This is a genomic window from uncultured Neptuniibacter sp. (genome assembly GCF_947498015.1).
Taxonomy (GTDB): Bacteria; Pseudomonadota; Gammaproteobacteria; order Pseudomonadales; family Balneatricaceae; genus Neptuniibacter.
Map to the genome: position 1 here is coordinate 1 of NZ_CANMIR010000004.1, position 115,343 is coordinate 115,343.

A 115,343-nucleotide genomic window follows, 5' to 3' on the forward strand; every position below is an offset into this window, starting at 1 on the left:
TGAATGATGCAGCGATTCAGGGTATGGACGATCTGGAAACGGCGGATGATGTGTTCACCTATACGGTTTCAGATGGAACCGCGCCAGTCACCACCACACTGACGGTTACCGTATTTGGTAACAATGATGCGCCAACGATTCAGGTCGATGCTCTCTCCAAAGAGGTGGATGAGAAAGGCCTGGCAGATGTGGGTAGTGGTGAACTTGCTGATGGCAATGGTGGCAATCAATCTGATCAATCAGAAGTGGCGACAGGTACTTTCACAATTGCGGATACCGATGGATTGGATGATATCCAGTCGATCACATTAGGATCAAATGTCCTTACAATCGGTAATGGTGTGGGTGAGTTTGCGGACTTCAATGCCATGATCGGTGAAACGGCGAATACTACTTATGGTACGGTCGAAATTACGGGCTATGCTGCCGGTGTATTTAGCTACTCCTATACATTAACGTCTCCGTTCTCACATACACCCGGTGTGGATGATGGCATTACGACGGAACCATCAGCGGATAGCTTTGTGGTGAAAGTGAATGATGGCATCACTGAAGTTTCCGCTACGGTTAATATTGATATTGTCGATGATATTCCGAATGTTGTTACACCGGATCTCGGATTTGTCACCAATACCACAGGGGTTTCCGGTACCACAACTGGCAAGCTGGATATTGATGGAAATATCGACAACAACCTGGGGGCAGATCGTGCAGGGGGCACTATCTCCTTTGCGGTAACGAATGGTACAGACAGTGGCTTTACCTCTGCGGGGCTCACCATCTATTTGTTTGTTTCTAGTGATGGACAAACGCTGATCGGTTCAACAACCAACCCAGATGGTGTTCTTGATGGTGATGATGTTGCTGTTACCGACAATCAGGTATTTGTAGCAGCGCTGAATCATGATGCGACTGATGTATCAGATGATACGTATACCTTTACATTGACTGGACAGGTGGATGGAGGACAGACCTCATTCAGTGTCAGTGATGTAGGGTTTGATTTTGTCGGTGGTAATGACCCATATTCATATTTCGATGATACGAACCCTCTTGATGCAAATGGTGATCAGGATGTACTTCTGACGCCTATGATCAATGGTGTCAGTGCAGGTACGACAAATACGAGTGATATAGCCATTGGTGTTTCATCTGGTAATAGTATTGGCTCAAATGAAGCGTTGCGTGTTGATTTTGTGAATGGAATCAGTGGAGATCCAACGAAAAATATATCACAAGCGGATTATAGTAACGCTCCTAACCAAGATCATGTGTTCGACGGTCATAACCTGGTTAATGGTGCAACCGCGATATTCACGGCGATCAATTCGACTTCCGATATTCGAATAAAAGCATTCATTGATGATGATACTGATGGCAGTACCGTTGGGGTGGGTAATGCTCAACAAGATATTACCAGTGTGACTATCAGTTATAATGGTGATGCGCAGACAGTCACTTCCACAGATGCCTCCGTCCTAGTTGGAGGAGTGACATACACTCTTAATTGGACGGGCGATGATTTAGTAGTGGGTGGTATTGTTGCTGATACTCAGGTCTCTGTATTCACAGATAATCAGCTCACCACTGTGGAATATCATCACGAGGCGGGCGCTACATTTAAAATCGAGGGCTTCGGTGCTTCTGTACCTGAGCCAGGCGATCTGATCAAAATGGACTTCGATGTTCAACTCACTGATGCAGATGGTGATACGGTCCTTGTTCCTGGTGCGGTTAGCGTTAATATCAGCCCTGAAGATCATACTATCTTGACGGGTGATTCTGATCAGACTGGCGATACTGATGCCTACACCATTCTGGGTACAGAAGATGACAATATCCTCATCGGTGGCGATGGCAACGATGTACTGGTTGGTTTCGCTGGTAGTGACGAACTAACAGGTAACGACGGTTTAGATCGCTTCATGTTTGTAGGAGAAGATAGCGGATCAGGTGCTGATACGGTTAAAGACTTTACTACAACAGAAGGCGATATTCTTGATATCTCTGATCTGCTGGGTGGGGTTACCGAAGATGCCGCTACACTGGATCAGTACCTGCATTTTGAAAATACAGTGGATGGTACTGTCGTGCATATTAATGCTGATGGGGACTATGCGCTTAATACGAATGAAACAGGTAAAGATGAGCATACCGTCCTTCTGGAGGGTGTGGATCTGACTGCAGGAGGTACATTAACGGATCAGCAGATCTTGGATACGTTATTAACAAATAATAATCTGGATACTGATGGTCAATAACCTCGCTGGTAATCGGCACTGAACCTTCAGTGCCAATCCCTGATAAAGCTCCGGTCTTGTGCCGGAGCTTTTTTGTATCGGTTAAACGATCTTATTTCGCAGTGAGTGCTTCACCCTCGAAATCGATCTCAGACCAGCCTGTTTGCATGAAGTTACGGATATTGCCGTGGTCGTTGCCTTCAGGTGTGTTGAGTACATCCTGATAAAAGCGTCCGAAGCACTTTAGAGTCTGCTCTTCACTGAGATTATTTAACTTGGCAAATGCAAAAATTTTACAGCTGCCTTCATTTTCCCCAACAGCATTATCGACCTGGCCGTTCTTAAAAGCGGTTGGTGTGTAGTTGTAGTTATCCGTAATGGCCTGGATGGTATGTTCAAAGTCCAGTTCAGGGTTGGTACCGATCTGTTGCAGAAACTCATTGAGATTCATCTTATCGCCTTAATCTGATTAGTCATTGTTGTGCGGGATCTTAGTGAGACTGTGGATTTTTGCAATAGTTGATCCGTGTCAGGCTTGTTTCGTTTTTATTACGTTCAGTTCTAAACGGACAGGAAAGTAGAACCGTTTAGCCTAGACTGACAGTAGGCAAGGGAGAGAAGAGCGCCTTAATTAGAATAAGAGGGGGAAAGAGCCATGTTAACTTACAATGAATGCTTGGAAATGAGTGGACTCACTGTCGGTGAAGTAAATGCGATTGCTGAGCATGAGCATGTAGATCCGATCATTGCAATGGCGATGGGGAACTATCTCGTTGAGCATCAGGGTGAGCAGAGGATTAAGAAGATTATTCTTGATGATATCGCCAAAGCTGAACGGAATAATGATGAGGCTCATGCACATCTGTTACGCAGGGTGATGGAGCACTTTATTGCAACACATCCAGATTCAGGTTTATAAGCAAAGGGCCTTTATGGCCCTTTGTTGTATCTGGCATATTCAATTTCAGAGTCGGCTTTCAGTTTTCAGTATTGTGATAAGGATCTGACTGTTTTCTGCAGCATCGTGTCCTAGGGGGGTAAGGTAGCCACCGTCGGATTGAGTGATCAGCCCCTTATCAAACAGTCGCTGTGTTGCTGCGATAACCTCTGGTTTGGCTGAAGAATGAACCTTGATACCTTCCTGCGTTGTTTCTAGGTTGAAAAGGTTTAGTACATTGAGTTCCTGCATCATCTCTTCGTTATAGGGCATGTCGCCTCCTGAGAAATTCAATATGCGAGTCGCTGTATCCAGCGGCTTATTTTTATTTGCGGATCCTGTCGTCCAGCATAGACCTTATTGAGATGAAATATAACCTCTCCGTGTATAAGGAATTTAGATTAACGTTAGATAAAATTTTAAGTAACTTGTTCTTTTTACGAAGGAAACTTGATGGCAAACTAGAGGAACTGTATTGTCTAACTTAGAGTACATTTTTTTGTAGTAATTCTGATTTATGATGGGCAGTGATTTTGGTTAGGCTTTGCTGTCTAGTTGTACCTACTAAGGATTTTACGGATGTTGCGTAATGGCTGATCCACTTAGATTATTGTTAGTAAATCGCGATGCGCAGAAAAGAAAGGAACTCGCCGATTTTATCTCCTCCTGCACCTCCTATGAGGTTGTAGAAGCGAGCAGTGGCCGTGCAGCTGTCTCTATTCTGAAAACAGATTCTATCGATTGTGTAGTCAGTGATATCTATCTGGGTGATCTTGATGGTTGGCGTCTGGCCCGATTAATTCGTTCCGGGGTTTTAAGCTGTAGTGATGCGACTCCGATCCTGATGGTTTCTTCGACCTGGTGCGAACGGATTGCAGAAACCACCGCCCGAGAATTCGATATAGATCACCTTATCCCTTTTGCTGAATATCAACGTTTAGAGCCTCTTTTGCAGCAGGTAAAAGGGCTGTGCGTAAATGCCCGGTTACCCCGTGTACTGGCGATTGAAGATGCATCCGAAACAGCTGTGTTGATTCAGCGTATCCTACGGGGGCGCTTTATCGTGGATATCGCTGCGGATGGGCCAACGGGTATCGCGCTTTGGCGTGAGAATAAACACCCTATTATTCTTCTGGATGTGATGCTTCCCGGTATGTCTGGTCCGGAAGTGATGGACACAATTTTGAGTCAAAAGCCGGATCAGTCGATTGTTATCATGACAGCGCATGGCTCCATGGATCTGGCGGAAGAACTAATGCTCAAAGGGGCTGCAGACTTTCTAAGTAAGCCTTTTAGGGCTGAGCAGCTGCGTAAAGTGTGTGAAATTGCGTCTCGGCGCGAAGACTTCCTTATCAGTAATCAGCAGTTTGCAGATACCATAGAATCGTTGCAGCTTAATAAGCAGGCTTTGTATTCGCAAGCAAAAGAGCATCAACTGATACTCGATAATCTATCCACTTCGGTCGTGGAGTTGGATAACCAGGGGCGGGTTGCTTTTATGAATCGCTCCTGGGTTCTGCTGACCGGGCAGTCTCCGGTTGATCTACAAGGAAAACAGTTTACTGAGTTTACCTGTTCTGAATCGTATAGTGCTTCTGAACAGGTAGCTAATGCGATCGATATGCTGCTATCAGGCCGTTCTAACCGATACCGGCTTGAATTTCAGCTTCAGGATAAATTCAGTCAGGGTGCCTGGGTTGAAGCTCGATTCAACAGGATTCATAGAGAAAATAGCAGCGTTGCTATTTCAGTTGCTATTGATGATATCTCAGCCCGAAAACAGGCGGAGCAGAGGCTCCATCATCTTGCGATACATGATGCTTTAACAGGTCTGTATAACCGTGTTTACTTTGAAAATGAACTGACACGTATCACCTCAATAGCTAAGCGTGGTGATAGTACTCATTGTCTGGTGTATATCGACCTTGATCACTTTAAAGCGATCAATGATACGCTAGGACATCAGCAGGGTGATACCGTGCTGATTGATGTTGCTGAACGTTTACAGCATAGGGTGCGTGACACGGACAGACTATGTCGTATCGGTGGTGATGAGTTTGCTTTGTTGCTGGTCGATACTGATATCGATGAGGGGTGCAAGATCGCTGCAGGCCTTTGCGACCTTGTAGCGCAATCTCACAGCAATGTGGGAGGGCAGGCGTTTAAGGTGACCTGTAGTATTGGTATCACTGCTATTTACGGAGATGAAAGCTCCCCTCAAAACTACCTGCAGCAAGCGGATATTGCTCTTTATGTTGCGAAAACGCGTGGTAGAAACTGCGTACACTCATTCTCAGTAGAAGATAAAGAGAGTGGTGATGTTAAAAGCAGCATGCAGTGGCTTCATGCCGTTCAGCATGCGATAGAGAACGATCAGTTACTGCTGCATTTTCAACCGATCTATAACATCGCTAACCATCATGTTGAATATTATGAGGCGTTGGTACGTCTGGATATTGATGGGCAGGTTGTTTACCCCGGTGACTTTATTCCTGCGCTGGAGCGGTTTGAAGATATCTCCCTGTTAGATCAGCACGTTATCTCCAAAGCGATTAAGTGTTTGGCGGATTACCCAAGGTTGACGAAAATTGCTATTAATCTGTCAGCGCAGGCGTTCCGTAATGATTCACTGGTGCCGCTGATCGAAGAAAAGTTACGCCAGTTTGGAGTAGAGCCGCAGCGCGTGATTTTTGAACTTACAGAGAGCGCGAGTCTGAGTAACCTTGGTGCCACTCAGGAGATGGTTACTAAGCTTCGTAGTATGGGGTGCGCTTTTTCGATCGATGATTTTGGCACAGGGTTTAGTACATTTTCCTACCTGAAAAGCCTGCCAGCAGAGACAGTCAAGATTGACGGCTCATTTATAAAGGGAATTACGAGCAATCCAATCGATCTGGCATTGGTTAAATCGATCCACGAGGTTTCCACTGCTTTAGGCAAGAAAACGGTTGCGGAGTTTGTTGAAGATCAGGATACGCTGAATATTCTGCGTGATATTAAGGTGGATTATGCACAGGGTTATCATGTTGGCAGACCGATGCCGATTGAGCAGCTATTTGATCAAAATGAAGTAGAGCTGGTTCTGGCTGAGGATTAGCGGCAGAACAGATATTCTGCTTAAGCGTTAAGCCTCTACTGAGGTCTGATAATAATAAAGGGAAGCATACAGGGAACAGTTATGAGTACAGCAGTGGTTAAGAAGTGGGTACCCTCAACAGAATCACAACCTTTAAAGTGTGGTGATGCGATTGTGTCATTTTTGCGCAAGCTGGATGTGACTCAAGTTTTCGGTGTTCCGGGCGGTTCAATCGAGCCTTTTTTCGATGCAGTGGCACGAGCCAGTCGCGAAGCGCCGATCGAGATGGTGGTGGCGCGACATGAAAGTGGTGCGGCATTTATGGCGGACGGTTATGCCCGGGAACGCAGGAAAATAGGGGTTTGTTGCTCCACAACCGGACCTGGTGCGACCAACTTGATGACCGGTGTTTCAAGCGCCTATGTGGATAACATTCCAATGTTGGTAATTACGGCGCAAACTCCAATGCCAAAGTTCGGCCGTAAAGCGCTGCAAGATAGCTCCTGTAGCGCGGTTGATCTGGTGGGTATGTTCAAGCACTGTACTAAGTACAGCAGCCTTGTGTCGCATGCAGATCAGATTATCCCTAAATTGATTGCGGCGGTTCAGGCTGCAAATGCTTATCCTAAGGGCCCCGTACACTTAAGCTTTCCTGCTGATCTGATTAATCAACCACTTAGCTTTGAGCCTGATTATCGTTTGGATATGTTAACAGATGACTATTCCTTAGTGGATCTGAATGCGCTGGATAAACTACTTCCGGAGATTGTACAGGCGAAAAAGATTGCCCTCTTTTTAGGGGATAACTGTGAAGGTGCGAGTGAAGAGATAATTCGTTTTGCTGAGCGCGTAAACGCGACCATTATATCTGGCCCTATGGGTAAGCGCTGGGTCAATGAGTATCACCCACAGTATGCGGGCGTATTCGGGTTCTCTGGGCATGCGAAAGCTCGCCGTTTAGTGATGGATCAGCAGTATGATCTGATGATTGCCATCGGGGCTAAGCTTAGTGAGATCGGTACGAATGGCTGGGAAGCCAAACTGATCAATGAAAAGTTGATTCATATTGATAGTATTCAGGAGCATTTTTGTCGTTCAGGTACGGCACGCCTTCATGTGCTAGGTGGTCTGACATCGATTTTCAAGCAACTCAATGAGCGTTTGGCCAAGTTGGCTCGTATGCCGTGGCAGGCGACGAGGCCATTACAGTTTCAAGAGAGCCTTTTTTCTGAAGATGAGAACGCTCTGTGTGAGGGCTCTCACTATCCGATAAAACCCCAGAGGCTTTATTCCTCACTGGCTAAGATGCTTCCGGAAGATAGTCGCGTGTTTATTGATGCGGGGAACGCCTGGGCTTGGGCGACCCGCTATTTTCAACGTCGGGATAATCTTGGTAGGTATCGGATTGCGATGGGATATGGTTCGATGACATGGGCGATAGGAGCTTCGGTGGGATCTTGTGTTGCAAATCCATCGTCTCCGCATCTGTGTATTACCGGTGATGGAAGTTATCTCATGAGTGGTCAGGAGATCACTGTGGCGCTACAGCAGAACATACCGTTGGTGATGCTCGTGGTGAATGATAACTCACTTGGTATGGTGAAACACGGTCAGCGTTTGGGTGGTGCCGAGCAGATTGGCTATGAGCTTCCACAGATCAATTTTGCTGCCATCGCGGAATCGATGGGGATTGAAGGGATTGTCATCGACACTGTTGAGCAGCTGGATCAACTGGATTTTTCTCGATTATTCTCTAAACAGCAGCCCACTCTGCTTGATGTTCGTATTGATGCAGAAGAGGTGCCGCCGATGGGTGAGCGAGTTAAAGGATTAGCCACCAGTAAAAATACCTGCGAGTAGTGCTTATTCTCTGGCTGGCAGTGCTCGATCATCCACACCAGTATAGATAACATCACTGCAGCGTAGAGGCAGATAGCTACCTGCGGGGCGATCAATCGCTTCCGCATAACAGGCTTGAACCCCTGCGCTGACCCAAAGCGCACTTATCTGAGTGAGTTCATCTACAGTAATGCCCTGGTCGGCCAGAAAGGCGACCATATATCCACCGAAGTTGATCGATTCCTCTATTGTATCCGCCAGATAGTCGCTTATCTCTTCTGCGAGTAATTCATGGGTGCCGGGTGTGAAGCCCAACTGCTTACTTACTTCACGCATCGCTATGACTCGCTCGTCACCCTTAGCGATAGGGCGAGCGTAACCTGGTACGGTTTTAGTTCGGTTTAACTGTTGCTCGATGATGGTTTTTAGCTCGAAACCCTGTTGCTTTGCGTCAACTGACTCTGTGATAAAGTTCATGCAATGAGGAATCACGCCCGGGCCGTATAAAAGTGAGTCCGATGCCATTATTCCCGCAGATACCGCAGCGACAGGTTTCGTTCCTGCGCTGCCAGCTAAAGCCGCCATCTGATTACACCAGATGCGTGAATCAGGCCAGCTTAAACAGATGAAGCACCCCTCCAGCCAATCCGCCAGATTTTTTGAGGGGATCTTGCCCGTAATATTAAGCAGTAGCAGCTGAAAAAAGGATACCTCTCCAACCAGTTCATCCATCATGGAATAGCCATGATTGTAGACCGCTTCACCTATTTTCCAGCCCCCTTTACGGCTGTAAATACGATTACGGTAGTGGTCCCAATAACGGTATGCTGATTTATTCGATGACATAGCGATCCTCCGGGAGAAAGGGCATAGCTGTAAGTTCGGCATCGCTTTTTTCAGCCGCCTGGGCTGCGATACCAGGCAGGGAGGCAATCTGGTAGCACAGTTCTCCTTGATAAGGGCTAAAGCCGAGATCACAAAGGGCCGCCGCAGCGATACCAGTGATTCGCCAACCGATCTCAGGTCGCTCAGCCGAGATCGTTTGTAATAGTGAATCACACCAACTTAGAGCAGGTGTCTGATGCGCTTTCATCAGGTTGTGAGCTAATACAGAGGTGTACTGATCGGCGGAACCAAAGAGGGAGCCAAAACCTGGGGTTATGGTGATATCCCCTTCTGTGTCGGCTGAGTCATTTACAGCGAGGATGAGTTTTTTTGCAACCTGCTCTGCAGGCGAATGTTGCTTCTGGAGGATAAACTTCATGCAACGATAAACTTCATGGCTCCCGTTATGCTCTCCACCCAGTACATTTAGCGCCAAAGGCAGTATATGACCCACATGGGTTTTGCTCGTAGCCGCGCTCATGGCTGCTCTACACGCGGGATGACGAGGACCAGGGTGAATCAGAGTAACAAGGAGGCGATCAAATAGTCGCGTTTGTTCAGCTGTTGGGAGTTCGCCTTTGAAAATGAGGAAAATAACTTCTGAGAAGTTGCGTCCATTGATCAGATCAAGATGGTTGTATCCATGACAGTGAGCGTTTTCAGTATGGTAGGGATTCTCCTCAGAGGGCGTTTCCTTCCAGATTGAAGTGGAGAAGTGTTCACAGAAATCATCCCCGCGATTTTGCTCTTCAATTTTTTTTTTCATAGGCACCTGAGATTAGAACTGATACTTAAGCTCGCCCCAGATGCTCCGCCCTTCAAGTGGGTAATCATTCGGAATACTGCTGCTGGATGGCTCTCTGGCATCTGTATCAAATAGATTCTTCACAATAAGGGATGCAGTGACTTTGTTCTGTTTGAACAAGCGGCTTAGCTTAACATTGACCCAGTGATAGTCCTCTATGTCATCACGTGAGTCCCCCGTAGCCCGTTCACGAGACCCGATCCAGTAATGTTGCAATGAACCATTGAATTCAGGTGTGAAGCTGTAATTCAGATCTAGGTAAGTGCTGTGGGTTGGGACATCAGGGATCGCTGCGCCAGTTGCTGCGTCTTCTGCGTTCTGGTAAGCATAGCTTGCATTAAGGTGGAGCTTATCAGACACCTGCCAGTCGGCTTCCAGTTCTGAACCGTAGCCATCCTGATCACGAGCATTAGCATAGGTAATGGTGCTGCCAGTTACTACGGTATCGATCAGGTCAGTAGCTTCATAGGTGTAAAAGTTGGCTTTAAGTCGTGTATCAAAGTTGAGACGGTAATCAAAAGCCAGCTCCCATGTTGTGATCTCTTCAGGTTCCAGATCCGGGTTTCCAAGCAGAGCGGGATTGTTTTGCAGGTATTGCTCACTGAAAGAGGGCGCTCTAAAGGCTGTGCCGTACAGAATCTTTGTCGTCAGGTCATGGCTGGTTTCCCATACCAAGGCTATCCTGGGTGTTGTGGTACTGCCAAAGTCAGAATATCGATCCCAGCGCAAGCCTGCTGTGAGTGACCAGTCATTACTTATCTGCCATTGATCTTGTGCAGAGATAAAAAGTGCTTTCCTATCACTATTGGGTAGAAATACATGCTCAGAATCGGAGACGTTGGTTAATGTGCCATCGATAGGGGTTGCTGTACCGTCAATGACCCCGGGGCCAAAGTTCTTATACTCTTGAGTGTCTATTTTGTTGTATGTCCAGCCGGATGCCAGGCGGATAGAGTGTTCTTCTATACCGTTATAAAGCGCGGATAGTTCCAGCTTAGTCGTTTCAGCAACAGATTGAGGATTGCCGATATACCCATCAGTAAATACCACATTTCCTGAAAAGGGTAAGGAGAATGCGTTACCGTCACTACCAATTGGAAGAGTACTTCCAGCAGGAAAGAGGTTAAATAATGTATCGCTTTCGGTTCTCAGGTATGAAAGGTCAGCGTTGAAATGCAGGTTTGTGTCGAGTTCTGTGCTGTAATTCAGATGGGTGAGAAATTGCTCAGAATTCTGGTAGCCCTCCTGATCCAATGCCAATGCGCCACCTTGACCTATACCAGCCTTATCCTGTTTCCAATACCAGTTGTTTAACTGCCAGTTTCCGTAGCTAAGATCGAGTTGTAAGTTGGTAGTATCGTAATGGGTAGAAAGAGCTCCGGGTGCTTCGGAACTGTTGGTACTAAATAGCGTGTCGAGACCGCTTTGCAGATCACTTTCGATAATGCGGCCACTGTCTCCATCGGATGTTTGTTGTGAAAAGGCGAATGACACGGAGTGGTCTTGAGCTACATACCCTTTGCTGAACCATAAGTCCTGGCTATCGAAACTACCTAGCCGGATACCTGCGCTACCATTTGCATTCTCTTCCGCTGTTTGGGTAATGATATTGATAACGCCACTGAAGGCATCAGCGCCATAGACTGCCGATCCGGGACCACGAATTACCTCTATTCGACTGATGTTGTGAAGGGGCATTCGGAAAGTGAAGGCTAATCCACCATTATAATTATGCTTGATCTCATTTCCGTTCAGCAGGACCAGTATTTGTGGGTTGAAACCTGTCTGAATTCCTCGAATAGAATAGACCGGGTCGAGTCGGCTCAAGTTTGAAGGCATGACATGCAGCCCAGGAATTCGCTCCAGTACCTCATCGAGGTGGGTTGCCCCCATCGCATCGATCTGTTGCCGGGAGATGACACTGGCAACGGAGGGGGCCTTGCGGATCGGTATCACCGTGCCAGTAGCAATGCTGATCAGCTCATCTTCAGCATAGAAGTCAGCAAATTCATCCCCCTCATAAAACTGATTGCTCTCCACTGCCCATAATGGAGTGTGGATAAGGGAGGCAACTATCAGAGGATAAAACTTGATCTGCATGCTTTTGTACCAGCTGTTCGTTTTAGTATTAGCCATTCTGCAAGCTCGTTTCGTCTATAGTTGCAGGTGCTGTGTTTGGATTCAAGGGTAGATATAAGGTGAACTCTGAGCCTTGACCTGGTGTGCTTTTCAGACTGATATTTCCCCCCATCATCTCTGCAAAATGACGGGAAATGGCCAGGCCCAGGCCAGTGCCGCTGTACTCGCGCTTTACACTACCATCGATCTGTCTAAATTTATCAAAAATTATCTCAAAATTATCGCGATGAATCCCGATTCCAGTGTCAGAGACAACCCAATAGACATGATTATTCTCAATAAATGTCCTCAGGTCTATTCTGCCTTCAGATGTAAACTTACAGGCGTTAGAGAGAAGGTTGATCAGTACCTGCAGGGTTTTTTCCTTATCAATGGAGATGGGACAGTCAATATCAGACAGTGATATCCGTAGTTGGTTACGATTTTGAGTGGCCAGCGGGCGAATAATCGTCTCAAGCTCAATTGTGATGTTATTGATCGAGGTTGTTTGGAGAGTGACTTCCGTCTCACCAGATTCGCACTTTGCCAGGTCTAGGATCGAATTAATTAAAGAGAGGAGGCGGTTTGATGACTCCAGAGCCGATTCTAGATCATCCACTTGTGTGTAGAGCGCTTCGTTCTCAAGTTCTTCTCGGACGAGCTCAATATAGCCCATGATTGCCTGAAGAGGGGTGCGCAGTTCATGGCTAATATTGGCAAGAAACTCCGATTGAGTTCGCACAGCGGTCAGGGCTGTATCACGTGCTGAAGTCAGCTCTTTCGTGCGAATGGCAACCTGAGATTCCAGACCCGCATTCAGTTCGATGAGTCTCTCCTCCTGTTTAGAGAGTGCTTTCATCATCGCATTATAGTTACCAGCGATCTGCCTTAGCTCTTTGGCGCCTTCAATATTTGCAAATGTATGCTCACCGGAGCGCCTCGCGCGGTTCATTGTTTCAGAGAGATTAACCAGTGGGGCTGTCAGGCGCTTAAGGCCTGCATTCTGTAACCATACCAGTAAAACCGCAAAGCCCAGGCCGATCAATAGGATATTGCTGAACAGGTTGTTGGTAAGGTTGTTCAGCGATGTTTTAGATATATTGATAACCGCATGACCAAGAAAAAGGGAACCATCTTCAAGTGTGTCGAAATCGGTCAGATTTCCCTCATCTCTAATTTCCTGAAGATTGATCGGAGCGCTGACGATCCAGTGTTCGCGATCATCCTCTACGATGCTGGCCTTCTGAGGTGTTAACCACTCATGGAGTTGGTTTTCGGACCACTCAATTCTCCCTTTGTGAACGAGAGGGTCTCCTGAAGCATTGAAGAGTGCCACGCCAACCACGTCATTGAAATTTAAGACCTGATTGATCGCATCATTTGCATTTTCCTGGCTTTCTGTCAGAAGGGATAAGATGCTGTTTTGAGCAAGGTTACTGACGATCTGGAAGGACTGGTGCTCGAGTATCTTGCTGGATTGTTTAGTTGCGATCCAACCCGCTGTTATCGAGTTAATCAACGACAAGATAAAAATTGATAGGATCAGAAAAACCAGAAGTTGTTTTCGAAGGCTGCTTTTATTTCCAACAATCAACATACGGTTGCCCTGTACTTACGGCTTAGGAAAAGTCAGATAAAACGTTTGTTTAACTTTTGGGGAGTATTCAAGTCCCAGATGTCTTGCAGTCCTCAGATTTACGCCGACATTGCTGCTTTCAGATGTTACCACACCAGGGTTTACACTATCGGAATAGATACGCTGAACCATCTTGGCGAGTCTGACTCCGGATGCTTCATTATTGGGATAAAGTGAGAATAGAGAGCCACGTTTTACGTGTGAGGGTTTACTGGAAAACAGAACGATTTTCTTCTCCCAGCACTCTCTTAGAAGCAGCGGTAAAATAACCTTCTCGTTTGCTGTGACCCGATCTATGGGTAGCCAGATAGCATCCTGCTTGTCTGCAGACTGGATAATGGATCGGTATTGTTTGACCGCATCGGCGATCGTATCTACTCGATAATTGATCAGTTTCAGATTCTTGCCTTTGGTCGATTGCTTGGCTGCATCTATCAACCAGTCATTATGAGGTGTGTGGACAACATGAATTTTCCTTGTGGAGGGTGAAAGTTGCTCAAGTTGTTCAAAGAGATTCTTAGGATTTGTTATCAGGCTGACCCCTGAAATGTTACCAGGACGGAGTGGCAGTGCTCCACTGACAAAGGGGAAGAGAGGCTTGATTGAATCGATCATTGAAAAACTACGGCGACCCAGTGTAACCACCATATCGATATTGTCATTTTTCAATTTTGATAGCAGCTCTGTTTTATCGAATTCACGGCTGAGAGGGTAGCGTACTATCTTATCCGAGTGTTGTTGCTGGATACCTGAAATAATCTGTTCAAACACCTGTTTGTAAGGGGGTGGGGATTCAGGATAGAGCACAGCCAGATTGGCTGCATAACTTGGAATGCAGGTGATAGTTGCGAGAATAAAAAGCAGATGCACTCTGCTTAAGTATCTAAAAGTCCTTTTAGAATCTGCCATGTTCAGGCTGTATATCCTGTCTATTTAACTACGGGTGCCAGAGGCTTGCTGGCCAAGTCAGCAGTCTGCCGTAACGTTATTTTGGCAGACTGCTGTTGGGGTCTTACTTAATACGCATGCCTGGTTGAGCACCGTCATCCGGGTTCAGAATCCAGAGGTCTTCGCCTCCAGGGCCTGCCGCTAAAACCATGCCCTCTGAGATACCAAACTTCATTTTCCGTGGTGCTAGGTTAGCTACCATTACGGTTAATTTTCCTTCCAGGTCTTCAGGCTTGTAGGCTGATTTGATGCCAGCAAATACATTGCGAGTTTCGCCGCCCAGATCGAGTGTCAGTTGCAGGAGCTTATCAGCCCCTTTCACATGTTCGGCTTTCGCGATACGAACAACGCGTAAGTCAACTTTGGCGAAGTCCGGGAATTCAATTGTTTCAGCAATGGGCTCCTCGGTGAGGGGAGTGGTCTTAGGCTGGTTTGCCTTCTGTGCTTCAGCAGCAACTGCTGTCAGAACTTCTTTAGTTTCCTCGATAATGGCGTTTACCTTATCCTCTTCTACACGCTGCATCAACGGTTTGAATTTGTTGATCTTGTGAGACAGCAGAGGTTTGGCAATGCTATCCCAGTTGAGATTATCAACAGCGAGGAAGGCTGCAGCCTCATCCGAGACCTGAGGCAGTACAGGTGCAAGGTAAGTAACGATGACTTTAAAGAGGTTGATGCCCATAGAGCAGCAGTCCTGAACCTCTTGCTCTTTACCTTCCTGCTTTGCCAGAACCCAAGGTTCAGCGGCATCAATGTATTGATTGGCCTTATCAGCAAGCGCCATGATTTCGCGCATCGCTTTGCCGAATTCGCGATTTTCATATGCCTGGGCGATGCTATCACCGGCAGCGACGGCTTCCTGATACAGCTCAGGTTGTGCTAATGCAGGAGCCATCTGGCCATCAAACTTCTTCTTAATGAAGCCTGCACAGCGGGAAGCGATATTGACGACCTTATTTACAAGGTCCGCATTTACACGCATGCGGAAATCTTCCAGATTAAGGTCGATGTCATCTATGCCGGAACTTAGCTTGGCGGCAAAATAGTAACGCAGATACTCAGGACGCAGATGCTTTAGATAGGTTTCCGCCATGATGAAGGTGCCACGAGATTTTGACATCTTCTGGCCATCCACTGTCAGGAAACCGTGGCAGAATACACCGTTTGGTTTACGGAAGCCCGCACCTTCGAGCATGGCTGGCCAGAACAGCGTATGGAAGTACGCGATATCTTTGCCTATAAAGTGGTACAGCTCAGCATCAGATGAGGCTGACCAATATTCATCAAAATCGACGCCGTTTTTGTCGCACCAGTTTTTAAAGCTCGCCATATAACCGATAGGTGCATCAAGCCAGACGTAAAAGTATTTGCCCGGTGCATCTGGAATTTCGAAACCCCAGTATGGCGCGTCGCGTGATATATCCCAGTTCTGCAGGCCTGACTCAAACCACTCATTGAGCTTGTGGATCATCTGTTCCTGAACGTGGTTATCGACCCAGTTGCGCAGGAAGGATTCAAAGTCGCCCAGTTTAAAGAAATAGTGCTCAGACTCTTTTTCAACAGGTTTTGCCCCTGAAACAGCTGAATAAGCGTTCTTCAATTCAACTGGGCTGTAGGTCGCTCCGCACTTTTCACATGAGTCACCGTACTGGTCAGGTTCATTACACTTCGGGCAATCCCCTTTGACAAAGCGGTCCGGAAGGAACATCTCTTTTTCGGGATCATAAGCTTGTGTAATTGTTTTCTTCGCAATGTGCCCGCCATCCCTCAATGCCGTGTAAATCAGGGATGCAAAATGTTGGTTCTCTTCAGAGTGAGTTGAATAGTAGTTATCGAATCCAACCATGAAGCCGGCAAAGTCGCGCTGATGTTCTGCGCTGACTGTGTCGATCAGTTCCTGAGGTGATACGCCTAACTGGTCAGCTTTGAGCATGATCGGAGTGCCGTGGGCATCATCCGCGCATACATAGGTGCATTGGTGTCCACGCAGTTTTTGGAAGCGTACCCAGATATCTGTCTGGATATATTCCACCAGATGGCCTAAATGAATTGGGCCATTTGCATAAGGGAGGGCGCTGGTTACAAGAATCTTGCGTTTGCTGTCAGTCATGATCTGCCGGAGAACCTGAAATCAATAAAAATAAGAGCGGGGATTTTACGATGTTTGAGGGAGTATATGAACCATTGTCTTCGTAAATGCGGTGAATTTGGCTGGAATTGCTGTTGAGTGGAAAGGGTGTATGTACTGATGGTCGTGATCCGGTCATGGGTTGTACCGTTTCTTTTATGTCCTCTTAATGTCGAGGGAGAGTCGCCGGAAATAGATTTGTTCTATTGTTTAAAACAAAAATATATTTTATTGTTTTGTTGTTGAATGATCGTTTTTGGTGGCGTTTGTGTGTGATTTATCTACCGGGTCTTTGAGTGGAAAAGCTTTGATTCTCTCTAACGATACAGAGGCTTTTGAATGTTACCTTGCTGAAATAAAAGAAAAAAGTGGCTTTAAAGTTGATGTTGTTTATGACTGGGGAGCGCTGAAAGAGTTTTATGCTGAGCACCATTATGACCTGATTGTTATGGGGCTTGGTTGTTTGTCAAAAGAAGTTGAATTAAAACAAATTCATGATCTTGTTTGTATCCGTTCTGAGGGTATCAGGTTTGCCATCTACCCATATATGAATGCTTCAAATCGTGTGGCGTTTTCTGAGGTGTGTCATCGGCTTTTTCCGGTTGATGGTGATCCCCAAGCTATGATCTCTGCTATTGAAGAGAGTCAGAGAGCTTTAGATGTCATTGGTCGAGACCGAATTTATCAGATCATTCAGGAAATTAAGGTGCTGCCATCAATCCCGGATACCTATATGCGCCTAAATCAGGAGCTTCTTTCAGAAAACAGTACAGCAGGCAGTATCGCAGCGATCATTGAGCAGGATATGGCGATGTCAGCGAAAATCCTGCAATTGGTTAACTCTGCATGCTTTACGATGCATCGGGTTATCTCCAATCTGAAAGAGGCGGTTACCATATTGGGTATGCGGGAAGTTAGAGATCTTGTATTGACCAGTAAAGTCTTTGATCAATATCCGCAGGATGGTTCCTGGAGCTGTTTTGCTTTTGATCATATCCGCGACCGTTCGGTTTTGGTTGCCGGGTTGTCACGGGAGATCTGTCGTTCTGTTAAAGCGCCACAAGAGGTGATGGATCAATCATTTCTGGCGGCACTGTTGCAGGACTTTGGCATGTTGATACTTGCAACACATGATGCCGAGGGGTATCGAAAGATTATCTATGAAGCGAGTCGTTTGGGTCAGCCCCTGTATGCAGTTGAGAAGATGCGGCTGGGAGTGACGCACACTGAAGTGGGAGCCTATATGCTCTCACGTTGGAATATTGCGCCCGGCGTCATTGAAACCGTTCTATTCCATCACTTTCCATCCTCATCAAAATTTGATGATTTCAGTGCGCTTACCGCGGTACATGTTGCGGATGCTATCCTGCCTAATGTCACCAATCAGTTGAATTGTCAGATCTCAAGCCGGTTGAGTCATGCCTATCTTGAGCGTTTGGGTTTGTTGGATAAGCTCGAAGAGTGGCAATATCTGGCAGATCGATTTCGAGGTTTTCATCCGGGCTGCGGGGGCAAGAAAAGCCACTTTTCGTAGTCGCTTAACGTATGTCGGTATATAGGTAAGTCAATAGCAGCCGGGGTAACATCCTGTTAGAATGCCCGCTTTTTGAATCTGGCTGAATTCGAGGCACGAATGTCCATCTCTGTTGTTGAACCTGAAAAATATGAAGCACAACTTGCGGTCAAAAAAGCGAATACTGCAGAGCAGTTCGCAGGTTTTGATCTGCCAGAGATTGAAGTATTTGAATCGCCACGAAGCCACTATCGTATGCGCTGTGAATTCAGAGTTTGGCACGATGACGATGATCTCTACTATGTGATGTTCGAGAAAGGCAACAAGCATGCCCGTATTCGTATCGATAACTGTCCTATGGTCTCAGAAAGAATTCACGAGGTGATGTTTGAACTTCTGGAGGTGATCAAGCCTTCGGAAATCTTACGAAGAAAGCTATTCCAGATCGATTTTCTGAGTACGTTAAGTGGTGAGTTGCTGGTCACTTTACTGTATCACCGCCCTATTGGTGAGGATTGGGTGGAAGCGGCGAAAGTGCTTAAAGAGCGTTTCAATATCCAGCTAGTAGGGCGCTCTCGCAAGACAAAAATATTACTTGATCAGGATTTTGTAATTGAAAAGCTGGATATCCTCGGTCGGGAGTATATCTACAAGCAGGTTGAAAATAGTTTCTCTCAACCTAACGGTGAAGTTTGTCGCCATATGATTCGTTGGGCTCTTGATGCTACTGAGGGGGCCGGCGGAGATTTGGTTGAACTCTATTGTGGTAATGGCAATTTTACACTGCCGTTGGCACAGAATTTCCGGCGTGTCGTAGCAACTGAAATATCAAAAACATCCGTGCGTGCGGCTCAGTTTAATATTGAAGCAAATCAGATTGATAATGTTGATGTGGTACGGATCAGCTCTGAAGAGTTTTCTCAGGTTCTTAGTGGTGCTGTCGTCAAGCGTAGAACAAAAGATCTCGGACTGGATGAGTGTAACTTTACCACAGTTCTGGTTGATCCCCCCCGTTCAGGGCTGGATGATGACACGGTCAAGCAGGTGCAGGCGTACGATAATATTCTCTATATATCCTGTAATCCGGATACGCTTAATGAGAACCTGGAAGTTATTACACAGACACATGATCTGAAACGATTCGCAATATTTGATCAGTTCCCGTACACCGATCATCTGGAGTGTGGAGTGTTTCTTTCCCGCAAATCATGATCCCGGGGGGAGGAGAGGGCTCTGGAGTTCTCTGTTTGTAAAATTCCCATAAGTTTGAGGGAATGGTCATTGGATAGAAGCCTGCGAATCAGGGCTTTCAGGATATATCCGTCACTACTTTGACTGTCCCCTCACTCTCTCGATTCCTCTCTGGCGGTCTGGCAATTACGCAGGTGATAACCCCCCCTACCTTGTGTTTGGTCTCGGTCATTATCTTTTTCATCATCTAAACCCGGAATAAGTCTGACCAGTTAAATAGGGCTTGGTGTAATCTATCAAGTATTGATAAGTGATACTTAATGCATTGTAGATTCCTCGTGTACTCCTATTAAGTAAGCTCTAGCGGAGAGATGGGGCTGCTTTATTTCTAGCAGTTCAGACGGTTAACATTGGGTTTGCTCTCTTGCAATCTGAAGAGGGCTATCTGGAGTGAATGATGAAAGAGTTGTTGAAAGTTCATGGCTTTATCGCGTTTATCTGTGTCGCCTTTATCAATGCGTTTGTCGATCTGGGTCATAAAATTATTATCCAGAACACCCTGTTCAAGGCATATGATGGAGATACGCAGATTGTACTCACCGCTGTTGTTAATGGACTGATATTACTGCCTTTTATCATGCTATTTACCCCTGCGGGATTCCTTGCAGACAAGTACCCTAAGAATCAGGTGATGAAACTCTCTGCTTGGGGGGCTGTGGTAATCACACTGCTTATCACCGCCTGTTATTACTTTGGCCTCTTTATTCCTGCCTTTGCTTTGACCTTTATTCTAGCTCTACAAAGTGCATTCTATTCCCCAGCAAAATATGGATATATCAAGGAGCTGGTAGGGGTGAATAACCTCAGTGAGGGAAACGGTTGGGTACAGGCGGTGACTATGATCGCGATTCTGTCGGGCATTGTGGTTTTTTCCCTTCTGTTTGAGCTGAGGTTGGAGGGGGTAGAGCAGTTATCTCCTGAAGAGGCCTTAGTTACGGTGGCGCCGTTAGGATGGTTGTTAGTCATGGGGGCGCTGGTTGAACTCTATCTTGCGTATCGATTGCCGCAACTGAGCGGCATCGACAAGCAGATGGAGTTTGATAAGAAAGCATACTTCTCCGGTAGAACAATGCAGGGGAATCTGTCACTCCTGCATAGTAAGCGTCCAATCTGGTTGGCGATCATTGGGTTGTCTCTTTTTTGGTCTGTTAGTCAGGTAATGTTGGCTGTGTTTCCCGCTTTTGTAGAGACACATCTTGATCAGCATAATACCTTTGTCATTCAAGGCGTTATGGCGCTAGCCGGGGTAGGTATCATGCTGGGTTCGATGCTCGCCGGGCGGTTTTCGAAACACTACATCAATGTGGGTTTGATACCTGTGGGTGCTTTAGGTGTGGCGTTAGGGCTTATCTTTTTACCTCTGCTTGATTCAATGTGGCTTATGGCTGGCTGTTTCTTGGTGATCGGTTTGTTCGGCGCCATGATGAATGTTCCTCTGAATGCATTGATTCAGTTTCATGCAGCTGAATCAGAAACGGGGCGCGTGATCGCGGGTAGTAATTTTATCCAAAATCTGATGATGCTGAGTTTTCTCGGTATAACAGTGCTCTTTGCGTGGGGGGGGATAGATGGCGTCTGGTTGTTGAAATTGCTGGCTGTCATTGCGGTAGGGGGTACGGTATTTGCGATAATTACTTTGCCCCAGGCTTTTATACGCCTTCTGGTTATGATGCTCTTTCGGCGAAAATATAATCTTCAGGTACTGGGATTTGAGAATTTGCCCGAGAGTGGCAAGGGGACACTGTTGCTGGGCAATCATATCAGTTGGTTGGATTGGGCGATGATTCAGATGGCTTGTCCCAGGCATATTCATTTTGTCATGGAGCGCAGTATCTACGAGCGGTGGTATCTGCGTTGGTTCTTGAATCTTTACAGGGTTATCCCTATCTCCAAAGGTAATAGTAGGCAGGCGCTTGCTCAAGTTAAAGAGTGCTTGAATCAGGGTGAGGTTGTCTGTCTGTTTCCTGAAGGTGCCATTAGCCATATCGGCCAGTTAGGTGAATTCAAACGTGGGTTTGAGAAGGCCTGCGAAGAGGCGTCTGGGGTGATTGTCCCATTCTATATGCGGGGTTTATGGGGTAGTCGATTCTCGCGTTCATCGGACAAAATGAAGCTGATCCGCAGGCAGGGGCTCAAGCGAGAAGTGATTGTTGCCTTTGGCCAATCTATGCCCATTTCAAGTACAGCGGCAGAGGTAAAAAAGAAGGTATTCGAATTATCGATTCATGCATGGGATAAGCATACTGAAACTCTGGAAACGTTGCCCAATGCTTTTGTCAGATCGATGAAGGGAGCGTCATCGGGTTATGCGGTAACCGATGTTGATGGTGAACCACTCAGTCATAAAAAGATGCTGACCGCTTGCGCTTTGTTTAGTCAGCGTATCAAACGATCCCGTGGGGAGAATATAGGGCTGCTGCTGCCAACATCAAGTGCGGGAGCAATTGCGAATATGGCTTCTCTGATGGCAGGAAAAACAGTGGTTAATCTGAATTTTACTGCGTCCGGTGCTGCAATGAGCTCTGCACTGGAGCAGGCAGAAATTGAAACGATTATCACTGCCCATCGATTCATCAAAAAGCTTAAAGCACGTGGGATTGATCCCTCTCCGCTACTTGAAGGCCGACATGTCTGCTATATGGAGGATATTAAGGAAGGGATTGGCCGGATTGAGTCCCTACTGATGTATGGTGCTGTCTCCTGCTTGCCAACATTCCTTCTTCAGCCTTTACTCAATCAGCGAACTAATCTTGAAAGTACCGCAGCGATCCTTTTCTCTTCCGGTAGTGAAGGTGCACCAAAAGGAGTGATGCTCAGTCAACGCAATATGATGGCTAATTTACGGCAGACTGCAGACGTTCTGAACGTAAGGGAGGAGGACTGTATTATGGCAACGCTGCCTCTTTTCCATGCGTTTGGATTAACTGTGACATGTTTGATGCCACTGGTTGAAGGTATTCCGTTGGTGTGCCATCCCGATCCAACCGATGCCTACAAAATTGGAAAGGGGGTCGCTCGATTCAAGGCTACCTTGATGTGTGCTACATCCAGCTTCCTCAGACTCTATTGCCGCAATAAGAAGTTACATCCCTTAATGTTCGAATCATTGCGTGCGGTAGTTGCGGGTGCAGAAAAGCTTGATCAGCAGGTGCGGGAGAGCTTTCAGAGCCGATTTCATGTGCCGGTCATTGAAGGGTACGGTTCCACCGAGACAACGCCGGTTGCCAGTACTAATCTTCCAGACTCGCTGGATACAGACTGGTGGTCTGTTCAGATTGGGAATAAACCTGGGACCGTTGGAATGGCGCTGCCGGGATCTACATTTCGAATTGTTGATCCAGATTCATTGGAGGAGCTGCCAGTGGGAGAGAGTGGTTTAATTCTTATTGGCGGTACACAGATTATGCAAGGTTATCTGAATCAGCCGGATAAAACCGCTGCAGCGATCACAGTTAAAGATGGTATTCGTTGGTATAAAAGTGGAGATAAAGGGCATCTGGATGAGGATGGATTCCTGACGATCGTTGACCGATATAGCCGTTTTGCGAAACTGGGTGGGGAGATGATCAGTTTAGGGGAGGTCGAACGCCAAGTCAGGATACTTGTCGGTCAGCAGGAGCGTCCGCTGGTAGCGGTTAATCTGCCTGACAGTCGTAAAGGTGAGAAAGTCGTTATGTTGATTGAGGGGGCTGTTGATGAAAAAGAGATTCGACAGCAGCTTGTAGATGGGAAAATGTCGGCGCTATTACGTCCCTCGGCATTTTACCCGGTGGCTGCGATACCTGTTTTAGGTAGCGGTAAAATTGATTTTGTTCGTGCCAGAGAGATGGCCATTGAGTTATCCGGCGCGCCTTAAAATCCAGGAGTAGGTCTTTTTAACAAGCGTATAGACAGTGTCGATGCTGTCATGTAAAAATCCTACTAATTTAGTTGGGTATTTGTTGTGCTAAAAAAACTGTTTACTAAGATCAAACAAACGGGGAATAAAGTGTCCAGTATTGAAGTTCAAGTTGAAGATCTGTTAAGTCATTTCCCCGATCCTGTTCAGGGTCATAATTTGCTCTCTGTTGGCTCCATAGAGGCTATATCGGTTGATAAAGGGCATGTGGGTGTGAGGGTGATTTTAAATTATCCATCTGCAGGGGTGGCAGAGCAGTGGAAAGAGAGAGTTGTTGCAAAGCTTCTTGAATTAGAAGGTGTTGATTCTGCTGAAGTAAACGTGAGTCATCAGATTGAATCGAGCCCAGGGCAAAATAGCATTCCATTAATGTCAGGCGTTAAGAATATTATTGCGGTGGCATCGGGCAAAGGTGGTGTGGGTAAGTCCACTACGACTGTCAATCTGGCGTTGGCGATGGCTGCTGAAGGCGCGCGGGTTGGTATCCTTGATGCGGATATCTATGGCCCCAGTCAGGGGATGATGTTAGGGGTCGATGAGGGTGTTAGGCCGGAACCCTTTGATGAGAAGTCTTTCAAACCGATTGAAGCGCATGGGCTTCAGTCGATGTCCATGAGTTATTTGGTCGAAGAAAATACTGCCATGGTCTGGCGCGGACCAATGGCGGCCGGTGCTCTACAGCAACTGTTAACACAGACTCGCTGGAGTGATCTGGATTATCTGTTTATCGATATGCCGCCTGGCACAGGGGATATTCAGTTGACCTTATCGCAGAAGGTGCCTGTTGCCGGTGCTGTTATTGTGACAACACCTCAGGATATTGCGCTTCTGGATGCGAAGAAAGGTATCGAGATGTTTAGAAAGGTTGATATTCCGGTTCTCGGAGTTATTGAAAATATGAGTACCCATATCTGCAGTAACTGTGGTCATACAGAGGCGATTTTTGGCGATGGTGGCGGTGCGGAAATTTCTGAACTCTACGAGACAGAGCTTTTGGGTGAGCTTCCGCTAGCACTGTCAATTCGTCAGCAAGTTGATTCTGGTACACCTAGTGTTGCTGCGGAGCCAGAGGGTGAGTATGCGATGATCTACCGGAAGGTTGCGAGGAAGCTAGCTATACGATTGGCTATGAAGAATAAGCAGGTTGATATCGTTGTGCCCTCAATTATAGTTGAGGATGATTAAAGTTTGATCCTGATCAAAATTTAATCAGTTTAGGTGTCATACTCTCAAAAGCTGTCTAGACTTAAAGGTTCCAGCTATTACAACAATAATGAAAGCCAGAGGGATGTGTGATGGACTACAGAGCAACTGCGAATATCAAGATGATTAAGGCTAAACCCAGTTCCCCTTCACGGCATGAGATGGCGGAAGAGCTTCGCCGTCAGGCTAATATGCTTCGTGATGAAGGGAAAACGGCAGCTGAGTTTTGGTTGGCTGAGCAATATGAGAAAACTGCGAATTTACTGAATTAACCTATCAGTATCGCCCCTTCAAGTAATAAAAACGATCTCTTTGGGGGTCGTTTTTTTTTGCGTCATTGAATTTGCCCGCTTTGTTCATCTGGATGAAAAAAGGTACAATGCCCGGCTTGAAAATTATACCGGATGGAATTAGCCACTATGGGCATTAAAGCAGATCGCTGGATCCGTCGTATGGCGGAAGAGAAAGATATGATTTCACCTTTTGAACCGGGTCAGGTTCGAGAGATGGATGGTTCTCGTATCGTTTCTTATGGTACCTCCAGTTACGGTTATGATGTGCGCTGTGCCAATGAATTTAAGGTCTTCACAAATATCAACTCGTCCATTGTGGATCCAAAAGACTTCGATGCTGGTAGTTTCGTGGATATTGAGTCTGATGTGTGCATAATCCCTCCAAACTCATTTGCCCTGGCTCGCACGGTTGAATACTTTAAAATTCCAAGAGATGTACTGACTATCTGTTTGGGTAAAAGTACGTATGCTCGGTGCGGAATTATCGTCAATGTCACTCCTCTTGAGCCTGAGTGGGAAGGGCATGTGACTCTCGAGTTTTCAAACACTACACCTCTGCCAGCTAAAATTTATGCCAATGAAGGTGTAGCGCAGATGTTGTTTCTCCAAGGTGATGAGGTGTGTGAAACCTCATATAAAGATCGCGATGGTAAATACCAGGGACAAACAGGCGTTGTTGTTCCACGCACTTAATTCCACCTTTATCTTACAGAACAGCTAATTGATGATATTAGATCGTAAACAGATCAGTTCGTTTTGGCAGCAGTTGCAGGAAACGATTGAGCAGCTACTTTCCAGTCGGAGCGATGATCGCTTCGAAGCAGAACCTCTGCTTAAGCTTTATCGGGAGCAGTTACAAAAGATTGATCGTAATCTGACTTTTCACTTTCAGAGTGATGAGGATAATGAGGCTGCGATAGAGATGATCTTTGGTTGTGATGGTTTCCCAGAATCAATTCATTCGGTTCTGAGTCTGATCGGCGCAGCACCTGAACTTTCCGGTATTGAGTTTAAAGCATTTAATAACCGCTACGATCCCATCCCTTTGTCCGTCAATATCGGTGAAGAGTTTTGTGAGATAAGTGATTTTTGGTGCCGCATTTCAGTGGTCGAGGAGCGTCTTCATCTTGAGATTTATATGGGAGATGCGCCTAAAATTCTAGATATGGATCCACGTATTGAGGCTGTGATGATATACCTTGATGCGCTGATCGGAGAGTATGAGCTAATGACTCGCGTCTGGTCTCTTGAGTGGCTTGAGCTGCCGGCATCTCCAGAAGATTATGGGTTAACAAATCTGGCTAATCTAAGAGAGTTGTTCGATAGTGTTAAGTCACAGGCGAAACCTATTGGGTTGACCCTTCACTGATAAATTCGTCAGGTCTGCCAGAGTGACTTCTACTGGCAGACCTTAGCTGTTAGTTATCAGACAGTATATAAACACTGCCCTCTTCGTCATCAGGTTGAGTTTCCTTCGCGCTATCCCAGAATTGCATTTTTTGCCCCCTTCTCGGATTTTTTAGTTGCTTCCTTAGTAACAATCGACCATTGTCATAGTAACCTTAGATATAAATCCTCCTTTTTTCATTTCTTATTAGGATCAGGTTTTTCATGAGTGGACTGTTAACTGCATTGCTCGAAGAGATACGTATCGATTATGTGCGGCGTATGCAGGCTAATGGGTTTACTGAGCCGTACCTGACAGCGGAGCGTTTGTGTCATGAGCGGCTGTTCCTGGGTGCAGATCAGCTCGCTGAGATAGTAGAGCAGGATCCTACCTTGCTGGCTGCCAGAGCAGGGGACTTGATAATGAACCGGCAGGAGAGTGAGAACCCTTCAGTTGGGGTCATTATCTGTAGCAATATACTGGCGGCTGCTTTAGAGGGGTTGCTGGCTGTTGCTGTTGAGCAGGAGTGGCTCGATATTGATGAAGAGGGGCATGTACTGGTTGATGAGGAGGAGCTTTCACAGGATACCCAGTATTCGATTGATATTGATTACAGTACATCTGAAACAGCTAAGCGGAATATTGCATTAGGAGGGGTCAGCAAGCTCTCAGAGATATTCGCTACTGCTGAATCTGTTTTTCTGGATCTGCTGCAGGAAAATACACGTGATAAAGATGCCTATCAGAGAGCCCTTGATATCTCTTCTGATTATTCTGTTTTTGCGCCTGAGGATATCGCGCCCTTGATCGCAGAAAATCCTTTATTGCTAGGCTTACGGCCAGAGGATCTTATCGATGAAGATCTTTTTGATGGTGATCCTCCAGCAGGTCTGATTATTAGCGCACACCTGACGCGCATGATGTTGCATCAAATGCTGGAGTTGGGTGTCGAGCACGGCGTACTTGTTCTGGATAGCAGCGGGCATATTGTAGTGCCTGATGAGCCGGATGAACCTCCGATCATTCATTGATTTCGGTGCTAGTCGTTCCTCCAATTTATTGTGCTTGTTCCGGGCTTGGGTCATTGTTCCGACCATTTAGTCCAATGTGAGCAAAACAATTCCTAAGACTCTGGAATTGGCTCTTTACACATACCTCTCAACATCGTAGCCTTCCCAATTAGTTATAACCCTTTTACTTTTAAGGAGTTAACCGAGTTGAAAGCTGGGTTATTTGCACTAGGACAATCGATGATGGGAAGCTTGAGGGATCTGGCACCCATCGTATTAGTTATCGCCTTTTTTCAGTTGGCTGTTTTGCAACAACCGGTGCCAGATCTTATTGGTTTGCTGACCGGGCTTATCTGTGTGGTCGCAGGGCTTACCTTCTTTATATATGGGTTAGAGATGGGGCTGTTCCCGATAGGGGAGAGTATGGCTCATGCTTTTGCCCGCAAAGGAAGCGTTTTCTGGCTGATGGTTTTTGCGTTTTCACTTGGTTTTGGAACAACAGTGGCAGAGCCTGCGTTAATCGCTGTCGCCGCTGAAGCTGCAACCGTTGCGGCTAACGGAGGTATGATCGAGGCTACAGAGCAGGCTCAATTAAGTTATGCATCGGGCCTGCGCTATACCGTTGCCTTTTCAGTGGGGCTGGCGATTGTTCTTGGAGTGCTTCGGATTCTTAAGGGGTGGTCGATTCAATATATGATTATTGCTGGTTATATGCTGGTGGTAATTATGACTGCTTTTGCGCCGAGGGAAATTATCGGTATCGCTTATGATTCCGGCGGTGTTACAACTTCAACGATCACTGTGCCACTTGTAACTGCGTTAGGTGTGGGATTGGCGTCATCTATTGAGGGGCGTAATCCGATGATAGATGGTTTCGGTTTGATCGCGTTTGCATCTTTAACGCCGATGATTTTTGTCATGGCTTACGGGATGGTGATTTGATGGAACTTCTCAATCAATTTCTGAGCATAACGCTGTCTACAATTAAAGATGTAATACCGATTGCTCTGATAATCTTTGGTTTCCAGTTCCTAGTCATACGTCGAAGGATTGCGAATTTAAGAAAGGTTCTGATCGGTTTTGCGTATGTCATTATCGGCCTTGCACTGTTTTTACTTGGCTTAGAGAAAGCGCTGTTTCCGGTTGGTCGGTTGATGGCAGAGCAGCTGACCGACCCTGACTTTATTCGTGGGTGGAGTGGGAACGTAGCCGGGGCTTTGCACTGGCAGGATTATTTTTGGGTTTACATTTTTGCGTTTGCGATTGGTGCAAGTACCACTATTGCTGAGCCGTCCCTGATTGCTGTGGCGATCAAAGCCAATGAAGTCTCCGGTGGCGCGATCGGTGTTTGGGGGCTGCGTATTGCTGTGGCGATAGGTGTGGCTATCGGTATCTCGCTGGGGACCTGGCGAATTGTGACCGGTTACCCTATTCACTGGTTTATCATTGCCGGCTACATTGTTGTCGTTGTGCAGACGTTTTTTGCACCGAAATTGATTGTTCCTCTGGCTTATGATTCAGGCGGGGTAACAACCTCTACCGTCACGGTACCATTGGTAGCTGCCCTTGGATTGGGGTTGGCTGAAACTGTACCAGGCAGAAGTGCATTGATAGATGGATTTGGATTGATAGCGTTTGCCAGCCTGTTTCCTATGATTACAGTGATGGCGTACGCACAAATTTCTGAGCTAAGGGCTAAACGCGCCAAAGCAGCTCACTAGTGTAAGAGGCGAATATGCATTTCAAATTGTTAGTGGTCTTTGTCGAAGACACAAAAACGGACGCGGTGATGAAAGCGGCTCGTGAGGCCGGTGCAACAGGGGCTACGGTCATCAATAATGCGCGTGGTGAAGGTGTTAATAAAACTAAAACGTTTTTTGGTTTGACGCTTGAAACTCAGCGCGATGTCGTACTGTTTATTGTTGAAGAGCATCTGAGTCGAAAGATTTTAGAAACAATCTCGAATGTGGCTGAGTTGGATGAGCAGCCAGGTAGAGGAATTGCTATCCAGATTGATGTTGAAGATGCTGTTGGCGTTTCTCATCAGGTGGCTGAGCTGGCAACAGTGGTAGAGGAAGAGTTATGAGTCAGGATCGTAAAGTAGTCCGAACACGGGATGTGATGACGGGTGAGTTTGTTATGATCGATGGGTTGATGACGGTGCAGGAGGCATTGAAAATCTTCCAGGCTGAAAACGCCCGTGTGCTAATTATCAATAAGCGTCATGATGATGACGAGTATGGATTATTACTGCTGTCTGATATTGCTAAAAAGGTAGTGGCTCAGGATCGTTCACCGGAACGCGTGAATGTCTATGAGGTAATGGCAAAGCCGGTGATATCGGTGGATCCTCACATGGATATTCGTTACTGCTCACGCCTGTTTGAAAACTTTGGGTTGGCGCACGCACCTGTGATCGAAAATGATCAGGTGTTAGGGATTGTGAGTTATCGCAGTATTGTCCTTAAAGGTTTGCTGGGTAGCTAACAAAGAGGAAGAAAAAAGCCTGTGCTTATCGGCACAGGCTTTTTTACATCAGTTGTCAGCTTCTTGCAGCCTTTAGTGTATCTGCGATCATAAAGGCAAGTTCGAGTGCTTGTTCACCATTGAGGCGTGGGTCGCAATGGGTGTGGTAGCGGTCAGCAAGTTGCGTTTCGCTGATCATGTAGGCGCCACCAATACACTCAGTTACATTTTGCCCAGTCATCTCAAAATGCACACCACCCGCGTGTGTTCCTTCGGCTTTGTGAACTTCAAAGAAACCTTTCATCTCTTTTAGAATTGAATCGACACTTCGGGTTTTATAGCCGCTTGACGCTTTGATCGTGTTGCCATGCATCGGATCTGAGCTCCAGATGACCTGCTGGCCGGAAGACTTAACTGCACGCACAAGCGGTGGCAGAAACTCTGTTATTTTTTCTGCTCCCATTCTGGCAATCAGAGTGATGCGCCCCGCTTCATTATTTGGATTTAGGATCTCGAGTAAGCGTTCTAGGTCTGCAATCTGAGTACTGGGACCAACTTTGATTCCGATTGGGTTTTTTACTCCCCGTAAGAATTCCACATGTGCATGATCAGGCTGGCGAGTACGATCACCGATCCATAGCATATGGGCGGAGCAGTCATACCAGTTGCCAGAAAGAGAATCCTGACGTGTTAATGCTTCTTCATACCCCAGCAGCAGTGCTTCATGGGACGTATATAATGATGTCTCATGAAGTTGGGGGGTATTGCGGGAGTTTATTCCGCAAGCTTCCATGAAGCGTAATGTCTGGTCAATCTGATCAGCCAGATCCTGATATTTGTTACTGAGCGGGCTATTGGTAACAAAACTTTGATTCCATGAGTGGACCTGGTGAAGGTCTGCAAAGCCACCGCGGGAAAATGCGCGTAACAGGTTAAGTGTTGAAACAGCTTGATGGTACGCTGTAATCAGACGTTCAGGATCGGCCTGTCTGTCACTTTCTGTAAAGCTAATGTCGTTGACAATATCACCGCGATAGCTGGGCAGCTCAACTCCGTCGATGGCTTCCATCTCACTGGAGCGGGGCTTGGCATATTGACCTGCAATGCGACCTACTTTGACAACCGGACAGCTCGCTGAGAACGTCATCACGATGGCCATCTGCATTAAAACTTTAAAGGTGTCGCGAATTTTGTCAGCGTTAAATTCGCTGAAGCTCTCAGCGCAATCGCCCCCTTGTAGTAAGAAGGCTTTACCCTGAGCAACCTTTGCTAAGTCGCTCTGTAATTGATTGATTTCACCTGCAAATACCAGTGGTGGCATTTGGCTCAGGGTTGTTTCGGCTGCCTTCAGCGCTCCCTGATCCGGGTAAGAGGGCTGTTGTACGATAGGTTTCTCTCTCCAGCTTGACGGAGTCCATATAGCGCTAGTCATTTTTCTCTTCCTGATATTCTGCACCGTTCAATGGATGCAGTGTAAAAACTTTGTTTTAAAATTTTGTGTAAGCAGTACTTACTGAATTAGGGAGCGGCCTGTTGGTTGAGTGCAGATGGCACGAGACCCACAGACCTAGATAAAGTAGAAGTGTGAATAAGCGGTCTGCTCGCTGGCGTAAGCAGAGTGTTGGTTGAATATAACTGCCGAATTTGTGTTCACAATCTGAATCTGTTTGCTGGCTGATTTTTTGGTAAGCGACAGGCTAAGCGGTCTTTATACCGGTCAGGTTTCTGAAGGATACATCTTTTGCAGTGTTAAGGAAATCCACCATGAACTCGGCGTCTTTCTGATCTTCGCGAATAGCGGCATAAAGGGTGCACCAGACACCTTTTTCACCTAGAGGTTTGGAAACGATGTAATCTCGCTGAATGTATTCATGTAGCGCCCAGTTGGGAAGGGCTGCAACGCCGCGCCCGCTGGCAACTAGCTGCAGCATCATAACGGTTAATTCGGCGGTCCGGATGGTTGCTGGTTCAACATCCGCTTCATCAAGGAAGTGGTTGAAAATATCCAGACGCTGGTGCTCAACCGGGTAGGTAATCAGTGTCTCTTGGCTCAGATCTTCTGGATGGATATGACGTCGGGCCATTAAGCGATGCTGTTTGCTGATAGCCAGTCGGGACTCATAGGTAAATAGTGGGATGTAGGTGATTCCGGTCCGCTGTTCTGGATCAGAAGTGATGACCAGGTCTAGATCACCACGGGCTAAGGCTGGGAGAGGTTGAAAGCTAAACCCGCTTGAGAGATCCAGTTCAACCTCGGGCCAGTGCTGGCGAAAGTGATCGATGGTTGGCATCAGCCAGTCAAAACAGCTGTGGCATTCAATACATAGATTCAGTCGACCAGCTTCGCCGCCTGCTAGTCTGGCAATATCCCTTTCGGTATTTCGAATCATCGGTAAAATTTCATCTGCCAGGGTGAGTAAGCGTTGTCCGGCGCTGGTGAAACAGATGGGTTTTGTTTTGCGGATGAAAAGGGAGCAATTAAGGCGATCTTCAAGGTCCTTAATCTGATGAGAAAGTGCGGATTGGGTCAAATGAACACGCTCTGCCGCCTCTACTAGGCTGCCTGCATCCCTCAAGGCTGACAGTGTTTTCAGATGTCGCAATTCTATCATCAGTAAGTCTCCGGTCAGGCTCTCATAGCGCACAATATAGGCAGTATAGTACGGACGAGCAATAAGGGCAGGTAACCAGGGGTAGACCGGGTTACCTGCTTATCGTTCATTTAACCAGAAGAAATTCAAGCAGTGCTTTCTGGGCGTGTAGACGATTTTCAGCTTCATCGAATACAACTGAGCGAGGGTCTTCAAGCATATCTTCACTGATCTCTTCGCCACGATGTGCCGGAAGGCAGTGCATAAAGATGGCATCAGAATTGGCTTTATCCATCAGTGAAGGAGACACTTGAAAATCAGCAAATTTCATCTCTCGCTCTTTCTGTTCCTCTTCCTGGCCCATGGAGGCCCAGACATCTGTGACGACCAGATCGCTGTCTGTAACGGCTTCTTCTGGGCTGCGAGTAATCAGAACGCGAGACTGGTTCTCAGCAACCAGTTCTGGATCAGGATCAAATCCTTCAGGGCATGCGATCTTGAGCTTGAAGTCAAACTGGCGTGCAGCATTGATGTATGAGTGGCACATATTGTTGCCATCGCCAATCCAGGTAACCGTTTTGCCTTGAATATCACCTCGGTGCTCAAAGTAGGTTTGCATGTCAGCTAGCAGTTGACAGGGATGATACTCATCAGTCAGTGCGTTAATTACTGGCACTGATGAGTGAGCAGCGAACTCTTCTACCAGCTGGTGGCTGAAGGTTCTGATCATCACAACATCAACCATGCTTGAGATCACACGTGCACTGTCACTGATCGGTTCACCGCGACCAAGTTGGGTATCACGTGGAGACAGGAACATGGCGTGACCGCCAAACTGAGCCATACCCGCTTCAAAGGAAACGCGGGTACGGGTTGATGACTTCTCAAAAATCATCGACATTACTCGGTTTTTCAGCGGTTCATAGATCTCGCCACGATTGCGAATCGCTTTTAATTCACTTGCGCGCCTGACCAGTTTGCGAAGCTCTTCTGAGGAGAGGTCACGTAGTGTAAGAAAGTGTCTGATACTCATCTTAATCTAAGTTCTTTTCTAGGTGCTTAAGATTCGACTTGATCATCGGCCATATAGACACGAATAATCTGTGATAGCGTGTTAACAAGCAGTTCTGCTTCGCTATCCGTCATAGTTAGTGGTGGAAGCATACGTACAACTTTGCCGCCACCCGTTACATTCAGCAAAATTCCCTTCACTTTGGAAAGGACTGCGAGCTCACTACCTGCTTCTGATAGTTCAATAGCAATGAGAAGCCCTTTGTGACGGATCTCTTTGATGTAGTCGGCCTGTCCAAATTGATCACGGAAGCCTGCAACTATTTTGTCGCCTAGTTCTGTTGCACGGTCACAGAGGTTTTCATCCATGATGGTATTCACGACGGCTAGTGCGGCTGCGCATGAAAGAGGGTTACCGCCGTAAGTAGAGCCGTGAGTTCCAGCGATCAGAATGTTAGCTGCTTTGCCTCTGGCAAGGCAGGCACCAATTGGTACACCATTTCCCAGCCCTTTTGCTGTAGTAACAACATCAGGGAGGATGCCATTGTGCTGATAAGCAAAATACTTACCGGAACGGCCGTTGCCACTCTGGACCTCATCAAGCATGAGTAGCCATTCATGTTCATCACAGATATTGCGCAGCTGGTTCAGATAGTCGTCGGCAGGAATCTGAATGCCGGATTCACCCTGAATAGGTTCAACCAGAATAGCAACCACATTAGGATTATTGGCTGCGATCGCTTTGATCGCTTCGACATCATCATATGGTGCACGTACAAAACCGCTGACAAGTGGTTCGAAACCCGCCTGTGCTGAGCGATTTCCTGTGGCGCTAAGAGTTGCCATTGTACGGCCATGGAATGAGTTTTCCATGACGATTATGACAGGGTTTTCTATATTGCGAACGGCGTGGCCATAGCGGCGCGCAAGTTTGATTGCGGCTTCGTTGGCTTCGGCTCCGGAATTGCCGAAAAATACATTATCCATGCCTGAAATCTGGGTCAGGCGTTCAGCTAATTGCTGCTGATTCGGGATCGTGTAAAGGTTCGACGTGTGCAGGACTTTGGTAGCCTGTTCACAAATAGCGTGGGTCACTGCAGGATGAGTGTGCCCGAGACCACAAACTGCGATGCCACACAGAGCATCAAGGTACTTATTACCATCGGTATCATACAACCAGCTACCTTCACCGCGTTCGAATGCAACGGAGAGCCGATTGTAGGTAGACATAATTGATTCTACAGCCATGTTTTTAATTCCCTACAACGCAAAAAGGCAGCCAAGGCTGCCAATCAAAGGACAGATAATAGGTTGGTTTTTTTTGTTTGGCAAGGTAACCATTGGATTAATACTGACTTTTTGTAAGTATGTCAGCCAATGTGTCATCGGGTGATGCAATAGATTTTATTAATCGGTCTAATTAAGAAAAGCAAATGTACATTGCCAGAGTAAAATGGTCGGATATGTGGTACATTGTTCGTCACAGCACAATCAAGTGTGCTTCTGTGAAAAGTACTTAAAGGTGTATGAATGAGTGTAATTGATACCATCAAAGAGCAGATCGAAAGCAATGATATTCTGCTTTATATGAAAGGAACTCCTCGCTTCCCTCAGTGTGGTTTTTCCTCCCGTGCTTCTGAAGCGGTGATGGCTTGTGGCGAACGCTTTGCTTTTGTAAATATCCTTGAAAACCCTGAAATTCGTGCCGAACTACCAAAATATGCAAACTGGCCAACATTCCCGCAGCTGTGGGTAAAAGGTGAGTTGATTGGTGGTTGCGACATTATTTGTGAAATGTCCGAAAGCGGAGAGCTGACGGAAGTGATCAAAGAGGCCGCAGGTTCAGAAGAGCAGGGCGCAGAGTAATTTTATATGGAATTTGGCTTGATTTTATAACGGCCTTTTCTATCATAAAAAACCTAAACGCTAGATAGCACTTAATGGAGAAATAGCATAATGGGCGTACTTGTAGGCAAACAGGCTCCTGACTTTACAGCACCAGCGGTACTCGGAAGCGGCGAAATTGTTGATGCTTTCACACTGTCTGAAGCAACAAAAGGTAAGAAAGCGGTAGTATTCTTCTATCCATTGGACTTCACATTTGTATGTCCTTCCGAGTTGTTGGCTTTTGACCACCGTATTGAAGAGTTTAAAAAGCGTAATGTTGAAGTGATCGGTGTCTCTATCGATTCTCACTTCTCTCACAACGCATGGCGTAACACGCCAGTAAACGAAGGTGGTATCGGTGCAGTGAACTACACGCTGGTTGCTGATATGACTCACAGCATCTGTCAGGATTACGATGTTGAATCTGAAGGCGGTGTTGCTTTCCGTGGTTCTTTCCTGATCGATGAAGATGGTCTGGTTCGTCACCAGGTTGTTAATGATCTGCCACTGGGCCGTAACGTTGATGAGATGCTGCGTATGGTTGATGCCTTGGCGTTCCACCAGGAGCACGGTGAAGTTTGCCCTGCTGGTTGGAATCAGGGTGATAAAGGTATGGATGCATCTCCAGAAGGCGTTGCTAAGTACCTGTCTGAAGAAGCAGATAATCTGTAAGTTTAGCTTCTGATTATCAAGCAAGAAAAAACCGCCATTTGGCGGTTTTTTTGTTTAGTCTAGTCTTCATCAGGATAGTCGTCGACCATCTCCCAGCCGCCTAGCTCTTTCCAGCGGTTAACGATGATGCAGAATAGCTCAGCTGTTTTCATTGTGTCGTATAGCGCGGAGTGGGCTTTCTTGCCATCAAAATCAATACCGGCAACCTGGCAGGCTTTAGCAAGAACGGTCTGTCCAAAAGCCAGCCCTGCAAGCGTTGCAGTATCAAATGTAGAAAAAGGATGGAAAGGGTTTCGTTTGATGTCTGCCCGATTGGCAGCCGCATTTACGAATCCCTGGTCGAAAGAAGCGTTGTGGCCGACCAGAACGGCGCGTTTACAATCATGAGCCTTTATTGATTTTCTAACGGGTTTAAAAATCTCTTCCAGAGCTTCACGTTCAGGGACAGCTTCTCGATCCGGGTCATAAGGATCAATACCGGTGAAGTCGAGTGCAGATCGTTCAAGGTTGGCGCCTTCAAAAGGTTCAACCTGTGCCTCAAAGCTCTGATCAATGATCAGGAAGCCGTTCTCATCCATGGTGAGGGTGACAGCGGCTATCTCAAGAAGCGCATCGGTGCGCGAGTTAAAGCCGGCTGTTTCAACATCCACTACAACGGGCAAAAAGCCACGAAAGCGGTTTGCCATGGGGTGTTTAAAATCGCTATGGTTACTCAAATGTTGCCCTTACTTGGCAGAGGGTTTCCGTTTAATATGCGGGGTATTCTAGCAGTGGAATGATGTGCACTCCAATTGTGTGCTCAAGAATTTGAACTTTTAGCCGAAATAACTAAAGGTCTTCTCGGTACTTTAAACTAGGCGTCTATGACTGTGCTTGTTCGCTATACAATCGCTTTTTTTGCTCTTTTCTCGATGGCTTCTGCGCATGCCGTGACGTTTCGCAGTTCCATTGATGACTCAAAGTGGCAGTTAGAGGCTTCAAAGTTTTCTTGTCGACTGAGTCAGAGCATCCCAGCTTTCGGGCGTGCAATTTTCGAGCATGAGGCTGGAGAGTCTGTCAATTTTCAATTAACGCCCACTGAAAATATCCATTTCTCTAAAGGGGCGAAACTTTATGCGGAGGCGGCTCCATGGCAACCGGGAGTGGCGCCACGGTACATAGGTACTGTCCAACCAGAAAAGCTGAGTGGAATGTTGAAGGTGAAGCCTGATCAGGCGAAAAATATGTTGGCTGCGCTGTACAGGGGGATGATGCCGACGTTCACCACCTCCGAATGGTATGGCACTAATGAGTCGCTGAGGGTGGCGGTTTCGGCGGTGAATTTCCAATCTGCCTATGACGACTATGTTGCATGTACAGCGGGTTTGTTGCCTGTGAACTTCAGGCAGGTTGCTCGAACTGCAATACTATTTCCCTCTGCGCAATGGCGCTTGTCTGATGCCTCACGAGAAAGGTTGGATCTGATCGCCCTGTATGTCAGAAATGATGACTCTGTCAAAGGGGTTTATGTGGATGGTCACTCTGATAACCGGGGACGACGATTGATGAACAGGGATATGTCAAAACGTCGTGCCGAAGAGGTGACTGCATATTTGATCAGTCTGGGTCTGGAACCAGATATGATTACAACCCGCTATCATGGTGAGCGATACCCTGTTGTGGAAAACAACAGTAAAGCTAATCGAGATCGTAATCGCCGTGTGACAATTCGCTTGGAGCGTGATTAATCATCTGTGTTTGTGAATAAATTGTGATTATTCGGATGGTTGTCAGTGCTGTTTCTGCTATAATCTCGCGCTTAATTTCAAATCCCTTTCGGCCCGTGTAGGGGCGATACAGTTCGCAAGTTGGAGCTTGAGAATGTCCGAAATCAAAAAGGTCGTTCTGGCCTACTCCGGTGGATTGGATACATCCGTTATCGTTCGCTGGTTACAAGATGAATACAACGCAGAAGTTGTAACTTTTACTGCAGACCTGGGGCAGGGCGAGGAAGTTGAGCCTGCTCGTGCGAAGGCGCAAGCGCTGGGTGTAAAAGAGATCTACATCGAAGATCTGCGTGAAGAGTTTGTTCGCGACTTTGTATTCCCAATGTTCCGTGCGAATACAATTTATGAAGGTGAGTACCTTCTGGGTACATCAATTGCGCGCCCTCTGATCGCTAAACGTCTGATCGAAATTGCTAATGAGACTGGGGCTGATGCGATCTCTCACGGTGCTACCGGTAAAGGTAACGATCAGGTTCGTTTTGAGCTGGGTGCTTATGCACTTAAGCCTGGTGTCCATGTTATTGCTCCGTGGCGTGAGTGGGATCTGAACTCTCGCGAATCCCTTATGAAGTATTGTGAAGATCACAATATCGAAGTTGATTTCGCGAAGAATAAGAAGAAATCCCCTTATTCTATGGATGCCAACCTCCTTCATATCTCCTATGAAGGCGATATTCTGGAAGACCCTTGGGTTGAAGCAGAAGATGATATGTGGCGTTGGTCGGTTTCTCCTGAAGAAGCACCAGATGAGGCGACCTACCTTGAGCTGTCCTATGAAAAGGGCGATATCGTTGCAATCAATGGTGAGCAGATGAGTCCTGCTACCGTGTTGGAATACCTGAACAAGGTGGGTGGTGAGAACGGTATCGGTCGTCTTGATATCGTTGAAAACCGTTTTGTCGGTATGAAGTCCCGTGGTTGCTATGAAACACCGGGTGGCACAATTATGATGAAAGCACACCGCGCGATAGAATCCATTACGTTGGATCGTGAAGCGGCACACCTGAAAGATGAACTGATGCCACGTTACGCTAAGATTATCTACAACGGCTTCTGGTGGTCTGAAGAGCGCAAAATGCTGCAGAAAATGATTGATGAATCTCAGCAGGTTGTGAACGGTGATGTTCGCCTTAAGCTTTATAAAGGTAATGTGGTTGTTGTTGGGCGTCGTTCTGAAGATTCCCTATTCGACGAAAGCATCGCAACCTTTGAAGATGATGCGGGTTCTTATGATCAGAAAGATGCGGCTGGCTTTATTAAGCTGAACGCTTTGCGTATGCGAATTGCCGCGGGCAAAGGGCGTAACCTTCTGGAAGATTAAGCCCTGTTAGATTGTAAAAAAACCCTACAGTGAACCTGTGGGGTTTTTTATTGCCTGTAAGGTGGCCTAAACTTTGATAATCGTCTGATTTATATGCTACTTTTGCATTTATCTTAATTGTGCAGTGCCTATGGAAATTAACTACTCAGGAAAGTCAGCTCTCATAGTAGACAGTAAGCTTGAAGACCTTGGGGCGTTAAGACAAATCCTGAGCCGTATCGGTGTGGGGCATGTTCAGGCCGCCTCGTCGGTCAATATGGCGCTGAGCTTAATGCGAGAGATTACCTTTGATCTCTGTTTTGCAGTTTATGATATAGGCAAAAATGAAAAAAACGGTCTTCAGTTGCTTCGTGAAGCCAATGCAGAACAGATCTTTCCCACAACATCTTCCTTCTTTTTGATTGTAGCGCCTGATGGGGCTGAATTGCTCTTTGGATCACTGGAAAGCGCGCCTGATGCATATATATCAAAGCCTTTTGATCAGGCAAAAATTCGAACCCGATTGGAAAAGCAGTTAAGGATTAAAGAGGTTATACGGCCGATTGAGCTACTGTTGGATAGAGAAGATTATGAAGAGGTCTATGAGCAAAGCCGGGCGTTAGCAAAACACTATCCTGGGCTAAATGTTTTTCTGCAGCGGATTAATGGCATCGCGTTACTCAAGAATCGATCTTATTCCAGGGCAAAAGAATTATTCTTGAATCTGACCAATCAGAGGGAGTTAGCTTGGGCTGAGGTGGGGAAAGGGATCGCGCATTTTCATATAGGAGAGTACGAAGATACGCTTGCATGCCTGAATAAGGTGGTTGATCAGCAGCATCTCTGTGTGGAAGCTTTTACCTGGTTATCGCGTGCTCATCGGATGAAAGGCGAGCTGGGAGCGGCTACGACAATTATGCGTAAAGCTGTGATGTTGCAGCCGACTGTGCCTGAACTGCATAGTGAGCTGGCTGGATTGGCAGCTCTAACAGATGATTGGGGTATATCAAAGGATTCCTACCAGCAGGCAGTCAGGTATGCTCGTTATTCTATCTTTCAGACACCTGAGCATTATTTCGGTCTGGCGCGTTCTCTGATGCAGGTTAATGCGAAGAAGTTGTCCGAGGTAGAGTATGACGTTATTCGTGTATTGGAAGATGCTGTGCTGGATCACCCTGAAGATCAGGAGGTGATGTTCAGAGCGAAGATGGTTAATTGTGATCTCTATCGCAATGAATCCGATACGGCACGTTTCGAGCAGATGTTGCACCAGACCTGGAATTTTTTTCAGAGAATGGATCTGGATCAGCAGTGTATCTGGTTAGACTCCATGGTGGATATGGCAAACAGCGGCGATCTTGCTGAGGATGTTCTGAAAGTGCGAAAAGGGCTGGGTCGCACAATGATTGAGAAAGAGTGGGGTAAGGCCAACTATACAGCAATGAATTGCTTCAGGAAGGGTGAGCTTGATAAGGCTTTTCGGATGTTTGGGCGTGCCAATGAGCTTTTGCCAGAGCACACAGGAATTGCACTTAATCTGGTGCAGACCGGAATAGAAAAAGCGAAAAGAAGCGATAATGCGCTTTGGGTTCTGTTATCTGTCAGAGATGTGCTGGTGAATATCCATTTTGGATCACTACCGGAGAAGCAGCAGCAGCGCTATCAGACACTGTTTGAGCGTTTTGTTGAGCAATATCAGTCGGCCAAAAAGAAACTGGAATCAGCCTCTCCAGATCCGTTCAACCAAGAGCTATAAAATTTCATCATCTTCAATAAGAAACGAATGAGAAGTACTGCTTTCCTCTTCGTTACCATCACCTTGCTTATTCATGTTACGCGCAAGCTTACGGCTAAGTAGTTTTTTCTGTGCGGGTGCGGGCAGATCAGTAAACATCAACAGGTTCTTACCAATCAGGACGTCGATTAAGTCCTCTAATATTCGGGCGACAGAGGTGTCGGATTGCTCAAGAAACTCTTCAGCGGAAAACTCCTCATCGTTTATCGATAGGAATTCCAGTACTTCACGGTTTTTTATATCCACCGGCTCGGCATTGGGCTGAACGGTTTCTGACAGGCTAACAATGCGCCCTTCTTCATTACGTATAGCGTATAACATATTGATTTGCTACATTGGTTGCGTTTCGTGTAGACGCACAGGTTATGTTGTTTATCCGAGTATCCCTCTCATGCAAGGTTAAGGTCAAGGTTAATGGATTCGGTTCACGACCCCTTATTAGGTTGTCTGGTACAGTTAAGTAAGCAAAATCATAAGCCTTTTTCACCAGAAGTGTTGTGTGAAGGGCTTCCTCTGGAAAATAACCAGCTTACGCCCAAATTGTTTATACGTGCAGCGAAACGCGCTGGATTCTCTGCGAGAATTCTGCAGCGATCTTTAAAAGAGATCTCCCCTCTGGTGTTACCTGCTGTATTGCTGCTCAAGAATAATCAGGCCTGTATTCTGCAGGAACTTGACCGGGATACTGGTGAGGCGGTTATCCTGCAGCCTGAAAGTGGGGGGGAACTTAGGCTGGACTTGGACGCCCTGCAAGAGGATTTCACCGGATATGCCATCTTTGTTCGTCTGGAATACCGTTTTCAGGAACAGGTATCGAAACTTCTGGAAGGGCACCAGGGGCACTGGTTTTGGGGAACGATTAAGCGTTCCTTTTCGATCTACCGTGATGTTCTGATAGCTTCGTTTCTTATCAATTTATTTGTCATCGCTAATCCGCTTTTTGTGATGAATGTCTATGACCGGGTTGTGCCAAACAATGCAATAGAGACGCTATGGGTCCTCGCCATTGGAGTGATGGTAGTCTATCTGTTTGATTTCTGTCTAAAGATGTTGCGTGCTTATTTTATTGAGGTGGCGGGGAAAAAGGGGGATGTGATCCTCTCTGCACTGCTGTTTGAAAAAGTCCTCTCACTTAAATATAGTGCGCTACCTTCATCTGTCGGATCGTTCGCCAGCAATTTAAGGGAATTTGACAGTATTAAAGGGTTCCTGAGCTCAACGACGAATGTGGTCTTTATCGACCTTCCTTTTGCCCTCCTGTTTCTTGTAATTATCGGGTTTATCGGTGGTCCAATCGTTATTGTTCCGCTGGTAACCATTCCTCTGATTATTATTGTTTCGTTCGTGGTACGGCCCTATCTGAAGAAAGCTGTAGAGAAAACTTTTGCCTCCAATGCGCAGAAAAACTCAACCCTCATTGAGAGTTTAACAGCGATGGAAACGGTGAAAACTCAACGAGCTTCCTCTTCATTGCAGTTAGGTTGGGAACAGGCTGTAGGCTATATCGCCAAATGGAGCCTCAAGTCCAGAATGCTATCGGCGACGGTGGTTAATTTTGCATCCTTTGCGCAGCAGATGACATCGGTGGGTATCATCATTACAGGTGTCTACCTGATCAGCGAGCACGAGATGACAATGGGGGCCTTGATCGCTTGTGTCATGTTATCTGGGCGTGCAATTGCACCAATGAGTCAAGTGGCTAATTTGGTGATCTCATTTCATCAGGCTTCGACGGCTCTGAAAGGGCTGAACGAGATCATGGCACTGCCTTCTGAGAGAGAGGAGGGGCAGCAGTTTGTCCATCGCGATGAATTGAAAGGAGCCATTGAATTTAAAGATGTCAGTTTTGCCTATCCGGGTGAATCACAGAAAGCGTTGGATCGAGTCTCCTTCAGCATTAAACCTGGGGAGAATGTGGCGTTGATTGGTCGAATCGGTTCAGGTAAGTCAACCATTGAGAAGCTGGTACTTGGGCTCTATGGTGCAACAGAAGGGTCAGTGAGAATTGATGGGATTGATATCAATCAGATAGATCCGGTCGATCTGCGTCGTAACTTTGGCTACATGCCTCAGGATATAATGCTGTTTGCTGGAAATGTTCGTGACAACATAATTGTTGGTTCACCGCAGACGGATGATGGGCGTTTGGTCAAAGTTGCCGAGATGACCGGCGTTGCTGATATGGTTAATCGCCACCCTCAGGGTTTTGAAATGAGTGTTGGGGAACGTGGTGCAGCACTTTCAGGCGGCCAGCGTCAGGCGGTCGCTGTTGCTCGGGCATTGGTTCATGATCCAAATATTCTAGTGATGGATGAGCCTACGGCATCGATGGATAATGCGTCTGAAGAGCACATAAAGAGGATGTTGCAGGAGTATACACAAGGTAAAACGATGCTCGTGGTGACTCATAAAATGTCACTGTTGTCTTTGGTTGAGAGAATTATCGTTATGGATAACGGGCGTATTGTTGCAGATGGTCCTAAGGATGCGGTGCTGGAAGCGCTTAAGCAGGGTCGCCTTCAGGTGCAGAGGTAAATAAGACAATGGCTCGAAATCAAGATCTACAGTATATGTCCAGTGTCAGCGAGGCGATGGCAGAACAGTCTCCAAAGGGGGCCAGTGGTTTGTTGTGGATGATGGTGCTGTTTGTGGTTATTGCTATCGTCTGGGCGTCATGGGCAGAGTTGGATGAAATCACCCGTGGAGATGGCGAGATCATTCCTTCCAGTCAGTTACAAGTAATCGAAACTCTGGAAGGTGGGGCTGTATCTGAGATTCTGGTTCATGAAGGGGATCTGGTGGAAAAGGGCCAGGTTCTACTTCGCATTGATGATGTGCGATTTTCAAGTTCGATGAAAGAGAATCTAGTTCGCCATTATGAATTGAGTGCCAAGGCAGCCAGACTAAAAGCTGAAGCGGATAACACGGACTTTGTCGACCCTGAAGGGTTTCCGGTCGAATATGAAGGAATGATCGAACAGGAGAAGTATCTGTTTGGTACACGCCAGGCTGAGATACTTGCTGGTCTGGGCGGGCTTAAACAGCAAGTCTCGCAACGTAATCAGGAACTTAAAGCGGCTCGATCTCAGGAGAGGCAGTTGCAACGAAGTTATGCACTGTTGAAACGTGAATTGGATATAACCCGTCCGTTGTTGGCTGAAGGTGTCATCTCTGAAGTTGAGTTTTTGCGCTTGAAGAGGCAGCTAAATGATCTGGCAGGTGAGCTTTCGAGCGTGCGGTTGAATATTCCACGTATTGAATCAACATTGCAGGAAACCAAACAAAAGTTAGATGAATCTGAGTTGCAGTTCCGCAATGAAGCTCGACGCGAGTTGAACGAAGTGGTGGCGGAGCGTGCCCGAATTAAGCAGGCGCTGACAGGTATCAATGACCGCATCAATCGTGCTGAGGTGAGAGCTCCGGTCAAGGGCACAGTAAAGCAGTTATTGGTTAATACGGTTGAAGGGGTTGTTCAACCCGGTGATGAATTGCTTAATATCATCCCGTGGGAGGATACGCTTCTTGTAGAAGCGCGTATTCGTCCTTCCGATATCGCAAATATTTCTCCAGGTCAGAGAGCTGTCATCAAGGTGTCCGCATATGACTTCTCTATCTATGGTGGGGTTGAGGCTGCAGTTATATTTGTCAGTCCGAGTACGATTATTGATGAGGAAGGTGAGAGTTACTATCTGGTGAGGCTGGAAACGGATCAGCCGTTTATCGGAACCGCCTCAACAGAGCTTCCATTGATTGCTGGTATGACAGTCAGTGTAGATATCCTAACGGGTAAAAAAACGGTCATGGATTATCTTTTGAAGCCGGTACTCAAAGCTAAAAGTAAAGCTTTAACTGAGCGTTGACATAAAACTTTAATGTTTATTGGTTGAGCTATCCTTATGAAAAATATGGATAACTGCGCAAGGCTCTGTTATAAAATTAGGGGTCTCAGATGAAACTCTTAAAAGTTGTAGGTTTTTTTAGAGTGGATCTGGAAATAAAGGGAAATTTCAATTATCTTGCACTTGAACTGCATAAATGCGGTTTTTTAGTGCTCTGGATATGAGCAATATGAAGCTATTTTGCGTTAGTAACCGACCAAAAGTGCTGGCTCGATGGAAAAGCCTGCTCAATAAATGGCAGCCTGATATTGTCGAAGCTGGTGCGGTTCAGAATCGTCTGGATAGTGGAGTTTGCATCGTTTTACTTCATCTGAGTTCATTGTCAGAAGGGGAAAAACAACAGCTTTTTAATTTAAAAACAAAATTTCCTAGTACTATACTGGTTGTATGTACGGATATTCCAAATGAAACTGAAGGAGTGGAAGTGCTGCAATTAGGTGCAAATGGATATACCAACACGTATGTAACAGGTTCACTGCTTTCCGAAGTTGTGAAGACTGTGCTCCGTGGTGATATTTGGGCAGGGCCTGAGCTATTACAAAAGCTGCTTCGGCGGCTTTTAAGTAATCCTCCTGTTACGAATAGTAAAGTGGACACCGCAGAGTCTGTAGATTGTTTTGACGGATTAAGTAGTCGTGAGCGAGATGTGCTCTCTGTCCTTGTGACAGGGGCCAGCAATAAGGAGATCGCTCGGGAACTTGATATTACTGAACGAACAGTCAAAGCCCATCTGAGTTCTATCTTTCAGAAAACAGGGGCTTCAGACAGAGTGACGCTGGCGCTTATGGCCAGTAAGCTCCCGGTGTAACTTGTGCTGGGATGCGATCGGTAATATCGGTGAAGGCTACAAACTATTTATAAATAAGGCGGGAAAACTTATGTATAGGTCAGTAATTGCTGGTGTTCTGCTAGGAGCAGTAAGCACGGTATCTTACTCAGCTTCTTTAGAAGATGTAGTGGCTCAGGGGCTATCTGAAAACCCTGAGGTGAAACAGGCAATCAATTCAAGAAACGCAGTTTATCAGGAAGTTCGGCAGGCAAAAGCTGGCTATCTTCCTAAAGTCGATCTGGCACTTGGGATGGGGTATGAATGGACCAACAACCCTACAACCCGAAGTGGTGGAAATAAATCTGTCTCGCTGACTCGTTCAGAGGCTAGCCTAAGCCTTAGGCAGATGATTTTTGATGGCTTTGGTACGCGAAGTGAAGTTGATCGCCAGAAAGCACGCGCGATGTCAGCTGATAAAAGGCTAATTGAGACAGCTGAAACCTATGCATTGGAAGCTGCTCGGGCATACATCGAGCTGAATCGTCGGGATGCCCTGCTGAAGCAGGCAAAAGAGACACTTTATAACCACGTAAAAATTTATGATCAGATTAAGCGTCGATCTGAGTCAGGCCTGGGAGCGCTTGCATCTATTCAGCAGGCTGAAGGACGTCTGGCACTGGCGGAAGTCAACGTGTTAGCGGCTGAAAATAATATGCTGGATGCGAAGGCTAACTATCTGCGTATTACTGGTATGGCTGCACCGGAAGATCTGACCTATCCAGAATTGATCAACGTGAAAATTCCGGAAAGTTTGTCTGAGGCAACTGAGGTTGCATTGGCAAATCATCCGACGTTAAGTGTTGCTGAAGCTGATACTCAAGCTGCAGTTGCACAGTATAATGCCGCGAAACGTACTTTACAGCCGCGTATCGATTTTGAGATGGATCGTACCTGGAATAACGATCTGGATGGTGTTGATGGCACCAATGAAGATTTTACTGCGATGTTCCGTCTTCGCTATAACCTGTACAACGGTGGTGCAGATCTTGCCCGCGTTAGACAGACGCAGCATCAGATCGGTGAAGCGCAAGCAATTCAGGGCAAGGTTCATCGTGAAGTTCTGCAGAGTATTGAACTATCCTGGAACGCCTATTCGATTCTTTCTCGTCAGTTACCGTTCCTTGAACAGCATGTAGCGTCCAGTCAGGAAACACGTAACTCATACCAGAAGCAGTTTAATATTGGACAGCGTTCCCTGCTTGATCTGCTAGATACAGAGAATGAAGTGTTCTCTTCAAAAAATGATCTGACAAATGCGATGCATGATCAGTTGATCTCCCAGTATCGGGTTGTTAATGGTATGGGTACCTTGCTTGATACTCTGAACTTAGGGTTGCCTGAGCCAAATCTGGGTGATGTTCAGTCCGAAACTGATGAGCAGGCTTCCGTAGAGAATAAAGAAGTTAAGAGCTCTTAAGTTAAGTCATTGAAATAGGTAGGTGAAGTTAATTAAAATTAACACCTCAACCTTATTAATAAAAAGGGTTGCCACTGGCAGCCCTTTTTCTTTGTATGAAGATGCCAAATGAAATCACATAAAATCAGTCAAGCTCCCATTCCAATGCGCAATGTTGGTCCGATCAAAATCACAGGGCCTGTATTGGATGAAAAGGTTGTGGTTCCTTTGGCGACATACGAATCTCCATTGTGGCCATCTGTGGGTCGTGGAGCACGCGTATCTGCTTTGACGGAAGGGATTAAGACGACTGTTGTTGATGAACGTATGAGTCGCTCTATCCTGCTGGAAGCCGATGATGCTCATGAGGCTGTGCTGGCGCTTGAGTCTATAAAAAGCAGGCTGGACGATATCAATGAAGTGGTCGCAAAAAGTAGTCGCTTTGCGAAGCTGATAGCGATGAATAGTCAGATTGTTGCAAACCTGATCTACTTGAGATTGGAATTTACGACTGGGGATGCATCTGGTCACAATATGGTGACCAATGCCGCAGATAAAATTATTCCGTGGATTCTGATGGAATATCCACAGCTGCGTTATTCATCAATATCGGGTAATTACTGCTCAGACAAAAAAGCAACCGCAGTTAATGGAATTCTGGGGCGCGGAAAATATGTGGTCACTGAAATTCTGATCTCTCGGGATATTTGTGAAAGGCGCCTGAAAACTACCCCGGAGAAAATGGTTGATCTTAATATTAAGAAGAATCTGATCGGGACTATGGTCGCGGGTGGCCTGCGAAGCGCGAATGCGCATTATGCCAATATGCTGTTAGCCTTCTATCTGGCTACCGGTCAGGATGCGGCTAATATCATAGAAGGATCTCAAGGAATCGTTCATGCCGAGGTTCGCGGTGATGATCTCTATTTTTCATGCACTTTGCCCAATCTGATCATGGGTTCCGTGGGTAATGGTAAAGGGATCGATTTTGTTGAAGAGAATTTAGCTGCACTTGGGTGTAAAGTTGATCGTGAGCCGGGTGAAAATGCACGTCGACTGGCTGCAATCTGTGCCGCAACTGTATTATGTGGTGAGCTTTCGCTTCTGGCGGCTCAGACTAACCCTGGTGAGTTGATGGAAGCGCACCTGAAGTTGGAACGATAATGTCAGATCAAACAAACGACAGAAAATTGGAACATATCAGGGCGATCGAGAAAGATCCGCACACAGATCGTTCCGGACGTTATTTTGATCGTATTCACCTTACTCATCGAGCGTTGCCTGAGATAGCTCTGTCAGAGATTGATTCTAGCTGCCAGTTTCTGGGGTATGAACTATCATTTCCGCTTTTAATCTCCTCTATGACAGGAGGAGATCATCAACTTATTAAGAAGATCAATAGAAATCTGGCGATTGCTGCACAACAAACCGGTGTTGCGATGGCAGTAGGGTCACAGCGAGTGATGTTTACGACGCCTGAAGCCAGAGAGAGTTTTGAACTACGTAAATATGCACCAGATGTACCATTAATAAGCAATTTGGGTGCAGTGCAGCTTAATTACGGGGTTGATTCCGATTTGGCACAAACCGCGATCGACTGTTTGGATGCAGATGCGATCTATCTTCACCTTAATCCGTTGCAGGAGGCGGTTCAGCCTGAAGGGGATACTGATTTCTCCGGGTTAGGTGCAAAAATAAAGAAATTGACCGAATCCCTGGATGTTCCTGTGCTTTTAAAAGAGGTTGGTAGTGGTTTGTCGGCCGCAGATATTGAGCTTGGTCGCGATGCTGGGATCTCCATTTTTGATGTGGCCGGTACGGGAGGTACATCCTGGAGCCGGATAGAGCATCATCGTCGTGCTGATGGTAGTGATCTCGGGATTAAGTTTCAGGATTGGGGAATACCGACGCCGATCGCGCTTAAATTAGCTGCTCCCTACCTTGGTACTGCCACAATAGTTGCAAGCGGTGGCTTAAGAGATGGGATTGATATGGTTAAATCTGTTATACTCGGCGCCTCCTTATGTGGCATGGCTGCTCCGTTGCTACAACCCGCCATGGAATCTGCAGAAGCGGTTGTAGTTGAGATAGAAAAGATTAAAACAGAATTCAGAACTGCCATGTTTCTGTTGGGTGTGCCGGATATCGCTTCACTGTTTAATAACCGGTCGCTTATTTTAGAAGAGTGTTAGGATCGAGAACCAAGAATGTCAGTTGGTATTGACGAAATAAGTTTCTATACATCTAATTATTATCTGGATTTACGGACTCTGGCAGAAGTTCAGCAGATCGATTCAGACAAGTATTATCAGGGGATTGGCCAGGAAAAAATGTCCATGGCTGCACCTGATGAAGATGTTGTAACGATGGCGGCTAATGCAGCCCAACCATTGATTGAACGTGTTGGAGCTGACTCAATCAGCACCTTGATGTTTGCAACCGAAACAGGTGTAGATCAGTCCAAGGCTGCAGGTGTTTATGTTCACCGGTTGCTGGGATTGCAAGCTAACTGCCGAGTGGTTGAACTAAAACAGGCCTGTTACAGTGCTACAGCAGCAATCCAGATGGCTTGTGCGCTTGTTGCTCGCCAGCCTGAGAAAAAAGTACTAGTGGTTGCTTCTGATATTGCTCGTTATGACCTGGATACTTCGGGTGAAGCAACTCAAGGTTGCGGTGCAGTAGCAATGCTTATCTCAGCCAGCCCCCGTCTCATCGAAATCGACCCCGAAGTGGGTAATTATACTGAAGACGTCATGGATTTCTGGCGCCCGAATTACCGTACTACCGCTTTGGTTGATGGCAAGTATTCGACAAAAATCTATCTTAAGTCCCTCAAGAAGGCCTGGGAGAACTTCGTCGAAGCAAGCTCTCTGGCATTTAACGATTTTTCACATTTCTGCTATCACTTGCCGTTCAGCCGTATGGCTGAAAAGGCGCATAAGCACCTGGCTAAGGTCAATAAAGTAGGCCTCTCTCTGGAGCAGGTAGAGCAGCAGATTGAAGATACGCTCCATTACAATCGCATTATTGGTAATAGTTATACTGCTTCGATGTACATAGGTCTGACTTCACTCCTTGAGAACTGCAAGCAGAACCTGGCGGGTAATAAGGTGGGGTTCTTCAGTTATGGCTCGGGTTGTGTAGCTGAATTCTTTTCCGGTACCGTTGTTGCGGGTTATGAACAGTGCTTGCATACGTTAACGCATCATAAGATGTTGAGTGAACGTCAGGAAGTGAGCTACGAAGAGTATCTTAATCTCTATCGCTACCCTGATCCTCGTGATGGTGAGCACCATGATATGCCATCTGCCACAACAGGGCGCTTCCGCCTGGCAGCAATCAGTGGCCATAAACGAGAATACGTCATCTGCTAATGAAGGCTAAGGCCCCAGGTAAACTGATACTGAGTGGTGAGCACTCTGTTGTTTATGGGGCTCCCGCTATTGCTTTTGCGGTTGATAATTTTGTCACCGCAACCTTTTCTCCGGATCACTCCGGTCAGATTTCGATTGAAACCGATAGGGTTGGGCGGTTTCATGCTTCTCTGAATGAGATCGATCAGTTATCGCTAAAGCTCGATGAGCGCTATGAGCGTTTTATTGAGGAAGAGATAGCTGTCACTGATCTCTTGGCTTCTCCTGGCGAGCTGATATTTTATAGCCTTTCAAAATTTCCATCGATTCAGGGTGGGCGCATCAGTATCACAAGTACCATCCCGGTTGGTTCAGGTATGGGGTCCTCCGCTGCGGTTATCGCTGCGACACTCAAACTTGCAGAGTCTATATCTGAGGTTACATTACCCTCGCTCTATGCCTTTGCCGAACAGGTCAGGTATTGCGAACGTTTGCAACATGGTCGGGGCAGCATGATTGATGCAGCGGCAACCACATTTGGTGGCGCTGTCAGGGTGCAAGGTGAGGTTGTTGAGCCGCTTCAGCTCTCATTGGGGTCAGGGTGGTATCGCTGTCATACTGGAGAACCTGATGGATCGACGGGTGAAGTTGTAGCGGAGGTGCGCCGTCGTCATCAGAAGTCTGATATTTGGTCTGAATTTTCAGATATTGCTGCCAGATGGACGCAGGGACTTTCCCATTCAGAGATCGTTGAACTGGTCAGACAGAATCATCGACTCTTGAACTGTATTGGTGTTGTACCTGAAAAAGTCAGAGTCCTGATCAGTGAAGTAGAGCGCATGGGTGGTGCGGCAAAAATTTGTGGTGCTGGTGCTGTTAAAGGGGAAAAGGCTGGAACAGTGCTGGTCTACCTACCTGAATTATTCAGTTCTCAAGCAGTTCAGGCGCTGGGGATTGAGTTGATCCCATTGCAGCAAGTTAATCAAGGAGCTCATCTTGCAAAAGATTAGTGTCAAAGTGCCCGGCAGCATCATGCTCATGGGTGAGCATGCGGTCTTATTTGGTGAAAAAGCGCTTGCTTGTGCTGTGGATAAATATATCACTGTTAGTTTAATCCCTGAGCCGGACAATCAGATACATGTGCACTCGGTGCTTGCCGAGTATCATTCAGATCTGGCACAGCTAACAGAGGAACCTCGGCTCACTTTCGTACTTGCTGCGATTGAGCACCTTAAGCCTGATCTTCCTTCCGGCTTTACCTTGAAAATTGAAGCTGAATTTTCCCACACGGTAGGGTTAGGATCATCGGCTGCGGTGACCGCAGGCGTTGTTGCCGCTTTATCGGTTTACTCGCGCTTATCAGTAGATCGGCATAGTTTGTTTGCGCGCTCATTGGAGATCGTACATAAAGTGCAGGGTGGTCGTGGTTCGGGTACGGATCTGGTCGCCAGTATTTTCGGTTCGTTTGTGTCATATCGAGTAGCACCCCGGGAGATCACAGCTCTGGAAGGGTTACCACCCATCTCACTGTTTTATGTGGGCTACAAGACTAGAACCCCAGATGTACTCAAAATTGTTGAGGGGTTAAGTCAACGTAATCCTGAAATCTATACACAGCTCTATAAGCTAATGGGGCAGGTAACTCAACGTGCAGAATTGGCTGTCCTGGAACAGGATTGGAAGAAGCTCGGGTTATTGATGAATAACTATCAGGGCTTGATGGATGCCTTAGGGGTTTCTGACAGAAATATTAGCGAACTGGTTTACACTCTGAGAGAAAGTAATTTGATTGATGGCGTGAAAATTTCAGGTTCTGGCCTCGGGGATTGTGTATTGGCACTGGGTGCTGATCCCGATATCAAAACCGATTATCAACAGATCCCGGTCGCTATCGCCCCGCAAGGAGTCACGATTGAAATCGACTAAAGCTCAAGTTATTGAATTCTGCTTGCCTGATCTTCCTGATGCGGGTGTCCGTGCAGAAGCATTCGCGCCCAGCAATATTGCGCTGTGTAAATATTGGGGGAAACGTGATGCTGAACTGAATCTACCCGTGAATGGTTCCCTATCGATCTCATTGGGCAGCTTAGGTACCCGCACAGAGATCACGGAGTCAGACACAGGTACAGATCAGGTTTTCCTGAATGGTAAAGCGGTTGTCCAGGATAATCCTTTTGCCAGGAAGGTCGTAGCTTTTATCAGCCTTTTTCGCCGCGAGCTGGATCAGCCAGTGTGCATCAAAACAGAAAATAACATTCCAACTGCAGCCGGGCTGGCCTCATCCGCTTCAGGTTTTGCTGCGCTGATGTTGGCATTAAATGATTTTTATCATTTGGGGCTGAGTCATGATCGGCTTTCCGCTTTTGCCCGAATGGGAAGTGGTAGTGCTTCGCGTTCTATCTATCAAGGGTTTGTCGAGTGGCATAAAGGGAACCGAGCTGATGGCATGGACAGTTTTGCTGAACCTATTAATATCACTTGGCCTGGATTTCGGGTTGGGTTATTAAAAGTAGCGACCGGAGCAAAAAAGATTGATTCCCGCTCGGGGATGCAAAGAACAGTTGATACCGCAGCACTGTACGAGCAATGGCCTAAGCAAGCGGAACAGGATCTGCAGACGATTAAACGGGCTTTGGCTGATCAGGATTTTGAACTGCTTGGCCAGACGGCTGAACATAATGCGCTCTCAATGCATGCTACGATGATCGCTTCATGGCCGCCGCTGCTATATTGGCAACCAGAATCAGTGGCTGCGATGCAGCGGGTGTGGGAATTACGCTCATTGGGTGTGCCGTTGTATCTGACGATGGATGCCGGCCCAAACTTGAAATTACTCTATCTGGCTGAGTATGAAGCACAAGTGCGTGATGCCTTTCCTGAACTGTTAGATATCGACATTGTGGTTCCTTTCGGCTGAGACTGCCTGTGTCCATTAATGCCTTGAGTAGAGACAATATGGCTGTGGATACAGGCTTTATCCTGACACGTCAGCAGCAGGATAGCTCCCGTGGTATCAAGTTGACGTACTGGCTTCGTACCGATTCTCAGGTGATACCGGTTACGGTTAGTCAGCAGGAAGCTGTTTTCTTTATACATGATGAGCAGGCAGATAAAGTTGGATCTTTGGCCGTTCATCTTGATAAGTGGCGGCTTGCAAAGGTTCATCTCACAGATCTGAACGGAAAAGGGGTACATGCCCTTTACTGCAGCAGCCTTAAAACCTACCGTCAGATTCAGGATCTTCTCCGAGAGCATCATATCCCTATGATGGAGGAGGATATCCGGCATGCGGATCGCTACCTGATGGAGCGCTTTATACAGGGAGGGGTCGAGTTTCAGGTTGTAAATGGAGTTGCACAGCTTAAACCATCCGATTATCTACCCCGCTTCAAAATCCTCTCTTTTGATCTTGAAACCACTATGCGTGCGGACAAAATTCTGTCGGCAGCTCTGTACACAGAAGAATTTCAATGTGTATTGATGCTCGGTGAGGGAGAGGATACGGAGCTCATCAGGTATTTTGATTCAGAAGCAGCCCTGTTAAGGGCATTTGTTCAGGGTGTTAGAGACTGTGATCCAGACATCTTCATCGGCTGGAATGTTGTAGGGTTTGATTTTCGGGTACTGCAAAAGCGTTCTGAAGCGTTAGGTATTCCCATGAAGTTGGGGCGTGATGAGCAGCCAATGCAGCTTTATGAAAGTGGGCAGGGCAAGTTATTTGTCCGGCTCGCAGGACGAGTGGTGCTGGATGGGATTGATACTCTGAAAGGTGCTACCTATCAGTTTGAAAGCTATTCTCTGGAAAATGTATCACGTGAACTTCTCGATCGTGGCAAAGTGATAGACCATGTAGATGACCGTGGCGGGGAGATTCAACGGCTTTTTCGCGAAGATAAAGCGGCATTAGCTCGGTACAATTTGGAAGACTGCAAGCTTGTGTGGGACATCTTCGCTAAAGCTGATCTGATCAGCTACCTTGTGGAGAGGGCACGCCTTACCGGTTTGCCTCTGGATAAAGTGGGAGGATCGGCTGCCGCCTTTGATAACCAGTACCTGCCTAACCTTCATCGTGCAGGTTACGTTGCGCCTGAATACGCCACAGGGATCTCCGGGTTGGGGGCTCCTGGCGGGTATGTCATGGATTCTCTGCCTGGTCTATATCGTCATGTCCTGGTACTGGATTTTAAAAGCCTGTACCCCAGTATTATCAGGACCTTTAAGATTGATCCCTATGGCTTGTCAGAAGGCCTGAAACCGGGGGGGCAGCCTGATGATCTCATCCCCGGATTTAATCATGCGATCTTCTCCCGAAGTAAGACCATCCTGCCTGAATTGATTGAATCCTTATGGGCGGCAAGAGATCAAGCCAAGAAATCTCACAATAGTGCATTATCTCAGGCGATCAAAATCATCATGAACTCCTTTTATGGCGTGTTGGGCTCAAATGTTTGCCGTTTCTTCGATCAACGGCTTTCCAGCTCGATCACGTTACGTGGTCATGAAATTTTGACTAAAACACGGGAGTGTATCGAGGAAAATTTTGGTTACAAGGTGATCTATGGCGATACGGATTCGGTGTTTGTCTGGTTGGGTGATGATTTTCCGGAGCGGGATGCGGCTGCAAAAGGAGATGAATTGGCCAGGTATCTGAACCGATGGTGGCAGCAGAATCTTAATGATCGATTTCAGCTGGATTCGTTGTTAGAGATTGAGTTTGAAACCCATTATCGTCATTTTCTAATGCCGACTATGCGGCACTCAGAAAAAGGTACTAAGAAAAGATATGCGGGTCTTCGAGTCCAACAGGATGGTGGATCAAAGCTGGTCTTTAAAGGCCTTGAAAATGTCAGGACTGACTGGACCCCGGTGGCGCGTCAGCTTCAGGAGAAGCTTTATGAACGCGTGTTCCTGGGTCAAGAGTGGAAATCTTTGATAGTCGATACTGTCAACCAATTGAATACCGGTAATCTTGATCAAAAGCTGATCTATCGTAAACGTATTCGTCAGCGTTTGGATCAGTATGTGAAAAACAGGCCACCCCATGTACAGGCGGGGTTAAAAGCTGAACATTTCTACCGGCAAAGTAATCGCCCCAGCCCTTATCGCTCTGGCAGCTATATCGAATATGTGATGACGGTTAATGGAGCTGAACCAAAGGAGTTTACAAACTCGCCGTTGGATTATCAGCATTATCTGGAGAAACAGATACGTCCTGTATGTGAGACGATCATGCAGTTTCTGAACGAAGATTTTGATGAACTGGTCGCGCCGCAGCGGAGATTATTTTAGCCTCAAGCCTTTACGTCTATATGTAATCCCAGTGGGCTGAGTGGGTCAGTCCGCAGTTTGCCGGGGGCTGTTACTTCAAGTAACTGCATCACTTGTTCACCGGTTTGCTCAAATTGATCCTGAGCCATCTCTGCAGATTTCACTGCATGACTGCTTTGTGTCTGTTGAGCACTGGCTGCAGAAGCCGTAGCGGCTATCTCATTTACTTCCATAACTAAACCTGCTTGATTACGACTAACTGGCTGTAATCCATTTCAGCTTAATCGATCATATTAATAACTATGTTTTATTCTATCGGCCTGAAGGGTTCAGGCTTGAATGAAAATTCAGTAAATCGTTACAGGGTTAATTTGGTCGTGGTGGGGTGACGCTATGAGGTTGAAGTAAAAAAAGCCACCTCAGAGGAGGTGGCAAAGGTGGTTAAGAGACGAGGTTTAAACGTCTTTCAGGACAAAAATTACGAGTACACAGGGACCATGTGCTCCCATCTGAAGCTTTTGTCCGATATCGGCGCTTCGGGAGGGGCCTGTAATCATATTGACGGTACGAGGCATACTGTCGGGATGCTTGCGACGTAGTTGATTCCAGGCATCTTCATAGCTGCCGACGATGTCGGACTCTTTGAGTAATACTAAGTGACAGTCAGGCAGAAAGTTCAGCGTAGTAGGGCTTTCAGGTCGGGAATACAGCATCAGTGTTCCGGTTTCTGCAATACCAGCCATAGAGGTGGTTAAGCTGGCAACATCACCAGACTGAGCGATGCGCTGTTCACGTTGGATATCCCCTAGAGCGGCCCAGTCCAGCTCGTTAAGGCACTCGTCACTTGCACTGACCAGTGTCGAAAAGTCATGCTTTTTTAACCATTCTGAGACGGCGGCGGGTAACTGGCTGAGATGGTGAATATCGATCAACTCTGCCGCAGCACCAGAGGCCATCTCCCGAAACAGTTTAATCTGCCCCGCTTGGTCAAGTTGAGAGCGCTTTGGAATAATGGTTGCCTTATGGGCCTGGATTCTCTTCATTGCCGCTTTTTTCTGTTCCGCGGTGGCGGAGCCTCGACCCAAACCGTGGCGGATGTTACTCAGGATCTCTGCTTTACTCATCGTTACTCTCCCGCCTTCTGTTTAGCTTTCCACTGATCCATGAATGTTTTGCCCTGCGGTGCTGGCATATCGCGCCAGTCGGTCCAGCCTCCAGCTAAAGGTAGTTTTTTAATACGTCCTTTTTTGCCGGCGATACTACTCATAAACCAAGCCGAGCTACGGGCCAACCAACGATAGATCGCTGGGCGTTTGGCAAAGAAAGCCCATCCGGCAATGCCAAACCTGACCGCTTTAGGGGTCAGATGTTTTTCGAACTCTTTTTCTCGCCAATGGCGCATCAGTTTAGGCAGTGGAATTCGAACAGGGCATACCTCCTCGCATTTGCCGCAAGAGGTGGATGCATTTGGCAGGTGAGCGGCTTTATCAATACCGATCATCTTAGGTGTTAGCACCGACCCCATTGGACCAGGATAAACCCACCCATAGGAGTGACCGCCTACCGCGCCATAGACAGGGCAATGGTTCATACAGGAGGAGCAGCGAATACAGCGCAGCATATCCTGAAATTCACTGCCAACCATTTCACTGCGGCCGTTATCGACTAGTACTACGTGAAAGTTCTCTGGACCATCTTGATCTGTGTCGCGCTTAGGGCCAGTTGATAGGGTGTTATATACCGTGAACTCCTGCCCTGTTGCTGAGCGTGCCAGTAAACGTAGGAACAAACTCATATCTTCAAGGGTGGGTACCACTTTCTCGATTGAAGTAATCACAATATGTGTTTTTGGCAGTGTTTGGGTCAGATCACCGTTACCTTCATTGGTTACGATAATGGTAGATCCCGTCTCTGCTACGAGAAAGTTAGCACCGGTAATACCCACATCTGCGCTAACAAATTGCTTACGCAGTACCTCGCGGGCTTCCTTCATAAGGGCCTGAGGATCTCCTGTTTTCGGGCGCTTATGGTGCTCGTGGAAGGTCTCCGAGACATCGTCCACATTCAGGTGAATCGCGGGCGCAATAATGTGACTAGGATGATCGTCACGTAGTTGCAGAATGTATTCACCTAAGTCTGTTTCTATGGGTTGAACGCCATTCTTCTCTAGGTAATCATTTAGGTTGATCTCTTCTGAGACCATGGATTTACCTTTAGTAACTGTTTTGGCATTAACCTGTTTGCAGATATCTAAAATTGCCTGGTTGGCATCATCACCGGTTCGGCACCAATGTACATGCCCTCCGTTTTCTACCACCTTACTTTCAAACTGTTCCAGATAGATATCCAGGTTCTGGATGATATGGTTCTTTAGATCGCGTGCTTCATCACGGAGCTCTTCAAATTCGGGTAGTCGCTTTATTGCGTTTGCCCGATTGACAGGAAAGCCGTATTTGAACTGACTTAGTGCCTCCTGTAACTCGACATTTTTAAGAGCGATGCGGGCGTTCTCTTTAAACTGTGGACTCTTGATTTGCATAGTCATACTCCCGCCTTAAAGCGCTTTTGCCAGATCATAATCGGCTTCACCGATCGCTGGGGTGTCGGTCATATCAGCCAATATTTCGACTATGTGGCGGGCCTCAATTGTCTTGCCTTCGCGTTTAAGTTTGCCTGCCATATTGAGTAGGCAACCGAGATCGCCTCCAACAAGGGTGCTGGCGCCGGAATCGCTGATGTATTGGGTTTTGTTAGAGACCATACGATTTGAAATATCCGGATATTTAACACAGAAGGTCCCGCCAAAACCACAGCATGTTTCTGCTTCCTCCATCTCATTGAGCGTTAGGTTGGCTACTTTTGACAGCAGCTTTCTGGGTTGCTCTTTGACGCCTAGCTGGCGAAGGCCGGAACAGGAGTCGTGGTAGGTGATCGTGCCTTCAAAAGCCGCATTGATCTTATCGAAATCGACAATGTCTGTTAGAAACTGAGTGATCTCGAATGCGCGGGATTTTAAATTCTCTGCCCGTGCTTTCCAGGGATCATCCTCATCAAAAACATCAGGATAATAGTGAAGCATGCCGATACAGGAGCCTGAAGGACCGACCACATACTCATAACCATCAAATGCCTCTATGGTTTGTCGAGCGATATCTGCGGTTGTGGACTTATCTCCAGAGTTGTAAGCAGGTTGGCCGCAACAGGTTTGTTTTTCAGGGACTTCGACTGTGCATCCGGCTGCTTCAAGCAATTTTACCGTTGCGAACGCCACACTGGGCCTAAACATATCAGCCAGGCAGGTTACAAAGAGTCCTACTCTGGGGCTGTTAATTGTGTTTGTCATGGTTTATTTCGCTATTTAGAGCGCTGGGCTAAACAGCTGGCCGGGTGCGCTAATTGTTATTTTGATTTTTGATCTATCGAAAATGTTCGTGGTGATAGAGGAAAGATAGTTAAGTGGTTGGCGAAAAGAAATGCTAGACTGCTAACTGGTCTGACCAAGAGGAGTGTAGCAAGCGATGAGCATCAAACAGCTCAGCAGAAGTCAGCAATTGAGTCGTATACTTCAGGAGCAGATTCTTTTCGGTGATATCTGTCCGGGTCATAAGCTTCCTTCGCAACGTGTGCTCTCGGATGAATATCAGCTCTCACGTGCAACGGTGAGGGAAGCACTACAGGATCTTGAATCTAAAGGGATGATCTCCACTTATCGTGGAGGGGGTAGTCTCTGTGAAAATTTACTTGACCCCCACTTTGATCTTCAGGTTGAGGGGGCGGGTGATAATTTTGAGTTTCAGGTTCAGGTCATGGAGATGAGAGCCGCTCTGGAAGGAGAGGCTGCCTTCTATGCTGCTTTGCGGGCGACAGATGAACAATTGGAAAAGATCGGTCGTGAGTACCATGCGATGCAGGCCCGAGGTAGTGGTGTGACCACCTTATCTAAGGCAAAAGCAGATCTCCGCTTTCATATGATGATAGCTGAAGCCAGTCATCACTTATTAGTAATCTCATTTAGCCAGATATTTTATAGCCGCTATTTTAATGCGATCTATGGGGTATTGGATCGCACTTTAAAAAAGTTTGGGCGCTATCCTGATGGTATCAGTGCTCAACATACACAGATCTATCAGGCGTTACTTAATCGTGACCCTAAGTTGGCAAAGCAGGTGGCTTCAGATCATATCGACTATACTCGCAGGCAGTTAGAAGAAGCGGAGTGAGCTCTGGCCTAAGTGTAAGCTTAGGTGTCTATCAATGGAGGCACGAGATGAAAATAGGTAAAGCGCTACTCTGTCTGATCAGTAGCAGTGTTCTACTGTTCTCTGTGCTGGTGTCAGCCTCTGTGGAATCGGATATTGAGCAGTATCAGGGACAACTTGATGGTTTAGAAGCAAGTGAGGTTCCTGCTGATCGAAGTCGTCGATTAATTCTGCAAAAAATCGTCACGGCTCTGAAAAGTCAGTTGCAACTCAATGAGCGCATATTGACGCTCAAACAGGAACTGGATAAACAGCCAGACACGCTTCTCACCCTAGAAGAGAGCCTTCAAGTGGCACCGCATGAGCCGGAGCTGCCCGATGCCAAAGTAAGCGATACCGCTCTTGAAAATCTGATCACTGTGACTAATACCCGCCTACTTGAGCTAAAAAGTGATCAGGCAAAGTTTAAACAGACAGAGACTCAGGCAGCGCTTAACCTGGCGAATATTCGTGAACAACTATCTGAGTTGAAGGGGATATCTGAGAATGTTCTCAGGGAAAACTTCCCGGCTAACAATGACCTTTCAGAGCCTTTTCAGGCAGCGCTATTTACGGAAAAGAATCTTAAAATACAGTCGTTCGAGCTGGCTCTGCTTGTCCTGCCTAAGCGGATTGAGATTGCTAAACTCAACTGGCAGCGCCTTGAAGAGGAACGGCTGCTGAAGAGTCGTTACCTGGAAAATCTTTTATCAATAAAACAGTCGCGTCAACGTAAGCGTGCGGAGGAGACGCTACAGGAACTGGATCGTGAGAATACACCGCAAAAATCTGAACCTGCTCTGAGCTTAGAGGAGCAAAAAAATAAACAGTTATCTGATGCATTACGAAAGATCCTGAAACAGATAGAAGAAAGTGATCTGGAACGTCGGGCGTTGCAGGACCGATTATCCCTGTTAACGCATTCGTTCAGCACTATCTCTCAGCAATTGGAACTGAATGTTAGCCATATTACACCGGATCAGATTCAATTTATTTTGGCCAATCGTGAGCCGATTGATCCTGATCAGCTAGAGAAAGATATCGCCTTACTCCAGTTGGCAGAGAGTCAACTTGAGCAGTCGAGAAATAGTTTGCTAGCCACCGTGCGGGAAGGGGATGAGGTCGCTGATGAGACTCTTACACAAGGACTCAGGGCAATTCAGTCTAATCGTATCAAGCTCCTGGATCAGAGCATTGATGCTCATAGCCAGTTGGTGGCGAGCCTGACTCAGGTACTTCAGTTGCAGCGTCAGATTAACCTGAAGATAGAAGCCAATCGTGAATTGATCAGCCAGCACCTTCTATGGAATCCGGTGACCCGAGAAGTTGATCTGGCATGGCCAAAATCTCTCTATCTGTCTGCAGTGGAATTGGCTCAGCATTGGTATGAGCGTTCACCCGAATCGATCATAAAACCACATGGGAATCTTTACCTGCGACTGAGTATCCTCGGAGTCGCTGTGATGCTGTGTTTGTGGGTACGAGTTTACCTTCTACATCATCAAAAGCTATGGGCGGACCAGATAGGTAATGTTGTAACTGACCGGTTTCATCATACGCTTCAGTTGTTTCTGCTGATGCCATTGGCATCTTTAGGCATACCTCTGCTGATCTGGGTGGTGGGTAAAAGTATATTGAATCCCGATCATCCAGACGCTGTTCAATTGGCAGCTATATTGAGGGTCACTGGGCTATCAACCTGGATCGTACTGGTGTTGAGGGGCTGGTTGCAGAGACCTGATGGGATGTTTTGCAGTCATTTCGGTTTAAATGAGCAGTTAGCGCTAGGTTTTCGTCGGCGGCTTACGTGGATCTATCTGGTTGGCTTGCCACTCCTGATATTCCAGATCTATCTCTGGGAGATCGATAGCGAAGAGATGCGTTCGGGGCTGGTACGATTAACAGTGATTAGTTTGCTACTGGTTGTTGGCTTCATATTGGCCAGTTTGCTGCGGCATCGCCATCAGTGGAAAGCGGCTGATCGATGGTGGGTCAAAACTCAGGCGTGGGTGTTTAGTCTGCTTGTTTTCTGCCTGCTAATGCTGTTATTGGCAGGGATGGGCTATCTGTTTACCGTTAACTTCCTGATCTATGCTCTGTTTCAGCTCCTTGGTTTGATCCTGTTGGCGTATATTTTCTACAAAATGGGGATGCGTCTGGTTCTGATCTCCAAGCGCCGGCTGGAATTTGATCGTGCAAAGGAGCGCCGGGCTGAAATATTAGCGGCCAGAGAAAATCATGATGAGGAGCCGTCACCGCTAGAAACAAACTACCTGAATTTGCGTACTATCTCAGATCATTCGAAGACATTGCTGAAAACTGCAACCATCGTTGTGTTTGTATCTATGATGTGGTCTCTGATGGGGGGATATTTCACCTTTTTCGGGGCGTTAGATAACGTTGAACTGTGGAGTACGATCAGCACAGATGGCACAACATTGCAGATTACTCTGAAGTCTGTTGTCTTTGGAATTGCGATTCTAGCCCTATGCTTAGTGGGGGCTCACAACCTTCCCGGATTATTGCAGCTTTTGGTTCTGCGTAATCTGAACTTATCACCCGGTACAGGCTATGCAGTAAGCTCTCTGATCAAGTATGCCCTTATTCTGTTTGGCATTTTTAGTGCGTTTTCGAGTTTTGGACTTGAGTGGGGCAAGCTTCAGTGGCTGGTGGCTGCTTTAGGGGTGGGTTTGGGGTTTGGTTTGCAGGAGATAGTTGCCAACTTTGTTTCTGGTCTGATTATTTTATTTGAAAAGCCAGTAAGGATTGGAGATACCGTCACAATTGATAATTTGACAGGAACGGTCACACGCATTCAGATCAGGGCTACAACCATTGTAGATTGGGATCGAAAAGAGGTGATTATCCCGAATAAAACGTTTATTACCCAACAGTTGATCAACTGGTCGTTAACCGATTCGATTACACGAATTGTGATACCTGTCGGGGTGGCTTACGGTTCTGATACTGAACGTGCTAAGTCTCTTATGCTACAGGCAGCGATGGAAGAGGAGAGGGTTCTCAAAGAACCAAAGCCCGAAGTCTTTTTTACTGCATTTGGGGATAGTGCGCTGAATCTGGAGTTACGGCTTTATGTGAATGCGATGTCTGATCGGCTGGAGATGACTCATCGTGTAAACACCGCGATTGATATGAAGTTTAAAGAGGCCGGAATTGAGATCGCTTTCCCACAGCTTGATGTTCATCTGAAACGCAGTTGAGTAACTTATTTCAACAATCAATCGTTTCGAACTAAAAACGTTCGACACTATAAGATCCTACTAGCCTCTATAGCTTTAATTCCTTACAATGCGCCCACTCGCACCGTACTTGGTTTGTACGACATCGAGATGTATAGCATTTAATAAGTGGCCTCACGTATGGGTCACCACTGATACCAAGGAAATAACATGCCTGTAATTACCCTGCCTGATGGTAGCAAACGTGAGTTTGCTAACCCTGTTACTGTATTTGAAGTTGCTGCTGATATCGGCGCTGGTCTGGCGAAAGCTGCACTGGCTGGTAAAGTTGACGGTCAAGAAGTTGATACCTCCTTCACTATTGAAAACGATGCTGAGCTAGCAATCATTACTGCACGTGATGAAGCCGGTCTGGAAGTGATCCGTCACTCGACCGCGCATTTGATGGCGATGGCTGTTCAGGAGCTGTTCCCAGGTGCTCAGGTAACTATCGGGCCTGTTATTGAAGATGGTTTCTATTACGATTTTGCATACGAACGTCCATTCACGCCTGAGGATCTGGAAAAGATCGAGAAGAAGATGGCTGAGCTGGCAAAGCAGAATCTACCTGTTACCCGCTCTCTGATGAGTCGTGATGAAGCGACGAAGATGTTTGATGAGATGGGTGAGAAGTATAAAGTTGAACTGCTTCAAGCGGTACCAGACTCAGAAGACCTGTCTTTCTATTCTCAGGGCGACTTTATCGATCTGTGCCGTGGCCCGCACGTGCCATCTACGGGTCATATCAAAGCGTTCAAACTGATGAAGGTTGCGGGTGCCTATTGGCGTGGCGACTCTAATAACGAGATGCTGCAGCGTATTTATGGCACTGCATGGGGCGATAAAAAGGCACTTAAAGCATATCTGCACCGTCTGGAAGAAGCGGAAAAGCGTGATCACCGGAAGTTAGGTAAGCAGCTGAATATGTTCCATCTGCAAGAAGAAGCTCCCGGCATGGTGTTCTGGCATCCAAATGGGTGGACGCTGTATCAGCAGATCGAACAGTATATGCGTCAGAAACAGCGTGAGCATGGTTATGACGAGATCAAAACTCCTCAAGTGGTCGAACGCTCTCTGTGGGAAAAATCAGGTCACTGGGATAAGTTCTCTGAAGAGATGTTTACGACCCATTCTGAGAACCACGATTTTGCTATTAAACCGATGAACTGCCCGTGCCACGTACAGGTTTTCAATCAGGGGATCCGTTCTTACCGCGATCTTCCGCTACGTTTGGCTGAGTTTGGGTGCTGCCACCGTAATGAGCCATCAGGTGCTTTGCATGGCATTATGCGTGTGCGTGGTTTTGTTCAGGATGATGCGCATATCTTCTGTGCTGAAGATTCGATTCAATCTGAAGTTGCCCGTTTTATTGAGTTTCTGGACGAGGTTTATGCAGATTTTGGTTTTGAAGAGGTTATCTACAAGCTGTCTACTCGCCCTGAACAGCGTGTGGGTTCGGACGAAGTTTGGGATAAAGCGGAAAAAGCATTGGCAGATGCACTGGATGCTGCCGGTCTGGAGTGGCAAGAGTTGCCAGGAGAGGGCGCATTCTACGGCCCTAAGATTGAGTTCTCGCTGAAAGATTGCCTGGGTCGTGTATGGCAGTGTGGCACCATTCAGGTTGATTTCTCAATGCCAGGTCGTTTAGGCGCTCAGTTTGTTAATGAGCACGGCGATCGTGAAACACCGGTTATGTTACACCGTGCAATTTTGGGTTCTTTTGAACGTTTTATCGGTATACTTATAGAGAATTTCGCAGGTGCTCTGCCGACTTGGTTGGCACCAGTTCAGGCTGTTGTTATGAATATAACTGACAAACAGGCAGAATATTGTGAAAAAGTTGTCCAAAATCTTGAAAATAAAGGATTCAGGGCTGAGTCGGACTTGAGAAATGAGAAGATCGGCTTTAAAATTCGCGAGCGCACTTTACAGAAGGTTCCATATCTTCTCGTAATTGGCGATAAAGAGGTTGAGGCAGGTGCTGTTGCAGTACGTACTCGTACAGGTGAAGATCTTGGATCGATGCCTCTGGATGAATTCATAAACCTTCTTGGCAGTGATGTCGCCAGGAAAGGTCGTCAGGACTAATTGACTAAAATAATTATAGTCAGGAGATATAGCTATCAGGCGTGATAATAGAAGGGGCGCTCGCAGAGAGGAGCCCATGATCAATGAGAATCTACTGAAAGTAACTAAACAGTGCAGACTTATTGGTCCAGACGGAACACAGATTGGCATCGTACCGGTAAATGACGCTCTTGAGGCAGCTCAAGAAGCGGGACTTGATCTGGTGAAAATATCTGAAGCTGATCCCATCGTTTGTAAAGTGATGGATTATGGCAAGCATCTTTATGAGCTGAAGAAGCAAAAGAATGAAGCCAAGAAAAAGCAGCATCAGGTCCAGATCAAGGAAGTGAAATTCCGTCCTAATACGGAAGAAGGGGATTATCAGGTCAAGCTACGCAACCTGATACGTTTCCTTGAAGCAGGAGATAAAGCCAAGATAACACTGCGTTATCGCGGCCGAGAGATGGCTCATCAGGAGCTGGGCATGCAGTTACTCCAACGTATTGAAAAAGAGTTGGAAGAGATGACTGTAGTTGAACAGCGTCCGAAGATGGAAGGTCGTCAATTGGTGATGGTTCTAGCTCCGAAGAAGAAAAAGTAATTCGTTACTTTCCTTAACCCGTGACTGACTTGTCAAAGTCGGCTACGGGTTTTGTCGTTTGTTTCGAATGAAAAAAAATTAACGAATGCGTGGAGATTTTAGTAATGCCTAAGATGAAATCTAATAGTGGTGCGGCTAAGCGTTTTAAAAAAACCGCTAACGGCTTTAAGCACAAGCAGTCTTTCACAAGTCATATTCTGACTAAGAAATCTACAAAGCGTAAGCGTCAGCTTCGCCCTATGCTGCAGGTTCATGCTGCAGACAAGGCGCTGGTTCGTCGCATGCTGCCTTACATTTAATTGATTTTTTAGTTAACAGAATTTAGAGGAAGAAAGACATGGCTCGCGTAAAACGTGGTGTTATTGCTCGTCGTCGTCACAAAAAAGTCCTGAAAAAAGCAAAAGGTTATTACGGTGCTCGTAGCCGTGTATTCCGCGTTGCTAAACAGGCCGTTATCAAAGCTGGTCAGTATGCATACCGTGACCGCCGTCAGCGTAAGCGTCAGTTCCGCGCTCTGTGGATTGCACGTATCAACGCTGGTGCTCGCATCAATGGTCTGTCCTACAGCCGTTTCATTGCTGGTCTGAAAAAAGCCAACATTGAAATCGACCGTAAGGTTCTGGCTGATCTGGCTGTACATGAAGCTGGCGCATTTGCTGCAATCGTTGAGAAAGCTAAAGCTTCTCTGGCGTAAGCTAGCACCCAGTGTCGTGTAAGCGACTACTTTGAAATAGGGGAAGGGTGCGAACTCTTCCCCTATTTTTTCGTTTTTTTTGCTTAGTTTTTAGTAGTTAAGTGTTAAGCAAAACGACTGAATTACAGATTATCTCCGAATAGTTGGAGCCGGATAATGGAAAACATTCAAAGCCTGTTGTCAGCAGGTGCCGAAGCGGTTGTTAAAGCAACCTCCACTCAAGAGCTGGATGATGTGCGCGTTCAGTATCTGGGTAAGAAAGGTGAACTGACTGCTCTGTTGAAAGGATTGGGTAAGCTGACACCAGAAGAGCGTCCGCAGGCGGGTGCAAAAATCAATGAAGCAAAGCAGGCGTTGCAGGAAAAAATTAATGCACGTAAAGCTGAGCTGGAATCAGCCGCTTTGGAAGCCAAGCTTGCTGCTGAGACAATTGATGTAACCTTGCCTGGTCGTGGTCAGGAGCTGGGTGGTCTGCATCCGGTGACCAAGACGATGGAGCGTATTGAAGAGTTTTTCGCTTCTATCGGTTATACCGTTGAAGAAGGTCCTGAGATTGAGGACGACTATCACAATTTTGAAGCATTGAATATTCCTTCGCACCACCCGGCTCGTGCGATGCATGATACATTCTATTTTAATGCTAATACGCTACTGCGTACCCATACTTCTGGCGTACAGGTCAGAACGATGGAGTCTCAGGAGCCGCCGCTGCGTATTATCTGCCCCGGTCGCGTATACCGTTGCGATTACGATCAGACTCACTCACCCATGTTCCATCAGGTGGAAGGTTTGATTGTGGATAAAAATATCAGCTTTGCTGATCTGAAAGGTACGCTGGAACAGTTCCTGCGTGCATTTTTTGAAGAAGATGTTCGAGTTCGCTTCCGCCCTTCTTATTTCCCGTTCACAGAGCCTTCCATCGAAGTCGATATCGATCGCGGTGATGGTAAATGGCTGGAAGTGCTGGGTTGCGGCATGGTGCATCCAAAAGTATTTGAATACTCCGGTATCGATCCGGAAGAGTACACCGGTTTTGCCTTCGGTATGGGGGTAGAGCGTCTGGCTATGCTGCGTTATGGCGTAAATGACCTGCGTCTGTTCTTTGAAAACGACCTGCGTTTCCTGAATCAGTTCAACTGATCAAGACAAACGTTTTAGCGGTTATTAACAGGATTTTCGGGAAAGCAAAATGAAATTCAGTGAAAAGTGGTTACGTGAACTGGTGAACCCTGCCATCGACACACAGGGTATCGTTGATCAGATCACAATGGCAGGTCTGGAAGTAGACGAAGTAGAGGCGGCAGCAAAAGATTTTACAGGTGTGGTAGTAGGCGAAATCCTAGCAGCTGAGCAGCACCCAAATGCTGACAAGCTGCAGGTATGCAAAGTTACCAATGGCAGCGAAGAGTTTCAGGTTGTTTGCGGCGCGCCTAATGCGCGTGCGGGTTTAAAAACCGCATTTGCTACAGTTGGGGCTGTACTACCTGGGCCTGATGGCAAAGATTTCAAAATCAAAAAAGCTAAACTTCGCCAGGTTGAATCTTTTGGCATGCTTTGCGCTGAAGATGAACTGGGTATTTCAGATGATCACGATGGCATTATGGAACTGCCGGCTAATGCGCCTGTAGGTACTTCAATCCGTGAATATCTGAACCTGGATGACAAGATCATTGATGTTGATCTGACGCCAAACCGTGGTGACTGTTTGAGCATTGCGGGCCTTGCTCGTGAAGTCGGTGTACTGAACAAAGCGCCGGTTACTTTTGTTGAAGATAAAGAAACGGCTGCTGTGATCGACGATACCTTTGCGGTTGAGTTGAAAGATGCGGCAGACTGCCCACGTTATGTAGGCCGAGTGATTCGTGGTATTGATCCGGCTGCAGAGACGCCACTGTGGATGAAACAGAAGCTGGAGCGTTCTGGTGTTCGTAGCATCGATCCGGTTGTTGATGTGACTAACTACGTTCTGCTTGAACTGGGTCAGCCGATGCACGCTTTTGACCTGGATAAACTGGCGGGCGGTATTGTTGTTCGTCGTGCTGAGCAGGGTGAGAAACTAACGCTGCTTGATGGTCAGGAAGTTGAGCTGAATGCTGACACACTGGCAATTACTGATGCGAATGGCCCTGTTGCAATGGCTGGCATTATGGGTGGTGAACCTACCAGTGTGACTGCTGAAACGAAGAATATCTTCCTGGAAAGCGCTTTCTTTAACCCGATCTCTATTGCTGGCCGTGCGCGTTCTTATGGCTTGCACACAGATTCCTCGCACCGCTTTGAGCGTGGTGTGGACTGGCAGCTGCAGACTCGTGCGATCAACCGGGCAACCGAGTTACTGCTTGATATCGTAGGTGGAGAAGCGGGCCCTGTTACTGAAACAGCAAACCAAGATGAACTGCCTTCAGATCGCCAGGTTTTCCTGCGTCACGCTAAAGTGAACGCGATGCTTGCGTTCGAAATGCCTGCAGAAGAGATCGAAGAGATTTTGATGCGCTTGGGTCTGGGCGTAGAGAAAACCTCGACTGAAGGTGAGTGGCACATATCCGTACCTTCTTACCGTTTTGATATTGCTATCGAAGTCGATCTGATTGAAGAGCTGGCTCGTGTATATGGTTACAACAACCTGCCGGTCCGTACACCGACCGCATCGATGCCGATCAAAGAGCGTGATGAAACTAAGGTAACTATTCAGCAGGTTCGCCGCGCTTTGATCGCTCTGGGTTATCAGGAAGCGATCACCTACAGCTTTATCGAAGCGGGCTTGGCTAAACAGTTTGATGATCAGTACGAAGCGATTGCATTGGCAAACCCTATCTCTGCTGAAATGGCAGTGATGCGTACAACGATCTGGCCTGGCCTGGTTAAGGCGTTGCAGTACAACCAGAATCGTCAGCAAAGCCGCGTTCGTTTGTTTGAAAGCGGTCAGCGTTTCCTACCTTCGGAAGGGGGGGAGATTGTTCAGGAGAATGTTGTTGCTGGCGTGCTGGCAGGTGAGCGGGATCCGGAAGGCTGGAATGCTGGCAAAGATCAGGTGGACTTCTTTGATATCAAAGGAGATCTGGAAAGCCTGCTAGCACTCGGTGGGGCTGAAGAGCAGTTCAACTTTGTTGCTGATAGTCATGTAGCTCTGCATCCTGGCCAGACAGCTCGTATTGAGCGAGATGGAGAGAAGATAGGTTATCTGGGTGCGTTACATCCGAATTTGGTTAAAGGGCTGGGACTAAATGGTCCAATCTACCTGTTCGAGATTAATCAGGCTGCTTTGTGTAAAGGTAAACTACCTCGATACAGTGAAATTTCAAAATTCCCTGAGTCAAGACGTGACCTTGCACTCATTGTTGATGAAGCAACGGCGTTTGATTCTATTCGTCAGATTGCTGAAAAACAGGCGGGTGAATTCCTGAAAGAAGTAACATTATTCGATGTCTATCAAGGCCAAGGTATTGAATCAGGACGAAAAAGTCTTGCTCTGGGCTTGACGTGGCAGCATCCTTCGCGCACTCTTAATGATGAAGAAATAAACAACGCGATTGATGCGGTTGTTTCTGCACTAGCCAGTGAGTTTAGTGCCTCATTGCGAGAGTAAGCAGCGAAGGGTGATTTATCATGAGCTCGTTAACAAAAGCTGAAATGGCGGAACGCCTTAATGAAGAGCTTGGATTAAACAAGCGTGAAGCCAAAGAGATGGTTGAATCGTTTTTTGATGAAATCCGGGCATGTCTGGCTGCGAACGAGCAGGTAAAACTATCCGGCTTCGGTAACTTTGATCTGCGCGATAAGCGTCAGAGACCGGGCCGGAATCCTAAAACCGGTGAAGAGGTTGCGATTTCCGCTCGGCGTGTCGTAACCTTCCGCCCAGGTCAAAAACTCAAGGACCGCGTCGAAACTTATGCTGGAGACGTCCCAGAATAATGATGCGAACCCGATTCCGGGTAAGCGTTATTTCACTATTGGCGAAGTATCTAAACTTTGTGACCTCAAGGCGCATGTGCTGCGTTATTGGGAGAAAGAGTTTAATCAGATATCGCCTGTTAAACGAAATAATCGTCGTTATTATCAACGCCAGGATGTTCTGTTAATCCGCCAGATTAAAAGTCTGCTGCACGAGCAGGGCTATACGCTAAGCGGAGCGAAGCAGTATTTAGCGGGCGAGAATAATGAGGATGATCAAAGTCAGTACAAGCAGTTATTAAGGCAGACGATCACAGAGCTTGAAGAGATTCTTTCTGATCTCAAAAAACAGCAGAAACCTTAAATAGCTAACTTAAAAACTTCACAGGATCAGAGAGTTAAGTTAATATACCGCCTCTCTTGAGGAACGTTCGTTCCCAGGTTCTATTGTCGGGATGTAGCGCAGCTTGGTAGCGCACTTGCATGGGGTGCAAGGGGTCGGAGGTTCAAATCCTCTCATCCCGACCAATCAATTCTTAGTCTTTTCTACTCTTTAGCACAGATAGATCTCTTAAGTGATAACAATCCTCAGCCTGCGGCTGGAGGCCACGATCTTACTAACCGGTGTGACCTGCCAGTCAGTATGGATGGTTACTTTAAACCAAAAATATTCATTGGTTTAATCTTGTCTGGTATCAGCGCCTCTACTTTATGATGAAGTGGTGCTGTCTTGGGTAGCGGTGGAAGGTATTTTTGTATCTCGCTTAATGGGTTGGTGTTATCGCTGGCTTTCTCCGTCAGTGATTGTGTGATCAGCTGTTTTACCGGCGCAATATTATTGGCTAGGCGTAAGGTTGCCTTGCGAGCTAATTTTGCCGCAACTGTTTCATTTGTAAATAAACCGACCACCAGATTGGTACCGTGGTAGAGAACGCGGGTTGTTTTCATCTGTTCTGCTTCATATGCTTTAAGAAGGTTATCATCAGCGATATCTTCACCTTCAGCGATTGCGTGGGTGAGCTGTTTAGCTAAGGTCGCCTGACCTTTTAGACCGAGGTTAAATCCATGTGCTGTCACTGGGTGCATACCGACGGCAGCATCACCGATAAGTGCGAAGCGGCGGCCCACAAACTCATTCGCATGAACTGCAACGAGCGGGTAAATATGACGTTGACCTAATAAGTTCATCTCCCCTAACAGCCCATCAAGCTGATCTTCAATGTTACGGTTAAACTCGGTTTCACTCATGTCAGCGAAGCGTTGAGCATCTCGGCTGTTAACGGTGACTACGATCGATGACCGGTTATCATTCATTGGTAGAATTGCAGTGGTGCGGCCATAGTGGAAGCATTCAAAAGCAGTTTGCTGGTGTGGTTGCGTGTGTTCCATCCGGCAGACAATTGCACTGCGAGAAAAATCCTTCATAGAAGCTGATAATCCCATTTTACGGCGCATCTCGGAGAATCGGGTATCTGCAGCTACAATTAATGATGCTGACATTTCTTTGCCGTTGTTCAGGATGACTCGACCTGATCTGTTATCTGTATAGATCTCTTCAACAAGGGTCTCAGTTAGGATCTCAATTTGTGGATGGGCACACAGTTCCTCGTAATAAGCTTTACGAATTTGATGGTTGGGTACAAGATAACCCAATGCATCAAGTGTTTGGCTTTCGTTATCAAAATTAAGGCTGTAACTGGAGTTGCCGTCAAAGACCTTTGCTCCTTCGATAGGGGAGATATCTTCGTCAGGTACCCGTTGCCAGGCTCCACAGGCTTTCATAATCTCGACTGATTGGTGTGTTAGAGCAATCTCTCGTCCATCTTCAGGTGGGTTTTCCAGGGTTGATTTAGAAGATCGTTCTAAAATGGCGACTTTTAAAGGTAGGTCAGCCAGTGATCGTGCGAAGCTTAAACCCGCTGGGCCTGCACCAATGATGAGAATATCGTAGGAGTCACACACAGCATCTACCTCTGAAATTTTAATAATGAAGCACATACTCTACGCATTGAGAGCATTATGTCATCGATATAAATCAAGAAAGGTAAAAGTGGAGCAGATTAATTCAGTAATGTTGCTGCCTTTTCTTTCAGGCTACTAAGGTTGGTTTAATCCAGGTAGGTAAATGGAGTGATTTTTATGATCAAAAAGTTAGTACTGTCATCGGCCGAATTGAAGCAGGCGGAGCTGACTACACTAAGTCACTATGATTCCCGGGCGCTGCAGTTTTGGGAGGGGACACGAGAGCATGATGTTAGCCAGAATATCTGTGCGTTGTTAGAGTCCCTGCCACAGAACAGGGCGCTTGATATTCTGGATCTGGGATGTGGTCCCGGTAGGGATCTGATTCGTTTTAAGGCGCTTGGGCATACCCCCATAGGGTTGGATGGAAGCCATGTCTTTTGTGAGATGGCTAAGCGGAATAGTGGCTGTGAGGTTCTTCACCAGACTTTTCAGACTTTGGAGCTGGCGGCTCAAAGTTTTGATGGTATTTTTGCCAATGCTTCACTGTTTCATGTGCCGCGTCAGGTCCTGCCTGGCGTACTTAAGTGCTGCTACGATGCGTTGAAGCCCGGTGGGGTCCTGTTTTGTTCTAATCCTCGTGGTGAGGGTGAAGGTTGGAATGGAAATAGGTTCGGAAACTATATGGAACTTGATGTGTGCAAAATGTTTTTTGAGGAAGCGGGCTTTGATGTTATTGATCACTATTATCGACCGGAAGGGTTACCGAATAATCAACAGCCCTGGCTAGCTGTTTTGTGCAGGAAAAATCGATAACCCCGGGTTAGGAGTCAGGGCTGGGTTGGTTGGAGTTGCAGATCCCCTTTCGCTCCCATTTTTGCCATTTTAGCGTTTCATTTCTGGTAAGTTTTTTTAGGCTTCTGATCAGTGCCTGGAACTCAACAGCATCAACGATATACCAAATCAACCACGCAATAGGTGCATAGCAGAGCATTTTAAGGTGGAATCGGGGTTGGAAATCTAAAGAGGTTTGGAAACTGACGATGGCTGAAATCAAGAGGATACACAAACTTAGGGTGATGTAATCGCCAGTATAGATAACAGATGTGAAAAAAAGAGTTAGTAGAGGTATTTCTAAAAGCAGCAGAACTTCAGCATACAGTGCTACAGGTAAAAGTAACCAAGAGAGATAGATGTTGGATGTTGAGGCTGTTCTAAAAAACAGTTTTCGGTGTTTGAGGAACGTTTGAAACCGCCCATACTTCCAGCGTAAGCGTTGGTTGCAAAGGCTTTTGAGATCAGACGGTCCCTCTGTATAGATAATGGCATCAGGCGCGTATCGGCACTGGTATCCCATGCCGAGTAGCCGGGTTGATATCTCAATATCCTCAGTAATAATACCGTGATCTAAGCCCCCAGCATCCAGCAAGGCTTGTTTTCGGTATGCTGCTGCGGCGCCTCCGATAATATAGACTGCATTAAATACAGAATCTGCACGTTTCATAAAGAAGCCGCAGATATACTCAAGCTGTTGAATAATGCCAAGCCCTACATGACCATTTCCGATCGCTACATTTCCTGCAACAGCTGCAACTTTGGGTGAGCTGAATTTTTTCACAATATTACTGATAGCTTGGGGGTGCATGATGCTATCGGCATCAATAGTCAGGATTATCTCGCCTTTTGCTCTTGCTATCGCATAGTTCAAAGCACTGGCTTTGCCTCCGTTTTCAAGATTGAAATAGCGCAGACCAATCGCACTCGTTTCAGGGTATTGGGCTAAAAAATTGGTAACAAGCTGGTCCGTTCCATCTGTTGAACCATCATTGATGACAATGACTTCATAGTTTGAATAATCTGCAGCCAGAGCGGACCGCAATGTGTTCAATATGCCGACCTCCTCATTCCAGGCGGGAATGAGGATACTGACCGATAGAGGTGAATCGGTATGTTTACGGTCGCGACAAAAATCGACCAGGCCGGAGAAAGGGGCGACCAGTAACTGGAGTGAAAACTTTATAAAAATTGGCAATAAAATAATTGCCAGTGCGATTCGTAAACTGGAGAAAAACTCTGAGGGTTCACCTGCCTGGGTAAATGCGAGGCAAAATATTAAGCCTGTTAAGAGATACGCAGAAATAACAGTTGTAATAGATCGGTGGGATACCTTGCCTATAGGCAGCATTGATGGTCCTTTGGGGGAGTCGTTCGAAGAGATAATTTTGCGCGAATTATGCGCTGAGTGGGGTGTTTGATAAAGTAATAATTTTCATCCGTTAGTCGAATTTTTTAGTTCTTAAGGATGATGTGGACGAGTGAGCAGGGGAGTGAATAAGCCTACCCCTGCAGAAGTAAGGACAGTTAAAGAGTTACAGTGGCAATCCAACCGAAAATCAGCAGTGGAATGTTGTAATGCAAAAAGGTGGGTACCACTGAGTCCCAGATATGATTATGTTGCCCATCAATATTAAGACCTGATGTTGGGCCCAGAGTCGAATCCGATGCTGGCGAGCCTGCATCCCCCAGTGCTGCGGCTGTCCCAACCAGGGAAACTATGGCTAAGGGGCTGAACCCTAGTTGCATTGCTAATGGTACATAGATAGCCGCAATAATCGGTATAGTTGAGAATGATGAGCCAATGCCCATCGTAATCAGTAGGCCAACCATCAGCATTAAGAATGCTGCCATCGGTTTATTATCTCCGATTATCTCAACCGAACTTGCAACCAGCGCACCTATCTCACCGGTTTCTTTCAGAACCTGTGCAAAACCAGCTGCAGCGATCATTATGAAGCCAATAGTAGCCATCATTTTCATGCCGTCGGTTAATAATCCATCCGATTCCTGCCAGCGGACAACCCCTGTTACTGAGAAAAGAATGAATCCCAGCAGTGCTCCCATCACCATTGAATCGGTATATAGCTGAGTAACGAAGGCGACCACAATTGCCATTAACGCAACAATAATATCTTTTGTGCTACGTGGGTGGTGCTGATCCTCGACCTCTTCTATTTTGGCAATATTATACCGACGTTTACCTCGGTAACTGATGAACACCGCTATCAGAAGGCCGCAGAGCATTCCTGCTGCGGGTAAAGACATCGCTTCAATGACAGAAATTTCCTGGGTATCTAAACCAGCATGGCTGATATTTTTTAGAAGGATTTCATTGAGAAAGATGCCTCCAAATCCAACGGGTAGGAACATATACGGAGTGACCAGTCCAAAAGTCAGAACGCAGGCGATCAGGCGCCGGTCAATCTGCATTTTACTCATAGCCAGCAGTAACGGTGGGATCAGTAGAGGGATGAATGCGATATGGATCGGCATGATATTTTGAGAAGAGATGGCGACCAGCAGTATAACTAGTAGTAATGCATTTTTGATCCACTTTATTTTTGTCGGATCGGGATTGCTACCCAGTATGGTTACAATTCTGTGCGCCAACGCGTGGGGGAGGCCGGATTGGGCAATAGCAACCGCAAAGCCCCCGAGTAGCGCATAGCTCAAAGCAACACTGGCTCCGCCGCCGATGCCTGAGTTAAACGCATCAATTGTGGACTCCAGTGACAGCCCTCCAGTGAGACCGCCAACAATTGCTCCGATGATCAGTGCGATAACGACGTGTGTACGGAAAAGACTCAGTAGCAGCATAGTTAATACTGCGATGATAACGGCATTCATAGCGAAATAAGCCACTCTCAGAATGATTAAGAAAACGGCACATTGAGTGAATGCTGGTGGAGAGTCAACCGTAGGGAATTAAAACAGAGGGAGCGCCTAAGGATGCGTTGATTCCCGCAAATAATTCATGATTATTAATGAGTTTTAGAGGATTTCGCTGCAGGTTTGATTGCTTACTTCTATACGGAATCGGTGGATAAAAATGAATCTATATTATGTGCTGATCTATTTAAGCACTTGCTTAATATGTAATTTCTTTATTAGTTAGCTCTTATTAATTGGTCGCATTTTGGTTTGGGTCAATTTTTATAAATATTGCTTCTGTTAATATTCTTTAATGGAATTAGTGGGGCGTCTGGGTCTTTATTGCCTCAGATATCACATCGCAGTGTCGCAACGATACCGGAGCCTTGTGTCAGGAATGTGGGGCTTATCAGCGGAAGTTTACCTCTAACAGGTTGATGTTTATGGATTTTGATTTTCTGATCGATGCTCTTGGCGAAGCAGGGACCACCGCATTTGGTGGTTTGATCTTGGGGTTAATGTTTGGGATTTTTGCTCAACGAAGCCAGTTTTGCCTTCGCGCCGCAGTGATCGAGTTTGTCCGTGGGAAGATGGGACCGAAGGTGGCTATTTGGTTGCTGACTTTTTCTGCTGCGGTGGGAGGAACGCAGGCTCTTATTCTTTTTGGTGAATTGGATATCAGTGATTCCAGAATGCTGGCCTCTTATGGGAGTTTATCTGGGGCTGTGCTGGGCGGCATTATGTTTGGTGCAGGTATGGTGCTGGCACGGGGGTGTGGCGCTCGACTGCTTGTACTGGCAGCCACCGGCAATTTAAGAGCGCTTTTCTCAGGGTTGCTGTTTGCAGCTGTCGCTCAGGCGAGTTTGCGTGGGATTTTTGCTCCAGCACGGGACAGCATCGCGAATGCTTGGCTGTTGCATGATGATGGCGGTTTGGAATTGATCGGATTTATGGGGCTAGGGGACTATACAGGCATTTACATCAGTCTTTTCTGTGCTGTGGTTGCGATTATCTATGGGGTTAAGAATAACCTAACAGCGTGGGCTTGGGTCGGTTCAGTCGGAGTGGGGATGATGGTCGTAGGGGGATGGTGGTTTACCTACCATATGTCTTATCAGACCTTTGAGCCAACGCAAGTTGAGAGCATGACATTTACCGGACCTTCTGCGGATACTCTCATGTATTTCCTGACACCAGGAGGTGCTCCAATGGATTTTGATGTTGGTTTGGTACCAGGGGTTTTTATCGGTTCATTCCTCGCTGCCATGCTTTCTAAAACATACAAGCTTCAGGGCTTTAAAGATGGTCGGAGTATGGTGCGCTACATAGCTGGTGCAACATTAATGGGTATGGGGGGGATGCTGGCTGGAGGGTGTGCAGTCGGTGCTGGTTTAACGGGAGGATCGGCGTTTTCTATCACAGCCTGGATTGCGCTTGCATCTATGTGGTTCGGGGCTGGGGTTACAGATGCACTAGTGGATCGTGATTGGAAAAAAACGGTAACAGCTAGAGTGGATAATGTTGAAGCGACCACTTAAAAATTAAATTTCTTACCGCTGTCCTGCTCCTGAGCCTCAGCTAGTTTTTTGGCTTCATGGGCCTGATCAATCTGTTCAGCCAGAGTGGTTAGGTGGGTTCGGATCTCATATAACTGCCGATCCAGTATCTGATTGTGATTTAGGTGCTGTAACTTGCTGAAGCAGCTGCGATACTGGTGGATCACAACTTCAGCGCCTTGGGCTGCTTCTGTCTCTATCGCGTTCATAAGATCGATATCTATTTCAACTCTCAGGTAGAGGCGTTTGGCATCTTTGGTCATCCGTTCCGCCAGATCACTATTGATCTCCCCTTTATTACCGAGTTCTGCAAGAAATTGAGCAAATTCCTTAATTATCCCCATCGCTCTTGCCGCTTCAGTCTGGCTACTAAATACCGTTACTGACCCCGCCGGGTGGCTGACAGGTTCTTGAAGAGTTGCCGCTTCAGCTTGAAATGCAGAGTACTGTTGTTTGTTAGTATCACTAGGTTCAAGTTCAACTACAGCTGCCCAGCGCGCCTCAATATATTTACAAAGCAGTGTTCTTATCTCTGTGGTGATGAGCGCTGGTGGGAAAGATTCAAAGAGGTGAGAGGAGCGCCGTATGGCTGTTTTCAGGCTGATAAGTTTGAGGCTTTTTGCCTTTTTTTTGTTTTCCAGATCCTGAATCACAAACCCGATCCCTGCCATCAGGCCAACGCCCAAAAGAATAATCAGTGCTATATAAGTAGGACTCATAAATCTTTTATCCCAATACTCTGGCAGTTAAAGCAATGGAGGCTCTAGTATGGTGCCTCTATATAAGTTACACACTATAGAAAAAGTAATTGATTTTGTAGATAAAAAAACAAAAAAAACACTTGAACCCCTAAAAAGGGATCAGTATTATATGCCCCGCTTTCAGAGGAACTCTGAATCTGTTGCGTCCCATTCGTCTAGTGGTCTAGGACACCGCCCTTTCACGGCGGTAACAGGGGTTCGAACCCCCTATGGGACGCCATTCTCTCTTTGAGGATCTGCGGGAATAGCTCAGTGGTAGAGCACAACCTTGCCAAGGTTGGGGTCGCGAGTTCGAACCTCGTTTCCCGCTCCAACTGCTTAATATACCAGCCATGAGCTGGTTTTTTTATATCTGCGACCGCATTAAAGCACTTTTTCAGTGTATCTAATTTCTCTCTTTTTCCTCTGTTTGATACTTATTAATCTCTCTTTAAATTGCTCTTCAGGATAAGTTGATTAATTGTACTTAATTTATACAAATATTCCTTTTGTAACCAATAGGTTAGCTTAAAAATTAAGCATTGTTTTCGTGGTGGGGCAGGGGGATCGAATTGTGATAAAAAAAGTGTCATATTTTCTTGAAAATGGGGTTGACCCTTCAGGGCCTGTTCTTTAATATACGCGCCTCCTCACAAGGGAAACCCTTAAGAGGAAAGCAGCGTCCCATTCGTCTAGTGGTCTAGGACACCGCCCTTTCACGGCGGTAACAGGGGTTCGAACCCCCTATGGGACGCCATTCTCTCTTTGAGAATCTGCGGGAATAGCTCAGTGGTAGAGCACAACCTTGCCAAGGTTGGGGTCGCGAGTTCGAACCTCGTTTCCCGCTCCAACTCTTAGGAGTTGACAAAATTTGTTGCGTCCCATTCGTCTAGTGGTCTAGGACACCGCCCTTTCACGGCGGTAACAGGGGTTCGAACCCCCTATGGGACGCCATTCTCTCTTTGAGAATCTGCGGGAATAGCTCAGTGGTAGAGCACAACCTTGCCAAGGTTGGGGTCGCGAGTTCGAACCTCGTTTCCCGCTCCAACTCTTAGGAGTTGACAAAATTTGTTGCGTCCCATTCGTCTAGTGGTCTAGGACACCGCCCTTTCACGGCGGTAACAGGGGTTCGAACCCCCTATGGGACGCCATTTCCTCTCTTTTAGTACTCTCTTTAGTTTAACTTTCTGATTTATAGATAGAATTAGTCTAAAATTCTCTGTGGTTATCTATATGTGACTCTCTTGGGTCGATTCACAAAGGATGTGGTAAACCTGCGCTATGATAAAAGTTTTGGCTTTTCTCTGTCTGTTGCTGCCAGGTATAGCGACAGCGGAAGTAATCGTAAACTCCGGGGTCACTATAGATAGTATCGGTCGACAGTACCTCCTATCGGTCTTCTCTATGCGTGTTCGTTCCTGGCCTGATGGTCAGCCTGTACGCGTCTTCGTATTGCCTGAACATCATGATATTCATCGGGATTTTGTTAAGCGTGAATTGAAGGTTTTTCCCTATCAATTGAAAACTATGTGGGATCGCCTGGTGTTTTCCGGAGCGGGTCAGTCCCCTGTGGTTGTTGAATCTCAGGAGGAGATGATTGAAAGAGTAAGTGTAACGGCAGGCGCCATTGGATATGTTGTAGCAGCTGATCAAGGAGGAACGGATGTTAAGCATTTGGAAGTTAAGTAGATACCTGATGTTGGGTGTGTTTGTTTCAGGAATGAGTTCCATCGCATCGGCAGGGGAGCAGCTTGAGTTCAATGGCTTTCTGACGCAAGGGTATTTTCTGACCGACCACAATCGGTTTAATGGTAATAGTGAATCGGGTAGCTTTGATTTTAGGGAGTTGGGAGTTAATGCTTCCTGGAAACCCTCCAGTCAGATGTTGCTAACGGGGCAGGTAGTGTCCCGTAAGGCGGGCAAGGTCGATAATGGTGATCTGGCTCTGGATTATGCACGTCTGGATTATCGGATGATTGAATCTGATATGGGCAGTTTGGGTGTTAGTGTCGGCAGAATTAAAAACCCTTTCGGTTTCTACAATGCTACGCGTGATGTGGCCTTTACCCGCCCCTCAATTGTGTTACCGCAATCCCTCTATTTTGATAAGGCCAGAACTCTAGAACTTTCTTCTGATGGTTTCATGTTATACGGGAACCGTTTTTTCGAAACAGGGGTGTTGGAGACTGAGCTGGTTATTGGCAAGCCTCGGGTTGATACAAATGTCGAGTTTGCTTATCTCAATCGTGATTGGCCCGGAGAGTTCGATGATAGTCGGGGTTTTCTTTTAAGGACTGAGTACAGCCTGAATGATTACAGCCTTATCGGAGGGGTAACCTATGGAGGGTTCAGGCTCGATTTTGATGCCCCGGGACTCTCGTTACCTGGTGCGCCAGGGGATGGCACGATCAAGATCGATGTTCTGGTCTTGTCCATGCAATATAACCTGCAGAAATGGAGCTTTACAGGTGAGTATTTTAAACAGGATATCGATTGGGGCGAGCTCGGAGGCGTTTATCTGCTCCTGCCAGAAGTTACCAGTGAGTCTTTCTATTTGCAGGTAGAGCACAGAGTGTCACCCACGGTTAGTCTTTTTCTAAGAAGAGACATTCTCTATCAAGATAAAAATGACAGGGATGGACTAACTGCAAATGCTCTATTTGGTCGTCCACCTCATACTCAGTATGCGTTTGATTGGACTTTTGGTATCGGCTGGCAACCAGATCCAAACTGGCTCTTGAGAGCGGAGGTTCATAATATTGAAGGTACGGGTTGGCTATCGGTGCAGGATAATCCCGATGATTCTGAGCGCAAGGAAAATTGGAATATGTTGTCCCTGCAAGCCACCTATAGGTTCTGAAAATGCAGGATGCCAATTTAAAAGGACGATTGTTTTTCAGCCTGCGCTGGAAGGTGCTCATCAACTTGATGTCAGTACTTGCTATCGTTCATCTTGCCTATGGCTATTACTCCTATAAGCAACAGACCACTTCAGCAGTTGAGCAGAGGGTCTTAAAATCTGAGCGCGACCTGAGCCACCTGGAAGGGCTGGTTACCTCATCTTATAACCGGTTATTAGAACTCGGGGAACTGATTGCATATATGTCAGGTAATGCCGTTGCTGAGACGCATCAATCTGATTACAGGGCACATATAGAAAAGATGTTTCCAGATCTCCACAGCCGAGGAGCTTTGGATGCTGCCTACCTGTACGATTCACATGGAAAATCTTTAGTCTCACTTGGGGATAAGTTGAATCTACCTCAGAGCATTATCGATGAAGTGCTTGAGACAGAGTCGCCGTATAAATATTTTGATTGCCAGTCTGACTGCCTGCGGTTTGTTGCGCTTCCTGTGCAATTAGATCGGGTAAGAACAGGGGTGCTGGTTGTTGGTAAAAAAATGGGTGATGTCGTTCTCGACTTCAATAGCCAGAGTGGTCGTGATATAGGGCTGGCTCTGCAGCCTAAAGGTCAGGCCAGGATGGCGCGTTTATGGCAACTTGACCTTAAATATTTAACCCAGCGAGCAGATAATGCTGTTTTATTAAACCGTTTGGTGAAGCAGCAAAATATTCCTTCAGGGGGTGGTTTTTTTGAGATAGAGAGAGATGATCGACGATTTATGATCCTGCTGCACCCGCTTTTAGGCGCTAAAAAGGGTAAGGCTTATTGGATCCTGATTGATGATCATACTGAAAGTTACCATCTTGCGCGCAACGAACTTTTTGAAGAGCTTGCAGTGTCCGGAATAGGTCTGTTTCTTGCCGCGCTGTTCCAACTGGTGGTACTGCGATCCCCGCTAAGAACACTGTCAGAAATCGTCGAGCTCCTGCCGCTGTTGGCTTTGAGTGGATTTGAGCAGGTTCGCCAACGCTTTAAGGAGATAGAGCCCCATCATCACCGGAAAGATGAACTCGATCTGCTGCTAGAAAGTACGTTTGATCTTTCCAATAAGCTTGAACACCTTGAGTCCTCCTTGAAAGAGCGAGCCAAGCATCTGATGCATCGGACTCAGGAGTTGGAGAGTGAGCGCGATTTTGTCACCAGTTTGTTAGATACAACAGATGCGATCATCCTGACGCTTGATCGAAAGGGTCATATTGTGACCTTGAATCGTTCAGGCCAGAAATTGTTGGGTTTGAATGTGGCAGAGGCAAAGTTGCTTCACTTTCTGGAATTGAATCACGAGCAAAAGAATCAGGCTGTTCACCGGGAATCGTTAAACCGGCTTTATAGTAATGAGCAGGAAAGGGTTCAGTTGGAGTCTGTTCTACGTTCTGCTGGTGGACAGATGCTACATATCTCATGGGTGCATACTGTGCTGCATCAACCGGGTTATGGGGCCTATGTGCTTTCCATTGGGATGGATGTAACAGAGCAGAAAAAGGCGGAACGACGACTGGTATGGATGGCGAACCATGATTCCCTGACCGCTCTCCCCAATCGTTTGCAGTTTACTGACAGAGTGAATCAGGCGATCAAGCAGTGTCAGGGCGAGAATGAAATTGTTGCTCTTCTGTTTTGTGATCTTGACTGTTTTAAAGATGTGAATGACTCATTAGGCCATCCAGTGGGTGATGACCTGTTACAACAGGCGGCTGAAAGGATACAGGTTGCATTGAATGGAGCGGGGCTTCTTGCGCGATTGGGGGGGGATGAATTCACGGTACTGATGGAAGGGAAGCGATCTATTACCGAGGTTGAAAAGGTCGCTCAATGTATTCTGGACGCATTTCGTCGCTCATTTTATATCGATGGTTACGAGATCTATAGCACGATCAGTATCGGCATATCCTATTATCCTGAGCATGGTGCTGAGGTGAATGCGCTGATACAGCACGCCGATGTCGCAATGTTTGAGGCAAAAGAGCATGGGAAAAATCAGCACCGCTTTTACCATGATGAGCAGGGGAGTCAGCGCTATGAACGATTTTCACTGATCAATGATCTGCGTCGAGCAATAGAGAAAAAAGAGCTCAGGGTGTTCTATCAACCTCAGATCAATACGCAGCATGGAGAGGTTATCGGAGTTGAGGCGCTGCTCAGGTGGGAACATGAAGAGTTAGGTATGATCTCGCCGGCAAAGTTTATCCCGCTGGCTGAAGAGCAGGGTTTAATCATTCCAATAGGTGAATGGGTGCTGCAACAGGCGTGTGAATTTGGTAAATCGTTGCATGATCAGGGTGTAGAGATTCGCATAGGGGTCAATTTAGCGGGCCAGCAGATCTTGCATGAGAGTCTGATTCCAACGGTTGAAAGGGTGCTGTCGACGACCAAAATGCAGGCTAAGTATCTGGACCTTGAAGTGACCGAAAGTTTTTTGGTTCGTCAGCCGGAGATCACCATCCCGAAACTGCATCGATTGCGTGAGATCGGTGTTTCATTATCGATGGATGATTTTGGAACTGGGTTTTCATCTCTCAGTTATCTGAAAAAGCTACCTCTAAACACTCTCAAGATTGATCAGAGCTTTATTCGTGATATTGGCGTCAATCCAGAAGGGGAGGCGATTGTAAAAGCGATTATCGCCTTGTCCAGAAGCCTTGGGCTATCGGTTTTAGCTGAGGGGGTGGAGACGCGAGAACAGTTATCCTACCTGCGGACACATCGCTGTGAATTGATACAGGGGTTCTATTTCAGTAAGCCGTTACCAGTAGACGAACTGCCCGACTTTATTGCTCAGCAGGCAGTTGAAATCTCTTTTGAGTAGACTGACTAGTTCTGGCCGAAGATGCTGGCACGACGGTTGATATAATCAAATTCCTCACCTTGAGCTTCAGCCTCATAGCGCATCTCATCAAGTTGTTGGAATTTCTGTATCTCGTCGTCGGTCATATTGTGAAGATTGTTACCGCCAAAATACCACAATAGATCCCGTGCAATCAGGTGAGCCAGTTCGGGGTAGCGGCGAAAGGCTTTATCTATAAAATCTTCGCCTCGTTGATGTGTCCCCGCTGCTGAAGATTCGAAATCTGAGATGAGCATCCTGAACTCTTCAATAAACTCAAGATCATCCTGTAACAGCTCTTCAGACTTGAAGGGTTCACGGTTGATAAAGTTATTGAAGGCAATTTTTAAGAAATTCAGGTGATGAATTTGGTAAGATGTCATTCCGGTCTCCCCTAGGTTGGGGGCCTATTTTATAAGCTGGAACCAAAAGCAGCCAGCTTCGCTCCTGATTCATTAGATAAAAATAAGTATTGATGCGGCAGCTTTATGTTTACAACATAGATGAGTGACCTTTTATGCCGCAGTTTCAGGTTAATTTTTTGATAGTCAATCTTTTATTCAGGAATGGTGCATGACTTTAGCGCTATCGATCAACAAGTTGCATAAAGTATACGGTAACGGTTTTGAGGCACTGAAAGAGATCTCCTTTGATGTTGAACAGGGGGATTTTTTCGCTTTGTTGGGACCTAATGGGGCTGGAAAATCAACAACTCTGGGGATCGTCTCTTCGCTGGTCAATAAAACTTCGGGGCAGGTGTCTATATTCGGTATTGATATAGATAAAGATCTGAGCCAGGCAAAGAAATTCCTTGGGGTCGTCCCCCAGGAGTTTAATTTCAATATGTTCGAAAATGTCCGTGATATCTTGATCACTCAAGCTGGGTATTATGGTATTTCAAAAGGGCCTGCCGGTGAACGTGCTGATTACTACCTGAAAAAGTTGGGTTTGTGGGAGAAGCGCAATGGTGCTGCGCGAATGTTATCGGGCGGTATGAAACGACGTTTGATGATTGCGCGGGCATTGATGCATGAGCCTAAGCTGCTTATTCTTGATGAGCCTACAGCCGGTGTTGATATTGAACTACGGCGCTCGATGTGGGAGTTCCTGCGTGAGATAAACGAAGCCGGAACCACGATTATTTTGACGACTCATTACCTGGAAGAGGCTGAAAGCCTCTGCCGGAATATTGCGATTATTGATCATGGAACTATCGTAATCGACACCAGTATTCGAGCCCTACTACAACAGCTGAACACCGAAACATTTATTCTGGATCTGGATTGTTCCCTGTCTGCTGCACCTGAAGTTCAGGGTTATGCTTTGCGGTTGGTGGCAGAAAATTCTCTTGAGGTGGATGTTGAGAAGGAGCAGGGTTTGAATACAGTTTTTTCAGCATTGGATCATCAAGGTATAAAAGTTAACAGTATGAGAAACAAGGCCAACCGCTTGGAAGAGCTGTTTGTCTCTCTGGTTGATAAAAATTTGCAGCAGGAAAGTGCATGAACACACAGGATCTATTTGTCGCTTTTTGGACTATTGTACGGCGTGAGATCCGTCGCTTCATGCGCATATGGGCTCAAACTTTATTGCCACCAGCGATCACTATGACGTTGTATTTCATCATTTTTGGCAACCTGATTGGTAGCCGTATTGGTGAGATGGGCGGATTCAACTATATGGAATATATAGTTCCAGGCCTGATCATGATGTCAGTGATAACCAACTCATACAGTAATGTTGTCTCATCATTTTACAGTACAAAATTTCAGAGAAATATCGAGGAATTACTGGTCTCACCTGTACCCAACTGGGTGATACTCAGTGGATTTGTTCTGGGTGGGGTCGCGCGTGGCTTAGGAGTTGGCTTGATTGTTACAATGCTGTCGCTCTTTTTTACCGAGCTCCAGGTTCAGAATCTATGGGTGACAATCGCCATCGTCTTCCTGACGTCGGTGCTGTTCTCACTCGGAGGGTTTATTAATGCGGTTTTCGCTAATTCGTTTGATGATATCAGTATCATTCCAACCTTTGTGTTAACCCCGTTGACCTACCTGGGCGGTGTTTTTTACTCCATTCAGCTACTGCCTGAGTTCTGGCAGGGGGTCTCACAGCTTAATCCGATCTTGTATATGGTGAATACATTCCGCTACGGTATTCTGGGCGTGAGTGACATTCATGTTGGCTTTGCATTCAGTATGATTCTGATCTGTATTGCAGGCTTGTTTTCCTATGCACTGTATTTGCTTAAACACGGTAAAGGTATCCGTAGTTGATGAAAGAAGATGATCTAATCACCCAATCACCTCTGGGGCAGGGGACCGAGTACGTTAATAGTTATGACCCTGCACTGCTCTATCCAATTCCACGTGATGTTAATTGGAAAGCACAAGGTATAGAGCGCTCAACGCTGCCTTTCACAGGGGTGGATATCTGGAACGCTTATGAGCTCTCATGGCTGAATCAGCGTGGTAAGCCGGAGGTGCGACTGGCTGAGTTCAGAGTGTTTGCTGACTCAAAGAACATTGTTGAGTCCAAATCCTTCAAGCTCTATTTGAACTCATTTAACCTGAGTAAATTTGACAGTGAAGCTGATGTTAAAAAACACCTGCTGACGGATCTTTCAGAGGCTGCCGGGGGGCGAGTTGATGTCAGGATCTATCACCCGGATCAAGCGCCTGAATTTGGCCAGTTTACCGGCTTCTGTATCGATAATCAGGATGTTGAGATCACTCAGTACACACCAGACCCAGAACTCTTAGTGACGGGTGAGGATGATGTAGAGGAGGTGCTATACAGTCATCTTCTTAAGTCCAACTGTCCAGTAACCGGACAGCCTGACTGGGCGACATTAGGCATCAGCTATTGTGGTAAAGAGATTGACCGTGAAGGATTACTAAAATATATCATCTCATATCGTGAGCATGGCGACTTCCATGAGCAGTGTGTGGAAAATATCTTTATGCACATCTGGGAACGTTGTCAGCCTGAAAGTTTGAATGTTTACGCACGCTACGTTCGTCGTGGTGGTTTGGATATCAACCCGTTCAGGAGTAGTGACGCAGACGATATTGATAATCTGCGCTTAAGCCGACAGTGAAGGAGAGCACTATGGATGCGATAGAACTGCTTCACAGTCGGGTTTCATGTCCACTATTAGATGCTCCCGGTCCAACGGAGAAGCAGATGGAAACGCTCTTTCAGGCAGCATTGAGAGCACCGGATCACGGTGCAATTCGGCCCTGGCGTTTCCTGACAGTCAGTGGTGAAGGACGTGAGGCTTTGGGGCGGCTGTTTGTAAAAGCGGCGTTGGACGATAATCCGCAATTATCGGATGAGCGCCAGCATAAAATGCGCTCTATGCCACTGAGAGCGCCTCTGGTGATTGTAGTGATTGCTGCGGTTAAGGAGCATGCGAAGGTGCCAGCTGTTGAACAGGAGATCTCGGCTGGGTGTGCGGCGCAAAATATCATTCTGGCTGCGCATGCTATGGAATTGGGAGCGATGTGGCGTACCGGTGATATGGCTTACCATCCTGTGGTTAAAGAGGGTTTAGGGATCGGTGAAAGTGAATCGATTATAGGTTATCTCTATCTGGGGACGCCAAAGAAACTACGCAAAGCTCCTCAGCATAACCTCGCCGATTACGTTACAGAATGGACCGGTAGATAGGATCTTGAAGTGGATAAACAAGTAATAGCGGATGAATTTCTGGTCTGGCTTAAAGGTCAGATCCCACTCATTAATCATATGGGGTTTGCCCCTCTGGTATGGGATGGAAAAAGCCTGAAGATGGGAGCCTCACTGGCTCCAAACGTGAATGATAAAGGCACCGGTTTTGGTGGATCGCTGGCGACGGTGGCGACTCTCTGTGGTTGGAGCATCATCACGCTTCACCTACGGTCGCTGGGTCGAGATGACGATGTTGTGATTCGGGACAGCCATCTGGAATATTTCCTACCGGTTACTTCCGATTTTACAGCGATTACAAACCTGCCAGCTGAATCAATCCTCGCTGAGTTTAATCAGAAGATGGACCTCAAAGGGCGCGCCAGGATGGATCTGGTCATTGAGATAAAGCAGGATGACAAAGTTGCATTACGGCTGACGGGTAGTTACGTGGCACTGGAGAAAAAAGCCAGATAATCCATCTCTCATCGGGCCAATCCCTCTTGACCCTGAAGCTGGCTTTAGGGTTTAAGCTATAGATATACACAAGCTTTCGGACGTTACTATGATCTACCATTTTTCTCTGCAAGGTGTGAAATGCGCCGGCTGTGTTCGCTCGCTGGAGAAGGGGCTGCAAACGGCAGATGCGATCGATGATTTTTCTGTAAATTTTGCTGATCGTAGTCTCAGTGTTTCCTCCGATGCACCGGTTTCGCAGATCATCGCTGCGGTTGAAACCGCAGGTTATGGCGCAATCGAAATCAGTGATCAGAATGATATGGCTGATATTGAGGCGGAGGAGCAGAAACAGTATCGGGTCACCCTGAAGCGGAGCTTGATTGGATTAGCTTTCGGGGCACTGCTGATGCTGCAGGGGTGGTTCGGGTATATGCCTGATATCTCCACAGCCGGGGGCGTTGTAACAGGTTCCATCACGGGTTTGGCTGCGCTCATGCTGATGTATTTCTGTGCTGCGCATATTTATAAGGGAGCCCTTAGCTCGGCCAGACGGCTGAGTTTCAATATGGATACGCTGATCGCTCTGGGTACTGGGGCAGCATGGATCTATTCAACGGGTCTGATCATAGCCTCTGTATCGGGTGTTGAATTACCCGATGTAGCAAGGCACCTCTACTATGAAGCCTCCGTGATGATTCTGGGGTTTATTCTACTCGGGCAGGCTTTGGAGGCGCGTGCACGCAAGAAAACCGGCGATGCAGTCCGTAGCCTGATGAATTTGAAACCCGCACATGCGTTGCGCATCCGCCAGGGGGTCGAGAAAGAGGTTGCAGTCGAACTGCTGGCCCCGGGTGATGAGGTCAGGGTGCGTCCGGGAGAGCGTGTTCCTGTTGATGGTGTGGTGGTTTCCGGAGAGAGTTATCTGGATGAGGCAATGCTTACGGGGGAATCAGTCCCAGTGCATAAAACCGAAGGTTCTGCACTGGTGGGAGGCACGCTGAATGGATCGGGTAGTTTTAAAATGCGTGTTGAAAAAACTGGGTCACAGACGGTTTTAGCTCAGATCATTGAAGCGGTTAGGGATGCACAGAACTGCAAACCCGAGTTAGGTAAGTTAGCAGATAAGATTGCGGCTGTGTTTGTGCCTGTCGTGATGCTCATTGCGTTGTTGACAGCATCTATCTGGTGGAAGTTTGGTCCTGAGCCGCAGATAACTTATGCGGTTATCACCATGATGACGGTACTGATCATCGCTTGCCCTTGTGCGTTGGGGCTTGCGACCCCGATGTCGGTCATGGTCGCAGTGGGTAAAGCAGCAGGTAGTGGTATTTTGATCCGTAATGCGGATGCATTGCAGCTGGCTGAAAAGGTCACAACGGTTGTTTTAGATAAAACCGGTACGGTCACAGAGGGTAAGCCGGTCGTGACGAATAGCCTCTATCTGGTCGAAGGCGAATTTCGGGAGCAGGTTATCCAGTCTGTAGCGGCTATTGAAACGGCATCTGAGCATCCATTGGCTGCAGCTATTGTCACCCATCTTGAGTCAAAGCAAACGGTTGAGGTGCGCTCTTTTGAAAACCAGCCTGGAGCAGGTCTTGCGGCTGAAACAGATATGGGGATCTGGAGGATCGGTAACCATCAGTGGATGCAGCAGCATGAGGTTCTATGCGATACGGTGAAAGGTCAGGCAGAGCACTGGAGCCAGGAAGCTAAATCGCTGGTCTATGTTGCACTGAATCAGGAGCTGGTAGCCATATATGCGATTGCTGACCCGGTTAAACAGGACTCGGCTGACGCGATCCGTGTCCTTAAAGATTCCGGCCTGAAGGTGATTTTGCTCTCGGGTGATAACGCCAGAACCGCTAAAGCGATAGCCGATCAGGTGGGGATTAAACAGGTCTTCTCTGATGTGAAACCGGAGCAAAAGCAGGCCGTGATTAAAAGCCTGCAGCAGGAGGGGGATGTTGTTGCAATGGTGGGCGATGGCATCAACGATGCGCCGGCACTTGCGCAGGCTGATTTGGGGTATGCGATCGGTGCTGGGGCAGATGTCGCGATTGCGAGTGCTGATGTAACCCTGATGTCCGGATCCTTATCGGGCGTGAGCCGTGCAATGACACTCTCAAAAGCTACGGTTAAGAATATCAGGCAGAATCTGTTTGGTGCCTTTATCTACAATGGACTGGCGATACCTGTAGCCGCAGGTCTCTTGTATCCATTGGCAGGGGTGCTGCTAAACCCGGCCATAGCGGGAGCCGCCATGGCCATGTCTTCAGTGACGGTGGTGAGTAACGCCAATCGATTGCGCTTACTCAGATTGTGATGGCTCGCTGATGCGCTTAATGGCTGAAATCATTATCGGTTGTTTTGGCACATCACGATGACCTGCCTTCGGGGCCGTAGGTGCTCGGCTGATGCTCATCACAATATCCATACCCTGAATAACCCGTCCAAAAACTGCGTAGCCAAACCGGCTTCCTTGGGCGTCAAGATTGCGGTTATCAACGGTATTAATAAAGAACTGTGAAGTGGCACTATGCGGATGGTTGGTGCGCGCCATCGAAATTGTTCCACGGGAATTACTCAAACCGTTGCCTGATTCATTGCGGATAGGGGCACGTGTTTCCTTTCTGCTAAGAGACTCGGTGAAACCGCCGCCCTGAATCATAAAGCCAGCAATGGTGCGATGAAAAATAGTTCCAGAATAGAAACCGCTATCCACATAGGTGAGGAAGTTCTTCACGGTCTCCGGGGCTTGTTCCTGAAACAACTCAAGTGTGATATTGCCCTGGTTGGTCTGTATCAGGAGTTGTGGGTTATCCGAATCCGCTATGGCTGATGATGTGCACAACGTCACTGCGAATATCAGGGAGATAAGCTTATTTAGCATAATGGACCTAACATCTATATGAATTAAGAAGAGTGTCAGTTTACCGGCTGTGCGCTCTGTTTTTAAGTCTCATCTGCGGTTCTCAATTCCTATAGGGGGATGATAAACTTGGCAGAAGGTTTTTTGCTAATTGTCCCAACCGTTCTATATTTGTAAATACCTGTTTCTTAGCGGTCTATGCGCTCTTCTGCAGTGTTCGAGAGCCCCTCCCAAGTGAGCGTGGTTATGGTATTTACAGTCGGTAAGATCGATCACATCGTACTCAATAGCCTGGATATTGGTAAAAGCCTTCACTTCTATATTGATATTTTGGGCTGTGAGTTGGTACGTAAAGTTGAGACCCCCCCTCTTTATCAGTTGAGAGCAGGTGAATCGATGATTGATCTTAAGCCTGCCCAATATCGTGATGAACACGTAAATATGGACCACTTCTGCTTCCAGATTTCCCCTTTTGAACCTGAACGGCTCATCCCTTATCTGGAGGCGAAGGGTGTTTCATGTGGCTCCGTTGAGCAGAGGAATGGTGCGTTGGGCTTCGGTGATTCAATTTATATTGAGGATCCGGATGGAAATCGAATTGAGCTGAAAACCTCTTGACCTTCGTCAACGTAATAGGCGGCTTTTAGGCGTCGAATATCAGATAGCAAGCAGCAACAACTACAACTATAAAATAGAGCAGGTCAGATCGGGTATGGATGCTGATACTGACTAGCCAACCGGAGTGAATCAACCTATGGGAAACCTAACCTTAAAACAGAAAGTACTTCTCTTAACTTTGGTACCGTTAATAACGGTTTTGGCAGCGGTCATGTTTGTTGCCAATCTACAGTTAAGAGAGTTGGGGGAGCATCAGATCGAGGAGTTAAGATCTGAGCTGATGGAAAGTAAAAGGGACGCACTGAAAAGTTATGTAGATCTTGCCGTTTCATCGATAAAAGAGATCTATGACAATGCTGCAGTGGATGATCCACTAGCGGAGGAAGCGGCTCTCAAGGTGATGACTGACCTGAGTTATGGTGCCAAGGGTGATGGGTATATTTTTGTGTACACCTATGATGGTACTAATCTGGCAACGCGCCCTAAGCCTCAGTTGAAAGGTAAAAACCTGATTGATTTAAAGGATAAGAATGGTGTTCTGATCGTTAAAGAGCTCATTGCCGCTGCGCGTCAGGGTGGGGGGTACCTTAAGTATATTTGGACGAAACCCTCAAAAAATGCGGATGTAGATAAACTGAGTTATGCCGTGGGCTTAAGCAAATGGAACTGGATGGTGGGCACTGGCTTTTATATCGATGACATCGATGATCAGATCGCGATCGCCAATAAAAAATTGGAAGATGAGATCAGTAATACCATGATGTTCATTGTGCTGATTGGTGGTGGCTTTGTGATTGTGTTTGGTTTCCTTTCAGTTGTTCTGGCGAATGGCATTGCAAACCCTCTTGCAGCAGCAGTCGCTGCACTGAAAGATATCAGCGAAGGTGAGGGCGATCTGAGTAAAAGGCTGGATACCTCAGCAAAAGGTGAGGTGGGACAGCTGGCAGAAGGGTTTAATCGGTTCGCCGCTAAGATTCAGAACCTGATTTCGGAGGTAAAAGGCTCAATAACCGATCTCTCGCAGGCAACAAAACGCTTAAGTGGTGTGGTGGATTCAACCCGATCAGAGGTGGATGAGCAGCGTCGTGAGACTGAACAGGTTGCCGCAGCTATTCATGAGATGGCGGCGGCGGTGCAGGAGGTCTCAACCAATGCGACAAATGCATCGCTTTCTGCACAGGCAGCCGATGATGCGGCAATAGGTGGGCAGGGCGTTGTGAATGAGACGATTAACTCAATCCAGTCGCTACAAAATGGTGTTAATGCCGCAGCGGATGTCATAGAACAATTGGATAAAGATTCTGAACATATAGGGACCGTGGTCAACGTGATCAAAGAGATTGCGGATCAGACAAATCTGCTCGCGCTGAACGCTGCAATTGAGGCTGCCCGTGCGGGAGAGCAGGGAAGAGGCTTTTCTGTAGTAGCGGATGAAGTACGTACTCTTGCAAACAGAACGCAACAGAGTACCGATGAAATTCAGGAGATGATTGAAAAGCTGCAGACCGGAGCACGTAAAGCGGTGAATGAGATGGAGCGCAGTCGTGTGCAAACTGATGAAACGGTCGAAAAAGCAGGTCATACAGGTGAACAGCTTAATAGTATTACTACATCTGTTAGTGATATCAGTGGAATGAGCACACAGATCGCGACGGCTGCAGAACAGCAAACGTCGGTGGCAGATGAGTTAAGCAGAAGCATACAGCATATTGCTGATATCTCTGAGAAGGCCAGTGGCAATGCTGATCAGCTCTCATCAACTACAGCTGAAATGACTCAACTTGAACAACGCTTGGCGCATCTGGTCAACCAGTTCAAAGTCTGAGTTCATCTGGAATCAAAAAGATCAAGGATTAAGGCATTAGGGGTACTCCCTGATGCCTGTAATCTAGAGAGCGGCGTATCCACTATCCTACCTTCCATGGTTGTCCAAATACCTGTAACTACCCTTAAGTCCACAGTTCTATTCAAGGGTTGAAAATATCTTATTTACTAGCCAAATTTTAAAATTTAAACGACTGTTTAATAGATTAAAAACGTCAAATAATCTATCCGCTAATTGATGGATCAGATGAATAAGATAAACATCGCTGAAAACTTGTAGCTTCAGATATCTGTATTATAGTTTATTCTATGTCTGGCCCATTGAGGGTTGTGAGGCAGTAGTCTTGTTTGAAACTAATGTAAATTATAGTGTTGGTGGATATTCATTTTGAACTCAAACAAAGAAACCCTCAGATTTAGCGAGAAATCCTTTAAGTGGAAAGTCGGAAGTCTTGTAATAACCCTTCTTTTTATAATGCTATTCTCTTTCTTTCACAGTATTTACAACTACAAGCTGCAGAGTGGAAAGGTTCATGGTCATATTCAAGATGAGATCATTGCGACCGGTTTGTTGACAGTTATACAGCTCAATGCTGAATTTCGTGGTATTGGATTGAGGGTTCTTTCTGAAGAAACACATGCAGAGCCTATTTTAAAGCTGCTGGAAAAAAAACGACTGGATCTGATTACTGCCGTCAACGAACTCTCGCATTATAGTCAAGGTAGTCAACTGCAAAAGCCTTTAGCTCAGATTAAAAATAAGATTCAGACGGTTTCCAATGGCGATGTGTTGGGAGGGATGTTTACTGCTTCTGAGTGGATGGATTACAACAACGCATTAATAGAAAGCGAGATAGACCTTGTGAGCTTTGTATTAGAACCTGAAGGTGATCAAGGCTGGATAGAGTTCTTTTTGGCATTGCAGCGCGATGTTTCATATTTTATTCATTACGCAGGTTTAGAGCGCGCTTATATTAGTTCTAACATCAATATTTCGGATGATGTTTTCTACTCCCGTGATCTGTTTGTTAGCCAATCGGATCTGGAGTTTTACGAAAGTAGATATGATCTATACAGGCAGAAGATTGAAGATGTAAAGTTAATAAAAAATATTCCAGTTAGTATTAAAAATGATATTGATAAATTCCTTGATTTATATAATGGGGAATATAAGGGGTATAGAGCTAAGCTTATATCTTCTAATTTCAAAGGGGAGGATGTTTCTAAATGGTGGAGTTTAGCAACTCAATTAATTGATTCCGCAAAACAAGTTTCACAAAAAGCTAGTGATGAAATAAGTATTAACCATATAAATTCTCTTTCTTACTCCATTGATAAAAAACTCTATATCCTTATTGCTGAATTTTTTATAGTTCTTGTTCTGTTTGTTGTAATTGTTGGTTGGCTTGCGGCTCTTCTTTTAAAAGCAGTTCGTGATTTGAAGGAGGAGGCTGAAAGGTCACAAAAATATGCTTATGCTATCGATAGTAGCCCCTTGGGTATATTGATCGCGGACCCTGAAGGAAATGTAGAGTTTGCGAATAAAAGTTATCTTAACGATATGCTTATAGGTAAGGGAGCAGTACCTAAACATTTAAATGAGCTTTCTTTTAATTCAGAGGAATTGGGACAGTTACAGCAGTATTTTGACATCCAGTCGGTTTGGAGTGGTGAGATCAAGTATGACTCCGATGAAAGCGCAAGTACTTATGATGTACTGTCAGCCCCAATCTATGAGACAGAAACGGGTAGTTTTATCGGAAATTCAATCATCTTTAATGATGTTTCTGAGCAAAAGCAGCTTCAGTCGGCCATCCTCTCATATCAAGCTTCCTTAGAATCAAAGGTACAAGAACGTACTCGTGAACTTGAAGTCAGTGAAGCGAGAACACGTGCAATTGTTGATATGGCGGTTAATGCGATTATCACTATTGATCGCAGAGGGCGCATTGGCAGTTTGAATAAAGCTGCAGAACAGATGTTTGGATATCAGCCAGAGGAGTTGATTGGCAAAAACATCGCGACATTGATGCCGGAGCCCTATAGCTCGGAACATGATAACTATTTAATGCGTTACCAGCAGCAGGGTAAACCATTTGTCATTGGCTCTATCCGTGAAGTGGAAGCGTTACGTCGTAATGGTGAGATATTTCCAATTTCATTGTCGGTCAGTGAAGTTAAAAGCGGTGATGAGCACTTCTTTGTCGGTATGGTGAACGATATTAGTGAGCGTAAGGCTTTTGAAGAGAGTTTGCGCATCGCTAAAGAGACTGCAGAGCGTGTTAGTCAGATTAAGTCATCGTTTTTGGCGAATATGAGCCATGAACTCAGAACACCAATGAACGGTGTTATTGGTATGACAGAGGTTGTACTGGAAACTGACTTAAATGATGACCAACGTAAGCATCTTAAAATTGCTTTGGATTCAGCTAAATCCTTGTTGAGTATTCTTAATGAGGTATTAGACCTGGCTAAACTTGAAGATGGGCGTATGACGTTGAGTCGGATCGATTTCAGTCTCCCTTCACTTTTATCAGAATCACTCAATGCCCTGAGGTTTTCTGCTGAAAATAAGGGCCTGGAGTTCTCGGTTGAATGTTCGCCTAATTTGGCTGATTGGTTTAATGGGGATTCGATGCGTATCCGGCAGGTCCTAATCAATCTAGTGGGTAATGCGGTTAAATTTACCTCCCAGGGCTTTATTAAGATCAGTGTCCTGCCAGTCTCTCCAAATCGAATTCGCTTTGAGGTTGCTGACAGTGGTATTGGCATAGCGGCAGATCGTCTCGACCAGATCTTCGAAAGTTTTACTCAGGCGGACGATGGTATCAGTCGCCGATATGGAGGAAGTGGCTTAGGCACCACCATCAGTAAGCAGCTTGTTGAGTTGATGGGTGGGGATATTTACGTGGAAAGCACACAAGGGAAAGGCTCCATTTTCAGCTTTGAACTACCTCTTCGCCCTGTAAATCCAGATATTGATGCCGTTACAACCCACGATAGTGCTGAGCAGCCAGATGATTCCTCCCATGACCAGCTAAATATTCTTGTTGCCGAAGATCAACTGACTAATCAGGAGTTGGTAAAAATACGTCTGGAGGGGAAAGGCCATACAGTCACAGTTGTTGAGGACGGGATACAGGCGGTCGAAGCGGTAAAAGCTGGGGATTATGATCTGGTGCTAATGGATGGCCATATGCCACATCTGGATGGTTATGACGCAACTAAAGCAATACGCCAGTATGAAAGGGAAAGCAACATTAGTGCAACGCCAGTGGTCGCTTTGACAGCGAGTGTGATGCAGCAAGATCGTCAACGATGTTACGAGAGTGGTATGAATGGGTTTGTTGGTAAGCCGATAAACTTTGATGAACTCTTTGAGACGATTGCTGAAGTCATCGATACCCACAAGAGTACCGTGCCATCGACAAATCTGTCACCGGAACTAGCAGATGTTGATTTTGATGCTGGCTTGAGTATTTGGCAGGGAGCTGAGGATGTCTATCACAATGCATTGCTCAAATTTTCTAATAATCTAGAGTCAGAATTAGAGGGTTTGAAAGAGGCTGTTTCTAACAACGATATCCCTCAAATAAAGCATGTCGCTCACACCTTAAAAGGTGCGGCATCAAATCTTAAATTGTTAAAAGTGACAGAACTGAGCAAACAGGTGGAACTGGCAGTAGCTTTGGATGATGTCGATCCTACAAAGCTACATGCTCTTGTTGCTCAGCTCTTTGACGCAGCCCATGCATTAGGCTCTGTGCTGGTGCAGGGGGTTCTCTGCGCAGACGATGAAGTAGAGACTCGGGTCGACATTAAAGATCCGCAGGCAATTCTTGTTGTATTGAAAGAGATGGAGTTCGAAATCAGTAATGGTCAGGCGAGACCGGAAACCTTAATGACCCTGAACCAGCAGTTGAGTTCAGCTGAACTGGCGCGTTTGAAAGAGTCGCTCGATACATTTGATTTCGAAGCAGCGGCAGATGCAGTCAGAGAGCTTATCGACAGCATAGAAACGGTGGTTGAATAAACGATATGGCGTTCAATATTCTTATTGTTGACGATGAGCCGGTCAATCTATCCCTTTTAAGGCAGGTATTGGGTAGCGACTATAATCTCTTCTTTGCACGTAACGGTTTGGAAGCGATCAGCCGTGCAGAGAGATGTAATCCAGATCTGATTTTACTTGATGTAATGATGCCTGAAATGGATGGTATCGAAGCATGCAAACGCCTCAAAGCTAATCCCCGGTTGACCAGTGTTCCCGTGATCTTAGTGACAGCTCTCTCTAATGAGGAGAATGAGGAGAAAGGTTTTGCCGTGGGGGCGGTTGATTATATCAGTAAGCCTTTCAGTCCGGTTTTAGTTAGGGCGCGGGTTAAAACGCAACTGGCTTTATATGATCGACGCAAAGAGCTTGAGAATCTGGTGCAGGAGCGAACTCAGGAGCTTGAACTGTCACAGCTGGCGGCGGTACGTATGTTAGGTCGAGCTGCTGAATATAAAGACAATGAGACGGGTAAACATGTTATCAGGATGAGTCAATACTCTCGTATTCTGGCGCGGACAATTGGTTGGGATAAAACAGCAGCAGACCTCCTGATGCATGCTGCTCCGATGCATGATATTGGAAAGATTGGCATTCCAGATTCAATCTTGCGAAAGCCGGGAGCACTGGATGCCGGTGAATGGGAGGTGATGAGAAAACATCCTGAAATCGGTGCCCAGATTATCGCTTCACAAATTGATCTGGTTGCTGAAAGCAAACTATTAAGAATGGCAAAGAGCATCGCCCTTAGCCACCACGAAAAATGGGATGGATCCGGTTACCCTCAGGGATTGAAAGGGGAGGTAATTCCTGTAGAGGGGAGAATTGTAGCCATAGCTGATGTCTTTGATGCACTGACTTCCAAGCGTCCTTATAAGGATGCCTGGAGCGTTGAGAAGGCGATCGAGCTTCTGGTTGATCAGTCCGGGAAGCATTTCGAACCTGAACTGGTTGAAGCATTTATGAGTTCAATAGATCAAGTCATTCCAATTAAAGAACAGTGGCAAGATTGATAGTTTCAGGGTGATAACATGAAAAACATGAAGTTTAAAAATAAGCTTATTTTATTGGTGAGCCTCCCTCTGTTAGCGTTTGTTATTCTTGTCGGAATGACCATAGTGGCTAACGTAAAATTAAAATCTGAGACAGATACTTTAGAGCGGCTTGTCGGGTTTGTCACAAAGAGCAGTGCTCTGGTACATGAATTACAGAAAGAGCGTGGTGCTACAGCAGGTTTTATTGGTTCTAAAGGATCCAAGTTTAGCAGTGAACTCTCTGGGCAGCGCTCTTTAACAGATGAAGCACAACGGGCTTGGGGTGACTATTTAACAAGTGTCACGATTGAAGATCGCGAGATTAATGAAATTATAAATAAGGTTAAGAGTCAGTTATCGCAGAAAGATACTGTTCGTTCCCGGGTTGATCGTCTGGATATCTCACCTAAAGAGGCGATCTCTTTTTATACAGGCTTGAATAAAACTTTACTCTCAAGTGCGTCAACGGTAGCAAAGTTGAGTTCTGATTCAGAAATTAGTCGCCAAACTGGGGGATTTTATGCCCTGCTGCAAAGTAAGGAGCGCGCAGGTATTGAACGAGCAGTTCTGAGTAATGTTTTTGCCGCGGACTATTTTGCTTCTGGCTTATATGAGCGCTTTTTGCAGCTGGTAAGCCAACAGGAAGCCTTTAGCAGCCAGTTTTTGGCCACCGCAAGCAAGGAGCATGTTGAGTTTTATAATAATGCGCTATCTGTCGGTGCGGTTAACAAAGTAAAAGAGTATCGGGCTATTGCCAAAGAACGCTCCTCCATGGGGGGATTTAATGTTGAAAGCACTGAATGGTTTGGGCAGTCAACAGCGCGAATAAACCAACTTAAAAAGATTGAGAACACTTTGGCTGACAGTCTTATTCAGCGAGTGGTAGAGCTCAACTCAATAGCCAAGATGACTCTTTTGATTGAGTCAATCATAGCCATTGCCGTTATCTCGGTGGTTATTATTCTGGCGTTCTGGATGTCAAAACTGATCTCGGCTCAGGTTCAGTCGTTATCTGAAACGATGAAAACAGTACGTGAAAACGGTGATCTAGCTGTTAGGGCTGATGTCTTGTCAGAGGATGAGTTGGGCCAGGTAGCCGAAAATCTCAATACTACATTGGAAACCTTTGCTACTGCTGTTGGGCAGATTCGCACGACGTCTGTTCAGCTATCGGAGGGCTCCAGCCAGACAGCGGCAACCATTGAGGAAAACTCTACCAATCTATCCAGCCAACAACAGGAAACATCGATGCTGGCTTCTGCTATCGAAGAGATGTCCTCAGCTGTTCAGGAGGTCGCAAATTCGACAACCGCAGCTGCAGGCTCTGCGCAGGCGGCTTATGAACTCGCCTCTGACGGGGTTACCGTAATGCGTGGGTCTATTGAAACGGTGCATAACCTTTCTGAGGATGTGGGTCAGTTGAATGATCTGATCAACCGCTTGAATATCAGTAGTGCAAACATTTCTAATGTAGTGAATGTGATAAATGATGTATCTGAGCAGACCAACCTGCTCGCACTCAATGCCGCAATCGAGGCAGCACGTGCCGGCGATCATGGTCGTGGCTTTTCTGTTGTTGCGGATGAGGTCAGAACACTGGCTCAGAGAACTCAGGCTTCAACTACTGAGATCGATACAATTATCAAACAGCTCCAGGCCGAGGTGGCGCAAGCTGATAATATGGTTGCTGCCAGTAAGATCAGAATGGATGAAACCTTGAGTAGCAGTGAAAAAATGCAATCAGCGCTTGAGGAGATTAATACATCTGTGAGTGATATCTCTCAGATGTCTACTCAGATAGCGACAGCGGCAGAGGAACAGGTAGCCGTGATCACTGATGTGAGCCGTAGTGTTGCTCAGATTGATGTGAGCTCAGAAGAGATCGCTACGGGTTCGCAACAGATCTCTGCACAGGCATCCAGTCAAGCTGATATGTCTGTAGAGTTAGAGCGCCTAGTTAATCAATTTAAAGTCTGAGCCAGTTAGGTTGCAGCTGCGTTGGAGAGGTGTGTAATGGTGGCAGGGTTAACGGGTCAGAATGGCTAAACCAAATAAGAAAGGCCCTGTGACCACCGTAGATATCTATTGTGCTCACTGTAAAGCGCAGTTATATCGATATCGAAAAGGCGGCAAGGGAGCGCTGGTGAAATGCTTCAAAGAGAGAATCAGTGAAGATTTCACTCAGGCTCCCTGTCTCTGCCCCGAGTGCGGAAACCGCTTTGCCCGGGATACCTTAATCAGAGGTACGCCCGCTTACAAATTGATCGGTGGGAAGGTTTATTCCCGTTAACCTCTGTGCGGTGCCATGCTGTTTGTCAGCGATGTTTGGCGCGAGGCATCTGATCTGTCCTGCTACCCGGTAACGTTGATCTTCCTTTGGAATAAGTTCGCCACCCCAAATCAGGTGCGTGCTCTCAACACCGCCCTGCATCATCTCAGAGTGGTAGCTGCCACCTCTACATAACTCTCGGGCAGTATGGTGCCACTGTTGTTCCACGTCAGATTGTTTGCTCTCAGGGTTGCCAACATAAATGATCTCAAACTGGTCAGTTGCTAAAGGTGTAAATTTAAAGCCTGAATCACCGTTGTAAGGGTGATAGCTGCTATCACACCCTTGCAGAAGTAAACCGGTCAGCATTAAGGCTGCTATATTCCTTATAGAGTTCATATCCTCTCTCCGATTTTGTACTGGGTTAGGTTGTGCTCCCATCAGTACAGTTACTTGCTCAATCTTTAGTTAAATTTTAGTTTGGCGATCATTTGCAATACAGATTCAAAATAAATATTATTTTTGCATACAGTGTGAGCTGGTGTTAACTGTGCTCCATTTATTCTGTGAATCTGTCCTGTTTTATCTGTCTGTTGCGGTGAGAAAAAATGAAACTGTACGAAAAGCTATTTGATGAACTGTCCAGCAAAATTGAGCAGGGTTACTACCCAGTGGGTAGCAAACTACCATCCATACGTGCGCTGAGTCAGGAGAGGGGCGTCAGTATCTCGACCGTACAGGAAGCGTATCTGCGTCTGGAAGAGAGCGGCTTTGCTGAGGTGCGACCCAAATCCGGTTACTACGTGCAGACTCGGGGGGAGATGCCTGAGTTGCCTGAAGTAAGCCGACCTGCGCAGCGCCCACTGGAGGTCTCCCACTGGGATCAGGTTTATCATTTGTTAAACAACGCGAAGGGCAACGGCCATATTGCATTAGGTACGGCGATGCCTGATACGGATACCCCGACCCTGAAACCCTTGATAAAGTCGATGAGCCATATGGGAGCGCTCGCTCACGATAGTTTTCTCAATTACAGTGATATTCATGGCTCTGAGCGGTTACGTAAACAGATTGCGCGTTTGGCTGTCGATTCGGGCTGTAAGCTCCATCCGGATGAGATCATCATCACCAGTGGTTGTCAGGAAGCATTGGTATGCAGTCTACGCGCGATCAGTAGTCCGGGAGATATCATTGCAACAGATTCACCCAGTTTTTATGGATCAACTCAGGCGATTAAAGCGTTGGGGTTAAAAGCGCTTGAGATACCGACACATCCAGAAACGGGTATCAGCCTGGAGGCGCTGGAGATGGCGCTGGACCAGTGGCCTATTACTGCTATTCAGGTGACGCCTACCTGTAATAACCCATTGGGATATACCATGCCGGAGGAGCGGCGTAAGGCGTTGCTCAGACTCGCACAGCAGTATGATGTGCCGATCATCGAAGATGATATCTATGGTGATCTGTTCTACAAAGCGCCCCGCCCCAAAACGATCAAAGCGTTTGATGAGGAGGGGCGTGTATTATTGTGTTCCTCGTTCTCAAAGACTCTGGCGTATGGGCTCCGGCTGGGGTGGGTGGCTCCCGGGCAGTGTACCGAGCGTGTGTTACATAAGAAGTTTGTTTCGACCGTCAGCAGTCCACCCATACAGCAGGAGGCAGTGGCAGAGTTTATAGAGCAGGGGTTTTATGAGCGCCATATGCGCCGGATGCGGTCACAGTACCAGCTTGCGAGGGATATGATGATCGATCTGATTAAACGTTATTTTCCAGAGGGAACGCGCATCAGCTATCCCGAAGGAGGGTATCTGCTCTGGGTAGAGCTGCCTGTGACGGTTGATAGTGTCAAACTGAACAAGCGGCTGGAGGATAACAAAATCAGTATCGCTCCAGGGGTGATCTTTTCAGCTTCAGGTAAGTATAGAAATTTCGTACGTCTGAATTTTGCCAAGAAGCCGGATGAGCGAATTAAGGCAGCGCTTAAAACGGTCGCTACCGAAGTCAATCAGTTGATGCTTGAAGCCTAACTATCTGAATGATACTTGAGACGGTTGAGGGAAGCTGAGAAGGAAAACCCCATTTTCTGGCCCAATTCGCGAGCACGGTTTTTGAGGTATTTCCCCGAGCGATGATTTGAGGATCTACTGGCCAGGAGTACCCAGTTACCTGAGTTGGTTGTGCAGCTCCAGACATCGGCATAGAGTGATTTCAAATGTTGGAGGGCATCCCCCGTTTGATGTTCACGCCAGCAGTTGAGTACCAACCAGCCGTCAGATTTCAGAATCTCCCGAGTTCGGGAAAGGAATTCGGGTAAAAGCTGTTGCTCGTCCAGACCTTCTGCACTGTAAATATCACTCAGAATCAGATCCAGTTTGCGTGGCTGTGGCTTCTGCAAAAATTCAAAAGCATCCCCTATTTCCACCTTTAGACGGTTCCCCCGGGGTAACTGAAAGTATTTATAAGCAGCGTCCACCACGCCGGGGCGAAGTTCCACGACCTGCTGCTTGAGTTCAGGAAGGTGGTGGTGCATGCAACTGTTCAAGCTCCCTGATCCGAGCCCCAATGTAAGACAGCGTTTAGGTTCCATGAAGAGTAAAACTTGCAGCATGGCACGGGTGTAGTCATGTTGAGGAATCAATGGTCCGCTTTTTAACCAGCAACTCTGTTCGTCATGCTCACCAAATGACAGATAGCGCTTATTGCCATCATCGAAGATCCGGATTGGGCCAAACTCGTCATAACTGCGGTTGATCTCTTTGCCCGAAATAGCCATCGCTCTGTACAGGTGGGTTGTGGGTGCGCCATTCTATAGGGTAATAGGGGTGTTATTCCACTCTAGAAATTGAACGTTTAGCCGACAGCAATATCAGGTTCTTTAGCCTTTATATGATCTGGAGATGATTGATGCAGATGCAGTGGAAGCGGTTACTGACAACCAAGCGGTATGGTCATGCTGAGTTGACCGAGGATGAGATTGGCAGAAGCCATTTTCACAAAGATCAGGACCGGATCATCTTTTCCAGTGCGTTTCGCCGGTTGGGGCGCAAAACTCAAGTACACCCGATGTCCCTGAATGATCATATCCATACCCGTCTGACCCACTCGATAGAGGTAGGAAGCCTTGGACGGAGTTTGGGAATTCGAGTGGGGGAACAGATTCGCGATCAACTGCCCGAATGGGCTTCACCCTATGATATCGGGATGATTGTCCAGTCGGCATGTCTGGCGCATGATATCGGCAACCCCCCCTTCGGTCATGCCGGTGAGTATGCAATCAGGGACTGGTTTAAGCGACATGGAGAGAGTGAGCTTTTGGCTAATCTGTCAGAAGAAGAACGCCTGGATCTGATGACGTTTGAGGGCAATGCGCAGGGTTTTCGTGTGGTGACACGGATTGAAAATCACCTTTTTGATGGTGGGTTAAGGTTGACCTACCCAACTCTAGGAGCGCTGCTTAAATATCCCTGGAGTGCTGAATATGCAGGCCCAAAAGGGAAGTTTAGTGCCTATCAGACCGAGCTGGAGATCTTGAATAAGTTAGGGCGGGAGCTGGGGCTGGTACCTAATGGGGAAAATCGCTGGTGCCGTCATCCTCTGACCTTCCTGATGGAGGCTGCTGATGATATCTGTTATGCCATTCTGGATCTTGAAGATGCAATTGAGCTGAATATTCTCTCATTTAATGATATCAAGCCAATCCTCCTGCAACTGTGCGGTGATACCTCGTTCAATGATGAGATCTTTACCTCTCAAGCTTCAGCACGGCGGAAGATATCCGCATTACGGGGTAAAGCGATGGAGCATATGGTGGGCTCTGCAGTGGGCGCTTATCTGGAAAATCAGTCGGCGATAATGCGTGGTGATTATCAGGGAGAGCTGTTGGCAGATGGGGACCCAGAGGTGCGCGACGGCTTATACAAAGCAAAAACACTGGCCCATGAACGGGTATTTCCCGACACCCGTAAAACAGAACTAGAGGTTGGAGCTTACACTACGCTGGGTGTGTTGCTAGAAGCGTTCTGTCATGCTGTTTATGACAACAATCGTCTATGTGGAGAGGGGCTGAGTTACCGCAGCGATCGTATTATCAGTCTGATGGGGATCCATGCTCCCTCACCTCGCTTACCACTCTATAAAGCATACATGCGGGCTTTGGATTTCATCAGCGGTATGACCGATAACTACGCGACCTATCTGGCGCGCCAAATTGGCGGATTGAGTTAGGGCGTGCAGGAAAACTCTTTTATAATACCTCTTTTGATGAGAGAGAAAGGAACGGTCTGTGGCGTCTCTAAAAGATCAGCTAAGTGGTTTAGTGTATTCAACAGAAAAAGGCCAGCTTTGCTCAGGCTGCGGTGAAGCGGTGGATGCCTGCGTCTGTTCCGAGCTTGAGGATCAACAGCGACTTGAGGGTTTGGATGGCGTAGTCCGAATTCGCCGGGAAACGTCAGGCCGCAAAGGCAAAGGGGTTACCACGATTACAGGAGTACCGCTCCCTGAGAGTGAGCTGAAAACATTGGCGAAAAAGCTTAAAAAGGTATGCGGTACCGGCGGTGCATTAAAGGACGGTGTGATCGAGATACAGGGGGATCATCGGGAAAAGTTGAAAGGGATGCTGGAAAAAGAGGGTTTTACGGTTAAGTTGGCGGGTGGTTGAGATGGCAAAGAAAACCTGTACCCGCTGTATGGTGATGCGTTTTGCGTTGGTGTTTATGGCGATTGTGTTGCTGTTTATGCTGAATGGCCTGAGTGAATTTTTTGCCTGACTCTAGTTTTAGCTACACTTACAAGGAATGTTGAGAGCCAGTATCATGCCCACAAAACAGATTATTACTAAACTCTTTTTGCTTTACTGCATGCTGTCATTTTCAGAGGTACAGGCACGTATCTATGAATACAAAGATGACTCTGGCCGCAGGATCTTTGTCGATCGTCTTTCACAGGTTCCGGCGAAGTATCGTGATCAGCTCCGCAGTCGAGAAGAGGAGAAGGATCAGCTGGACCGGGCCGCTCTGAATCGTCTTCAGGTGGAGCGCAAAACCAAAAGTGCAGCGCTGAAAATTTCGGTTGAAAAAGCACGTATCCGTGAAGCGATGGAAAAATGGATAACCCCCTTTGAGTTGCGTGCTAATCAGATTCTGGTGCCTGTGACCGTGGTCTACGGGAGTCGCACGGGACAGTTGACGTTGGTGATGGATACCGGTGCTTCCTATACGGTGGTGCATAAAGATTCGATTAAACCCTTAGGGGCATATCTTCGACCCGGAGGGGCTGCGATGGTCGCGGATGGTAGTGTGGTAAAAACCCAACAAGTCACCTTTGATCGAGTGGAAATTGGCCCCTATAAATCAACGAATGTGACCGCTGGAGTACTTGATTTCCGAGGAGGGGCAACGGGAAGTGATGGACTTTTGGGCATGGACTTTTTATATAACGCCCGCTACAAACTGGATCGGGAAAACCAAAAGATCTATTGGGATCCAGAGAAATATCAGCAGTTGAAGGAGCAGCTTGCTGAACTTGAGAAGATGGAGCAGCAGCTGAATAATCCGCCAACTGCTCCTGATACTAGCCTGCCTAAGCGCTGATCTAGAAATAGCGCTCCAAAGTAAGCTGAAGATGGTCATCTTTGCGGATGCTGTAGCTCAGATCAGCAGGGTTATCGGTACTGAAAAAACGCCCATCGATACTGAGTTTGAAATTGTCACCAAAACGCCGGCTGGCCTCAATAATCACGCTCTGGCTATCATAATCCAAGTCATGACTGATCCCGGCGAGTAGCTCGGTACTTTCCGCATCATTCAAGGTGACTCGTGTACCCAGGAAGATATCATTTTGAATCGCAGCATCTGCCTCTTGCCCACGTTGGTCCCAACCATATTCAAACAATACACCCATATCAGCAGCGGAATCCCGGATACCATAAAAGGTGTACTCTAACCCTGCCTGAGCAGCCCAGAAATTTTCACTCCGGGTGTCCCGGTGAATCGTTTCAAACTTCCATAACCAGCTGTCGATCGTTGCCTGTAGATCAAAGCCGAGCTGATCCATCTGCTCATAGAAAGGAACCAGTACCGTCTGTCCGTTGATATCTCGGGCCAGTAGCTTGGGATCTCGGTTGGTGCCATGAAACCAGTACGCGCCCAGATCGAAATCACCCAGAGTATGACTCCAGCGGACAGCGGTATCGATGTGATTTTCCCCTGCACCTGATTCAAATTCAGCACGATTGGTATCAACAACAACCCCCGCTCTTAGACGTCCCTCTTCGCCGGGAAAGGTTCTCTCGCGAAATCCCGGAAGCAGGAAGAGGTCGATAATACCCCAATCCCGAACCAGAGAAAGGTTGATCATCTGCTGTCCCAGCTTATCCTCGCCATCGAAGTCCTCAACGGCATCGGTCTGATTGATCACATCAACCAGGTGCTGAAATTCGGTTACGCCCCAGAACACTTTCCGCAGGCCGGTTCTCAGTTCCCAGTCATCACCGATATGAACCCAACTCAACTCTCGAATATCTGCATGGGTACGCTCAGAGTCCCGTTCATCGACCCGCAAAAAGGGGGTGAATGTCAGAGAGTCAGTACCATCATTCCACTCCCAGAAAAACTCGGGCTCTACGGTGAATGATAGGTTCGTATCATAGTCCTGACCTTCAAACTGAGCGTCCTGGGTAAAGTAACGCAGATCCGCCGTGACCTTACCCGACATCTCATAATAGGTGTCAGCCTGAGCTGGCAAGGCTGTAAACAACCCCGCCAGAAACACCCAGGGTTTGAGTGTAAGAGTGCTCATATTAACGCGCCCGTTTCAGGGTGTTTTTGTTGAAGTCTTTATCCGATAACCCTGTTTTGAACTGGTAAGAGCCATACGTCAGGTCTGTACTTTTACCCGTCTGGTGGTTAACCATTTTCATTAGGTTCGGACGCCAGTGCTTCCCTTCATACTCATTGTAATCATGATAGGTAAGGGTTTTTAAAGGTGAGTTTTTACGATCGTAAAAAGCGATTTTCCATGGGCGATACTCCTCCTGATCAAGCCAGACAACACGACGTGTGTAACCTGAGTTCTTGTCCACAGGGTACTGTTCTACCACATAGCACTCGCCTCCATCACAGGCTTCATCCCGGATAAACTTATAAGTATATTTTTCGATCTCAAAAGAGGAGAGATCCTCATAAGCAAACTCAGAACCCATAAATGGGCCTGACTTATTACGCGATGCGATCCGCTTAACCCGTTTCAGAGCTGGCAGATAGAGCCACTGGTCATCGGCGCCAACGGGGTGGGAGAAGCTAAGAAAAGCGGTGCCTTTCACATCGCGAGGCTTATCAAAAACCGAGAGGCTTTTATCGCCATCACTTTCGACTTCAAGGGATTTCATTCTGATTTCACGAACACTTTCCTGACCCTGCTTATTGCGCAGGATCATGTTCATCTCTGCCTGCATATCCTGCCAGCCCAGGTCGCTGGCTTTCGCTTCTTCAGCGATACGCAGACCTTTCTCTTCGGGCGTTTCCGCCAGCGTGATGGTTGGAGCAGTGACAAGACCAACGATCAATAGGGCCTTAAACGGGTTGTTTAACAGAGTCATTGTTTTCTCCTTCTGGAATAGTTTGAGATGTGTCGATCGTAGTCTCATTGTTATCTGTATGAGGTTTGCCCTCTGTTTTCTCGTCAGATGCTTTGTCGAGCAGCATCAGCAGTGGAGGCAGGAACAGGAAGTCGACGATCAGCGCAATCAGTATGGTTAATCCGGTCAGGAGTCCCATGTCAGCGTTGAGTTTGAAGCTGGATTGAGCCAGTACCATAAACCCTGCAACCAGAACGATTGTGGTGATCCAGAGGGCGCGACCCACACTTCCGAATGCATAGCGAACCGCATCCTGACTGTTTTTATTGCGATCCCTGCGTGCATGTAGATATTTGCTCAGGAAATGCACGGTATCATCGACGATGATACCCAGTGTCATACCTGCCACGACTGAGAGGGCCAGCCCGATCTGTCCATCGATCAGGAACCAGACACCAAACCCCATAGCTGCCGGAGCCAGGTTGGGGATCAGGCTGATGAAACCAAATTTGACCGATTTCAAGGCGAATCCCAGAAGTACGGAGATCAGAATCAGCGCGAGTGTCGTTCCCATCAGCATACTGTAAATGTTGCGCTGACCAATGTGGGCAAACATCAGACTGGGGCTGGCGATAGAAACTTTATACTGCGGAGCATTCTCAGCAAACCAATTGTAGATACGGCTCTCCATCTCAATCTGCTGTGTGCTGGTCATATTCATGAACGTCGCGACAACACGGGTGGAGGACTTATCAACATTCAGCTGATTATTCAGGTCTAATCCGTAGGGCAGAGACATCTCGTAGAGTAGTAGGTACTGTGCGGACAGCTCTCGATCTGACGGTAACGTATAATATGTCGAATCATCGCTGTGCATATTTTTATTAAGACGTTTGATGGTATCACTCAGAGTGTTCACGTGATCCGTTTCAGGTTGGGCACGAAGCCATTCACTCAGATCGCCGATTGTTTTCAGGAAATCAGGGGCGTTGATGCCACTGGCCTCCTCACTGTCGATGGAGATCTCCATCGAAGTCATCCCAGACAGGTTATCCTGCATGTAATCAGTGGCCTGTCTGAAGGGAACCGTCTCATCAAAATATTTTACAAAATCGTCATTCAATTGATTCATCGGAACCAATAGAGCGATAACTGTCATGATCAGCGCCATACCCGGTAGCAGAATACGGCGTTTGGCGATAACGACACTGGCGATCCTGTTCATGGTGTCACTCTCACCCTCTTTGATCTGTTTAACCTTCAGTGGGAGGATGCGCAACAGTGCAGGGAAGATTGTGATCGAGAAGATAAACGCCAGCATGACACCCACTGCAACCATATTGCCAAGATCACGGAAAGGAGGGGAGTCGGAGAAATTGAGGCTCATGAAACCGATCGCGGTAGTGGCACTGGTCAGAAAGATTGGCTGGAAATTAATACGTAAGCTGTCCTGAATTGCCTGCTCTTTTTTAACGCCATGTCGCATCTCATAGAACATGGTTGTCAGAATATGGACACAGTCTGCGACCGCTAAAGTCAGTACCATAATCGGCGTACTCGCAGAGGGGCCGGTGAGGAAAAATCCGCTCCAGCCAGCCAGACCCATTGTTGCCGCAATGGAAAAGGCGATAACCACAACCGTTGCAATCGTGCCGCTGATTGTTTTCAGGAGGAACACCATCCCCAGAATGACCACCCCAAACATAATCGGTACCAGCGTGGCGTTATCGGTCAGTGAGGATTCCGCAAAACTGTTGTTCATCATCACCATGCCGGAGAGATGGACGTTCAGATCGGGATGGGCCGCCATGAAGTTCTCTTTCATCTCACGTACTTTTGAGACTACCTGAGGAACCTCAACGACAGGGTTCTCGCCCGGTAGTTGAACCGTGATGTTGACGACAGTGACATGTCCCTTTTCAGAGATCAGTTTATGTAGCATCAACGGTTCATTCACTGCAATCTCTTTCAGACGTGGCATCTGATCATCTGACAGGGTTGAAGGATCCAGCACCAGATCCTCAACAATCATGTCATCTTCTTCTGACCAGGTATGTTGAAAGTTGGTGATTGAGTCAACCCGAGTAGAGTAGGGGACCTGCCAGGACTCTTCAGTCAGTTGATGAATGGCTGCAAGCGTCGTCGGTTTAAAGACATTGCCATCGTCAGGGGAGATGATAAAAGCGACATTGTCGCTCTTACTGTATATCTTCTGCATCGATTCAAATGCGGTCAGTTGAGGGTTCTCCTCACTGAAAAACACCCGGTAATCGCTCTTAAAGACCAGGTTCTTAGCACCTGATGCAGCACCCACGACTAACAGCACAGATAACAGTATCACCCAGACTGGATGATCTATTACAAATCGGAAAAATCGATCTCTCATTTTCCTGCTCCAGAATCCCTTTGTTCAGGGGTTGATTGCTCTTTTGGCAATTTATTTTATTGTTTTTTAGTGACGAAGCGTCACTAACCATCTTTAAAAAAACGGTGAAAGACACCGTTTTGAGTAATAATTGAGCTTGTTAAGTTGGCGCTGATTGCGCTCTTAGCTGTTGAACTTCGTCAGCAAATAGCTCTTTTTTGAACCGTTCAATCGTCTCTTGCCAGTTGTGATCCTGAGTAAAGGGTTGCCAGTTCAATCCATCCAGAAGAATATTACTGTGATTGATCAGCTCTCTCTCCAGCTGCATCTCGACCCTGACACTGCAGCGGTCCAGCGATTCATGCAGGAGTGCAATGGTTCCAAAACTCATTGACCAGAGAGAGAAGGCAACCTGAGCCGGACTAAGGTGAGGTAACAGGTTCAGTTCACCGGATGCCAACCCGGAGGAGATCACTTTTAGAAGCCCCCCCAGCAGTCTGTTTTCCAGCTCAAGATGTTCCTCCTGACGCTTCTCAGTGGACTTCTCTCTGACAGAGGGGGTCTTGGCTGAGATCACCAACATAAACTCAGTTGGATTAAGTTGAGAGTGCAACATGTAGGCATAGCCGACCGCCAGCATCTTTTCACGGCTACTTCCGTCATAGGTGATTGCTCGCTCAAATAGTGCCGCTACATTCTCGACACTGCGGTTGCATAAGCCAGTTAACAGATCTTCCTTGCAAGTGAAATGGTTATAGATTGTCCCCTTGGAGTAGGGAAGGCGGGCAACCACTTTGTCGATCGTGAGACCAGCAACACCCAGCTCTGAGATAATCTCAAGAGCGGTTTGCATGATCTCCTCTTCACGGGCATGGAGGGTTGTTTCATCAATGACTTTAGGGCTCATACGATCCTGAATTATTAAGTGACGATGCGTCACTAAAAAATAATCTTTATCGTAATTTAGAGCAAGCAGTAAATCTGCAACAGATTGTATTGATGAGTGCAACAGAGGTAAAACTGGGTAAATAAGTGGGAGATATAAAAAGAAAGGCCGCAGATGCGGCCTTAGGGATTAGAGGTCAGCTTCGGCAAGCTTTAGGTCAACAATCGATTTGAGCAGTTTGAATAACCGTATAGAGGCATCGATCTCCTCTTTACGGTTGGTCAGGCTCTCGATGTTGAGACCGATAGGGATATTCAGCGGCATTATGGCTTCCAGTATCTGCTCCAAATTATTCCGGCAGATACGGATCGATTCCTGTAGCGGGCTATGGGCATCCATAATTCTGAATCGTGTTGCTTCAGGGACCGAGATACCCAACCACTCCATAAACTCCAGTGTCTTAGTACTACCGCAAGGCGTAAATGTCAGGATGACTCGCTTGGGTGTAGTGCCATTGTCTCGACACTTTCTGGCGTAGCTACTGAGCATGTCGATGGTCGCCTGAGCATCGTAGACTGCCTGTGAAACGAAGAACTCGCAGCCCTGTTCTGTTTTACTGATAAGCCGCTCATGTTCATTGCGTTTGGACGCATGACGTTCTGCGATGGTGACACCACCTAACTGAAATGCAGCCGGATGGTCTGCTATGGTCGCGTAGGCATCATTCAGGCTCAGTTTAATATCGCCCTCAGAGGAGGGGCTACCAACCAGTACTGTGTCACGTACCCCATATTCATGCCAGGCTTCATCAAGCCATTGCACAAATGCTTCTTTGTCACGCTGTGAAACACTTTTATAGGTGATCACCGCTTTGTCTGCTTTTTCTCGTAACAGCTTTGAGTACGCGCGTGGGTCCAGGGTCTGCATATAGGGGAATGGACGTGGCATATCGATACGGCTGCTCTCATCCTGAATGTCATAGACAATCAGACCGTCAAAGTCGACATGCGCTAATCGGTCCAGCAACTTATCAGCGATATCAGATGTTGCTTGCTCTGTTGTGCTCTCTTTGGGTGGTGTGGTCCCAAAAAGGTAGACGCCGCGGCGGCTATCACTAAACTTTGTTCTCAGATCCTGTTTCATTGTAGTGTTGTACTATCTAAGCTTTAATTGCTGATTATTCTAACAATTAATTTTATTCATGTGTTTAAGTTATAAGATGAAAGTTTTTATAGCAGAGTTGAGCAAATTTAATAGGTCGTTGCAGATGGGGGGTGTGGTATGACAGAACAGCAGTTTGACCTGACTCAGGTAAGCAAGACCATTGAAAAAGCGGGAGGTGGGATACCTCCACTGGATAAGTGGAATCCAGATTTCTGTGGTGATATCGATATGCGAATCGCCCGTGATGGGAGATGGTATTATATGGGTACTCCCATCGGCCGATTAGCGATGGTAAAGCTGTTTTCCACAGTTCTCTGGTTTGAGGATGACAAGTACTTTCTAAAAACCCCGGTGGAGAAGGTTGGTATCCAGGTTGATGATGCGCCCTTTCTGTTCACAGAGGTGAGCCAGCGCATGGGGGAGCAAGGGGTGGAACTCTGTTTTACCAGTACGACCGATGATGAGGTCATCTTGGGAAAAGATCATCGGTTGTGGGTCGACCTCTGTCCCGAAACAGGAGAACCTTCACCTTATATCGATGTGCGTTTTGGTATGAAAGGGCTGATTCATAGAAATGTTTTCTATCAACTGGTCGAGATGGCGGAAACGGTTGAGAGCGATAGAGAGAGTAGGCTGATGATAGAGAGCCAGGGAGTGCAATTTATGCTGGGTAAGCTGGATGGTTAAGCGAATGAAGTTATACAGGTATGGGCTGGTGCTGTTCTGCATCGGCTTGGTTGGGTGTGGCGATGATAAGCTTCCTGAGAATGCTAACGGTAAAGAGCTCTATACATACCATTGTTCGGGATGCCATAAATCTTCAGGTCGCGGAGATTTTATCAAAGGGGTACCTGCGAATTCGGCGACTAAACTGAGCGAATATCAGATCGCTAAAATGATCCGCCATGGTGATGTTAAGAAGCCGGGCATGCCTGTGTTTGATAATATCAGCCGGGAGGAAGCGGCGTTGATAGCAGGTTATGTGATCAATCAACTTTAAAAAGCGCAGGCAAGATGCCTGCGTAAAAATGTCCAATGTGGCTTCACATGGACCGTCCTCTAGAAAGCATGGGTATGAGTCATTCCAGACGTAATTCTCCCCATCCCTGGGGTATTTGAATATTTCGAGTTCAGGATTGCAGAATCTCTACTACATGCCCTTTCAATCTGATCGGCCATACTGGCAGGTTAACTTCATTATCTTCAAAACAGAGTCCTGATTTTAAAGAGAAATGCTGTTTGTATAGCGGTGAGGCGACCATCGGCTCCCCTTGACGATCACCGATCAGGCCGCGGGCTATGATATTGGCGCCACTAAACGGATCGTGGTTTCCCACAGCAAAGACCTCCTCCTCGAAACCGGGGATATAAAACAGGGCGACTTGCTGATTTTGAATGAGGGCTGCAACCCCCGAGTGGGGAACCAGATCATCTTTCCCACACACTTTTGTCCAGCTGGCTTTTGGATTTGTCGTCATGAGTATCTCCTTTATATGTGCAGAGTTAGAGTGGACGGATCTGATCACGCTCGATGATATGGACGATCTGAGGGTCCACCTGCTCATCGGTATTGACGAAAGTGCGGAAGCGCTTAAGCTTCTCCTCATCTTCCAGAGTGGATCTCCATTCACACTGATAGGTGCCGACCACATGTTGCATCTGTGCCTCAAGTTCATCTGCAAGTTCCAGTTTGTCGTCGATCACCACCTCTTTCAGGTAATCGAGCCCTCCTTCAAGGTTATCCATCCAGACCGATGTACGTTGCAGACGGTCGGCTGTTTTGATGTAGAACATCAGGACTCGGTCGATATAGCGGATCAGTGTCTGATCATCCAGATCCGTTGCAAATAGATCGGCATGACGGGGCTTCATCCCTCCATTGCCGCAGACATAGAGGTTCCAACCATTCTCAGTCGCAATGACACCGATATCCTTACTCTGGGCCTCTGCGCATTCACGGGTACAGCCGGACACTGCAAATTTGATCTTATGCGGAGCTCGTAGCCCCTTGTATCGGTTCTCCAGCTGAATCGCCATTCCGGTGCTGTCGTTGACGCCATAGCGACACCAGGTACTGCCAACACAGGATTTAACGGTTCGAAGTGATTTACCGTAGGCGTGACCTGTTTCAAAACCTGCATCAACTAACTCCTTCCAGATCAGAGGCAGTTCATGAAGTTGTGCACCAAACAGATCTACCCGTTGTCCACCGGTTATCTTGGTGTACAGGTTGTATCTCTTTGCGACCTGCCCCAAAACGATCAATTTATCGGGTGTGATTTCGCCACCTGCGACCCGGGGGACAATAGAATAGGTCCCGTTTTTCTGCATATTCGCCATAAAGGTATCGTTGGTGTCCTGCAGGCTGACCAGCGGTTTCTCCTGAATATGTTCGTTCCAACAGGAGGCAAGAATTGAACCAGCAGCAGGTTTACAGATCTCACAACCAAGCCCCTTACCATGCTTATCCAGGAGATCAGAGAAGCTGCGAATCCCTTCAACCCGAATAATGTGGTAAAGCTCCTCACGGGTATAGGAGAAGTGTTCGCAAAGCGCTGTATCGACTTCGACCCCCCGTTTAGACAGTTCATTGTCTACCACGCTTTTTAACATCGCAGCACAACCACCGCAGCCAGAGGCTGCTTTAGTGGCATCTTTTACATCGGCTGCACTATTGGCACCTGCATCGATGGCGTAGCAGATCTGACCTTTTGTGACATTGAGGCAGGAGCAGAT

At 46.8% G+C, this 115,343-nt stretch carries 97 protein-coding genes and 8 tRNA genes (1 of these 105 running past the window's edge); 72 read left to right on the plus strand and 33 right to left on the minus strand.

All coding sequences use genetic code 11. The features are described 5' to 3' along the window. Positions 1–2,261: type I secretion C-terminal target domain-containing protein (locus Q0882_RS06030; RefSeq protein WP_299179127.1), on the plus strand; the 2,261-nt coding region annotated here is incomplete at its 5' end. Positions 2,262–2,352: 91 nt separating this feature from the next. On the opposite strand, the gene Q0882_RS06035 is transcribed toward Q0882_RS06030, so the two are convergent. After that, positions 2,353–2,691 (minus strand): HopJ type III effector protein, encoded by a 339-nt coding sequence (locus tag Q0882_RS06035; protein WP_299179129.1) that lies wholly within the window; start codon positions 2,689–2,691, stop codon positions 2,353–2,355. 231 nt (positions 2,692–2,922) lie between these two features. On the opposite strand from Q0882_RS06035, the gene Q0882_RS06040 reads away from it, so the two are divergent. Continuing rightward, entirely contained in the window at positions 2,923–3,159 is a 237-nt protein-coding gene (locus Q0882_RS06040) for a hypothetical protein (protein WP_366915914.1), read from the plus strand. 45 nt (positions 3,160–3,204) lie between these two features. Here Q0882_RS06040 and Q0882_RS06045 read toward each other — a convergent pair whose 3' ends face one another. Continuing rightward, positions 3,205–3,450: a TIGR02647 family protein gene (locus Q0882_RS06045; RefSeq protein ID WP_299179133.1), complete on the minus strand. Its 246-nt coding sequence runs from the start codon at positions 3,448–3,450 to the stop codon at positions 3,205–3,207. Positions 3,451–3,766: 316 nt separating this feature from the next. Here Q0882_RS06045 and Q0882_RS06050 point away from each other — a divergent pair, with 316 nt between their 5' ends. Together Q0882_RS06050 and Q0882_RS06055 are read left to right on the plus strand one after the other, a co-directional pair. Next, entirely contained in the window at positions 3,767–6,274 is a 2,508-nt protein-coding gene (locus Q0882_RS06050) for an EAL domain-containing protein (protein ID WP_299179135.1), read from the plus strand. Between the two features lie 81 nt (positions 6,275–6,355). Beyond that, entirely contained in the window at positions 6,356–8,113 is a 1,758-nt protein-coding gene (locus tag Q0882_RS06055) for a thiamine pyrophosphate-binding protein (protein ID WP_299179137.1), read from the plus strand. A 3-nt stretch (positions 8,114–8,116) separates the two neighbouring features. Here Q0882_RS06055 and Q0882_RS06060 read toward each other — a convergent pair whose 3' ends face one another. The 6 genes from Q0882_RS06060 to metG form a co-directional block, all read right to left on the minus strand. Continuing rightward, a complete protein-coding gene (locus tag Q0882_RS06060) occupies positions 8,117–8,938 on the minus strand; it encodes a citrate/2-methylcitrate synthase (RefSeq protein WP_299179139.1) in 822 nt (273 codons plus the stop codon). Further along, positions 8,925–9,743, minus strand: a complete 819-nt coding sequence (locus tag Q0882_RS06065; RefSeq protein ID WP_299179141.1) for a citrate/2-methylcitrate synthase — start codon at positions 9,741–9,743, stop codon at positions 8,925–8,927. The genes Q0882_RS06060 and Q0882_RS06065 overlap by 14 nt, the downstream gene beginning before the upstream one ends. A 12-nt stretch (positions 9,744–9,755) precedes the next feature. Beyond that, positions 9,756–11,882, minus strand: a complete 2,127-nt coding sequence (locus Q0882_RS06070) for a TonB-dependent receptor (protein WP_299179143.1) — start codon at positions 11,880–11,882, stop codon at positions 9,756–9,758. Positions 11,883–11,910: 28 nt separating this feature from the next. Then, complete coding sequence (locus tag Q0882_RS06075; protein ID WP_299179145.1) at positions 11,911–13,497, minus strand: ATP-binding protein; 1,587 nt, start codon at positions 13,495–13,497, stop codon at positions 11,911–11,913. A 15-nt stretch (positions 13,498–13,512) separates the two neighbouring features. Then, the gene (locus tag Q0882_RS06080) at positions 13,513–14,445 is read right to left on the minus strand and encodes an ABC transporter substrate binding protein (RefSeq protein ID WP_299179147.1); all 933 of its coding nucleotides are present in this window, start codon (positions 14,443–14,445) and stop codon (positions 13,513–13,515) included. Positions 14,446–14,548: 103 nt separating this feature from the next. After that, positions 14,549–16,594 (minus strand): methionine--tRNA ligase, encoded by a 2,046-nt coding sequence (metG, locus tag Q0882_RS06085; protein WP_299179149.1) that lies wholly within the window; start codon positions 16,592–16,594, stop codon positions 14,549–14,551. A 286-nt stretch (positions 16,595–16,880) separates the two neighbouring features. On the opposite strand from metG, the gene Q0882_RS06090 reads away from it, so the two are divergent. From Q0882_RS06090 to Q0882_RS06145, 12 genes are all read left to right on the plus strand, one after another. Continuing rightward, on the plus strand, positions 16,881–18,146 hold the full coding sequence (locus Q0882_RS06090; RefSeq protein WP_299179151.1) for an HDOD domain-containing protein: 1,266 nt from the start codon (positions 16,881–16,883) through the stop codon (positions 18,144–18,146). A gap of 99 nt (positions 18,147–18,245) precedes the next feature. Further along, positions 18,246–19,337, plus strand: a complete 1,092-nt coding sequence (gene trmA, locus Q0882_RS06095) for a tRNA (uridine(54)-C5)-methyltransferase TrmA (RefSeq protein ID WP_299179153.1) — start codon at positions 18,246–18,248, stop codon at positions 19,335–19,337. Between the two features lie 436 nt (positions 19,338–19,773). Beyond that, positions 19,774–23,232, plus strand: a complete 3,459-nt coding sequence (locus Q0882_RS06100) for an acyl-[ACP]--phospholipid O-acyltransferase (protein WP_299179618.1) — start codon at positions 19,774–19,776, stop codon at positions 23,230–23,232. Positions 23,233–23,319: 87 nt separating this feature from the next. Then, positions 23,320–24,459, plus strand: a complete 1,140-nt coding sequence (apbC, locus tag Q0882_RS06105; protein ID WP_299179155.1) for an iron-sulfur cluster carrier protein ApbC — start codon at positions 23,320–23,322, stop codon at positions 24,457–24,459. Between the two features lie 110 nt (positions 24,460–24,569). Beyond that, positions 24,570–24,749 (plus strand): hypothetical protein, encoded by a 180-nt coding sequence (locus Q0882_RS06110; protein ID WP_299179157.1) that lies wholly within the window; start codon positions 24,570–24,572, stop codon positions 24,747–24,749. Positions 24,750–24,896: 147 nt separating this feature from the next. Next, the gene (gene dcd / locus Q0882_RS06115; protein ID WP_299179159.1) at positions 24,897–25,463 is read left to right on the plus strand and encodes a dCTP deaminase; all 567 of its coding nucleotides are present in this window, start codon (positions 24,897–24,899) and stop codon (positions 25,461–25,463) included. A 31-nt stretch (positions 25,464–25,494) separates the two neighbouring features. Next, positions 25,495–26,139, plus strand: a complete 645-nt coding sequence (locus tag Q0882_RS06120; RefSeq protein WP_299179160.1) for a hypothetical protein — start codon at positions 25,495–25,497, stop codon at positions 26,137–26,139. Between the two features lie 242 nt (positions 26,140–26,381). Beyond that, positions 26,382–27,188 carry a hypothetical protein gene (locus Q0882_RS06125; protein ID WP_299179161.1) on the plus strand — a complete coding sequence of 269 codons (807 nt, stop codon included), beginning with the start codon at positions 26,382–26,384 and terminating at the stop codon, positions 27,186–27,188. Between the two features lie 219 nt (positions 27,189–27,407). Continuing rightward, positions 27,408–28,109 carry a DUF1538 domain-containing protein gene (locus Q0882_RS06130; protein ID WP_299179621.1) on the plus strand — a complete coding sequence of 234 codons (702 nt, stop codon included), beginning with the start codon at positions 27,408–27,410 and terminating at the stop codon, positions 28,107–28,109. After that, the gene (locus Q0882_RS06135; protein WP_299179162.1) at positions 28,109–28,888 is read left to right on the plus strand and encodes a DUF1538 domain-containing protein; all 780 of its coding nucleotides are present in this window, start codon (positions 28,109–28,111) and stop codon (positions 28,886–28,888) included. Before Q0882_RS06130 ends, Q0882_RS06135 begins: the two co-directional genes overlap by 1 nt. Positions 28,889–28,902: 14 nt before the next feature. Continuing rightward, entirely contained in the window at positions 28,903–29,253 is a 351-nt protein-coding gene (locus Q0882_RS06140) for a P-II family nitrogen regulator (RefSeq protein WP_299179163.1), read from the plus strand. Then, positions 29,250–29,654: a CBS domain-containing protein gene (locus Q0882_RS06145; RefSeq protein ID WP_299179164.1), complete on the plus strand. Its 405-nt coding sequence runs from the start codon at positions 29,250–29,252 to the stop codon at positions 29,652–29,654. The genes Q0882_RS06140 and Q0882_RS06145 overlap by 4 nt, the downstream gene beginning before the upstream one ends. A 55-nt stretch (positions 29,655–29,709) precedes the next feature. Here the strand turns inward: Q0882_RS06145 and Q0882_RS06150 are convergent, their stop codons facing one another. The 4 genes from Q0882_RS06150 to Q0882_RS06165 all read right to left on the minus strand — a co-directional run bounded on the left by Q0882_RS06150 (position 29,710) and on the right by Q0882_RS06165 (position 34,483). Further along, on the minus strand, positions 29,710–31,065 hold the full coding sequence (locus tag Q0882_RS06150) for a class II 3-deoxy-7-phosphoheptulonate synthase (protein ID WP_299179165.1): 1,356 nt from the start codon (positions 31,063–31,065) through the stop codon (positions 29,710–29,712). A gap of 265 nt (positions 31,066–31,330) precedes the next feature. After that, the gene (locus tag Q0882_RS06155) at positions 31,331–32,245 is read right to left on the minus strand and encodes a LysR family transcriptional regulator (protein WP_299179166.1); all 915 of its coding nucleotides are present in this window, start codon (positions 32,243–32,245) and stop codon (positions 31,331–31,333) included. A gap of 106 nt (positions 32,246–32,351) precedes the next feature. Then, entirely contained in the window at positions 32,352–33,257 is a 906-nt protein-coding gene (gene argF / locus Q0882_RS06160) for an ornithine carbamoyltransferase (RefSeq protein ID WP_299179167.1), read from the minus strand. A gap of 26 nt (positions 33,258–33,283) precedes the next feature. Further along, a complete protein-coding gene (locus Q0882_RS06165) occupies positions 33,284–34,483 on the minus strand; it encodes an aspartate aminotransferase family protein (RefSeq protein ID WP_299179168.1) in 1,200 nt (399 codons plus the stop codon). 282 nt (positions 34,484–34,765) lie between these two features. Between Q0882_RS06165 and grxD the strand changes: the two genes are divergently transcribed. Both grxD and Q0882_RS06175 read left to right on the plus strand, forming a co-directional pair. Then, on the plus strand, positions 34,766–35,101 hold the full coding sequence (gene grxD, locus Q0882_RS06170; protein ID WP_299179169.1) for a Grx4 family monothiol glutaredoxin: 336 nt from the start codon (positions 34,766–34,768) through the stop codon (positions 35,099–35,101). 90 nt (positions 35,102–35,191) lie between these two features. Beyond that, a complete protein-coding gene (locus Q0882_RS06175) occupies positions 35,192–35,794 on the plus strand; it encodes a peroxiredoxin (RefSeq protein ID WP_299179170.1) in 603 nt (200 codons plus the stop codon). Positions 35,795–35,853: 59 nt separating this feature from the next. On the opposite strand, the gene rnt is transcribed toward Q0882_RS06175, so the two are convergent. Further along, complete coding sequence (gene rnt / locus Q0882_RS06180; protein WP_299179623.1) at positions 35,854–36,480, minus strand: ribonuclease T; 627 nt, start codon at positions 36,478–36,480, stop codon at positions 35,854–35,856. A 177-nt stretch (positions 36,481–36,657) separates the two neighbouring features. Between rnt and Q0882_RS06185 the strand changes: the two genes are divergently transcribed. The 3 genes from Q0882_RS06185 (at position 36,658) to Q0882_RS06195 (ending at position 40,616) form a co-directional block, all read left to right on the plus strand. Beyond that, a complete protein-coding gene (locus Q0882_RS06185; RefSeq protein ID WP_299179172.1) occupies positions 36,658–37,521 on the plus strand; it encodes an OmpA family protein in 864 nt (287 codons plus the stop codon). A gap of 133 nt (positions 37,522–37,654) precedes the next feature. After that, the gene (locus Q0882_RS06190) at positions 37,655–38,881 is read left to right on the plus strand and encodes an argininosuccinate synthase (RefSeq protein WP_299179174.1); all 1,227 of its coding nucleotides are present in this window, start codon (positions 37,655–37,657) and stop codon (positions 38,879–38,881) included. Positions 38,882–39,011: 130 nt separating this feature from the next. Further along, on the plus strand, positions 39,012–40,616 hold the full coding sequence (locus tag Q0882_RS06195; RefSeq protein ID WP_299179176.1) for a hypothetical protein: 1,605 nt from the start codon (positions 39,012–39,014) through the stop codon (positions 40,614–40,616). Here Q0882_RS06195 and Q0882_RS06200 read toward each other — a convergent pair. Then, positions 40,611–40,976 carry a hypothetical protein gene (locus Q0882_RS06200; protein WP_299179178.1) on the minus strand — a complete coding sequence of 122 codons (366 nt, stop codon included), beginning with the start codon at positions 40,974–40,976 and terminating at the stop codon, positions 40,611–40,613. The two genes, Q0882_RS06195 and Q0882_RS06200, sit on opposite strands and share 6 nt — an antisense overlap. A 93-nt stretch (positions 40,977–41,069) precedes the next feature. Here Q0882_RS06200 and Q0882_RS06205 point away from each other — a divergent pair, with 93 nt between their 5' ends. From Q0882_RS06205 to Q0882_RS06255, 11 genes are all read left to right on the plus strand, one after another. Next, on the plus strand, positions 41,070–43,190 hold the full coding sequence (locus Q0882_RS06205) for a type I secretion system permease/ATPase (RefSeq protein WP_299179180.1): 2,121 nt from the start codon (positions 41,070–41,072) through the stop codon (positions 43,188–43,190). An 8-nt stretch (positions 43,191–43,198) separates the two neighbouring features. Further along, the gene (locus tag Q0882_RS06210) at positions 43,199–44,515 is read left to right on the plus strand and encodes an HlyD family type I secretion periplasmic adaptor subunit (RefSeq protein WP_299179182.1); all 1,317 of its coding nucleotides are present in this window, start codon (positions 43,199–43,201) and stop codon (positions 44,513–44,515) included. Between the two features lie 199 nt (positions 44,516–44,714). Continuing rightward, positions 44,715–45,362: a response regulator transcription factor gene (locus Q0882_RS06215; RefSeq protein ID WP_299179184.1), complete on the plus strand. Its 648-nt coding sequence runs from the start codon at positions 44,715–44,717 to the stop codon at positions 45,360–45,362. A 70-nt stretch (positions 45,363–45,432) separates the two neighbouring features. Beyond that, entirely contained in the window at positions 45,433–46,800 is a 1,368-nt protein-coding gene (locus Q0882_RS06220; RefSeq protein ID WP_299179186.1) for a TolC family outer membrane protein, read from the plus strand. A gap of 108 nt (positions 46,801–46,908) precedes the next feature. Further along, entirely contained in the window at positions 46,909–47,943 is a 1,035-nt protein-coding gene (locus Q0882_RS06225) for a hydroxymethylglutaryl-CoA reductase (protein WP_299179188.1), read from the plus strand. After that, positions 47,943–48,971, plus strand: coding sequence for a type 2 isopentenyl-diphosphate Delta-isomerase (gene fni / locus Q0882_RS06230; protein ID WP_299179191.1), 1,029 nt, complete (start codon positions 47,943–47,945; stop codon positions 48,969–48,971). The genes Q0882_RS06225 and fni overlap by 1 nt, the downstream gene beginning before the upstream one ends. 15 nt (positions 48,972–48,986) lie before the next feature. Beyond that, entirely contained in the window at positions 48,987–50,153 is a 1,167-nt protein-coding gene (locus Q0882_RS06235) for a hydroxymethylglutaryl-CoA synthase (protein ID WP_299179193.1), read from the plus strand. Next, the gene (locus Q0882_RS06240; protein ID WP_299179195.1) at positions 50,153–51,142 is read left to right on the plus strand and encodes a mevalonate kinase; all 990 of its coding nucleotides are present in this window, start codon (positions 50,153–50,155) and stop codon (positions 51,140–51,142) included. Before Q0882_RS06235 ends, Q0882_RS06240 begins: the two co-directional genes overlap by 1 nt. Then, positions 51,129–52,058 (plus strand): mevalonate kinase, encoded by a 930-nt coding sequence (gene mvk / locus Q0882_RS06245; protein ID WP_299179197.1) that lies wholly within the window; start codon positions 51,129–51,131, stop codon positions 52,056–52,058. The genes Q0882_RS06240 and mvk overlap by 14 nt, the downstream gene beginning before the upstream one ends. After that, on the plus strand, positions 52,045–53,049 hold the full coding sequence (mvaD, locus tag Q0882_RS06250) for a diphosphomevalonate decarboxylase (RefSeq protein WP_366915915.1): 1,005 nt from the start codon (positions 52,045–52,047) through the stop codon (positions 53,047–53,049). Before mvk ends, mvaD begins: the two co-directional genes overlap by 14 nt. A gap of 38 nt (positions 53,050–53,087) precedes the next feature. Continuing rightward, on the plus strand, positions 53,088–55,421 hold the full coding sequence (locus Q0882_RS06255) for a DNA polymerase II (RefSeq protein WP_299179199.1): 2,334 nt from the start codon (positions 53,088–53,090) through the stop codon (positions 55,419–55,421). Positions 55,422–55,423: 2 nt separating this feature from the next. Here the strand turns inward: Q0882_RS06255 and Q0882_RS06260 are convergent, their stop codons facing one another. From Q0882_RS06260 to Q0882_RS06275, 4 genes are all read right to left on the minus strand, one after another. Further along, positions 55,424–55,633 (minus strand): hypothetical protein, encoded by a 210-nt coding sequence (locus Q0882_RS06260; RefSeq protein WP_299179201.1) that lies wholly within the window; start codon positions 55,631–55,633, stop codon positions 55,424–55,426. A 222-nt stretch (positions 55,634–55,855) separates the two neighbouring features. Beyond that, positions 55,856–56,524 (minus strand): LUD domain-containing protein, encoded by a 669-nt coding sequence (locus Q0882_RS06265; protein ID WP_299179203.1) that lies wholly within the window; start codon positions 56,522–56,524, stop codon positions 55,856–55,858. 2 nt (positions 56,525–56,526) lie between these two features. Further along, complete coding sequence (locus Q0882_RS06270; protein ID WP_299179205.1) at positions 56,527–57,945, minus strand: LutB/LldF family L-lactate oxidation iron-sulfur protein; 1,419 nt, start codon at positions 57,943–57,945, stop codon at positions 56,527–56,529. A 9-nt stretch (positions 57,946–57,954) separates the two neighbouring features. Continuing rightward, positions 57,955–58,743, minus strand: a complete 789-nt coding sequence (locus tag Q0882_RS06275; protein ID WP_299179207.1) for a (Fe-S)-binding protein — start codon at positions 58,741–58,743, stop codon at positions 57,955–57,957. A gap of 175 nt (positions 58,744–58,918) precedes the next feature. On the opposite strand from Q0882_RS06275, the gene Q0882_RS06280 reads away from it, so the two are divergent. The 11 genes from Q0882_RS06280 (at position 58,919) to Q0882_RS06330 (ending at position 70,658) form a co-directional block, all read left to right on the plus strand. Further along, on the plus strand, positions 58,919–59,620 hold the full coding sequence (locus Q0882_RS06280; RefSeq protein ID WP_299179209.1) for a FadR/GntR family transcriptional regulator: 702 nt from the start codon (positions 58,919–58,921) through the stop codon (positions 59,618–59,620). A gap of 47 nt (positions 59,621–59,667) precedes the next feature. Further along, positions 59,668–62,859, plus strand: a complete 3,192-nt coding sequence (locus Q0882_RS06285) for a mechanosensitive ion channel domain-containing protein (RefSeq protein ID WP_299179211.1) — start codon at positions 59,668–59,670, stop codon at positions 62,857–62,859. 189 nt (positions 62,860–63,048) lie between these two features. Next, on the plus strand, positions 63,049–64,965 hold the full coding sequence (thrS, locus tag Q0882_RS06290; RefSeq protein ID WP_299179213.1) for a threonine--tRNA ligase: 1,917 nt from the start codon (positions 63,049–63,051) through the stop codon (positions 64,963–64,965). Positions 64,966–65,041: 76 nt separating this feature from the next. After that, positions 65,042–65,545: a translation initiation factor IF-3 gene (gene infC, locus Q0882_RS06295; RefSeq protein ID WP_299179215.1), complete on the plus strand. Its 504-nt coding sequence runs from the start codon at positions 65,042–65,044 to the stop codon at positions 65,543–65,545. 104 nt (positions 65,546–65,649) lie between these two features. Next, on the plus strand, positions 65,650–65,844 hold the full coding sequence (gene rpmI, locus Q0882_RS06300) for a 50S ribosomal protein L35 (RefSeq protein WP_007022505.1): 195 nt from the start codon (positions 65,650–65,652) through the stop codon (positions 65,842–65,844). 38 nt (positions 65,845–65,882) lie between these two features. Continuing rightward, positions 65,883–66,239: a 50S ribosomal protein L20 gene (gene rplT / locus Q0882_RS06305; RefSeq protein WP_299179217.1), complete on the plus strand. Its 357-nt coding sequence runs from the start codon at positions 65,883–65,885 to the stop codon at positions 66,237–66,239. Between the two features lie 156 nt (positions 66,240–66,395). Next, positions 66,396–67,379, plus strand: a complete 984-nt coding sequence (pheS, locus tag Q0882_RS06310; RefSeq protein ID WP_299179218.1) for a phenylalanine--tRNA ligase subunit alpha — start codon at positions 66,396–66,398, stop codon at positions 67,377–67,379. A 49-nt stretch (positions 67,380–67,428) separates the two neighbouring features. After that, entirely contained in the window at positions 67,429–69,825 is a 2,397-nt protein-coding gene (pheT, locus tag Q0882_RS06315) for a phenylalanine--tRNA ligase subunit beta (protein WP_299179219.1), read from the plus strand. A gap of 20 nt (positions 69,826–69,845) precedes the next feature. Beyond that, positions 69,846–70,151: an integration host factor subunit alpha gene (gene ihfA / locus Q0882_RS06320; RefSeq protein ID WP_299179220.1), complete on the plus strand. Its 306-nt coding sequence runs from the start codon at positions 69,846–69,848 to the stop codon at positions 70,149–70,151. Beyond that, a complete protein-coding gene (locus Q0882_RS06325) occupies positions 70,129–70,494 on the plus strand; it encodes a MerR family transcriptional regulator (RefSeq protein WP_299179222.1) in 366 nt (121 codons plus the stop codon). Before ihfA ends, Q0882_RS06325 begins: the two co-directional genes overlap by 23 nt. A gap of 87 nt (positions 70,495–70,581) precedes the next feature. Next, positions 70,582–70,658: transfer RNA gene (locus tag Q0882_RS06330), tRNA-Pro, on the plus strand. 123 nt (positions 70,659–70,781) lie between these two features. On the opposite strand, the gene ubiM is transcribed toward Q0882_RS06330, so the two are convergent. Then, positions 70,782–72,128, minus strand: coding sequence for a 5-demethoxyubiquinol-8 5-hydroxylase UbiM (ubiM, locus tag Q0882_RS06335; protein WP_299179223.1), 1,347 nt, complete (start codon positions 72,126–72,128; stop codon positions 70,782–70,784). 141 nt (positions 72,129–72,269) lie between these two features. Here ubiM and Q0882_RS06340 point away from each other — a divergent pair, with 141 nt between their 5' ends. After that, a complete protein-coding gene (locus tag Q0882_RS06340) occupies positions 72,270–72,908 on the plus strand; it encodes a class I SAM-dependent methyltransferase (RefSeq protein WP_299179224.1) in 639 nt (212 codons plus the stop codon). Positions 72,909–72,915: 7 nt separating this feature from the next. Here the strand turns inward: Q0882_RS06340 and Q0882_RS06345 are convergent, their stop codons facing one another. Together Q0882_RS06345 and Q0882_RS06350 are read right to left on the minus strand one after the other, a co-directional pair. Continuing rightward, complete coding sequence (locus Q0882_RS06345; RefSeq protein ID WP_299179225.1) at positions 72,916–74,277, minus strand: glycosyltransferase family 2 protein; 1,362 nt, start codon at positions 74,275–74,277, stop codon at positions 72,916–72,918. A 176-nt stretch (positions 74,278–74,453) separates the two neighbouring features. Next, entirely contained in the window at positions 74,454–75,776 is a 1,323-nt protein-coding gene (locus Q0882_RS06350) for a Na+/H+ antiporter NhaC family protein (protein WP_299179226.1), read from the minus strand. 467 nt (positions 75,777–76,243) lie between these two features. Here Q0882_RS06350 and Q0882_RS06355 point away from each other — a divergent pair, with 467 nt between their 5' ends. Beyond that, entirely contained in the window at positions 76,244–77,338 is a 1,095-nt protein-coding gene (locus tag Q0882_RS06355) for a YeeE/YedE family protein (protein WP_299179227.1), read from the plus strand. Here the strand turns inward: Q0882_RS06355 and Q0882_RS06360 are convergent. Then, on the minus strand, positions 77,335–78,075 hold the full coding sequence (locus Q0882_RS06360) for a hypothetical protein (RefSeq protein ID WP_299179228.1): 741 nt from the start codon (positions 78,073–78,075) through the stop codon (positions 77,335–77,337). The two genes, Q0882_RS06355 and Q0882_RS06360, sit on opposite strands and share 4 nt — an antisense overlap. Positions 78,076–78,261: 186 nt before the next feature. Here Q0882_RS06360 and Q0882_RS06365 point away from each other — a divergent pair. The 10 genes from Q0882_RS06365 to Q0882_RS06410 all read left to right on the plus strand — a co-directional run bounded on the left by Q0882_RS06365 (position 78,262) and on the right by Q0882_RS06410 (position 83,808). After that, a tRNA-Glu gene (locus Q0882_RS06365) sits at positions 78,262–78,337 on the plus strand. A gap of 18 nt (positions 78,338–78,355) precedes the next feature. Further along, positions 78,356–78,430, plus strand: a tRNA-Gly gene (locus Q0882_RS06370). A 347-nt stretch (positions 78,431–78,777) separates the two neighbouring features. Continuing rightward, positions 78,778–78,853, plus strand: a tRNA-Glu gene (locus Q0882_RS06375). A gap of 18 nt (positions 78,854–78,871) precedes the next feature. Then, positions 78,872–78,946: transfer RNA gene (locus Q0882_RS06380), tRNA-Gly, on the plus strand. A 28-nt stretch (positions 78,947–78,974) separates the two neighbouring features. Continuing rightward, positions 78,975–79,050, plus strand: a tRNA-Glu gene (locus tag Q0882_RS06385). A gap of 18 nt (positions 79,051–79,068) precedes the next feature. Beyond that, a tRNA-Gly gene (locus Q0882_RS06390) sits at positions 79,069–79,143 on the plus strand. Positions 79,144–79,171: 28 nt separating this feature from the next. Then, a tRNA-Glu gene (locus tag Q0882_RS06395) sits at positions 79,172–79,247 on the plus strand. A 130-nt stretch (positions 79,248–79,377) separates the two neighbouring features. Beyond that, positions 79,378–79,785 carry a hypothetical protein gene (locus Q0882_RS06400; RefSeq protein ID WP_299179229.1) on the plus strand — a complete coding sequence of 136 codons (408 nt, stop codon included), beginning with the start codon at positions 79,378–79,380 and terminating at the stop codon, positions 79,783–79,785. After that, entirely contained in the window at positions 79,760–80,956 is a 1,197-nt protein-coding gene (locus Q0882_RS06405; protein WP_299179230.1) for a hypothetical protein, read from the plus strand. The genes Q0882_RS06400 and Q0882_RS06405 overlap by 26 nt, the downstream gene beginning before the upstream one ends. A gap of 2 nt (positions 80,957–80,958) precedes the next feature. After that, positions 80,959–83,808, plus strand: a complete 2,850-nt coding sequence (locus Q0882_RS06410; RefSeq protein ID WP_299179231.1) for an EAL domain-containing protein — start codon at positions 80,959–80,961, stop codon at positions 83,806–83,808. Between the two features lie 5 nt (positions 83,809–83,813). On the opposite strand, the gene Q0882_RS06415 is transcribed toward Q0882_RS06410, so the two are convergent. Then, positions 83,814–84,209, minus strand: a complete 396-nt coding sequence (locus tag Q0882_RS06415; protein ID WP_299179232.1) for a PA2817 family protein — start codon at positions 84,207–84,209, stop codon at positions 83,814–83,816. A gap of 190 nt (positions 84,210–84,399) precedes the next feature. Between Q0882_RS06415 and Q0882_RS06420 the strand changes: the two genes are divergently transcribed. The 6 genes from Q0882_RS06420 to Q0882_RS06445 all read left to right on the plus strand — a co-directional run bounded on the left by Q0882_RS06420 (position 84,400) and on the right by Q0882_RS06445 (position 90,277). Beyond that, positions 84,400–85,332: an ABC transporter ATP-binding protein gene (locus Q0882_RS06420; protein ID WP_299179233.1), complete on the plus strand. Its 933-nt coding sequence runs from the start codon at positions 84,400–84,402 to the stop codon at positions 85,330–85,332. After that, positions 85,329–86,102, plus strand: a complete 774-nt coding sequence (locus Q0882_RS06425; protein WP_299179234.1) for an ABC transporter permease — start codon at positions 85,329–85,331, stop codon at positions 86,100–86,102. Before Q0882_RS06420 ends, Q0882_RS06425 begins: the two co-directional genes overlap by 4 nt. Beyond that, entirely contained in the window at positions 86,102–86,926 is an 825-nt protein-coding gene (gene queF / locus Q0882_RS06430; RefSeq protein WP_299179235.1) for an NADPH-dependent 7-cyano-7-deazaguanine reductase QueF, read from the plus strand. The genes Q0882_RS06425 and queF overlap by 1 nt, the downstream gene beginning before the upstream one ends. Positions 86,927–86,937: 11 nt before the next feature. Further along, positions 86,938–87,498: a nitroreductase family protein gene (locus Q0882_RS06435; protein WP_299179236.1), complete on the plus strand. Its 561-nt coding sequence runs from the start codon at positions 86,938–86,940 to the stop codon at positions 87,496–87,498. Positions 87,499–87,507: 9 nt separating this feature from the next. Continuing rightward, positions 87,508–87,972, plus strand: coding sequence for a YiiD C-terminal domain-containing protein (locus Q0882_RS06440; protein WP_299179237.1), 465 nt, complete (start codon positions 87,508–87,510; stop codon positions 87,970–87,972). An 88-nt stretch (positions 87,973–88,060) separates the two neighbouring features. Continuing rightward, entirely contained in the window at positions 88,061–90,277 is a 2,217-nt protein-coding gene (locus Q0882_RS06445) for a heavy metal translocating P-type ATPase (protein WP_299179238.1), read from the plus strand. On the opposite strand, the gene Q0882_RS06450 is transcribed toward Q0882_RS06445, so the two are convergent. Next, entirely contained in the window at positions 90,263–90,844 is a 582-nt protein-coding gene (locus tag Q0882_RS06450) for a peptidylprolyl isomerase (protein WP_299179239.1), read from the minus strand. The genes Q0882_RS06445 and Q0882_RS06450 overlap by 15 nt on opposite strands. Before the next feature lie 225 nt (positions 90,845–91,069). Between Q0882_RS06450 and Q0882_RS06455 the strand changes: the two genes are divergently transcribed. From Q0882_RS06455 to Q0882_RS06475, 5 genes are all read left to right on the plus strand, one after another. Continuing rightward, a complete protein-coding gene (locus Q0882_RS06455) occupies positions 91,070–91,441 on the plus strand; it encodes a VOC family protein (RefSeq protein ID WP_299179240.1) in 372 nt (123 codons plus the stop codon). 136 nt (positions 91,442–91,577) lie between these two features. After that, on the plus strand, positions 91,578–93,266 hold the full coding sequence (locus Q0882_RS06460; protein ID WP_299179241.1) for a methyl-accepting chemotaxis protein: 1,689 nt from the start codon (positions 91,578–91,580) through the stop codon (positions 93,264–93,266). Positions 93,267–93,740: 474 nt separating this feature from the next. Then, positions 93,741–97,298 (plus strand): PAS domain S-box protein, encoded by a 3,558-nt coding sequence (locus tag Q0882_RS06465; protein WP_299179242.1) that lies wholly within the window; start codon positions 93,741–93,743, stop codon positions 97,296–97,298. A 5-nt stretch (positions 97,299–97,303) separates the two neighbouring features. Then, the gene (locus Q0882_RS06470; protein WP_299179243.1) at positions 97,304–98,329 is read left to right on the plus strand and encodes a two-component system response regulator; all 1,026 of its coding nucleotides are present in this window, start codon (positions 97,304–97,306) and stop codon (positions 98,327–98,329) included. An 18-nt stretch (positions 98,330–98,347) separates the two neighbouring features. Next, positions 98,348–100,327, plus strand: coding sequence for a methyl-accepting chemotaxis protein (locus Q0882_RS06475; protein WP_299179244.1), 1,980 nt, complete (start codon positions 98,348–98,350; stop codon positions 100,325–100,327). Positions 100,328–100,583: 256 nt separating this feature from the next. Here Q0882_RS06475 and Q0882_RS06480 read toward each other — a convergent pair whose 3' ends face one another. Then, entirely contained in the window at positions 100,584–101,018 is a 435-nt protein-coding gene (locus Q0882_RS06480) for a hypothetical protein (RefSeq protein WP_299179245.1), read from the minus strand. A 209-nt stretch (positions 101,019–101,227) separates the two neighbouring features. Between Q0882_RS06480 and Q0882_RS06485 the strand changes: the two genes are divergently transcribed. Continuing rightward, complete coding sequence (locus Q0882_RS06485; RefSeq protein ID WP_299179246.1) at positions 101,228–102,646, plus strand: PLP-dependent aminotransferase family protein; 1,419 nt, start codon at positions 101,228–101,230, stop codon at positions 102,644–102,646. Here the strand turns inward: Q0882_RS06485 and Q0882_RS06490 are convergent. Then, positions 102,643–103,392 carry a spermidine synthase gene (locus Q0882_RS06490; RefSeq protein ID WP_299179247.1) on the minus strand — a complete coding sequence of 250 codons (750 nt, stop codon included), beginning with the start codon at positions 103,390–103,392 and terminating at the stop codon, positions 102,643–102,645. The genes Q0882_RS06485 and Q0882_RS06490 overlap by 4 nt on opposite strands. Before the next feature lie 131 nt (positions 103,393–103,523). Between Q0882_RS06490 and Q0882_RS06495 the strand changes: the two genes are divergently transcribed. The 3 genes from Q0882_RS06495 (at position 103,524) to Q0882_RS06505 (ending at position 106,207) form a co-directional block, all read left to right on the plus strand. Next, entirely contained in the window at positions 103,524–104,843 is a 1,320-nt protein-coding gene (locus Q0882_RS06495) for a deoxyguanosinetriphosphate triphosphohydrolase (RefSeq protein ID WP_299179248.1), read from the plus strand. Positions 104,844–104,901: 58 nt separating this feature from the next. Then, the gene (locus tag Q0882_RS06500) at positions 104,902–105,276 is read left to right on the plus strand and encodes a translation initiation factor Sui1 (RefSeq protein ID WP_299179249.1); all 375 of its coding nucleotides are present in this window, start codon (positions 104,902–104,904) and stop codon (positions 105,274–105,276) included. Between the two features lie 154 nt (positions 105,277–105,430). Continuing rightward, the gene (locus Q0882_RS06505; RefSeq protein ID WP_299179250.1) at positions 105,431–106,207 is read left to right on the plus strand and encodes a retropepsin-like aspartic protease; all 777 of its coding nucleotides are present in this window, start codon (positions 105,431–105,433) and stop codon (positions 106,205–106,207) included. A gap of 1 nt (position 106,208) precedes the next feature. Here the strand turns inward: Q0882_RS06505 and Q0882_RS06510 are convergent, their stop codons facing one another. The 5 genes from Q0882_RS06510 to Q0882_RS06530 all read right to left on the minus strand — a co-directional run bounded on the left by Q0882_RS06510 (position 106,209) and on the right by Q0882_RS06530 (position 112,586). Continuing rightward, positions 106,209–107,414, minus strand: a complete 1,206-nt coding sequence (locus tag Q0882_RS06510; RefSeq protein WP_299179251.1) for a hypothetical protein — start codon at positions 107,412–107,414, stop codon at positions 106,209–106,211. 1 nt (position 107,415) lies between these two features. Then, positions 107,416–108,213: an outer membrane lipoprotein-sorting protein gene (locus Q0882_RS06515; RefSeq protein ID WP_299179252.1), complete on the minus strand. Its 798-nt coding sequence runs from the start codon at positions 108,211–108,213 to the stop codon at positions 107,416–107,418. After that, positions 108,188–110,578 (minus strand): MMPL family transporter, encoded by a 2,391-nt coding sequence (locus Q0882_RS06520; protein WP_299179253.1) that lies wholly within the window; start codon positions 110,576–110,578, stop codon positions 108,188–108,190. The genes Q0882_RS06515 and Q0882_RS06520 overlap by 26 nt, the downstream gene beginning before the upstream one ends. Before the next feature lie 139 nt (positions 110,579–110,717). Continuing rightward, positions 110,718–111,464 carry a TetR/AcrR family transcriptional regulator gene (locus Q0882_RS06525; RefSeq protein ID WP_299179255.1) on the minus strand — a complete coding sequence of 249 codons (747 nt, stop codon included), beginning with the start codon at positions 111,462–111,464 and terminating at the stop codon, positions 110,718–110,720. 168 nt (positions 111,465–111,632) lie between these two features. Next, positions 111,633–112,586 (minus strand): hypothetical protein, encoded by a 954-nt coding sequence (locus Q0882_RS06530; protein ID WP_299179256.1) that lies wholly within the window; start codon positions 112,584–112,586, stop codon positions 111,633–111,635. 138 nt (positions 112,587–112,724) lie between these two features. Between Q0882_RS06530 and Q0882_RS06535 the strand changes: the two genes are divergently transcribed. Further along, on the plus strand, positions 112,725–113,294 hold the full coding sequence (locus Q0882_RS06535; protein ID WP_299179257.1) for a DUF1285 domain-containing protein: 570 nt from the start codon (positions 112,725–112,727) through the stop codon (positions 113,292–113,294). A gap of 4 nt (positions 113,295–113,298) precedes the next feature. Further along, on the plus strand, positions 113,299–113,607 hold the full coding sequence (locus Q0882_RS06540; RefSeq protein ID WP_299179258.1) for a cytochrome c: 309 nt from the start codon (positions 113,299–113,301) through the stop codon (positions 113,605–113,607). A 130-nt stretch (positions 113,608–113,737) separates the two neighbouring features. Here the strand turns inward: Q0882_RS06540 and nirD are convergent, their stop codons facing one another. Both nirD and nirB read right to left on the minus strand, forming a co-directional pair. Beyond that, a complete protein-coding gene (gene nirD, locus Q0882_RS06545) occupies positions 113,738–114,085 on the minus strand; it encodes a nitrite reductase small subunit NirD (RefSeq protein WP_299179259.1) in 348 nt (115 codons plus the stop codon). Positions 114,086–114,110: 25 nt separating this feature from the next. Beyond that, positions 114,111–115,343: the 3' portion of a nitrite reductase large subunit NirB gene (gene nirB / locus Q0882_RS06550; RefSeq protein WP_299179627.1), read on the minus strand. Its footprint extends 1,275 nt past the window's final position; only the last 1,233 of its 2,508 coding nucleotides appear in the window; its start codon lies beyond the right edge, outside the window — the gene reads right to left on this strand; its stop codon occupies positions 114,111–114,113.

What these genes read in the sequence shown, in the direction of transcription:
- Q0882_RS06035 (WP_299179129.1), bottom strand. Translation starts at nt 2,691, where the DNA reads ATGAATCTCAATGAGTTTCTGCAACAGATCGGTACCAACCCTGAACTG.
- Q0882_RS06040 (WP_366915914.1), top strand. Translation starts at nt 2,923, where the DNA reads ATGAGTGGACTCACTGTCGGTGAAGTAAATGCGATTGCTGAGCATGAG.
- Q0882_RS06045 (WP_299179133.1), bottom strand. Translation starts at nt 3,450, where the DNA reads ATGCCCTATAACGAAGAGATGATGCAGGAACTCAATGTACTAAACCTT.
- Q0882_RS06050 (WP_299179135.1), top strand. Translation starts at nt 3,767, where the DNA reads ATGGCTGATCCACTTAGATTATTGTTAGTAAATCGCGATGCGCAGAAA.
- Q0882_RS06055 (WP_299179137.1), top strand. Translation starts at nt 6,356, where the DNA reads ATGAGTACAGCAGTGGTTAAGAAGTGGGTACCCTCAACAGAATCACAA.
- Q0882_RS06060 (WP_299179139.1), bottom strand. Translation starts at nt 8,938, where the DNA reads ATGTCATCGAATAAATCAGCATACCGTTATTGGGACCACTACCGTAAT.
- Q0882_RS06065 (WP_299179141.1), bottom strand. Translation starts at nt 9,743, where the DNA reads ATGAAAAAAAAAATTGAAGAGCAAAATCGCGGGGATGATTTCTGTGAA.
- Q0882_RS06070 (WP_299179143.1), bottom strand. Translation starts at nt 11,882, where the DNA reads ATGCAGATCAAGTTTTATCCTCTGATAGTTGCCTCCCTTATCCACACT.
- Q0882_RS06075 (WP_299179145.1), bottom strand. Translation starts at nt 13,497, where the DNA reads ATGTTGATTGTTGGAAATAAAAGCAGCCTTCGAAAACAACTTCTGGTT.
- Q0882_RS06080 (WP_299179147.1), bottom strand. Translation starts at nt 14,445, where the DNA reads ATGGCAGATTCTAAAAGGACTTTTAGATACTTAAGCAGAGTGCATCTG.
- metG (WP_299179149.1), bottom strand. Translation starts at nt 16,594, where the DNA reads ATGACTGACAGCAAACGCAAGATTCTTGTAACCAGCGCCCTCCCTTAT.
- trmA (WP_299179153.1), top strand. Translation starts at nt 18,246, where the DNA reads ATGTCCATCTCTGTTGTTGAACCTGAAAAATATGAAGCACAACTTGCG.
- Q0882_RS06100 (WP_299179618.1), top strand. Translation starts at nt 19,774, where the DNA reads ATGAAAGAGTTGTTGAAAGTTCATGGCTTTATCGCGTTTATCTGTGTC.
- Q0882_RS06110 (WP_299179157.1), top strand. Translation starts at nt 24,570, where the DNA reads ATGGACTACAGAGCAACTGCGAATATCAAGATGATTAAGGCTAAACCC.
- dcd (WP_299179159.1), top strand. Translation starts at nt 24,897, where the DNA reads ATGGGCATTAAAGCAGATCGCTGGATCCGTCGTATGGCGGAAGAGAAA.
- Q0882_RS06120 (WP_299179160.1), top strand. Translation starts at nt 25,495, where the DNA reads ATGATATTAGATCGTAAACAGATCAGTTCGTTTTGGCAGCAGTTGCAG.
- Q0882_RS06125 (WP_299179161.1), top strand. Translation starts at nt 26,382, where the DNA reads ATGAGTGGACTGTTAACTGCATTGCTCGAAGAGATACGTATCGATTAT.
- Q0882_RS06130 (WP_299179621.1), top strand. Translation starts at nt 27,408, where the DNA reads ATGATGGGAAGCTTGAGGGATCTGGCACCCATCGTATTAGTTATCGCC.
- Q0882_RS06135 (WP_299179162.1), top strand. Translation starts at nt 28,109, where the DNA reads ATGGAACTTCTCAATCAATTTCTGAGCATAACGCTGTCTACAATTAAA.
- Q0882_RS06140 (WP_299179163.1), top strand. Translation starts at nt 28,903, where the DNA reads ATGCATTTCAAATTGTTAGTGGTCTTTGTCGAAGACACAAAAACGGAC.
- Q0882_RS06145 (WP_299179164.1), top strand. Translation starts at nt 29,250, where the DNA reads ATGAGTCAGGATCGTAAAGTAGTCCGAACACGGGATGTGATGACGGGT.
- Q0882_RS06150 (WP_299179165.1), bottom strand. Translation starts at nt 31,065, where the DNA reads ATGACTAGCGCTATATGGACTCCGTCAAGCTGGAGAGAGAAACCTATC.
- Q0882_RS06155 (WP_299179166.1), bottom strand. Translation starts at nt 32,245, where the DNA reads ATGATAGAATTGCGACATCTGAAAACACTGTCAGCCTTGAGGGATGCA.
- argF (WP_299179167.1), bottom strand. Translation starts at nt 33,257, where the DNA reads ATGAGTATCAGACACTTTCTTACACTACGTGACCTCTCCTCAGAAGAG.
- Q0882_RS06165 (WP_299179168.1), bottom strand. Translation starts at nt 34,483, where the DNA reads ATGGCTGTAGAATCAATTATGTCTACCTACAATCGGCTCTCCGTTGCA.
- grxD (WP_299179169.1), top strand. Translation starts at nt 34,766, where the DNA reads ATGAGTGTAATTGATACCATCAAAGAGCAGATCGAAAGCAATGATATT.
- Q0882_RS06175 (WP_299179170.1), top strand. Translation starts at nt 35,192, where the DNA reads ATGGGCGTACTTGTAGGCAAACAGGCTCCTGACTTTACAGCACCAGCG.
- rnt (WP_299179623.1), bottom strand. Translation starts at nt 36,480, where the DNA reads ATGGCAAACCGCTTTCGTGGCTTTTTGCCCGTTGTAGTGGATGTTGAA.
- Q0882_RS06185 (WP_299179172.1), top strand. Translation starts at nt 36,658, where the DNA reads ATGACTGTGCTTGTTCGCTATACAATCGCTTTTTTTGCTCTTTTCTCG.
- Q0882_RS06190 (WP_299179174.1), top strand. Translation starts at nt 37,655, where the DNA reads ATGTCCGAAATCAAAAAGGTCGTTCTGGCCTACTCCGGTGGATTGGAT.
- Q0882_RS06195 (WP_299179176.1), top strand. Translation starts at nt 39,012, where the DNA reads ATGGAAATTAACTACTCAGGAAAGTCAGCTCTCATAGTAGACAGTAAG.
- Q0882_RS06200 (WP_299179178.1), bottom strand. Translation starts at nt 40,976, where the DNA reads ATGTTATACGCTATACGTAATGAAGAAGGGCGCATTGTTAGCCTGTCA.
- Q0882_RS06205 (WP_299179180.1), top strand. Translation starts at nt 41,070, where the DNA reads ATGGATTCGGTTCACGACCCCTTATTAGGTTGTCTGGTACAGTTAAGT.
- Q0882_RS06210 (WP_299179182.1), top strand. Translation starts at nt 43,199, where the DNA reads ATGGCTCGAAATCAAGATCTACAGTATATGTCCAGTGTCAGCGAGGCG.
- Q0882_RS06215 (WP_299179184.1), top strand. Translation starts at nt 44,715, where the DNA reads ATGAGCAATATGAAGCTATTTTGCGTTAGTAACCGACCAAAAGTGCTG.
- Q0882_RS06220 (WP_299179186.1), top strand. Translation starts at nt 45,433, where the DNA reads ATGTATAGGTCAGTAATTGCTGGTGTTCTGCTAGGAGCAGTAAGCACG.
- Q0882_RS06225 (WP_299179188.1), top strand. Translation starts at nt 46,909, where the DNA reads ATGAAATCACATAAAATCAGTCAAGCTCCCATTCCAATGCGCAATGTT.
- fni (WP_299179191.1), top strand. Translation starts at nt 47,943, where the DNA reads ATGTCAGATCAAACAAACGACAGAAAATTGGAACATATCAGGGCGATC.
- Q0882_RS06235 (WP_299179193.1), top strand. Translation starts at nt 48,987, where the DNA reads ATGTCAGTTGGTATTGACGAAATAAGTTTCTATACATCTAATTATTAT.
- Q0882_RS06240 (WP_299179195.1), top strand. Translation starts at nt 50,153, where the DNA reads ATGAAGGCTAAGGCCCCAGGTAAACTGATACTGAGTGGTGAGCACTCT.
- Q0882_RS06255 (WP_299179199.1), top strand. Translation starts at nt 53,088, where the DNA reads ATGGCTGTGGATACAGGCTTTATCCTGACACGTCAGCAGCAGGATAGC.
- Q0882_RS06260 (WP_299179201.1), bottom strand. Translation starts at nt 55,633, where the DNA reads ATGGAAGTAAATGAGATAGCCGCTACGGCTTCTGCAGCCAGTGCTCAA.
- Q0882_RS06265 (WP_299179203.1), bottom strand. Translation starts at nt 56,524, where the DNA reads ATGAGTAAAGCAGAGATCCTGAGTAACATCCGCCACGGTTTGGGTCGA.
- Q0882_RS06270 (WP_299179205.1), bottom strand. Translation starts at nt 57,945, where the DNA reads ATGACTATGCAAATCAAGAGTCCACAGTTTAAAGAGAACGCCCGCATC.
- Q0882_RS06275 (WP_299179207.1), bottom strand. Translation starts at nt 58,743, where the DNA reads ATGACAAACACAATTAACAGCCCCAGAGTAGGACTCTTTGTAACCTGC.
- Q0882_RS06280 (WP_299179209.1), top strand. Translation starts at nt 58,919, where the DNA reads ATGAGCATCAAACAGCTCAGCAGAAGTCAGCAATTGAGTCGTATACTT.
- Q0882_RS06285 (WP_299179211.1), top strand. Translation starts at nt 59,668, where the DNA reads ATGAAAATAGGTAAAGCGCTACTCTGTCTGATCAGTAGCAGTGTTCTA.
- thrS (WP_299179213.1), top strand. Translation starts at nt 63,049, where the DNA reads ATGCCTGTAATTACCCTGCCTGATGGTAGCAAACGTGAGTTTGCTAAC.
- infC (WP_299179215.1), top strand. Translation starts at nt 65,042, where the DNA reads ATGATCAATGAGAATCTACTGAAAGTAACTAAACAGTGCAGACTTATT.
- rpmI (WP_007022505.1), top strand. Translation starts at nt 65,650, where the DNA reads ATGCCTAAGATGAAATCTAATAGTGGTGCGGCTAAGCGTTTTAAAAAA.
- rplT (WP_299179217.1), top strand. Translation starts at nt 65,883, where the DNA reads ATGGCTCGCGTAAAACGTGGTGTTATTGCTCGTCGTCGTCACAAAAAA.
- pheS (WP_299179218.1), top strand. Translation starts at nt 66,396, where the DNA reads ATGGAAAACATTCAAAGCCTGTTGTCAGCAGGTGCCGAAGCGGTTGTT.
- pheT (WP_299179219.1), top strand. Translation starts at nt 67,429, where the DNA reads ATGAAATTCAGTGAAAAGTGGTTACGTGAACTGGTGAACCCTGCCATC.
- ihfA (WP_299179220.1), top strand. Translation starts at nt 69,846, where the DNA reads ATGAGCTCGTTAACAAAAGCTGAAATGGCGGAACGCCTTAATGAAGAG.
- Q0882_RS06325 (WP_299179222.1), top strand. Translation starts at nt 70,129, where the DNA reads ATGCTGGAGACGTCCCAGAATAATGATGCGAACCCGATTCCGGGTAAG.
- ubiM (WP_299179223.1), bottom strand. Translation starts at nt 72,128, where the DNA reads ATGTGCTTCATTATTAAAATTTCAGAGGTAGATGCTGTGTGTGACTCC.
- Q0882_RS06340 (WP_299179224.1), top strand. Translation starts at nt 72,270, where the DNA reads ATGATCAAAAAGTTAGTACTGTCATCGGCCGAATTGAAGCAGGCGGAG.
- Q0882_RS06345 (WP_299179225.1), bottom strand. Translation starts at nt 74,277, where the DNA reads ATGCTGCCTATAGGCAAGGTATCCCACCGATCTATTACAACTGTTATT.
- Q0882_RS06350 (WP_299179226.1), bottom strand. Translation starts at nt 75,776, where the DNA reads ATGAATGCCGTTATCATCGCAGTATTAACTATGCTGCTACTGAGTCTT.
- Q0882_RS06355 (WP_299179227.1), top strand. Translation starts at nt 76,244, where the DNA reads ATGGATTTTGATTTTCTGATCGATGCTCTTGGCGAAGCAGGGACCACC.
- Q0882_RS06360 (WP_299179228.1), bottom strand. Translation starts at nt 78,075, where the DNA reads ATGAGTCCTACTTATATAGCACTGATTATTCTTTTGGGCGTTGGCCTG.
- Q0882_RS06400 (WP_299179229.1), top strand. Translation starts at nt 79,378, where the DNA reads ATGATAAAAGTTTTGGCTTTTCTCTGTCTGTTGCTGCCAGGTATAGCG.
- Q0882_RS06405 (WP_299179230.1), top strand. Translation starts at nt 79,760, where the DNA reads ATGTTAAGCATTTGGAAGTTAAGTAGATACCTGATGTTGGGTGTGTTT.
- Q0882_RS06410 (WP_299179231.1), top strand. Translation starts at nt 80,959, where the DNA reads ATGCAGGATGCCAATTTAAAAGGACGATTGTTTTTCAGCCTGCGCTGG.
- Q0882_RS06415 (WP_299179232.1), bottom strand. Translation starts at nt 84,209, where the DNA reads ATGACATCTTACCAAATTCATCACCTGAATTTCTTAAAAATTGCCTTC.
- Q0882_RS06420 (WP_299179233.1), top strand. Translation starts at nt 84,400, where the DNA reads ATGACTTTAGCGCTATCGATCAACAAGTTGCATAAAGTATACGGTAAC.
- Q0882_RS06425 (WP_299179234.1), top strand. Translation starts at nt 85,329, where the DNA reads ATGAACACACAGGATCTATTTGTCGCTTTTTGGACTATTGTACGGCGT.
- queF (WP_299179235.1), top strand. Translation starts at nt 86,102, where the DNA reads ATGAAAGAAGATGATCTAATCACCCAATCACCTCTGGGGCAGGGGACC.
- Q0882_RS06435 (WP_299179236.1), top strand. Translation starts at nt 86,938, where the DNA reads ATGGATGCGATAGAACTGCTTCACAGTCGGGTTTCATGTCCACTATTA.
- Q0882_RS06445 (WP_299179238.1), top strand. Translation starts at nt 88,061, where the DNA reads ATGATCTACCATTTTTCTCTGCAAGGTGTGAAATGCGCCGGCTGTGTT.
- Q0882_RS06450 (WP_299179239.1), bottom strand. Translation starts at nt 90,844, where the DNA reads ATGCTAAATAAGCTTATCTCCCTGATATTCGCAGTGACGTTGTGCACA.
- Q0882_RS06455 (WP_299179240.1), top strand. Translation starts at nt 91,070, where the DNA reads ATGGTATTTACAGTCGGTAAGATCGATCACATCGTACTCAATAGCCTG.
- Q0882_RS06460 (WP_299179241.1), top strand. Translation starts at nt 91,578, where the DNA reads ATGGGAAACCTAACCTTAAAACAGAAAGTACTTCTCTTAACTTTGGTA.
- Q0882_RS06465 (WP_299179242.1), top strand. Translation starts at nt 93,741, where the DNA reads ATGCTATTCTCTTTCTTTCACAGTATTTACAACTACAAGCTGCAGAGT.
- Q0882_RS06470 (WP_299179243.1), top strand. Translation starts at nt 97,304, where the DNA reads ATGGCGTTCAATATTCTTATTGTTGACGATGAGCCGGTCAATCTATCC.
- Q0882_RS06475 (WP_299179244.1), top strand. Translation starts at nt 98,348, where the DNA reads ATGAAAAACATGAAGTTTAAAAATAAGCTTATTTTATTGGTGAGCCTC.
- Q0882_RS06480 (WP_299179245.1), bottom strand. Translation starts at nt 101,018, where the DNA reads ATGAACTCTATAAGGAATATAGCAGCCTTAATGCTGACCGGTTTACTT.
- Q0882_RS06485 (WP_299179246.1), top strand. Translation starts at nt 101,228, where the DNA reads ATGAAACTGTACGAAAAGCTATTTGATGAACTGTCCAGCAAAATTGAG.
- Q0882_RS06490 (WP_299179247.1), bottom strand. Translation starts at nt 103,392, where the DNA reads ATGGCTATTTCGGGCAAAGAGATCAACCGCAGTTATGACGAGTTTGGC.
- Q0882_RS06495 (WP_299179248.1), top strand. Translation starts at nt 103,524, where the DNA reads ATGCAGATGCAGTGGAAGCGGTTACTGACAACCAAGCGGTATGGTCAT.
- Q0882_RS06505 (WP_299179250.1), top strand. Translation starts at nt 105,431, where the DNA reads ATGCCCACAAAACAGATTATTACTAAACTCTTTTTGCTTTACTGCATG.
- Q0882_RS06510 (WP_299179251.1), bottom strand. Translation starts at nt 107,414, where the DNA reads ATGAGCACTCTTACACTCAAACCCTGGGTGTTTCTGGCGGGGTTGTTT.
- Q0882_RS06515 (WP_299179252.1), bottom strand. Translation starts at nt 108,213, where the DNA reads ATGACTCTGTTAAACAACCCGTTTAAGGCCCTATTGATCGTTGGTCTT.
- Q0882_RS06520 (WP_299179253.1), bottom strand. Translation starts at nt 110,578, where the DNA reads ATGAGAGATCGATTTTTCCGATTTGTAATAGATCATCCAGTCTGGGTG.
- Q0882_RS06525 (WP_299179255.1), bottom strand. Translation starts at nt 111,464, where the DNA reads ATGAGCCCTAAAGTCATTGATGAAACAACCCTCCATGCCCGTGAAGAG.
- Q0882_RS06530 (WP_299179256.1), bottom strand. Translation starts at nt 112,586, where the DNA reads ATGAAACAGGATCTGAGAACAAAGTTTAGTGATAGCCGCCGCGGCGTC.
- Q0882_RS06535 (WP_299179257.1), top strand. Translation starts at nt 112,725, where the DNA reads ATGACAGAACAGCAGTTTGACCTGACTCAGGTAAGCAAGACCATTGAA.
- Q0882_RS06540 (WP_299179258.1), top strand. Translation starts at nt 113,299, where the DNA reads ATGAAGTTATACAGGTATGGGCTGGTGCTGTTCTGCATCGGCTTGGTT.
- nirD (WP_299179259.1), bottom strand. Translation starts at nt 114,085, where the DNA reads ATGACGACAAATCCAAAAGCCAGCTGGACAAAAGTGTGTGGGAAAGAT.